Source organism: Kitasatospora sp. NPDC053308, from assembly GCF_055585785.1.
This window is the reverse complement of sequence record NZ_JBVJJY010000003.1, coordinates 57,672-170,980: the sequence shown is the minus strand read 5'-3', so window position 1 is coordinate 170,980 and position 113,309 is coordinate 57,672. Positions and strand designations below refer to the sequence as shown.

Below are 113,309 nucleotides of genomic sequence, written 5' to 3'. Positions count from 1 at the left end.
CCCTCCCCCCCCCCCCCCCCCCCCCCCCCCTCCCCCCCCCCTCACCCCCCCCCCCCCCCCCCCCCCCCCCCCCCCCCCCCCCCGGCCGGCCCGCCGCCGGAGCGGCGGGCCGGAGCGGCGAACCGGAGTAGCGAGCCGTAGCAGCGGACCGGGCCGGAGCAGCGGCACGGCTCAGCGCGGTGCCGCGGCGGCCCGCCGGGTCTGCCAGCCGCCGATCCGGTGGACGACGTGGATGAGCAGCACCCCGGCCAGCACGTCCAGCGCGGTGGAGACGGTGGACAGGTACACGGCCCGCCGCAGGCCGTCCTCGGACAGCGTCTCCTGCATCACCTGGTACGTGTAGGCCCGGCCCACCATGCCGCCGATCAGCCAGGAGCCCCACCACAGCGCCAGCAGCGGGCCGGGGTTCGCCCGCCGGGGCGGCGCGCTGGCCCTCCAGATGTCGGTGACGATCCGGTACGGGATCCACAGGTTCGCGACCGGCACCATCCAGGAGCCCACCGTCCAGCCCCGCGCCCGGCGCTGGCTGCGCGCTCCGGCCAGCGCCTCGGCGTTGAGCCGCGCCCGCCACAGCCAGGCCAGGAACACCAGGCCGGTCGCGAGGAACAGCGCCGCGCCCGTGCCGGGGGTGAAGAAGCCGGAGAAGTCGTCGGCGGACTGGATCTCCTCGTCCGTGGCCGTCCCGGCGAGGTAGTGCTCGACGGCGAGGTAGACGCGCCAGTCGGCCACCGTGAGCAGGACGTCGTAGAGCAGCGTGAGGACCAGGAGCGCCGTGGCGGCGGAGCCCCAGCCGGTGAGCGCCCGGTGCCGGGCCGCGTACCCGGCGTCGTCCGCGCTCCCGCCCCCGCCCCCGCCTTCGTCCCCGAACGTGGTGCCGTGCTGCGGATGGTTCACGTTTCCCCCAGGGGTCGGTGGTTCACCAGGATCCGATCAGCTGCAGGACGCGGTAGCCGAGCCAGGCCGCCAGCACCAGGGTGACGGCCAGCCCGAGGCCCGCGAGGGCGGCGGCCTGGGTCGCCAGCCGCGCCCTCCAGACCATGCGCCGGACCATCCGCCGGCGGCACCCGCCCGAGGACGCCAGCGCGGCGCCCACCGCGCGGGCCACCTCCGCGGTGGGGGTGTCCACGGAACCGAGGGCCGCGCGCTGGCTCCAGCCGCGCCATCCGGCCCGCCGCAGCCCCACCGGGAACACCCGGGGCCGCCAGTACTCGTCGAAGACGACGGCCGCGGATATCCAGTGCCCGTCGCCGCCCGGCGCGACCGGCGGTACCGGTTGCGGTATGTGGGCGTTCAGCCTGGCGGTCAGCTCGGACGGGTCGGGCGGGAGCAGCAGGACCAGCTTCGCCGGGGGTTGGGTGGTCTGCACCTGCTCGGCCTCCCACCACAGTCCGTCGCCCTGCCCGAGGCGCAGGACGATCAGCTGGGACAGGTCCATCAGCCGCCGCACGGTGGGCTTCCAGTCGTCGGCCGGGAGGTAGAACCGCGCGGCGCCGAGCTGGGGCATGGGCTCCCCGGGGCGGCCCACCGCGATCACGGGGCCGACGGCCCCCAGGGCACCGGCGAACTGCTCCTCGCGGGTGTGGAGGTTGACGTCCGCCCCGTCCTCGACCTCGGCGGCGCTCGCGTCGTCCCCGAAGCTGCGCAGGTAGAGCACCGGCCGGCGGCCGTCGAGCAGGGCGCGCGCCGCCGGGCGGGCCGCGTAGCGGCGGGTGCGGCGAAGGATCAGGAAGCCCGCCACCAGGGCGGCCAGGCCGGCGAGGAGCAGCACGGCCTGGGCCTCCAGGGGCATCTTGTGGCCGTCCCGCTCCGACGCGTCGACGGCGAGGGTCCCGCCCCCGAACAGCACCAGACCGAAGACGTTGAGCAAGCGCAGCGCCCGCTGCCAGGGCAGCCGGGGCGGCACGAACTGGCTGACGGTCCGCACCAGTTCCGCGACCTCCGCCCGGCGGCGGGCGCGCAGCCACAGGGTGGGCCAGAGCAGGACGAGGGCCGAACCCCCGAACCACAGCGCCAGGGTGAGGTTTCGGCGCACCTGCTCGCCGCCGGCGGCGCTGACCAGCAGGTGCGCCGCGACGTAGCCCGACGCGGCCGTGAGCCCCGTGAGGGTCCGGGCGAGGAACCGCAAGCGTGCCGACACGTCGACTCACCCCCAAGCAGTCCCCCGAAAGCGTGAGTGGAATGCCTAGGTCACGTACCGCACTTGGCTGATCGTCATGCACATGGAGACGAAATCGTGTCCGTACGGAGGAACCGGAAACCGGACGGACGGCGGAGGTTTACCGTGGTCAACCCGCCTGACGTGCGGCGCCCTCGACGGCCGCCGCGCCGGTCCCGGCGATCTCCTTGCGCCGCTTCCACACCGCCGCCGAGATCCGGGCGAGCAGGCGGGCCGCCGGATCGCCGTGGTCGGCGCCGGTGGCCAGCGGGCCGGTGTAGCAGACGGCGAGCAGGTACGGCGGGCAGTCCATCGGCGCGACGAGGCCCACGCAGTGCCGGGCGCCCGGGATCCAGCCGTTCTTGAAGGCGATCGGGATGCCGGGCGGGATACCGGCGGCGAGGTCCACCCGGAACTCGTTGCACTCCAGGAGGTCCAGCAACTCCGGCTCGTCGCGCAGCGAGTGGAGCAGGCGGACGAGATCGCGGGCGCTGACCAGGTTGTGGACGCCGGCGGCGCGGGCGGCGTAGTCCTCGATCCCGCGCGGGGTCGCGCTGTCGGTGGCGCCCGCGCGTTGCCAGACCTCGGCGATGGCCTGCGGGGTGGTGCGGGCCAGACAGATGTTGGTGGCCAGGTTCGAGGAATGGGTGATCATCCGCTCCACGAGGAGCCGCAGCGGCACATGGGTGCCCAGCAGCTCCCACGGGAGCGGATCGCTGTCGTAGTCCGGGTCGTTGCCGAAGTCCCCGCCCACGACGGACTCGAAGCGGTTGACGACGGGGACCTCGGCATCGAGATTGACGCCGCTACGGGCGAGCGCGGCGAGCACCGCGACCTTCATCGTGCTCGCGGCGTCGTGCAGTTCGTCGGGGTTGTGGACGAACACCGGCTCCGCCTCGCCCGCCCAAGGGGCCACCACCACAGAGAGCATGGAGGAAGAGTAGGGGAAGGCGGGCTCAGACCTCGGCGCTCGCGGCGAACGACACGAACGCCCGCCAGGCGGCGGGGTCGAAGGTGAGGTGGGGGCCGGAGGCGTCCTTCGAGTCACGGACGAGGACGGCCGTGGTCGTCTCGGCGACCTCGACGCAGGCGCCACCTTCGTTGCTGCTGTAGCTGCTCTTGCGCCAGGCAACCTCGACGCAGGCGACGTCTTCATTGGTGCTGTGGCTGCTCTTGAACCAGACGAGATTCATGTCTCTTGACGGTACGCCAACGGCCCGCCGCCGGATAGACGGTGGGCCGTTGAGGGGAGGTCCGGTCAGACCTCGGCAGTGGCGGCGAACTCGACAAACGCCTGCCAGGCAGTCGGCTCGAAGGCCAGCTGAGGGCCGCTCTTGTCCTTGGAGTCACGCACGTGGACGACACCAGGGGTCTCGGCGACCTCAACGCATGCGCCACCCTCGTTGCCGCTATAGCTGCTCTTGAACCATGCCAGCTCGGTAGTCATCGTTCTCCCAGGATCTTCTCGATCAGGGCCAGGGACTCCTCCGGATCATGAGCCTGCGCCCTCAGAATGTTGTAACGCACGTTCATGATCCGAACTTCGTCCGGGTCAGAGATCAGCCTACTGCTCGTCTGCACTTCAATGTACGCATGCTGGGGCTTCCCCTTCGGAGTGATCAGAATGAAGGGACCTCCCATCCCGGCATGCTCGGTTCTGTCCAGCGGAAGCACCTGGATGACCATTCCACGGGTTCGCCCGACCTCAAGGAGGCGGCGGAGCTGGTCAGCGTGCACGCCCCAGCCACCCAACGGCCGTCGGAGCACACTCTCGTCAATCACCCAGCTAAAGACGCCGCGAGGCCATCGAGTTAGCACCTCTTGCCGCGCCATACGAGCCGCGACCCGCATCTCGATCACCTCCTCCGACAGAGGAGGCTGCCTCATCGCATATACGGCTCGTGCATGCGCCTCCGTCTGAAGCAGGCCTGGAATATCCAGCGTCGCAAGGTCGTGCATTTCAATCGAGTCGACCTCCAGAGCTGCATAGCCCCTGAACCAAGCCGGGTGTCGTACTCGGGCCTTGGCTCGCGCACTCACCACGTCGTCCTGCGCGACCGCCAACAACCCGCCGGCATTGAGGGTTCTATCCACCGCGACCAGCAACTCCGGCTGCGGCGTCCGCACTCCTCGCTCCACCGCGCTGATCATGTGCTCCCCGTAGCCGACGCGTTCGCCGAGTTCCTTCCGCGACAGACCGGCCTGCTCCCGCAGGAGCTTGATCTGCTTCCCGATCGCGCGGAAGAAGTCCGAGACCTCCGTCAGGTCCTCCGGCAGTTCCGTCCGGCCCTCGCCCGACTCGCTGTTACGCGCCGCACCCATCGCGACCACCCCACCTGTGATTGAGCCACGAGACTAAAGCTGTCCGCACCCATACAAGTACTCTCCGTACTCGCCAGACGCATGGTCAGGGTACGTCCGCGCCGTCACGCTTTTCTCCCATGACCACCGAAATCCCACTCGACGCTCCTCGCAGCCACACCACCACGCTCGACGCCTCACCCAAGGGCGCCGCGATCTGCCGGCGCATCGCCAGACGTCAACTCACCGCCTGGGGGCTGAACTCGACGCACACCGAGCCCTACTACTCCGCGCTCCTGATCGTCGCGGAGCTCGCCGCGAACGCGATCACGCACGGACGCGTTCCGGGGCGCGGGTTCGAGCTGCACCTCGCGCTCACCACCACCGTGCGCCGGGGCACCACCCTCCGCATCGAGGTCTCCGACCCCAGGGGCGACCGGCTCCCCGTCCTGCCCGTCGTCCACACCCCCAACGCCCAGTCCGGACGCGGCCTGACCCTCATCGACGCCCTGTGCGACCACTGGGGCACCGTCCCCCGGCACCCCAACTCCAAGACGGTCTGGGCCGAACTCGACCTCGGTGCCCCCGACTCCCCCTCGATGCCGGACTGCCCCTCGACCCGCGACACCGTCGATGCCCTCTGAACCCCGCCATGGCGAGGGCCACGCGACCCTCTGCACCCTCCTCCCGTTCGCCCTCCTCCTTGCCCTCCTGGCCTGGATCCTCCCCCTCACCTCGGGCGACGCGCACCACAACCGCCAGCCCCCGCAACCCACTTCGAGTCCCACCACCGCACCGTGAACCAACGGAGTGGGAAGTCGGCCCATCCGACTTCCCACTCCGCCCACACGCCCACCGCAGCGGTGCAGCGGCGATCGGGGGCGCTCTGCCTGGGCCTGGTCCCGTTCGAAGAGGACGATGACCCCTGCCGTGATCGACCATCGGTCATCGTGTCGGCGGGTGCATTTCGATCTTCATCGGGTTCGGTCGACATCTGGTCCGGTCATGTACACACTGCGTACGCTCGGACCCGATTGCTCGTCGGCACGAGAGCCCGGGGGAGACGATGACTCAACAGGCAAGCCCTGGCCAGCTCATCGGGGGGAAGTACCGGCTGGTCTCCAGCCTTGGGTCAGGCGGCTTCGGGCGCGTCTGGAAGGCCCATGACGAGGGTCTGGGCGTGGACGTTGCGATCAAGGAGATCTGGCTCCCGCCCGCACAGTTCGAGGAGGAGTACGACGAGCGCCTCAAACGCCGCGCGTGAGGCCCGAAGCGCCGCCAAGCTCCGCGATCACCCCAACATCGTGACCGTTCACGAAGTCGTCGTGGATGCCGGCCGGCCGTGGATCGTGATGCAACTGGTCAACGGCTGTTCGTTGGACGAATACGTGAGGCAGCATGGTCCGTTGGCTCGTGACCGTGCGCTCAAAGTTGCCGGGGCACTCCTGGAAGCCCTCGACGCCGCTCACCGGGCCGGCATCCTCCACCGCGACGTGAAGCCCGCCAACGTCATGATGGCTTCCGACGGAAGGATCCTTCTGACCGACTTCGGGATCGCCCGTCATGAGAGCGACACGGTGCTGACTGCGTCGGGGACGGTCATCGGATCCCCGGAGTACATGGCGCCCGAGCGAATCCGGGGACGGGCCGACCTGCCGGTCAGTGACCTCTTCTCCCTCGGAGTCACGCTCTTCCAAGCCGTTGAAGGAATCTCCCCGTTCAGAAGGGAGACGTCGATGGCCTCCATGTCCGCGGTGTTGATGGATGAGCCTCCACCGCTGGTGAAGGCCCGTGACCCGCTGAGAACGGTCATCCGTCTGCTACTCGAGAAGAAGCCCGAACGGCGGCTCGGCATTTCAACGGCTTCGGTACTGCTTGCCGAAGCTCCTGGCTCGCAGAGCCCCGGCGGGCCGCAGGCCGAGCACCCGGATTTGCTGCCGAAGAAGGACAACCAAGCCTTCTTGAGCGCAGCCATAGAGCTTGAGCGGCAACGGCAGGTGGAAAAATTGCTGCTCGATAAACCGGCACCTGCCGCTCCGGTGGCTGCTTCCCACCCGCGCGGAACGCCGGAGCAGGAGCGGAGGCCATCCGAAGGCCAGGATGGTGCGAGCGACGCGACCGGGCGATCGGGCGGTCTTACAAAGAACGTCCGCGAAGCAGTAGCCGCAACACTAGGAGTCGCAGCCCTGGTTGGGGTGTTCACCCTTCCAGAAATGTTGAACAACACGGCCTGCGGATGGATGAAGGGTGCACTTATCAAGTATGAGCCGAATGGCTATACTACATATCAAAATCGACAGCAGGTCATCAATCAGACGAGAGATGCTCTAGATCTCCCAGGGCTTGACGATGGCATAAAACGGCACCTTGAGGAATACCTGGACAGTCTCTTGAGGAATTGGTATGCCCAAGACGCTGGGGATAGTCAGGCGAGTCGGGCAAGGTCGGAGGTTTTGAAGGCATGCGGAGACAAGGGGGACTAGCTCCGATCGCCGCGACGACGGCAACCCGGCGAACCTCTGCGGTCACAGCACTAGGCTGACCCGCGAGCACCCGCCAAAGCGGGGCACGCCTGAGGACGGGGGAACGGGCGCATGGCGCTGCTGGACAACGATCCGCGCGAGATCGGCGGCTACCGGCTGGAGGACCGGCTCGGCGCGGGCGGGATGGGCGTGGTGTACCGCGCGCGGTCGCTCTCCGGCCGGCAGGTGGCGGTCAAGGTGATCCGCGCCGAACTGGCCACGGACGCCGAGTTCCGCGCCCGCTTCCGGCACGAGGTCACCGCCGCCCGCCTGGTCAGCGGCGCGTTCACCGCGCCGGTCATCGACGCCGACGCCGACGCGACGACCCCCTGGCTCGCCACCCTCTACATCCCGGGGCCCTCCCTCGCCCAACGCGTCGCCACCCAGGGGCCGTTCAGCCCCGCCGAGGTGCGGCGGCTGGCGGCCGGGCTGGCCGAGGCGCTGCAGGACATCCACCGCGCCGGACTGGTGCACCGCGACCTCAAGCCCGGCAACGTACTACTGGCCGAGGACGGCCCGCGCGTGATCGACTTCGGCATCGCCCGGGCCCTCGACGGCACCCAGCTCACCAGCACCGGAGTCGCCGTCGGCACCCCGCCGTTCATGGCGCCCGAGCAGTTCCGGGACGGCACGGCCGGCCCGGCCACCGACATGTTCGCGCTCGGCTCGGTGCTGGTCTTCGCCGCCACCGGCCGCGGGCCCTTCGGCGCCGACTCCTCCCACGCGGTCGGCTACCGGGTGGTGCACGAGGAACCGGACCTGACCGGCGTCCCCGCCGAGCTGCTGCCGCTGGTCACCGCCTGCCTCGCCAAGGACCCGGCCGCGCGGCCCACCGTCGACCAGCTGCTGCGGCGGCTCGCGGGGACGGAGCGGACGGACACCGTCCGGGAGGAGAAGCGGCCGCAGGGACCGGACACCGTCCTGGACCCGCCCGCGCCCACGCCGACCCACCCGCCCACCGTCGCCGACTCCCCCGCGGATCCCCCCGCCGGCGCCTCCCCCGACGCCCCGCGGCCGGCCGGCCGACGCGCCCTCCTCACCGGCGTCACCGCCCTGGCCCTCGCGGCCGTCACCGCTCTGGTCATCACCAAGTGGCCGCTGACGGGGTCGTACGACAACCCGAACCCCCTGGGACCGAACGGCCCCGACGCGGGGTCCGGCGCCGTCGCCTGCGGGCCGGCCGGGACCGCGGCGATCGGCGCGGACGACCAGCAGACCGCCCTCGTCGGGCACTGGACCGACGACTACCACCGGTCCTGCGCCTCCGCGAACGTCTCCGCGCTGACCGACAGCTCCTACGGCACGGCCGGCACCGACTTCACCACCGGGCGGGCCGCCGCCGCCGTCCTCGGCCTCCCGCCCGCGGACCAGGCCTTCCAGCAGCGCTGCGCCAACGGCCACCCGGTGAGGCTCCCGTTGGACGTGGCGCCGATCTCCGTGGTCTACAACGTCCCCGGGCTCGACCGGCTGGTCCTGTCCCCCTCGGTCATCGCGCGGATCTTCGACGGGCGGATCACCACCTGGAACGACCCGGCGATCGCGGACCTCAACCCGGGCCGGCCGCTTCCGGACGGAGCCATCGCCGTCGTCACCCCGTCCGAGAACCTGTCGACCACGCTCGGCCTCACCCAGTACCTGGCCACCACCGCGCCCGCGGACTGGCCGTACCCGCCGAGCGCGACCTGGCCCGCCCGCACCCACGGCTCGACCCGGCCGAGCACCGACCTCGCCGGGCAGACCCTCAAGACCCCGTTCTCGATCTCCTTCCTCCCGCTGACCGCCTCCGCCCTGGTGAAGTCCGCGGTGCTCACCACCGGGCCCGGCGGGAGCGCCCCCGTGACGCCCGAGCCCCAGGCCGCCACCAAGGCCGCCGCCTCCGCCCAGGTGACCGGCTCCGGCGACAACCTGACGGTCAGCCCGAACTACGCGACGACGGACGGGTACCCGCTCATCCAGATCGGCTACGCGGTGTACTGCGACGGTGGTGCGGCCGGCGACGGGACCGGGCGCGCCCTCACCGGCTTCCTCACCCACGCGGTGAGCGAGTCCGGCCAGCAGACGGCCGAGCGGTGGCACTACGGCCGACTGCCCGCCGGCCTGCAGAAGCGCGTCCAGGACGTCCTGAAGGCGGCCCCGACCAAACACTGACCCCGGAGACGACCGTGAACGCCCTCTCCTCCACCCCCGGCCACCAGGCCGTCCACCACCTCATCGCCCGCTATGCCGAACTCGTCGACGACGGCGACTTCGCCGCACTCGGCGACCTCCTCGCCGACGCCGTCCTCCTCGGCAGCGGCGAACCGGTGCGCGGCCGCGAGGAGATCGAGCAGTTCTTCCGCACCACCCTCCTCACCTACGAGGACGGCACCCCGCGCACCCAGCACGTCACCACCAACACCGCCGTGGAGGTCGACGAACCGGCCGGCACCGCCACCGCCCGCTCCTACGTCACCGTCCTGCAGGCCCTCCCCGGCTTTCCTCTCCAACCCATCGCCGCCGGCCGCTACCACGACCGCTTCCGCCGCACCGCCGGCCACTGGCACTTCACCGAACGCCGGATCCGCATCACCCTCCTCGGCGACGTCAGCCGCCACCTGCGCCGCCCGTCCTGAGCCGGCCGACTGGTCTGCCGAGCGGGGACTTTCGGACTTCTCGGCCTCCACGCCTGTACACCCCCCGTCTGTACCGCACCCCCGCCCACCCTCGTCACCCGAGAATCCGAGCCCGCCCATGGCGAGGCCCCGTGACCGGACGTCCGGTCACGGGGCCTCGACGTGCTCGAAATGACGGCCAATCAGCTCTTGCCGGGCTTCGGCGCCGGGAGGGTGGCCGAGCCGGTGAGCAGCGGCCACTCCTTGTGGAAGGGCGGCAGCGGGAGCTTGCCCTCGATGATCGGGGTGCCGAAGATCTTCAGGTGCGCGGTGAGCGCGCCGTTCAGGTCGACGCCGCCCAGCAGGGACCAAGTGCCCTGCGCCTGCGGCGGGGTGCCGGAGGAGTCGGCCACCAGGGAGCCCTCGACCTGGGCCTTCAGGTAGGGGGCGACGGTGGTCTCCACCCCGACGGTGTCGTACAGGCCGACGCTGATCTCGGCGCCGAGCGCGGCCCGCACGCCGGCCTTGCCGTTGAGCTTCACGTGGACGGGGCTGACCTTGGTCTCGGCGCTGGTGACCGGGGTCCAGCCCTTGCCGCCGGTGTAGTCGGCGCGCACGGCCCAGGTGCCGTTGGCGTCCTGCTCGGCCTCCAGGTGGACCTGGCCGTCGGCGCTGACCTCCAGGTAGCAGGTCAGGCCGAGGTTGACGACCACGGGCAGGCCGGCAACGGTCAGCACCGGGCTGGCCTGCAGCTTGGCGAAGGGCACCCGGATCGGCGCGGCGCCGGTGTTGCGGGCGACGTCGCCGGTGACCTTCCACTCGGCGTGCGCGCCCAGGTCGAACCCGATCGACGCGGTGCGCGGGCTGCCGGCGGCGGCGCCGTGGTACGCGAAGTGGACGGCCGGGTGGAGCTGGAGGGCTCCGGAGGCGTCCAGAGTGGCGCCCTCCGGCAGCGGCACGGGTGCCTTGACGTCGACCTCCAGGGTGCCCGAGGCGTCGGCCTTCACTCCGCCGAGGTCCACGCCGACGCTCGCCTTGAGGTCCTTGACCAGCGGGGTGACGGTGATGGCGTGCGGGTCGACGGGCACGCTGCCATCGGCCTCGGTGCCGCCGAGGAGTTCGGCGATGGTGGCGGGGCGCGTGGTCAGGTCGAGGGTGTTGCCCGCCCCGGGGCGGACACCGGTGACGGCCACCAGCGCGCCCTGCGGCGCGGCGGCGGTCGGCGGGCTGGCGATCAGCTGACCGGGCTGGACGGCCGCGGCAGCGGCGGCCGGGGCACCCGGGGCCGCCGCCGACGGCGCGGCGCTCGGGGACGCGGCAGTCGGGGACGCGACGCTCGGCGAGCCGGTCGGCGCCGGGGCCGTGGCGGTGGTGGGCGCCGGGCCGGTGGCCGACAGCACGGCCGTGCCGCCCGCCGGGTCGTACGCGGTCAGCTGCAGGGCCTTAGTCGCCGCCGTGACCGGGGCGCCGTCCTTGCCGGGGCTGCCGATCGCGGCCTGCTTGTCCCCGGCCGGTGCGGCGGTGACGGGGACGGTGCCGGCGGTGGGGCGGGCCGCGGCGGGCGTGGCCGCCCTGGCGCGCGGGGTGCCGGCGGCGGGCGCGGCGGCGGCCGGGCTGCCCCCGGCGGCGGTCGTGCCCGCGTCGGCGGCGGTGGCGGCGGCGGCCGGGGCCGCGTCGGTCCGGGGGGTGCCGGGACTGGTCGGCCCGCACGCGGCGGCCCCGGCGAGGATGAGGGTGAGGACGGCGGGGCCCGCGGCCCTGCCTATCGAACTCTTGAACACGCGGCGTCATGTTACTGACGAGGAATAAGTTTGTCGAAGACAGGCCAACCGGACGCCCGGCACGGGTTCACCGGCAGGTCATCCCAGCCGGGACACCGGCAGGGGGCCACCCTCCAACGACCCGGTTCCGCCCCGGCCCCCGCCCCCACCTCCGCCTGACAGCTCCGCGAGGTAGCGGGCGCGCGCCATCGGCTCGGCGCCCAGGCTGCGCACGTGCGGACCGTCCCACTGCGCGTCGAGCAGCCGGCCGCCCGCCGCGGCGAAGCGCGCGCCGAGGTCGGCGACGGCGACCCGCGCGGCGTCCGGCCGGCGGTGGAACATCGAGTCCAGGCTCAGCACCGGCCCGACCGCGATCCCGAACACCCCGCCGATCAGCTCCTCCCCCTCCCACACCTCCCCGCTGTGCGCCGCCCCGAGCGCGTGCAGCGCGGTCAGCGCCCGCGCCAACTCCTCGGTCAGCCAAGCAGGTTGCCGCCCGTCGGCACACCCGGCCAGCACCCGCCCGAAGGCCCGGTCCGCACTCGTCCACCACGCCGAGCGGTTCCGCAGCCGCCGCGCCAGCCGACGCCCGATCCGGACGCCCCCGGCCGCGATCACCGGCCGGGGGTCGGGCGACCACCACGCCAGCGCGTACGGGTCCTCCGCCCCGCCCGGCCCGTCCGCCCGGCCCGCCCCGCCCGGCAGCAGCGGCAGCTCCCCGGCATCGACGGCGTCCCCGTACAACGCCTCGTTGTACGCGCTCGCGAACTCGTCCGCGGCCGGCAGCGGGAACAGCCCGTGCCGGTACGCCGCCAGCAGTTCCCCGGGGCCGAGCGCGCCGCCGAAGGCCACCGGGCCGTCGCCGGGGGCGTCGCGGAGGTCGAGGGAGTCGAAGGCCGCGGCCGCGCCGCCCCCGGGGGCGCTCGCGCTTCCGCCGCCCGCCCCGCTCACCGCTGCGCCCCATTCACCGCTGCGCCTCGGCCGCCCCCGGCATCCCGGCCGCCCCGGCCTTCGCCGCCGCCCGGGCCGGCTCCAGGAAGCCCTCCGCCTCCAGGCCGTTCAGGTAGTGGTCGATCAACCCGGCGTCCACCGCGGGCAGTTCGATCCCGCTCCCGACCAGCGCCGCGTCCACGTTGGCCCGGTCGAACAGCGGGAACGTCGGGCGGAAGTACATCTCGCTGATCGACAGCTCCGACCCCGGCGCGCGGTCCACGAACAGCGGGACGAACGGCGCGATCGGGTGCCTCGGGTTCCCGGCCGCGAACCGGACCAGGCCCCGCACCCAGTCCCCGTACGGCTGCCGGACGATCCGGTGGCCGCGCGCCCGCAGCCGGTCGGCGAGGTCGGCGAGGACGCCCGGCTGCGGCGAGGTGAGGTGGTAGACCTCGCCGTCGGCGGGCGCGTGGGCGGCGATGTGGGCGATGGCACGGGTGAAGCGGTCCGCCGGGACGAAGTCGAGCAGCAGCTCGACGTCCGGACAAGTGCCGCTGTCCGCCAGGTACTTGATCAGCGCGCACAGCTCGGTGCCGGTGTTCATCACGCCGCTCTCCAGGTCCCCGGTGACGTCGTTGGTGCGCAGCACCGTCACCGGCAGGCCGTCCGAGGCCGCGTTGTGCAGCAGTTGCTCGGCCACCCACTTGCTCTCGACGTAGCCGACGCCGATCCGCTCGGGGTGGGCGAGCGGGGTCCGTTCGGTGACCTTGTCGACGCCCGCCGCCCCGAAGCCGGCCAGCACGGCGAGGGTGGAGAGGTAGTGCACGGGGATGCCCCGGCTGTACCCGGCGAGGCGCACGATCTCCCGGGTGCCGCCGACGTTGGCCTCGCGCAGCTGGTGGTACGGGTAGAGGAAGTTGACCTGCCCGCCGAGGTGGTGGACGGCGTCCAGGTTGCCCGCCATCCAGTCGAACTGACGCTCCGTCAGTCCGAGCCGGGGTTGGGTGAGGTCGCCGACCAGCGGCACCACCCGGCGGTCGGCGAGGTCGTGCCGCAGGAAGCGCTGCTGGGTGGCGCGCAGCCGTTCCAGCGCATGCTCCTCGTCGGGCGCGCGGACCAGGCAGTGGATCCGGGCCCGGGTGGTGGCGAGCAGCGCGTGCAGCAGGTGCGCGCCGCAGAAGCCGGTGGCGCCGGTGAGCAGGATCTCGGCGGGCTCCGCGCGGGAGGGCGCGGGGCTCCAGGACTGGCCGATGGGATCGGTGAGCCGGGCCTCCTCGTCCCAGTCGACCGGCGGCTCGCCGCCGTTCGCCGCACCGCCGTTCGCCACACCGCCGTTCGCCACACCGCCGTTCGCCACGGCCGTCGTCGCTGTTCCGGTGGTCACGACGGACGTCGCCGCGGTCCCGCCGTTCCCGACGGACGTCGCTCCGGTCCCGTCGTCCACCACGGCCGTCGCTCCGGTGCTCCCGGCGGCGCGGCCCGGTTCCGGACGGTCCGCGCCGCCCGTCCTGGCAGCGTCGCCCGTCCGGCCGTCGCCCGTCCGAGCGTCGCCGGTCCGGGCCCCCTGCAGCGCCACGGCGAAGGCCCGCAACGCCGGATCCCGCAGCAGCGCGCGGGTCAGCGCCCGCACCTGGCCGACGTCGATGCCGAACGCGATCCGGGCCCGCGCCAGCATCTCCATCACCAGCAGGGAGGTGCCGCCGAGCGCGAAGAAGTCGTCCGCCGGGCCCACGGTCTCGATCCCGAGCAGTTCCGCCCACAGCTGCCCGACCGCCTCCTCGACCGGATCGCCGTCGCCGCCGGCCGCCGCCGTGCCCGGGCCGGCGTCCGTCCCCGCCTCGGCGCCCGGCCCCGCCGCCTTGGCCGGCGCCCGCACCGGGGCGTGCGGCAGCCGGCGCCGGTCGATCTTGCCCGCCGGGGTGAGCGGCATCGCCTCCAGCGGCACGAACTCGGCCGGGACGAGGAACTCCGGCAGCCGCTCGGCCAGGAACGCCCGGATGCCCTCGGAGCCGTCGCCGACCGCGCCCTCGGCGAGCGTGTAGTAGGCGGTGAGCAGCCTGCTGCCGTCCGCCGCGGCCGCGTCGGCCGCGACCCGGGCCTGCCGGACGTCCGGGTGCGCCGCCAGCACCGCCTCGATCTCGGCCGGGTCCACCCGGTGCCCGCGGACCTTCACCTGGTCGTCGAAGCGCCCGAGGAGCTCCAGCTGCCCGTCCGCCCGCCAGCGCCCGGCGTCGCCGGTGCGGTACATCCGCTCGCCGGGCAGCGGCGCGTACGGGTCGGGCAGGAAGGACTCGGCGGTGAGCCCGGCCTGCCGCCAGTAGCCCCGGGCGAGGCCGGGCCCACCGAGGTGGATCTGCCCCTTCTCGCCGGGCCGCACCGGCCGCAGCCGCGTGTCCAGCACGTGCACCCGCACCCCGGGCAGCGGCCGCCCGATCGGCACCAGGGCCGCGGAGCCCGCACTGCCCGTGCCACCCGCGCCGCCCGCACCATCCCCACTGCCCGCACCGCCCGCATTGGCCGCACTGCCCGCACTGGCCGCGCCGGCCTCGCCCGCGCCGTCCAGCAGGTCGCCGGTGACCTCGCAGAGCGTGGAGGTGACGGCCGCCTCGGTGACCCCGTACGCGTTCAGCAGCCGCGCGCCCGGCAGCCGGGCCAGGCAGCCGCGGCAGTCGTCGGCGTGCACCACGTCCCCGCCGACCACCACCAGCCGCAGCCCGTCCGGGCCGGGGCCGCCGGGCCGGAGCAGGCCGAGCACGTGGTGCCAGTAGGCGGGGGTGAAGTCGGCGACGGTCAGGCCCAGCCCGGGCACCCGGCCGACCAGCTCGGTGGGCGCCCAGGTGCCGCCCCCGCTCGCGTGCCCGCCGCCCAGCACCACCGTGCCGCCCGCGAGCAGCGTGCCGAACACCTGCTCCAGGGCGGTGTCGGAGCCCAGCGCGGCCAGCTGCAGCACGCGGTCGCCGGGCGACAGCCCGTAGGCGCGGACGACCCGGTCGAGGGTGAACACCAGTGCACGGTGGGTGACCGGGACGCCCTTGGGGCGGCCGGTCGTGCCGGAGGTGTAGATCAGGTACGCCAGGTCGTCCGGAAGGGCGCCGTCGTCGATCCGGTACTCGCCGGGCGCGGCGGCGGGCGGGGTGCCGGGCGCCGTGCCCGGTGGGGCGTGGGGCGCAGTGCCGGGCGCGGTACCGGGCGGGGTGCTGTCGCCGGACTGGAGCTCGCGGGACCGGACGCCGTCCACCCGCACCACCTCGACCCCGGAGAACTCGTGACCGGCGGTGACCGCCACCCGCGCCCCGCAGTCCTCCACCAGCCGCGCCAGCCGCCGTTCCGGGTGCGCCGGGTCCAGCGGCAGGAAGGCCCCGCCCGCCTTGAGCACCCCCAGCCAGGCCGTGACCAGATTGGCCCCCCGCTCCAGGCAGACCGGCACGACGTGCTCCGGGCCGGTGCCGCGGGCCCGCAGCGCGGCGGCCAACCGGTCGCTGCGCAGGTCGAGTTCGCGGTAACTCAGCGTGGCCCCCTCGGCGAGGACGGCCACCGCGTCCGGGTCGTGCGCCGCCCGCGTGCGGAACAGCCCGTGCACCGTGTCGGCGAACCCGGCCGCCGCCCGTCGCACGCCCTCCGAGCCGGGGAAGCCCAGACCGGGCGGCCGCCATTCCCGCTCCACCCAGGCCCGGCACTCGGCCCGCGTGGCGGGCCCGTACACCTGGCGCCACCCGCCCGGTACGGTCAAGTCCCCCGGCCAGAGCGCGTACTGACCGTCGTCGTTGCGCACCACGGCGTGACGCCCCGAGCTCACATCCGTTCGTACGCCCTGTGCGCTGTCTGCTGCGTCATCCACCGGCTTGACCTCGTGCTGTGGCGGCAGAATGCTTGGGAGTGCGACATTTCCGACTATACGCACTCATGACACAGGAAGAACGTCCGGTCGACCACCGACCGGACGCCGCACGTCCACGCCGACACACCCGCCTCGAAACGCGCGGAGAAGCACGGCCCCGCCGCCCGGTGGCACAGGACGCACCCGGGCCGACACCCTCGCCCGAACTCCCCCGCCCGACCGGCGGGGTGGTGTCGCGGAGGAGGTAGCCTCGTTGACACGCCGGCGACAACGCCTGATGGTCTGTTACCTGCTCTGGATGGTGCTGTTCATCGGCATCTACTACACCAACCCGGGCCAGCGGATCATCTGGTGGACGGGCATCGGCCTCGGTGGCGTCGCCGCCATCGTGCTCGGCGTCCGCCTCAACCGACCCGCGCACGCGCGCTTCTGGTACCTGCTGGCACTCGCCAACCTGAGCTTCACCGCGGGCGAGGTGGTGCAGGCCATCCAGCTGGACATCCTGCACCTGGACAACCCCTTCCCCTCCATCGCGGACGGCTTCTACCTCGCCGAGTTCGTGCTGTACGCGGCCGGCGTGCTCGGCTTCATCCGCTGGCGCACGGCCCATCAGGACCGCGCCGGGCTGCTCGACGCGCTGATCCTCACCATCGGCCTGGCCCTGCTCTCCTGGATCTACCTGATCCTCCCGTACACCCGCAGCCCCGACCTCACCTGGTTCCAGCGGGCCGTCTCGATCGCCTACCCGCTCGGCGACGTGGTCGTCCTCGCCCTGCTGCTGCGCCTGCTGACCCCCCGCGGCGGCAACTCCCGCTCCCTGCAGCTGCTCACCATCGGCACCGTCGGCCTGCTCGTCTCCGACGTGCTGTACGGGCTGATCCAGCTGCACGGCACCTGGCGCATCGGCACGCCCGTCGAACTCGGCTGGGCCGCCTTCTACACCGCCTGGGGCGCCGCCGCGCTGCACCCGTCCATGGTCGAGCTGACCAAGCCCGTCCCCACCCAGCAGCCGGACCTCAGCACCGCCCGGCTGGTCCTGCTGACCCTCGCCTCGCTGATCGCCCCGGCGATCCTGATCATCGAGTCGCTGGACGGGAACACCGACAACGCCGGCGTCATCGGCGCCTTCTCCGCCCTCCTCTACCTGCTGGTGCTCGCCCGCCTGGCCGTGGTGGTCTCCGCCCGCAGACAGGCCATCGCCCGCGAACGGGCGCTGCGCGAGGCCGGCGGCCGGCTCACCTCGGCCGTCACCGTCGAGGAGGTCGCGGACGCCGTCCAGTCCGCCGCCTCCACGCTGATGCCCGCCGAACCCGGACACGTCGCCCTGCTCGCCGTCGCCGAGGCCGGCGTGCTGCACGTCCGGCACGCCGAACACGGCTCCGCCGCGCACCGGCTGGGCACCGCCTCCGACTCCGACCAGGTCCTGGCCCTCGCCGGGTACCGGGAGAGCCGGCTGCTGCCCGTCTCCTCCGTCGACCTGCCCGCGCACGAGCTCACCGGGCACCTCGACGGCATGCCGTACGCCCTGATCTGCCCGCTCACCCTCGCCGAACGCCCCTCCGGCGACCCCCTGATCGGCGCGCTCATCGTCACCGGCACCGAACAGGAACTGGCCAGCCTCTGGAGCTCCCTCGAGATCCTCGCCGCGCAGGCCGCCCTCGCCGTCGAACGGGTCGTACTGAGCCAGGAGGTCGCCCGCCACGACAGCGAGCTCTACTTCCGCACGCTCGTCCAGAACGCCAGCGACGTCATCCTGATCCTCGACGCCGACGACCGCGTCCGCTACGCCTCCCCCTCCGCCGAGTCCGTCCTCGGCCACCCCGCCCTCGCGGGCACCCAGCTCACCGACCTCGTCCCGCCCGAGGACAGCCGCGAGGTCGGCCGGGCGCTGGCCAGGATGCGCGGAGCGGCGGCCCCGCCGCCCGGCGGGCAGCCCAGCGAACAGCCGCGCGAACAGCCCAGGGAGCAGCCGCGCGAGCACTGGCGGCTGCTGCGCCCGGACCGCACCCCGATCGAGGCCGAGGTCCGCTTCAACGACCTGCGCGCCGACCCGACCGTCGGCGCCCTGGTGCTCACCCTGCGCGACGTCACCGAGCAGCGCCAGATGGAGCGCGAACTGACCCACCGGGCCTTCCACGACTCGCTCACCGGCCTCGCCAACCGGGTGCTGTTCCAGGACCGCGTCGGGCACGCGCTCACCCGCGGCGAACGCAGCGGATCCGTCACCGGGGTGCTCTTCATCGACCTGGACGACTTCAAGGTGGTCAACGACACCCAGGGCCACGCCGTCGGCGACGAACTGCTGGTCGCCGTCTCGCTGCGGATCTCCACCGCGCTGCGTTCCTCCGACACCGCCGCCCGGCTCGGCGGGGACGAGTTCGCGGTGCTGGTGGAGGACGCGACGCTGCCCTCCGACGTGGACACCATCGCGGCCGGGGTGCTGGAGGTGTTCGCCGAACCGTTCAAGCTCAAGGCGGGCGCGGTCCGGGTGAGCGCCAGCATCGGCGTGGCCACCACCGAGGACAGCGTCGACGCCGCCGAACTCCTCACCCACGCCGACCTGGCGCTCTACTCCGCCAAGGCGGCCGGCCGCCGCCAGTGGTGCCACTACCGGCCGGCCCTGCAGGCCGGACTGGTGGAACGGCACGAGTTGAACGAGCACCTCGACTCGGCGATCGCGGAATCGGCGTTCCAGCTGTACTACCAGCCGATCGTCGACCTGCAGACGGGCGACCTGGTCGCCTTCGAGGCCCTGGTCCGCTGGCCGCACGACCGGCGCGGCATGGTCCTGCCCGACGAGTTCATCGCCCTCGCCGAGGAGAGCGGCCAGATCGTCCCGCTCGGCGCCTGGGTCCTCGAACGCGCCGCCCAGGAAGCCGCCGCCTGGCACGCCGCCAGCTCCACCGCCCGCGCGAGCACCGGCCGGCCCCCGCTGCGGGTCAACGTCAACGTCTCCGCCCGCCAGTTCCGCGACGCCGGGTTCGTCGACGTCGTCCGGCACGCCATCGCCACCTCGGGCATCGACCCGCGCACCCTCGTCCTGGAACTCACCGAATCCGTCCTGATGCGGCACGACGACCGCATCCACGCCGACATGGCCACCCTCTCCGGCCTCGGCGTCGGCATCGCCATCGACGACTTCGGCACCGGGTACTCCTCGCTCTCCTACCTGCGGGAGTTCCCGATCTCCCTGCTGAAGATCGACAAGTCCTTCATCGACGGCCTCGGCCACTCCCCCCAGCAGTACGCCCTCGTCGAGGGCATCGCCCGGATCGCCGACACCCTGGGCGTCCAGGTCATCGCCGAGGGCATCGAGCACCCCGAACAGCGCGACCTCCTCGCCGCCATGGGCTGCCCCCTCGGCCAGGGCTACCTCTTCGCCCACCCCATGGACTCTCCCCACGCCCGGACCCTGGTCCGCAACACGACGTACGAACCGGCCTGAGCGCCGCCCCGCACGACCCTGCCCCTCCGCCCCCTTCCCCTCAGCGCAGGGCTCCGGACAGCACCGTCGACAGCGCCGACGTCGGCACCGCGTGGCCGCCACCCGGACGCCACTCCCGCCCCGCGCCCCGCACACTCCCGAGCCCCGCCCCCCTACCCCTCCACGCGCAGCGCTCTCGACAGCACCGTCAACAGCGCCAACGTCGGCATCGCGTGGCCGGCCTCGATGGTGCGGAGGTGGGTCTCGGGGAGGCCCGAGCGGGTGGCGAGTTCGGCCACGGTGAGGCCGAGGGCGGTGCGGCGGTCGCGGACGGCGCGGGCCAGGGCCTGCGCCGGGTCGCCGTCCGGATGGGCGGGGAAGTCCTCGATCAGGGGGCGCGCGTAGTCCACCGGGGTCTCCTCTTCGTCCTGTGGGGGCGCACAGTTTGACACGCCGTCAGCACGGCTGAGACCAAGGGGCGGTCAAGAATCCTTGACCGCCCCTTGGCTCCCGGCGGGTCGAAGCCCGTACCGCCCCCGCGCGCTCAGGGGTTGGCGCGGATCAGGTCGAGCAGGCCCGGGAAGCGCTTGTCGAGGTCCTCGCGACGGAGGGTGGCCGCGCGGCTGTTGCCGCGGTCCACCTGCTGGACCAGACCGGCCTCGCGCAGGACGCGGAAGTGGTGCGTGATCGTGGACTTGGAGACGGGCAGATTGAAGGAGGCGCAGGTGCGCGCCGCGCCCTCGGCCTCCCGCAGCAGGGCTGAGATCACGCCGTACCGGAGCGGATCGGCGAGCGCGTTCAGGACCGTCCGCAGGTCCATCTCTTCGATCAGGGGGTGGCCTTCAGGGTCGGGCATCGGATCCTCCATCCACAGCCATCCTCAGGTATGGGTTGCATCGTACCTCGCCCCCATGGCACCTTAAGGTTCGAAAAATTCCTTACCTGGCCGTTCCGCGGCCGGGCCGAGCCTGGAGTTGTGCCCCATGAGTACGCAGACCACGTCGTCTGCCACGCCTCCGGTGGTGACGGACGGGCAGCAGCCCGGCCGTTCGCTGACCCTGGCCGCGGTTCTCCTCGCTGTGTTCGTCGTGCCCATGTCCATCTCCGGCACGGCGGTCGCCCTCCCCGACATCGGCACCAGCACCCACGCCGACCTCGCCCCGCTCCAGTGGGTGGTGAACGCCTTCAACGTGGCGTTCGCCTGCTTCACCCTCGTCTGGGGCTCGATCGCCGACGTCATCGGCCGGGTCAAGGCCTTCGCCGCCGGCGTCGCCGTCTACGCCGTCGCCTCCCTCGCCAGCGCCGTCGCCACCGACGTCATCTGGCTGGACGCCGCCCGCGCCCTCACCGGCATCGGCGGCGCCGCGATCTTCTCCTGCGGCGCGGCGATCGTCTCCACCGTCTTCGACGGCCCCGCTCGCGCCAAGGCCTTCGCGCTGTTCGGCACCATCGCCGGCATCGGCGTCGCCATCGGCCCGTCGCTGGCCGGCGCGCTGGTGCAGGGCCTCGGCTGGCGCTGGGTGTTCGCGGTGCACGCCGTCGCCCTCGCCCTCGTGCTCCTCGCGGTGCCCGCGATCTCCCGCGCCATGCCCTCCGACAGCGGCAGCGGCGGACGGATCGACGTCCCCGGCAGCGCGCTGTTCGTGGTCGCCATGGTGCTGCTCACCACCGCCATCGTGCAGGGCTCGCAGTGGGGTTGGGGCAGCGTCGGGGTGATCGGCCTGTTCGTCGGCGCGATCGTCGTGCTGGCCGTGTTCGCCGCCGTCGAGAACCGCAGCGCGCACCCCATGCTCGACCTGAGCGTGCTGCGCAACCGCCGCTTCGTCGGCCTGTGCCTCGTCCCGGTCGCCGCCTCCTTCGGCTTCGTCACCATGCTCACCTACCTGCCGAGCTACCTGACCGCCGTCACCGGCCGCGACACCGGCGCCGCCGGCCTGCTGATGCTGCTGCTCACCGCCCCGGTGCTGGTCTTCCCGATGCTCGCCGCCAAGCTGGTCACCCGCGGCGTCCCGGCGCTCACCCTGATCTACGTCAGCCTGGTCTGCCTGGTCCTCGGCGACGTCGCCCTCACCCTGCTCTCCCCCTCCGTCACCGTCCTGGCGCTCGCCGCGCCGATGCTGATCACCGGCGCCGGCATGGGCCTGTCGGCCGGCCTGGTCGACGGCCAGGCGCTGGAACTGGTCGACCCCGCCAAGGCGGGCATGGCGGCCGGCTTCCTCAACACGCTGCGCCTGGGCAGCGAGGCCGTCGCCGTGGCGGTGTACGGCTCCGCGCTGGCGACCGTGCTCGGCACCCGCATCACCGACGGCATCGGCGCCCACGAGGGCGCCTCGCAGGCGGACAAGGTCGCCGACCAGGCGGCCGGCGGCGACCTCTCCGGTGCGGCCGACCTCTCCGGCGCCACCGACCACAAGGGCTTCGTGGACTTCCTGGCCAACGCCTACGACTCGGCCTTCCACTCCGTCCTGTGGGGCCTGGCGGCCGTCGGCGTGGTGCTGTTCGTCGTGATCGCGGCCCTGCTGCGCGGCGGCGGGCAGAAGGCCCAGGCCTGACCGGGCCCCCTGGACCACGGCCGCGAGGCCGTTCCGAGACGCGGGAGGGCGGCTACCCCCGGGCCGCCCTCCCGCACCACCCCGCCCCACCCCGAGACCGGGCCCGGCGCCGCACCCCCCAGCGGCACCGGGCCCTCACCATGCGCCGCCCGCCATGCGCGGAGCTCATGGGAGCCGGACATGAGGCCCGCTCATGGGGCCGACTCATGAGCGCGGCTCATGGGGCGTGGCACATGAGCGTGGCTCATAGGGCGTGGCGCATGAGCGTGGCTCATGAGGCCGGCAGCCGATGAACGACGCTCATGTGCCCGCCTCATGAAAGTTGTTCATGCGCCCCCGCGAGCGTCACTCGTGCCCGCCCCGGCCCGGCCCATGAGCCCCGTTCAGGTCGCCGCCCATGAGCCCGGCTCATCCGGGCCGCCGCTGATGAGCCCCGCCCATCCGGCCCGCCCATGAGCCCCACGCATGAGCCGGCCCCATGAGCCCCACGCATGACCCAGCGCTTCCCACCCGCCCCGAAAGGACCCCGTACCCATGGACCCCGCCACCGCCACCCGAGCCCGAGTCGTCGTCGTCGGGGGCGGCCCCGTGGGCATGCTCGTCGCCGCCGAGCTGGGCCACCACGGCATCGCCACCGTCGTCCTGGAGACGAACCCCCGGACCGTCGACCAGCCCAAGGCCGGCACCCTGCACGCCCGTACCGTCCAGGGCCTGGCCCGTCGCGGTCACCTGCGCTCCCAGCCGGCCACCGAGAACGGCCTCGCCCGGCCGAACGCCGACGCCTTCCACTTCGCGGGCATGCCGGGCCTGGTGATCACCGCCCCCGGCACCGAGCCCGCGCCCATCTACGGCCGCTCCCAGGCGGACCTGGAACGGGACTTCGAGGCCCGGGCCCGCGCCCGCGGCGTCACCGTCCTGCGCGGCCACAGCGTCACGGACGTGGTCCAGGGCCCGGACGCCGTCGAGGTGACCGCCGAAGGCCCGGACGGCGTCCGGCGGTTCACCGCCGAGTACGTGGTCGGCGCGGACGGCGCCCGCAGCACCGTGCGCGAGCTGCTCGGCTTCGCGTCGGAGACCCACCCGGCGACCGTCTCCGCCCTGCTCGGCCTGGTCCGGCTCACCGACCCCTACCGGGTGCCCTCCGGCTGGAACCGCACCCCGCACGGCTGGACCATCGCGGGGGTCAACCCGTACGGGCACAGCCGCTTCTTCACCATCGACTTCCGCGGTCCGCACCGCGACCGGCACGCCCCGCTCACGCTGGGCGAGCTGCGCGCCGAGGCCGAGCGCATCCTCGGCCACCCGGTGCCGATGACCGACCCGGTGTTCTTCTCCAAGTTCAACGACTTCTCCCGGGTGGTGTGCGACTACCGCAAGGGCCGGGTCTTCCTGGCCGGCGACGCCGCCCACGTGCACTTCCCGGTCGGAGGGCAAGGCCTCAACCTGGGCCTGCAGGACGCGCTCAACCTCACCTGGAAGCTCGCCCGCACCCTGGCCGGCACGGCGGGCAAGGACCTGCTGGACACCTACAGCGCCGAGCGCCGCCCGGTCGCCCGCCGGGTGGTCGACAACACCCGCGCCCAACTCGCCCTGATGCGGCCCGATCCGGGCCTGGACCCACTGCGCGACCTGGTCTCCGACCTGCTCGGCGTCGAGGGCGCCAACACCCACCTGGGCAACATGATCAGCGCCCAGGACACCGTCTACCCGGCGCGCACCTCGGACGGCTCCCCCTGGGAGGGCCACTTCCTGCCCAACCTCCCCCTCACCACCCCGGACGGCCCCACCGACGTCATCCGCCTGCTGCTGGACGGCCGCCCGGTGCTGCTCCTGCTGGGCGCCGACGAGGAGGCGCACCGCAAGCAGGCCGAGGGCTGGTCGCACCTGCTGCGGGTGGTCCGCGCCGAGGGCGACCGCAAGCTCCCCTGGGACGCCGTCCTGATCCGCCCGGACGGCTACATCGCCTGGGCCTCCGACGGCGGCCCGCTGGCCGGCACCCTGCGCGAGTGGTTCGGCGAGCCGTGAGCCGGTGAGGCCGGCTTGCCGGCAAGCCGGTAGCAGCTGAGCCGGTGAGCCGGAACCGGTCCCGGCGGACCGGCACGCCGAAGGGCGGGTACGGCCTCCCGTACCCGCCCTTCGCACAAACCCGGCCGGGCCACCCGGCCGCTCCCCGGCCACGTCCTCGGCCTCCTGCCCGGCGGCCCGGTCAGCGGTTCCGGTCAGCGGCCCCGGTCAGCGGCCGCCTACCTGCCCACTACCACCGCACCGGCAGCGAGGTGGGCCGGCGCAGCACCGTCCCGATGTCCCACGGCACGTCCGCCGGCTCGACGGCCAGCGCGAGCGTCGGGAACTCCTGGGCGAGGCGGGTCAGCACGGACACGATCTCCATCCGGGCCAGCGCCGCGCCCATGCAGTGGTGCATGCCGTACCCGAACTGCAGGTGCCGCTTCGCCGGTCGGCGGTCGGGGTCGATCACCAGCGGGTCCGGGAAGACCTCCGGGTCGCGGTTGGCGGCGAAGGCGTCCGGGTAGACGACGCTGCCCTCGGGCACCAGGCCGACGCTGGTCTCCAGGTCCCGGCCGGCGATCCGCGGGAAGGCGGAGATGGTGCCGAGCGGGATGAGCCGGATCAGTTCCTCGGCCAGCCGGGGTGCGATCTCCGGTTCCTCGGCGAGCCGGCGCCACAGCTGCGGGGCGGACAGCAGGGCGTAGAGGGACTTGGTGAGCACGGAGACGATGTTCTGGTCCGCGCCGAGCAGCGAGCCGAAGAAGATGCCGGTCAGCTCGGCGTCGTCCAGGGCGGGTTCGGCGCGGTCGCGGTCGGCCCGGAACTGCTCGATCAGCCCGCCGGACAGCACCGGCCGCGCGCCGGTGACCAGGTCCTGGACGTAGCCGTAGACCCGGTAGAAGTGCTGGACGAGGTCCGGCACGTTCTCGTGCGAGGCGATCTGCACCACCCGCGAGGAGGGCCGGAAGTAGTCGACGTCGTCCAGCGGGACGCCGAGGAAGTGGCAGTTGACGGTGATCGGCACGCGGTCGACCAGGTCGCTGAACAGGTCAGGGGATTCGGCGGCGCGCAGCCGGGCGATCCCCTCCTCGATCACCCGGTCGAGCACGGGGCGCAGCCGCTCCACGCCGTTCGCGCTGTAGTCGGCGGCGACGAAGCCGCGCACTCTGGCGTGGTGCGGGGCGTCCAGGTTGAGCAGCAGTTCCTTGGGCATCACCGTGGGCAGGAAGCTCGGCCCGCCCTCGACGTTGGTCTCGGTGCGGCCGGAGGCCGGGTCGGTGAGCAGCTTGTGGACGTCGGCGTAGCGGGTGAGGTGGACGGCGGAGTGTCCGCTGGGCAGTTCGATCAGCGGCACCCCGTTGGGGCCCGGCTCGGCCAGCGGGAGGAAGGCCGGGACGGGGTCCAGGTGCGGGATGTCCGTGACGCTGGCGGTCGCGGACGGGACAACGGTGGTCATGCGTTCTCCGGTGGGACGTGTCGGGGCGGGTGGCGGAGGTCGTGCTGCTCGTCAGGTGAGCGCGGGCAGCCCGATCAGGCCGGTCAACTCCCGTACGGCCTGGGCGCTGTTGCGGAAGTGCACCGCGCGCCAGCCGCAGCGCCGGGCGGCGACGCAGTTCTCCGGGAGGTCGTCGATGAGCACGCACTCCTCGGCCGTCACCCCCGCCTGCTGCTCGGCGAGCCGGAAGATCTCCGGGTCGGGCTTGCGGAAGCCGACCTTGCAGGAGTCGACGACGCAGTCGACGTCACCGGCGGGTGCCACGATGGCCTGCCAGTACGGCTCCCACTCCTTGACGTTGTTGCTGAGGATGCCGACCCGGAAGCCGTGCTCCTTGGCGTGCCGCACGGTCGCGGTCATCACCGGGTTGGCGCGCACGCCCTCGAACCACTGCTCGCCGAAGCGCTCGAAGCGCGCGCGGGAGAGGTCGATGCCGGGGTTCTTGTCCTCCAGGACGCGGACCATGGCCTGGCCCCACTCGGCCTCGGTGAGCATGGCGAGTTCGATGGGGGCGAGCGGCTCGACGCCGAGTTCGCCGGCGACGGTGCCGAGGGCGGTCTTCAGCTGGCGCGGGGTGATGCCGGTGCGGGCGTGGTACGAGTCGAAGAGGTCGTCCAGCGGCGGCGAGAGCACCCCGCCGAAGTCGAACCAGATCATGGGCTTGGACATGGCGGTGTCTCCTTGCGGTGCCGGTACGCGGTGCCGCGGCCCGGACTGTTCGTGCTGCTCGGACAGTTCGGGCCGCTCGGATGGGCCTGACGGATCGCGCTGCTCAGGCACGTGCCGCGGCATAGGCGAAACGATCCTGCAGGGCCGCGGTGATCGGGCTTGTCCGCTCCAGGTGCACCCGGGCCCGCGCGATCTGCTCCTCCTCCTGCACCATGGTGATCTCGAACGCGACGGTGTCCGCCGCCGGCGACTCCACCACCCGCACGACGCAGTCGGTCGGCAGCTCGAACTCGCCGAAGCGGGTGAACTCCGTCTCCACCCGGGAGAGCAGCAGCCTGCGCGGCGAGAGTCCGAACAGCTCCTGCGCCGCGTACATCGCGGACTGCCGGAAGCCCTCGAAGATCAGCGCGCCCGGGATGTGGTCCAGCGGGTGGTCGAACAGCGCCGGGTTGCCCTGGTCGACGACGACCTGGGTGCGCAGCTCGTGGCCGCCCGCCTCGACCCCGGCGAGCACGACGTTCTGCCCCGAGGCGCGGCCGACGGAGATCGCGGGCACCCGGCGGCCGGTGTGGTGCGGACGGGCCGGGGTCAGGACGAGGGCGGAACGCCCCTTCTCGCGCATCCGGTCCCAGGCGGCCCCCGGCATCCACTGGCAGACGGTGCGCATGGTGGCGGCCTCGTCGCCGTCCACCGAGAGGACCAGGTCGAGGGTGCTGCCGGTGACGACGCCGTCCCGGTGCTTGAGGCCGACCTGGTGGGCCCGGATCTCGGCGTGGCCGGGGCGGGCCCCGATCCGCAGCGCCTCCGGGTCGGTGATGTTGAGTTCGCCGCTGACGAAGATGAACTTGTGGTCCAGCGGCGCGTCGAGGAACGTGTGCGCGGCGTAGATCGACGCCTGACGGAAGACCTCGACCAGCAGCAGCGGGTCGTAGGCGGCCGGCGCGGTGACGTTGTCGCTGTAGTAGCTGTGCACCCGCGGCAGCTGCGCGGCGATGAGGTACTGGTCCTCGGCGACCCGCGCGGAGTCGGTGAGGAAGACCTCACAGATGGCGGCCCGGTGGACGGTGGCGCGCGGGACGGTGTTCGAGTACGTCAGAGTACCGTCGAGGATTGCGGACATGACTGAGCTTCCCCCTTTGTGCTCCTGCATGTAGGTACCCCTCCGATCGGAGGTGCGAGCGTGATCGTACCTCTGTTCGCATCGAAGCTACTGTGGCGTAGGCCACGTGCAAGCGAACAACTGTGTTAAAAGACGGTGTGGACTTTGTTGCCGGGATTGCCCAGGTCAGCGAGCCCGGCCGGACACGGCCGACGGCCCGCCGCCAGGTGTGGCGACGGGCCGTCAGAGGCCGAACCGTCGGCGGCCGGGGCATCGGGGGCGGGCCGTCGGGGGTGGCCGTCAGAGGTCGGGCCGTCAGAGGTCGGGCCGTCGGGGAGCGGGCCGTCGAGCCATCGGGACAACCCGACCGGTCAGCCCGACCGACCGGCCCGACGGATCAGCCCGACGGATCAGCCGAGCGGCAGCTCCAGGCTCGCCTCGCTGCCGCTGTGCGAGCTGATGGTGGTGGTGCTGCCGTCCACGCTCTCGAACGAGTACAGCTCGTCGCGGCTGTTCACGACCAGGACCAGCCGGTGCCCGGACGGCAGGTCGTAGGAGGCCGCCTGCAGGTCCCAGCCGACCTCGGTGTCGACGTTCGGCGCCAGGTCGGAGGCGGTGTACGGCTCGTGGGTGATGATCCGGGCCGTGCCGTCCGGGGCGACGTCGAACAGGTAGGCCACCAGCGTGGTCGCCTCGGCCGTGCTGCGCACCGTGAGCCGCAGCGACGCTGCGCCGCGGATCCGCCGGGCGACGCCGTCCTGGCCGGCCAGCGGTTCGGTGGACCAGACCAGCAACTGCGAGCGGTCGAACTTCGCGAGCTCGTAGCGCCGGGGGTTGCCGAACCACTCCTGCTGCCCGGTCTTGAGCAGCTCGCCCGCGGTGGCCTCCGTCAGGTTGCCGGCGGTGAAGTCCCGCGACCAGCCGGCCGTCGGCTTCTCGACCAGCGCGCCGTCACCGGCGCCGCCGGTGCCCGTCAGGTGCCACGTCTCGCGGCCGGTGGTGATCTCACCCCAGGACGCGTACGACTCGCGCTGCGCCGGAACGGTGATCAGGTTGGTGCCGCCCGGGATGGCGATGGTCCGGTAGGTGAACATCGACTGGTTGACCACCTCCGGCCAGGTCGGCACCTCGTTGTCCACGCCGAGCAGGTGGTGGTCCAGCCAGTCGAAGGCCTCCCGGATCGGCGCGGCCAGCCCTGGGAACGGCAGCCCGGGCACCAGGCCCGCCAGACCGGGGCCCTCGGGCGCACCGTGGTCGCCGATCCACAGGTTCAGGTGCTTGGGCACGGTGAGCGCCTCGAAGGTCTCCACCACCGGGCCGACCGGGAAGAGCGTCTCGTGCCAGGTGTTCGAGAAGAAGGTCCGGACCCCGCGCCGGTTGGTCTCCTCCGTGTACTCCTGCGGGGAGCGTTCGGTGCCCCAGGCCACGACCCGGTCGAGGTTCCGACCGCTGAGGAAGTCCTTGAGGATCCCCTGCGTCTGCTCGTCGAACTTCTTCTCCATCGAACCGCCGGTGAACCCGATCAGCGCCTGGACCGCCGCCAGGTGCCGGGTGCCGTGGTCGTAGAGGCTGGTGGCGAGATTGCCCCAGGTACTCAGCGCGACGACGACCCTGACCCGCTCCGCCGGATCGTGGGCCGCCACCAGCTGGCTGATGCCGGAGCCGTACGACTCGCCGAGGAAGCCGACCGCGCTGGGCTCGAAGTGCTCCTGGGCGAAGTCGATCACCGTCGAGCCGTCGCGCCAGTCCGCCTCGCCGCCGACGTCGATGAAGCCCTGCGAGGTGGACACCCACCCCTCGATGCCGATGCCGCGCGGCGAGTAGGCCAGCACGTGGTAGCCGCGCCGCGCCAGCGTCAGGTACAGGTAGAGGAACGGCAGCCAGCCGTACGGGTTCCACCCGGCGGGCACGATCACCACCGGGTGCGGCACGCCGTCGTTCAGCTTGATGCTGAGCGCCGAGAGCTCGACGCCCTCGGCGACGGCGATGCGGGGCAGCCCGACACTTGCGGCCTGCCGGACTCCCGCGACCAACTCCGCGAGTTCGCTCGGAAGTTGGACGCCGGACTCACCCCGGACGGCCGCCAGCAAGGCCTGGCCCACGGCGACCGCGGACGGATTGACGGTGAAGCCCTCGCCCCAGATGCCGTTGGTGGCGATGTCGGTCAGTGTCGCCTCGGTGATCGACGGGGTCGGATCGGTCATGCGGAATCACCCTCTCGTGAACGGATACCGAAGCTGGTCTCGGCCGTGCGCACACCGACGAAACCGACGATCAAACACCTTCGCCCGATCTGATGGATCACGAACGATCCCGCCCGCCGCCGCCCTCGGCGTGGTAGCGGCGGCCGTCACCGCCCCTCGTGACGGACACCCGTCCGCACGGTCGGCAGTCAGATGACTGATGCCACACGTGCGCCGTGACGGCAACAGTGGAACCGCTGCGCGAGCAGACATGTCGTGTTGAGACCTTGGAGTCGTCCATGAAGTTCCTGTCGAACCCCCTGCCGAAGACGGCCGCGGTCCTCGGCCTCGCCGTGGCCGCGCTGACCGCCGTGTCGGCCGTCCCGGCTTCCGCGACCACCGCCGCCACCGCGGGCTGCACGCGCCCCCTGCGCTTCTACGACGTCCAGGTGCAGGTGGACAACTGCTCGGACGGCTGGGTGTGGATGTCCACCGGCACCCGCTTCAACGGCGCCACCGCGTACGCCAAGACCGCCTCCGGCCAGGTGCGGCAGCTGGAACTGGGGAAGAACCAGGCCGGTGCGGTCAAGTTCGGCGAGCGGATCACGAGCATCCACGTCTGCGGGAACGACAGCGTCGGCTGGTTCCCCCCGGTCCCGTTCCGGCGCTGCTCGTCGGAGGTCGGCCTCTGAGGCCGCCGAGGACGGGAGGCCTGTGAGGTACGGGAGGCCTGTGAGGTACATGAGGCCTGTGAGGACGGTGGCCACGGCGAGGACGGCCTCGCCGCGATGACACCGAGGCGGTCCGCCCGGGGCGCGGGCGGACCGCCACCGCATCACTCATGCGGGTGAGATGCCGTGCTGTCGCCCCGGATCGGTCCACGCCGGTCGGAAGACTGTCCGCGCCGGTGACGACCGACCGAAGACCGACCGACTCGACGACCGACCGACCGACCGAGGACGAACCCATGGCGGAGCAGCTGTACGCGACCCTGAAGACCGACCAGGGCGACATCGAGATCCGGCTGCTGCCGGACCACGCCCCGAAGACCGTCAAGAACTTCGTGGAACTCGCCACCGGCGAACGGGAGTGGATCAACCCGGAGACCGGGCAGCCGACCAACGACAAGCTGTACGACGGCACGGTCTTCCACCGGGTCATCGAGGGCTTCATGATCCAGGGCGGCGACCCCCTGGGCAACGGGACCGGCGGCCCCGGCTACACGTTCGCCGACGAGTTCCACCCCGACCTGGCCTTCACCAAGCCCTACCTGCTGGCCATGGCCAACGCCGGTCCGGGCACCAACGGCTCGCAGTTCTTCATCACCGTCGGGCCGACCGCCTGGCTCACCGGCAAGCACACCATCTTCGGCGAAGTCAGCAGCCCGACCGGCCAGAAGGTCGTCGACGCCATCGCCACCACGGAGACCGACCCCCGCACCGACCGCCCGGTCAAGGACATCGTCCTCGAGTCCGTCGTCATCGAAACCCGCTGACCGCCGACGCGCCCCCACGCGGTACGGGAAGTCGGCCGCACCGACTTCCCGTGCCGAAGTCCCGTACCGAAGTCCCGCATCGGCAGCCCCGTATCGGCAACCCGTGTCGGCACCCCCTGTCGGCGGGCCGGAGGGCGGCCCGTGCCGGGGTTCCGTTCCCAACCCCGTGCGGTGGGAGACGAGTTGCCAGCCGACGTGACGGCAGTTCGTCAGGTGCGCAGCCGGGTAGACCGGTTGGAGGCCGACAACGCAACCGCTCCTCGCCCGGTGAACCCGCCGGCGCGAGAGCGGCGTTCGGGCCAGTGACAGCGCACCTCCCAGCCGACCGGAGGGCCGAAGGAGCCACGCCATGGCCATCGCACGTCGTGATCTTCTCAAGTGGGGCGCGGGGGTCGGCGGGGCGGCCGCCCTCGGGGGGCTCGCCCTGCCGTCCACCGCCTCGGCCGCCGTACGCGCCACCCCGCGCGGCCTGCCGACGGCCGACTGGATGGGCCGCCTCGACGCCAGTGCCTCCCTGCTCGACCTCACCATCCCCGGCACCCACGACTCGTGCTGCGAGAACCCCGCCTACGGCACCGAGTGGTCGCACACCCAGAACTGGGGCATCCCGCAACAACTGCAGGAGGGCGTCCGCTTCCTCGACATCCGCTGCAACGGCCTGCAGGGCGCACCCGACGAACTCGGGATCTACCACTCCGACGCCTACCAGCACATCCGGCTGCAGGACGTGCTCGACCAGTGCCGCTCGTTCCTGCAGGCGCACTCCGGTGAGACCGTCGTGATGCGCCTGCGCAACGAGCGCGCCGGCGGCCAGGCCCTCGGCGACGACGAGTTCCTGCGGCGGGTCGGCCACTACCTCGACGCGCTGGGCTACCGCGACCTCTTCCACGTCTCCGGCTGGCCGACGCTGGGCACCGCCCGCGGCAAGGTCGTCCTGCTCGCCGACTTCGCCAACCCGGGGGGCCTGATCGACTGGTCCAGCGGCCAGAACGCCTACTTCGACACCCAGGATGTGTGGCAGATCGGCGGCCTCGATCCCCTGGGCGCGAAGGGGCAGTACATCGTCGCCCAGTTCGACAAGGCCGCCCTCACCCCGACCAGCCCGAGGATGTTCGTCAACTTCCTCAGCTACGCCGGAGGTTACTGGCCCAAGACCAGCTCCCAGAGCCTCATGGACCATACGATCTACCCGTACCTGAACGCCCGCACCCAGCAGCGCGGCCGCTTCGGCATCGTCCCGATGGACTTCCCGGACTTCCACGTCAACGTGCTGCAGATGCTGATCGACAAGAACGTCGTCTAGTCCCCCACCGGCTCGGTCGCGCCGTCCCCGGGTCCGCGCGATCGTAGCCCGGGGACGTACATCCGTGGGCCCACCGCGGCGGGGTGGATCAATCGGTGGGCCGATGTCTCCGCTGCGCCGCGCGTGGCAGCGTTCCCCCCATGGACACCACGCCGTTCGCACGCCTCACCGGACGCCCCGCCGCGGGCCCCTCCGGAGACCGCGCCGGAGACCGCACCGCGAGCCGTACGGCGGACCTCACCGGGCTGACGCGCCGTCGCCTGCTGGGGGCCGCAGTGGCGATGGGCGCCGCCGTGCCACTCGGCCTCGCCGACACCGCCTGGGGCGCCCCGGCCCCGACCGGAGTCGGCGCGCCCGCCCGGCTCACCCTTCCCGCGCCCACCGGACCGTGTCCGGTGGGCATGGTCCCGCTCCACCTGCGCGACACCTCGCGGCCGGACCCGGCCGCCGGACCCGGCCGCTTCCGCGAGCTGATGGCCAGCGTCTGGTACCCGGCCCGGAGCGCCGACGCGGACGCCCACCCGCTCGCGCCCTGGATGAGCGACGGCGCCCTGCGCGCCTTCCTCATCGACGTCGGCTTCCCGCTCGACCCGTCCCTCGCCCCGCTCACCTCCGGCCACCAGGGCGCGCCCGTCCACCGGACCGGCCACCGGCTCCCCGTCGTCGTCTTCTCGCACGGCTCGGGCAGCCACCGCGCCGACCACACCGTCATCTGCCAGGAACTCGCCAGCCACGGCTACGCGGTCGTCACCGTCGACCACACCGACGACTGCTTCACCGAGTTCCCCGACGGCACCGTCCGCACGCCGAGCGACAGCGTCCCGATGTACCCGCGGGACTACGCCGCCGACCTCCGCTTCCTGCTCGACCGGGTCGACGACCTCGCCGCCGGCCGCAACCCCGACGTCGACGGGCGCGCCCTCCCCGCCGGGCTGCTCGGCGGCCTCGATCCGGACGCCGTCGGCGCGTTCGGCTGGTCCAAGGGCGGCACCGCCACGGCCCTCGCCATGGGCGCCGACCCGCGCGTCCGCGCCGGGCTCGCGCTCGACGGACCGATGATCGCCAACCCCGCGCCCGCCGCCGACCTCGATCGGCCGTTCATGATGATGACGGCCGTCTGGGCCCGGGCCACCAACCCCGCCGCCGAGACCTTCTGGAGCCACCTGCGCGGCTGGCGGCTCGACATCCAGGCCACCGGCGCCGTCCACGCCTCGTACGGCGACACCATGACGCTGATCCCCCAGGCGGGGAAGCTGCTCGGCATGACGGAGCAGCAGATCCGCTCCCAGGTCGGCACGCTGGACCCCGACCGCGGCATCCGGATCGAGCAGGCCTACCCGCTCGCCTTCTTCGACCTCCACCTGCGCCACCGCGGCAGCGGCCGCCGCCTGCTCGACGGGCCGACCGGGGCCTTCCCGGAGGTCGTCTTCCACCCGTAGGCGTGCGGGCGGCGGTGCCGTGCGCGCGCACACGCGCCCCCGTCTGCGGGCGCGGGGGGGGGGGGGGGTGGGGGGGGGGGGGGGGGGGGGGGTGTTCGTGTGGGGGGGCGTGGGGGGGCTTTTTTTTTGGGTCCTCGGGGCGCCCGCGCGTCGTTTCCCGGCGTTCGGAGCCGTTACGGCGTCTCCGCCCGGATCTCCTCCAGCGACTCCGCCAGGACCGCCCTGGCCCGGGTGAACCAGTCGGTGATCACCGCGACCTCGTCGGGCGTGTAGTCGGCGAACAGCGCGCCGATCCGCTGGTAGAAGGGGCCGTAGACCTGGAGGATCCGCTCCTGGGCGTCCTCCGACATCACCACCCGCACCCGCCGCCGGTCGCCCGGATCGGCCTCCCGTCGGGCGTACCCGGCCTTCTCCAGGCGGTTGAGCACCCCGGTCACGGCCCCGGTGGTCAGTTGGGCTCGCTCGGCGAGGTCGCCGGCGGCCAGCGGCTCGCCGGCCATCGCGGCCTCGATGACGAAGCCGAGGCAGGTCAGGTCGGTGACGTTGAGCCCGAGCCGGGCGGCGATGTCCTGCTGGCCGAACTGCGCCAACGCGATCATCCGGTCCATCGAGTACTGCGCCTGCTCGGGCGTCGCCCGGGGGCGCGGCTTGCCCTTCACCCGGATTCTCCTTAGCATCTAAGTTACTTAGCTCGTGAGATAAACGGCCTGGGCCGCCCACGCGCACATCCACCCATCTCACACCACCGGAGGAGACATGCGCGCACACGGTGATCACGGCATGGGGCACACCGTCGCCGGCTGGGCGGGCTCCACCATCGCCATCCTCGGCTTCGCCGTCGCGGGCGCCGGGCTGGTCCTCGGCTCGGCCGCCGGGATCGGGGCCGGCGCGGCCCTCACCGTCCTCGGCGCCGTCGCCGCCTGGCTGCTCCACCTCGGCGGCCTGGGCAAACCCACCGGCCCGCGCCCGCCCCACCTCCGCCACTGGCGCACCCCCGACCCCGCCGGACGCCGGGGCCACCCCGACTGCCTCGGCTGCCGCCTCGCCGGGCGCCGCAGCGGAGCCCCGGCCACCGCGGGAGCCGACCAGGTCGCCGGGGGCGCCTCGATCGCCCGTTTCGGACGGCGCGTCGGCGCAGGCCACTGACCCCGGGGCCGCGACACCGAAGACAGCGCCACACCCGTCCGGTACGGCCCCACGGGTGGCGGGCGCAGCGCCCCACCGGCCGGCGACGGCCGGTACGGCGTCCGCACCGGGAAGCCGGCGAGCCGCTCGCGTGCCACCGACTCCCGCTCGCCCGGGAGCCGCGGACACTCCGCGAGCACCTCGGCGCCGATCACCGGCAGCCGTTCGCGCGGTTCGTCGCACGAGGCGGGGCCGCACGTCAGCTCCCGCGGGACCGGCGTCACCCATCGACCGGCCACCGCCACCGGCGCCGCCTTCCACCGGACAGTCCGCCGCGGAGCGTGCCGTACGTCCCCGGCGCCGCGTCCCACCGGCAGGCCGTTCCCGGGCGCACCGTTCCCGGGTCCACCGTTCCCGGGTCCACCGTTCCCGCGTGCACCCGCCGCGGCGTTCGACTCCGGTGACGGCGCGCTGCCCGCCCAAGTCATACGAACCCGCGCCGTCTTCGTCCCCTCGCCCGGCACCACCGCCACCACCACCGCCACCGGCGCCGAACTCCGCGCCGCGACCGCCGAGTCACCCCGGACGGCACGGGCGTCCACCGCGCCGGCGCCGGCACCGCCCCCGACGTCGCCCGCCGCGATCCGGTCGGCGGGCCGGCCACCGCCACTACGTGATCGACGACCCCTTGGGCACGGCGCGGCCTTGCGCGCGCGGCGTCAGACCCGCATGCCCGGGCTGGCGGCGACGGTGGGCGGGGTGGTGCTGCCGGCCGGGGCGCCGAGGGTGCGTTCGACCTTGGCGACGGCGGTGCGGTACTGCATCGACGCGGCCTGCGGGTCGGAACCCTCGCGCTGGAAGTAGCCGAAGGCCATGGCGACGGTGCCGAAGCGCTCGATGCCGATGAACGCGTTGAGCGGGACCCCGGCCAGGGTGCCGTCCAGCCGGACGGCAGGAGCGTCCTGACGGTCGCCGAGGGTGACGGGGGTGACGGTGAAGGTCACCGTGTCCTCGACGCCGGCGTTGAAGGTGATGGTGTGACAGGTCCGCAGGGCGTCCGCGGCGGTGTTGAAGTCGGCGGCGAGCCGGTCGGGGGCCTCGGCGGCGAGTGCCTCGGTCACCATCGGGTTGCCGTCCGGGCCGTCGAACTCGGTCTCGGCTCGCGGGTTCCCCGGACCGGGCTGGGTGGCGTGCATGTTGATCAGGGCACTGAGCGCGTCGCAGCCGCTGACCGGGGTCGGGTTCTCCTCCGGGCCCGGGCTCTGCGTCGCGGGCACCTCGGTGAAGCCGGGGCCGACGTCGTCCACGGTCAGCAGCGCCGACTTCAGCTGGTCGGCGCTGGGGAGGTCCTGGGCGGGCGCGGCCGACGCCAGGTGCGCCGGACCGAGGGCCACCGCCACGACGACGGCCGCGGCGGTGACCGCGTGGAGAGGCTTCGGAAGGGACATACGGGCCCCCGGTCGAGAGTTCGGGCAGGCACAGGTGTCCAGTCTCCCACCGGGGCCCGATCCGGGCGCGCGGGGCAGCCATCGCCGCAGGTCACAGCGCCTAGCAGTCGGCGCATGAGCGGAGCTCATGGGGAGCCGACGAGGTCCGCTCATGGCGAGATCCGAGGAGCATGAGCAGGCGATGGGCATGAGCAGGTCGCATGGGGAGCGCCATGAGAACCTCTCACCGCGGGCGCCCATGAGCGCGTCTCATGCCTCACGTGATGAGCAGGTCGCATGGGGAAGGCCCATGAGCGGCACTCATGCGCCGCGCGATGAGCACCTCTCATACGGGACCGCGATGAGCCGGGCTCATCCCCCGGTCGGCAGCGTGTCCAGGGTTTCGGCGAGCCACTCCACCCAGAAGGTCTCCAGCCCGATCCCGGCCCGCAGCACGGCGTGCTGGAGCCGGTTCTCGTGGTCGGCCTTCTCGGCCGGGAAGTCCCGCCGCTCGATCGCCAGGTAGTCGGCCAGCTGCGTGCGGTGAATCTCCACGTGGCGCTCCAGTTCGGCCGCCAGACCGTCCGTGCCGACCACCGCCGCCGCCCGCAACCGCAGCAGCAGCGGCTCCCGCACGGCGCGCGGCCCCGCGCCCTCGGCCGTCCAGCGGGCCAGTTCGGCGCGGCCCTCCGGGAGGACCTCGTACTCCTTCCTCTGCCCGCGCACCGGCCCGTCCGGCTGGAGGGCCCGGATGTGCCCGGAAGCCTCCAGCCGGCCCAGCTCGCGGTAGATCTGCTGGTGGGTGGCGGGCCAGAAGAAGCCGATCGACTTGTCGAACCGCCTGGTCAGCTCCAGCCCCGAGGACGGCTTCTCCAGCAGGGCGGTGAGGATGGCGTGCGGCAGCGACATGCGGACGATCCTAGAGGCGCACGAGCGGCTCTCACGGACGGGCCGGAGCGTGGTCATGAGGAGGTCTCATGACCACGGGGGCATGATCAGGTCTCATGCCGCCTCCGCCCATGAGCAGGTCTCATGCGTCGGCGGTACGCACCCACCCGCGCCCATGAGCACCCCGCCGAGCGCCCTGATCCGCACCTCATGTGAGCGACTCACATGAGCCGCGCACATGAGCCGCTCACATGACCGACCACTCTGACTCACATGGCCGCGGCCAGCTCCGTCCCCTGCTTGATGGCCCGCTTGGCGTCCAGCTCGGCGGCCACGTCGGCGCCGCCGATCAGGTGCACGGTCAGGCCGCGCTCGCGCAGCGCGTCGTACAGGTCGCGGCGAGGCTCCTGCCCGGTGCAGAGCACCACGGTGTCGACGGGCAGCAGCCGGCGCTCGCCGTCCACGGTGATGTGCAGGCCGGCGTCGTCGATCAGGTCGTAGGTCACGCCGGGAACCATCACCACGCCCCGGTGCTTGAGCTCGGTGCGGTGGATCCAGCCGGTGGTCTTGCCGAGTCCCGCGCCGACCTTACCGGTCTTGCGCTGCAGCAGGTGCACGCTGCGCGGGGGCTTCGGGCGCTCCGGGGCGCGCAGGCCGCCGCGCTCGCGGTACTCCGGGTCGATGCCCCACTTCGCCTGGAAGACCGGCGGGTTGAGGCTCGCCTGGTCGCCCTGGTCGGTGAGGAACTCGGCCACGTCGAAGCCGATGCCGCCCGCGCCGAGGATCGCGACCCGCTCGCCGACGGGCGCGCCGTCGCGCAGCACGTCGAGGTAGCCGACCACGCTGGGGTGGTCGATCCCCGGGATGTCGGCCGGGGTCCGCGGGGTGACGCCGGTCGCGAGGACGATCTCGTCGTACCCCGCCGCGGCGAGCTCCTCGGCCGTGACGGTGGCCCCGAGGCGCTGCGTGACGCCCAACTCGGCGAGCCGGGTGCGGTAGTAGCGCAGCGTCTCGTCGAACTCCTCCTTGCCCGGGATGCGCCGGGCCACGTCGAGCTGTCCGCCGATCGCCTCGGCGGCGTCGTGCAGGGTGACCTCGTGGCCGCGCTCGGCGGCGGAGACGGCGAAGGCGAGGCCGGCCGGGCCGGCTCCGACGACGCCGACCCGCTTGCGCAGCCTGGCGGGCGCGAGGACGAGTTCGGTTTCGTGGCAGGCCCGCGGGTTGACCAGGCAGGAGGTGATCTGGAGGTTGAAGGTGTGGTCGAGGCAGGCCTGGTTGCAGCCGATGCAGGTGTTGATGGCGTCGGCGCGGTCCTCGCGGGCCTTGGCGACGAAGTCGGCGTCGGCGAGCAGCGGGCGGGCCATCGAGACCAGGTCGGCGCTGCCGTCCGCGAGCAGCCGCTCGGCGATCTCGGGGGTGTTGATGCGGTTGGTGGTCACCAGCGGGATGCCGACCTTGCCCATGACCTTCTTCGTCACCCAGGCGAAGGCGCCGCGTGGCACCGAGGTGGCGATGGTCGGGATGCGGGCCTCGTGCCAGCCGATGCCGCTGTTGATGATGGTGGCTCCGGCGGCCTCGACGGCCTGCGCGAGCTCCACCACCTCGTCGAGGGTGGAGCCGCCGGGCACCAGGTCCAGCATGGAGAGGCGGTAGACGATGATGAAGTCCTCGCCGACCCGCTCGCGGACCCGTCGGACGATCTCCACCGGGAAGCGCATCCGCCGCTCGTACGTCCCGCCCCACTCGTCCTCGCGCCGGTTGGTGGCGGCGACGACGAACTCGTTGATCAGGTAGCCCTCGGAGCCCATGATCTCGACGCCGTCGTACCCGGCGCGGCGGGCGAGTTCCGCACAGCGGGCGAAGTCCTCGATGGTCTGCTCGACCTGTTCGGCGGTGAGCTCGTGGGGCACGAAGGGGCTGATCGGGGCCTGGAGGGCGCTGGGGGCGACCAGGTCGCGGTGGTAGGCGTACCGGCCGAAGTGCAGGATCTGCAGGGCGATCTTCCCGCCGGCGGCGTGCACGGCGTCGGTGATCACGCGGTGCTCGTCGGCCTCCTCCTCGGTGGTCAGCATCGCGCCGCCCTCCCAGGGGCGTCCGGCCTCGTTGGGGGCGATGCCGCCGGTGACGATCAGGCCGACGCCGCCGCGGGCGCGCTCGGCGTAGAAGGCGGCCATCCGCGCGTACCCGCCCGGGGCCTCTTCCAGGCCGACGTGCATCGAGCCCATGATCACGCGGTTGGGCAGGGTGGTGAAGCCGAGGTCGAGCGGGCTGAGCAGGTGCGGGTAGCGGCTGCTGCCGGGGGTGGCGCTCATCGACGTCTCCTGGGGCGCGGGGCTGGCTGCGGTGGTTACCGCAGGGTAGGGGAAGCCCCGAGCCTTATGCAACAAGTTGCATAAGCGCGGGCCGGCCCAGCCCGCCCCCGGGACCGCCGCCGCCCCGAACCGGACCGCCGACGCCCGTCACCACCGGCCGCCCGAAGCCGCCGAACACCGGGCAGGCGGCGGACCGCCCGCGTATCGTCGTGTCCCGGACATCGCGAGGCTCGGGAGAGCCGGGACAGCCGGAAGAGCCGGGAGAGGGGGCGGCCGTGCGGGGTGGCTCGGTGGCCGTGGTCGGGGGCAGCATCGCCGGGAGCGCGTTCGCCGGGGCCGCCGCCCGACTGGGCGCGGAACGGGTCGTGGTGCTGGAACGCAGCCCCGGCCGACTGGAGGACCGCGGGGTGGGCCTGTGCACCCACAACGACCGCTTCGACGAACTGGTCCGCGCCGGGCACCTCGCCGCGGACACCCGCCGCCACCGCCTCACCGTCCGCCGCTGGGTCACCCGGGGGCCGGCCGGCGAGGGCGACGGCCCGCACGGGCGCGGGCGACCCCTCTGGGACCAGCCGTTCCCGTTCCACTCCCACCACTGGGCCGTCCTCTGGCAGGCGCTGCGCGAGCGGACCCCCGAACGCGTCGAGTACCGGCTGGGCACCACCGTCACCGCGGTCGGCGGGGACGACGAGGGCGCCTGGGCCGAGGAAGCCGACGGCGTCCGCCACCGCTACGACCTGGTGATCGGCGCGGACGGCTACCGCTCCGTGGTCCGCGCCGCCGTCTGCCCACAGGCCGCACCCGAGTTCGCCGGGTACGTGTGCTGGCGCGGCAGCTACGACGCCGCGCTGCTGGACGAACTGCCCGGCGGCTCCGCGGCCTGGCCGGAGGAGGAGTGCATCACCGCCTGCTACCCCGGCGGACAGGTCGTGATCTACCGCATCCCCGGGCTCGATCCCGGCCGCACCCAGGTGAACTGGGTCTTCTACGCCCCCATCCCCGCCTGGCTGCGCCTGGACGGCCCGACCAGCATCCCGGCGGGCACCCTCACCGACGGGCAGCTGGACGAGCTGCGGCAGCTCGCGGAACGGCAACTGCCGCCGTACTGGGCCGGGGTGGTCACCCTCACCCCGCGCGAACGGACCTTCCTGCAGCCCGTCTACGACCTGGCGGCCCCGCGCCGCACCGCCGGCCGGCTGCTCATCGGCGGGGACGCTGCCACCGTCGTGCGGCCGCACAACACCAGCGGCGCCGTGAAGGCCCTGCAGGACGCCCACGCCTTCGAGCAGGCGTGGGCGGCCGGCGGCTCCTGGTCGTCCCTGCTCGCCGCGTACGACCGCGAACGCAGCGCGGCGGGGCGCGAGTTGGTGGAGCTGGGCCGTACGCTCGGCCGGGCGCAGGTCACCGAGGCGCCGGACTGGTCCGGCATGGACGAGCCGACGATGGCGGCCTGGTGGCAGCACCAGCTCACCGGCAGCGGGGGCTTCGGCGGCCACGCGCTCGGCCGGCCGAAGCCGTCCTCGTGAGCGCGCGACCGCCGGATCCCACGGCGCCCGGGCGGGGAACCCCCGGCCCGGGCGCCGTCATCGGACCTCGGGCATCGCACACCGGACACCCCGGCTCGGGCCCCATGGCTCGGGTCCCATGACTCGGGCCCCAGAGCCGGACGCCGGCCCTCGGACGCCGGATGTCAGACGCCGACGCCGGACGCCGGATGTCAGACGTTGACGCCGTAGTCGGTCGCGATGCCGCGCAGCCCGGAGGCGTAACCCTGGCCGATGGCACGGAACTTCCACTCCGCGCCGTTGCGGTACAGCTCGCCGAAGACCATCGCGGTCTCGGTCGAGGCGTCCTCGGTCAGGTCGTAGCGCGCGATCTCCTGGCCGTTGGCCTGGTTGACGATCCGGATGAAGGCGTTGCGGACCTGTCCGAAGTTCTGCAGCCGGGCGTCGGCGTCGTAGATCGACACCGGGAAGACCACCTTGGCCACGTCGGCCGGCACCCGGTCCAGGTCGACCTTGATCTGCTCGTCGTCGCCGTCGCCGCCACCGGTCAGGTTGTCACCGCTGTGCTCGACCGAACCCTCGGGGCTGCGAAGGTTGTTGAAGAACACGAAGTGCTGGTCCGAGATCACCTTGCCGAGCGCGTTGCACAGCAGCGCGCTGGCGTCCAGGTCGTAGTCGGCCCCGGTGGTGGTCCGCACGTCCCAACCGAGACCCACGATCACGGCGCTCAGACCGGGCGCCTCCTTGCTCAGCGAGACGTTGCCGCCCTTGGCCAGCGAAACTCCCACAATGCCCTCCTCTGATCTCTCCCTAGGACGAATCTACAACACTGTAGAGATCACGAGAATCCGTCCACGGGCGGGCTCCACCCCGGAATTCCTCCGGGCCTTCTCAGGGACCGCGACGGGAACCGACCGGGCCCGGCTCCGACCGGGCGCCGAGCCGGGGCCGCCGACCTAGACTGACGGTGGATCCCCGTTCCCCGGTTCCCCGGTTCCCCTGCCCTTCTCCCGGACTCCCGGTTCTCCGGCCCCTTCCCCCCGACTCCCGGTTTCCCGGCCCCTCGATTCCCGGCCCCGGTCTCGGCGCCCCCGTGGGAGGTTCCCATGCGCCAGCGGTACAGCTTCCACGTCGACCAGGACGGGCACTCCGTGACCGTCAACGTCCGCTCCGGCTGGATCACCGAGACCGAACTGCTGGTGGACGGCAAGGAGTGCGCCTTCCACCGCGTCCACGGGCACGGCGACTACCCGCTGACCCTCGCCGCCCAGCTCGCCGGGGAGCCGCCCCGGCCGGTCGCCGTCACCCTGGACCGCACCGGCATAGCCGAGCACCCGCTGTCCTGCGTCCTGGAGCTCGCCGGCACCGAACTCCCCATGCCGGAGAAGACGGCCCGCTGACACCGCCCACGCGGCGGTGTGCCCGGGAAGGCCACGGAACCCCGCGATCCCCCGTCCGCAGCCTCTCGATGCCCGCCTTCCGACCTGCGGCTTCCGACGTCCGACCTGCGAACTCGACTTCCGATTTCCGCTCTCCGCCTCGGCCGGCTCGCCGCCCACCACTTCGGCGCCGCGGCCGCCCTCGATCCGGTCGGCGGGGACAGCCGGCACACCCCGCTCCAGGGGCCCGGAACCTCCGGCGAGCCCGACGGCTGGGGGGCGTTCGCGGCCCGGCACGCCGAGCTGCTCGACGAGGACCCGCTCTCCCTCTGCTGCCGCCGCCCCGCCACACTCGGGGACGAGCGGGCCGGGGCCTGGGCCGGCCGGGTCGAACCGGACCTCGCCCAAGACCTCGCCCTCGCCCCCTTCCCCCGACCGGCCCGCACTCAGTCCCCCCGACACTCCGCCAGGATCTCCTCCACCGCCTTCCGGGCCCGCTCCGCGTCCTGCGCGACCAGCCCGATCCGGGTGCGGCGGTCGAGCACGTCGGCCGCGTCCAGCGCGCCCTCGTGCGTGACGGCGTACCCGATCTCGGCGCGGGTCACGTCCAAGCCTTCCGCCACCGGCGTCAACTCCCCGGCGGCCAGCACCTCGTGGGCCGCGCCGCCGTGCCGCGCGAGCAGCGAGGCGGGCACGCCCCGCGCGGGCAGGGGGCGGCTGTCCCGGTGCCCGGGCGCGCCGACCAGCGGCAGCCTGGCCGTCCAGCAGGTCCGGGCCTGCAGTCCGCGCAGCCGCGCGGCGGTGTCCACCGCGTCCTGGGCCATCCGGCGGTAGGTGGTCAGCTTGCCGCCGACCACGGTGACCACCCCGGACGGGGACTCCAGCACCGCGTGCTCCCGCGAGATGTCGGCGGTGCTGCCGCCTCCGGTGTCGATCAGCGGACGCAGCCCGGCGTAGGCGCCACGGACGTCCGCCCTGGTCAGCGCGGTGGCGAGGGCCGCGTTGACGGTGTCGAGGAGGAAGGTCAGCTCGGCTTCGGTGGGCTGCGGCTCGTCCGGGACCGGGCCCGGCGCGTCCTCGTCGGTCAGTCCGATCGCGACCCGGCCGAGCTGCTGCGGCAGGGCGAAGACGAAGCGGCTGGTCGAGCCGGGTACGGGCACCGTGAGGGCGGCGCGCGGATTCCCCAACGCCCCCGCGTCCACCAGGACATGGGTGCCGCGGCTCGGCCGCAGCGTGATCGAGGTGTCCACCTCGCCCGCCCAGACGCCGGTGGCGTTGACCACCGCGCCGGCCCTCACGGTCAGCCCCTGACCGGTCAGCGTGTCCACCAGCCGGGCGGAGGTGCCGGTCACGGCCTCGGCCCGCACCCTGGTCAGCACGCTCGCGCCGTACTGCGCGGCGGTCCGGGCCAGGGCGACCACCAGCCGGGCGTCGTCCACGAGTTGGCCGTCGTGGGCGACCAGCGCGCCGCGCAGGCCGGCGGTCCGGACGGCCGGCACCAGCCGCCGGGTGCCGGCCGCGTCGATCCGGCGCATCCGGGGCAGCAGGTCGCCCGGCGTGCCGGCGCTGATCCGCAGCGCGTCCCCGGCGTGGAAGCCCGCGCGGATCAGCGCTCCCTGCCCCGGGCGCAGCAAGTCCGGGAGCAGCGGCACCAGTTGGGGCAGTGCGCGGATCAGGTGCGGGGCGGTGCGGGTCATCAGCACACCGCGCTCGACGGCGCTCTCCCGGGCCACCTTGATCCGGCCGGAGGCCAGGTAGCGCAGCCCGCCGTGGACCAGCTTGGAGCTCCAGCGGCTGGTGCCGAAGGCCAGGTCGCGGGACTCGACCAGTACGGTGCGCAGGCCGCGCGAGGCGGCGTCCAGGGCCACCCCGGCGCCGGTGACGCCGCCGCCGATCACCAGCAGGTCGACGTGCGGGTCGTCGCCGAGCGCCTCGAACTCCAGCGTGCGGCGGGCGGCGTTGAGTCGGCTCGTCCCCGCGAAGGGGCCGACGGCGGGCGTCGTCATGGTGCCAGGTATCCGTTCAGTGCTCTGGCCAGCTCGCGCCGCCAGGCCTCCTCGGGCAGCAGGGAGGCGACCATGCGGTGCGACTGGACGGTGGACTGGGCGATCAGCAGGACCATGGCGGCCAGTTCGAGCGGCTCGCCGGCCCGGATCGAGCCCTGGGCCTGGCCGCGCTCGATGCCGCCGCGCAGGGCTTCCAGCAGGCCGCGCTGGCTGGCGCCGAGCCGCTCGACCACGTACTCGAGCAGCAGGTCGGAGTCATCGGAGTGGAGCAGCGCCCCGAGCACCGGGTGGTCCCGCAGGAGGACGGCGACCTCGACGACCCGCTCCACGAAGGTCTCCCGGTCCTGGACGTCGAGCGAGGCGCCCTCCAGGGTGGCCAGGATCTCCCGGGTGAGCAGGGCGCCGATCACCGCCCGCACGTCCGGCCAGCGGCGGTAGACGGTCGGCCGGCTGACCCCGGCGCGGCGCGCGATCTCGGCCAGTTGGGTGCGGCGCACGCCGAGGTGGACGACCAGGTCGGCGGCGGCGTCCAGGATCGCGTCGTCGGTGCTGCGCGGCTGCTCGGCTCCGGTGCTGCCGGGCCGCTCGGCTGGGGTCGCCGACTCGGCGGCGTTACTACTTGACATGATGTGTGAAACTGTAACGCATGGCACCTGAGACGCAAGCGGGACCGGCGGGCGCCGCTCTTCCGCTCCCCCCGATGAAGTGGGACGCCTGGGGCGACCCGGCCCTGGCCAAGGAGCTGTCCGCGGACATCAAGGGACTGCTCGCCGCCGCCCTCGGCGTCACCGGCGACGCCGCCCCCGGGCCGAGCGCCGACGAGGTCGTGCTGCGCCCCTCCCGGATCACGGCCGACGCCCTCGAGGCGCTCGCCGACGCCGTCGGCGAGGCCCACGTCAGCGCCGCCGACGCCGACCGCCTGCCGCGCGCCGGCGGCAAGTCCACCCCCGACCTGCTGCGCCGCCGCAGCCGCGAGGCCCAGGACGCACCCGACGCCGTGGTGCTGCCCGGCAGCGAGCAGGAGATCGCCGCCGTCCTCGCGGTGTGCGCCGAACACCGCGCCGCCGTCGTCCCGTTCGGCGGCGGCACCAGCGTCGTCGGCGGCCTCGACCCGGAACGCGGCGGCTTCGAGGCCGTCGTCTCGCTCGACCTGCGCCGCTTCGACGCCCTGCTCGACCTGGACGAGACCTCCGGCGAGGCCGTCCTCGGCGCCGGCCTCACCGGCCCGGCCGCCGAGGCGCTGCTCGCCGAGCGCGGCTGGGAACTCGGCCACTACCCGCAGAGCTTCCGCTACGCCACCATCGGCGGCTTCGCCGCCACCCGCTCCTCCGGCCAGGACTCCGCCGGGTACGGGCGCTTCGACGAGATGGTGCGCGGCCTGCGGGTCGTCACCCCGGTCGGCGTGCTCGACCTCGGCCGCGCCCCGGCCTCCGCCGCCGGCCCGGACCTGCGCCAGCTCTTCCTCGGCTCCGAGGGCACCCTCGGCGTGATCACCGCCGTCCGCCTGCGGGTCCACCCGCTGCCCGCCGTCAAGGCCTACGAAGCCTGGAGCTTCCCCGACTTCGCCACCGGGACGGCGGCGCTGCGCGCCGTCGAGCAGCAGGGCACCGGCCCGACCGTGATCCGGCTCTCCGACGAGGCCGAGACCATGGTCAACCTGGCCATGACCGAGCAGATCGGCGGCGCCCCGGCGGTCACCGGCTGCCTGGCCGTCACCGTCTTCGAGGGCAGCGCCCAGCAGGTCGCCGCCCGCCACGGCGCGACCCGCGAGGTACTGCTCGCCGCCGGCGCCACCTCGCTCGGCGACGCCCCCGCCCGGGTCTGGGAGCACGGCCGGTTCAACGCGCCCTACCTGCGCGACTCGCTGCTCAGCGCCGGCGCGCTGTGCGAGACCCTGGAGACGGCCGCCACCTGGAGCGGGCTGCCCGCCCTGCGGACCGCCGTCACCGAGGCGCTGACCACCGCCCTGCCCGGCGCGCTCGTGCTCTGCCACATCTCGCACGTCTACCCGACCGGCGCCTCGCTCTACTTCACCGTCGTCGCCGCGCTCGGCGAGGACCCGCTCAGCCGCTGGGGCGCCGCCAAGCGCGCCGCCGGGGACGCCATCCTCGGCGCGGGCGGCACCATCACCCACCACCACGCGGTCGGCGCCGACCACCGCCCCTGGATGACCGAGGAGGTCGGCGACCTGGGCGTGCGCATCCTGCGCGCCGTCAAGGCCGAGCTCGACCCGGCGGGCATCCTCAACCCCGGCAAGCTGATCCCATGAGCCGGCCTCATGGGGAGGGCGGTCCGAGAACCGTCCGCAGGGTCGCCGTCCTCACCAACCCGGCGGCGGGCACCGGCCACTCCGGGCCCGCCGCCGAGCGGGCCGTCGCCCGGCTGCGGGCCCTGGGCGTCGACGTCGAACCGCACGCCGGGAGTTCCGCCGAGGACGCCGTGCGCCTCGCCCGCGAGGCGGCGGCGGACGGCGTGGACGCGGTCGCCGTGGTCGGCGGCGACGGGATGATCAACCTCGCCCTGCAGGCCCTCGCCGGCGGCGCCGTCCCGCTCGGCGTCGTACCGGCCGGCACCGGCAACGACCACGCCCGCGCGTACGGCCTACCACTCGGGGCCCCGGAGGCCGCCGCCGAGGTCATCGCCGCCGGCCGGGTCCGCACCGTCGACCTCGGCCGGGTCACCGGCCCCGACGGCGCCGCCCGCTGGTTCGGCTCCATCCTCGCCACCGGGTTCGACTCCCTGGTCAGCGACCGCACCAACCGGCTGCGCTGGCCGCGCGGACGGATGCGCTACAACCTCGCCATCCTCATCGAGTTCGCCAACCTGCGGCCGCTGCCGTTCCGGATCACCCTCGCCGACGGCACCGTCATCGAACGCGACCTCACCCTGGCCGCCGTCGGCAACACCCGCAGCTACGGCGGCGGCATGCTCATGTGCCCGGACGCCCTGCCCGACGACGGCCTGCTCGACGTCACCCTCGTCGACGCCATGCCCCGCCTGCGCGTCGCCCGCTTCTTCCCCACCCTCTTCAAGGGCACCCACACCACCCGCCCCGAGGTCACAACCCTGCGCACCACCTCGCTGCGCATCGAGTCCCCGGGCATCACGGCCTACGCCGACGGCGAGTTCATCGCGCCGCTCCCGGTGGAGGTCGAGGTGCGGCGCAACGCCCTGCACCTGCTGGTGCCCTGAACCGCTTGGCGGACACCCACGCCGACGCCGAAGCCGACCCAACACCGACGCCACCGACCGGGCGGCGCACGGCGGTCCGGCCGCTCAGCTACCCAGGCGGCGGCGCCAGAGCAACGGGCGGACCTCGATCGCGTGCGACGGGTCGCCGTTCCAGACGGTGGGCAGGCCGGCGGCCCTGAGGGCGGCGACCACCTCCCGGCCGACGGCGGTGGTGGTCGACGGGGAGCCGTCGAAACCGCCGTAGAGGAGGGTCAGGCCGTGGCCGGTGGCGGCGGACTCGGTGCACTGGGAGTGGAAGTAGACGAAACCGCGGGCCCCGGGGGCGCCGGCGCCGCCGATCTCGGCCTGACCGCAGGAGCGGCAGCAGGTGAAGTCCTCCCGGGCCGTGATCCCGGCCGCCTCCAGGGCGACGAAGGCCCGGGTGAGGCGCTCCGGGTCGGTCTCCCCGATCCAACCGGTCTGCTCCCCGACGCGCTCCAGCCAGAGCCGGTCCGCGAGTCGCTCGGCCTGGGCGCGCGAGAGCGGACGGCGGTCGCCCGACACCAGGTACTCCTCGGCCTCCTCGGCCAGGCGGACGCGATCGGTGTACCCGCAGGCCAGAGTCAGCCGCAACCGGTCCTCCAACTCCCGCCGCTCGTCCGCGCCCAGCTCCGGCTCCGGCACCGGCTCCGCCTCCGCCTCCGGGCCCAGGTCGAGCGGCTGCCAGTCCAGGCCGTCCCCCCAGCCCGCCTCGCCGCGCGCCCAGCCCGTCATCGCCGCGACCACCGGCTCGGGCCCGTCCACCCGCACCTCGAAGTGCCGGTCGGCGGAACCGTCCCGGTACTCCAGCGTGTAGTCCTCGCCGTCGACGTGCCACACCTGGATGTAGACGTCCGGCAGATCCGGTATCCGCTCCACGACGAGGAAGCCGTCGTCCGCCGCGCCGATGCGCCGGACCAGCCCCGCCAACTCCTCCGCGCTCGGCCGCGAGAGCGGCTTCCCCTCGTGCGTCATCACCGTGATCGCCAGCATGGGGCCACCCTTGCACACGCCACTGACATCACGACCGCCGCGGCGCCTGCCGGGGGCCGACCCGGGCGAGGGAGTCCGCCGGGCCACCGAACGGCACAGCGCCCCGCACGACACGGCGCCCCGGCCGGCGGCGCGCCCGGCCCACGGCGCGACCGCCCTCCGCCGCCCGGCCCGTCCCCGTCCCCGGCGACGACCGCCGCGCCGACCCCGGCTAGGAACCCGGGACGGGTACCGGCGGTGGCGGTGAGCCTCGGCTCCCCGCTCCCCGGGGCCACGGTGAAGACCCGTGAGCCGGTGTCGGTGGTGACGGTGATCCGGTGGGGGGCGGTCCACTCGGCCGACCGGAAGGCCCCCTCGCCCGGGAACCGTTCGCGCATGGTGAGGACGCTCCAGCGGCGAGCCGACCAGCCGGTGCCGGTCTCCAGTCGGACCTGCCGGCTCCGGGACTCCGTCTCGTCCCCGGGGAGGCCGCGGTGGATCACCACCAGGACGTGGTCCGCCCGCCCCGGCGCGCTCGTCCGGGTCTGCTGGAAGGGTTCCCGGGACAGCGGGTGGAGCACCAGGACGCCCAGCGCGCACAGCAGTGTCGTGGCGCCCGGCGAGTTCACCGTCCGCGCCCGGCCGGACGGCGTACGGTCGCGGGACGTCGTCCGCTTCACCGGGGAGACGGGGGCCGTGGCCGACGGCGGACCGTTCGGCCGCGGCGAGGAGTTCGTCGTCCTGGACGCTGAGGCCGGGCCATCGCCGACTACCGGGTTCCCCGCGCTCTGACCGTCGCGCCGTGCAGCGCCGCGGCGGTCGCCGCGTCCGCCGGGAGGAAGGCCTCCAGCTTGAGCTCGGCGAGCGTGACGTCCACGGCGGTGGCGAAGGTGGTGACCGTCGTCATCAGGCGCAGTTCGCCGATCGAGGTGCGCAGCTCCAGCGGGACGGCGAAGCCCAGGTGCTGCTCCCCCACCGTCACGTCGGGCAGGTACGAGCTCAACTCGTCGTGCAGTTCGCCGAGGTGCCGGGTGCGCTCGACGATGTGGCGGGCCCAGTCGGCGAAGTTGAGGATGCGCGGGGCGAGGCCGTCGGGGTGCAGGGCGAGCCGGTAGGCGTTGGTGCCGGGGCCGACCAGCCGGGGGTCGGCGCCCTCGGTGATGACGTCCAGGGCGGCGTTGGCGGCCACCACGTCGCCCCGGCGGTCCACCACCAGGGCCGGGTACGGGAGGTGGCCGGCCAGGATGTGGCCGATCGCCTCCCGTACCGGCGCCAGTGCCGGCCCGTCCAGCGGGGTCTCCGGGTAGACGGGCGCGTAACCGGCGGCCAGCAGCAGCTCGTTGCGCTCGCGCAGCGGCAGGTCGAGCGACTCGGCGAGCCGGACGACCATGCCCCGGCCCGGCGCGGAGCGGCCGGATTCGATGAAGCTCAGGTGCCGCTGGGTGGTGCCGGCCAGGGTCGCGAGGTCGAGCTGGCTGATGCGGCGGCTGGTTCGGCGCGCGCGGAGCGCTTGGGGGAAGTCCACGGCATCAGCCAACCCGCCCGGCGCGCATCGCGCCATTCCCTCGCGGGAATTGAGGCCATGTCCCGCCCCGGCCAGCATCGGGGGCATGGACATCGGAGTTTTCCTCCCCACCGGCCAGGACCAGTGGGCCGCCCACGACGCCCGCGACCTGGTCGGCTTCGCCCGCCGCGGCGAGGAGTTCGGCTTCTCCTCGCTGTTCGTCAACGACTCCCTGCTCAGCCCGCGGATCGAGCCGCTCACCATGCTGGCGGCCGTCGCCCCGGTGACGGAGCGGATCCGGCTGGGCACCGGCGCGCTGCTGCCGGTCCTGCGCCGCCCGGTGCAGACCGCGCAGACGCTGGCCTCGGTGGACCGGCTCTCCGGCGGCCGGCTGACCGTCGCCGTCGGCGCCGCCTTCCCCGGGCGCTTCGGCCGCCCGCTGCACGAGCTGTCGCAGGTGCCGTGGGAGCGCCGCTTCGCCCGGCTGGACGAGACGGTCGCCCTGTGGCGGGCGCTGTGGGCCGGAGCGAAGGAGTTCCATGGCGAGTTCCACTCCTTCGCCGAACTGCCGCCCGCCACCGCTCCGTTCCACCCCGAGGGCCCCCCGGTCTGGCTCGGTGGGGCCGCCCCCGCGGCCTTGGAGCGCACCGGACGGCGGTACGACGGCTGGCTGCCGTACCCGCCGGATCCGGCCGACTACGCGAGCGGGCTCGAAGCCGTCCGGGCGGCGGCCCGGCAGGTCGGGCGCGCGCCGGAGGCCGTCACTCCCGCCCTTTTCGTCAACGTCCGGGTCGACCGCAGCACGGGCGCCGCCCGCCGGACCATGGAGGCCTACACCCGGGCCAACTACGGGCTGCCGCTGACCGAAACGGAGCAGATCCAGGCCTTCGCCCTCGGCACCCCGGACGAGGTCGCCGCCACCCTCGCCCGGTACGCGGCGGCCGGCGCCCGGCACGTGGTGGCCCGCCTCGGCGCGCTCGACCTGTCCGACCAGCTGGACCAGTTGGAGAGACTCGCGGCGCTCACACGCCCCGGGTCGCGGTGATCCGTCCGTCCGCGATCGCCGCCGTCAGCTCCCGGTGGTCCTCCTTCGTCCGGTCGGCGTAGCGCACGGCGAACTCGGCCACCGCCTCCGCGAAGGTGTCCGCACCGCCGAGGTAGCCGGCGACGGCGAGGCGGTCTCCGGTGCGGGCGTGGGCGCGGGCGAGGGTGCGGCCGCAGAGGTCGGCGTAGGCGCGCAGGCCGGACGGCCGCATGTCCCCGACCTCGAACGAGCCCTTCATGTCGCGCAGTTGACGGCCGTAGAAGTGGCGGCCGGCGGGGCCGGTGGTCCAGCCGAGGAAGATGTCGCTGGCGGCCTGCATCAGGCGCTGGCCGGTGACCACCCGGCGGCCGCCGTGGTGGGCGGTGACCTCGGCGTCCACCCGGGTGGGCAGCAGGTGGTCCTCCAGCACCGAGCGGCCGGCCTCCTTGAGCTGCAGGAACAGCGGATCGCCGGCGTCCCGTCCCTCCAGCAGGACGATGAAGCAGCGGGTGCCGACGCTGCCGACGCCGACCACCTTGCTGGCCGCGTCCACGAACCGGAAGCGGTCCAGCAGCACCCGGCGGTCCTCGGCGAGGGTGGCCCGGTAGTCGCTGAACACCTGGCCGACGTCGCGCAGTTCGGACCGCTTCAGCGGCTCGATCAGCGGCGGCGCGCTGATGATCCGGCGCCGCCCGTCCCGCTCCTCGGTCAGCTTGCCGAAGGCCTGCAGGTTGGTGCGGCGCCGGGCGTGCGCGAGTTCGGCCGCGGCGCGCTCCCGCTGCCGGCGCTTGCGCAGCAGCGGCAGGACCTGCTCGGTGTCCACCCGGGCGTACCAGACGTCGAGTTCGCCCAGGCCCGCCAGCCGCCGCATCGCCGTCGCGTAGCCCTCGACGGCGGCACGGGCGGCGCGGCGCACCCGTTCCTCGTCCTGGCCGTTGTCGCGGGCGGCGACGGCGACGCTGGCGGCGAGGCGCTTGACGTCCCACTCGAAGGGGCCGGGGTGGGTCTCGTCGAAGTCGTTGACGTCGAAGAGCAGGGCGCGTTCCGGTGACGCGTACACCCCGAAGTTCAGCAGGTGCGCGTCACCGCAGAGTTGGACGGTGAGGCCGGTGTCCGGCGCGGCGCCGAGGTCGGCGGCCATCACGGCGGCGGCGCCGCGCAGGTAGGTGAAGGGGCTGTCGGCCATCCGCCCGTAGCGGATCGGCAGCAGCGCGGCCACCCGGTCCCGTGCTTGGCGTTCCAGGACGGTCAGCGGGTCGGGACGGTCGGCGGCGGGGATCCACCGGCCGTGCTCGGAGCGGGACACGCGGTCGCGCGCGGCCCGACCGCGGCGGCGGCGTTCGGCGGGGGTGGTCATGCGGCGGCTCCGTCCGTCGGCGGGGCCCGGCCTCCGCGCGACGGCGGGAGACCGCGGGTGCCCCTCCCCGCGACGCTAGGACACGAGCGCCGGAGGGCGCAGCGCACGCCCTCCGGCAGTCGGCCGTCCGAGTGAGTCCCGGCGGGTCCGTTCCGCGCGGCTCACCCGGACGGGCCACTCTGAGGGGTCACTCGGACGGGTCGCTCGGACGGGTCGCTCGGACGGGTCGCTCGGACGGAGGGTGTCGGGCGGAGGGCGTCGGGCAGGTCACTGCACCGTGAAGTCCGCCATCATCGCCATGTCCTCGTGCTCCAGGTTGTGGCAGTGCAGCATGTACGCGCCCGTGTAGTCGGTGAAGCGCACCAGCACCTCCACCGCCTCGGCCGGCCGCAGGTCCACGGTGTCCTTCCAGCCCGCGTCGTACGGGCCCGGCTGCCCGCCGTTGCGGCCGACCACCTGGAAGTGGTCGAGGTGGACGTGCACGGGGTGGTGCAGGTCGGACGAGAAGCGCCAGCGCTCGACGGTCCCGAGGGCGGGGGTGGCGATGTTCCGGCCGGGCTGGTACGGCTCGCCGTTGATCGTCCAACCGTCGCTGCGGCTGCGGCGGAAGGCGAACTCGCGGGTGGTGACGACGGCGGAAGCGTCCAGGGCCTCGACGGCGGAGAGCCTGTCGGGTACCGCCGTGTCGTCCTGCACCTGCTTCGCGGAGACGTCGAAGCGCATCACCTCGGCCGTGCGGCCGCTGCCGAACCGGTTGACCAGACGCACCTGGGTGCCGGGCTGGTAGCGGGAGAAGTCGACCACGACGTCGAAGCGTTCGGCCGGGGCCATCTCGATCCCGTCGTGGGCGACCGGGGCGGCGAGCAGGCCGCCGTCGGAGCCGATCTGGACCAGTGCGTCGCCGCCGGGGGGCTGCGGGTCGAGTTCGAGCCGGTAGAGGCGGGCGTTCGAGGCGTTGAGCAGGCGCAGCCGGTAGCGCAGGCGGTCGACGTCCAGGCGGGGCCAGGGCGCGCCGTTGACCAGGATGACGTCGCCGAGCACGCCGTTGGCGTAGGCGGCGGAGACGCCGGGCTCGCCGAGCGCGGGGTCGCTGGAGGGGTACTTGAAGGAGCCGTCGGCGGCGAACGAGCGGTCGGCGATCATCAGCGGGAGGTCGCGCTCGCCGCGCGGCAGCGGCAGGGCGTCCTCCTCGTCGTCCTGGACGAGGTGGAAGCCGGCCAGCCCGCGCCAGACGCCGGGGCCGGTGAAGCCCATCCGGTGGTCGTGGTACCAGAGGGTGGCGGCGCGCTGCTTGCCCGGATAGGTGTAGCTGCGCTCGCCGACGACGGTGCGGCCCGCCGCGTGGTGCATCCCCGCCATGCCGGGCATGTTCTGCATGCCCTGGGCGGCGTCCGCCGGGGATCCGACGGGCATCAGCAGGTCCACCGGGTAGCCGTCGCTGTCCGCCGGGGTGTGCCCGCCGTGCAGGTGGGTGACGGACGGCACCGGCAGCTCGTTGCGGTGCTTGACCACGGCGGTCCGCCCCGAGCGGGTGACCAGGGTCGGGCCGGGGAAGGAGCCGCCGTACGTCCAGGCCTCGGTCCGCACGCCGGGGACGATCTCCAGTTTGGCGGCCTGCTGGGTGATCTCGTAGTAGTCGGTGGTCCCCTCGGTGCGCACCGGGTTCAGCACGGCCGGCACCGGCAGCGCGGCCCGGAACGCCTCGGGCAGGTCCAGGTCGCTGCTCAACAGCCGCCCGGGGCGGCTCTCGGCGAACAGCCGGGCGGCGGACGGGACGGCGACGGCGGCCAGTGCGCCCGCGCCGAGGACGGAGGCGCCGATGCCCAGGAACCGGCGTCGGTTCACTTGGACACCTCCAGCGGCCCGCCGGGGCGCGGCAGCCGGCCGCTGCCGTCCGGAGCCGCCTCGGGCAGTGCGGCCCGGGCGGGCAGCGGCAGCCGCCAGGCGCCGACCAGGCCGAACAGGATGCCGCTGACCAGCAGCACGCCGAGGGTGACGTGGACGCCGATCGACCGGGCGTAGCCGGCGGTGATCTGGCCGATGACCGCGACGGTGAGCGCGGCGGTGGTCCACAGCGGCCAGAGCGGCCCCCGGCCGGGCCGCCACACGGCGACGGCCACCCCCAGTTGCAGCACCACCACGGTGGCCAGGGTCATCGCGTTGCCCTCGTGGTCCTTCAGGGAGTCGTAGGTGCCGTTGAGGAAGCTGCCGGCCAGCATGACCTGGAGCAGGGCCAGCAGGGCGAGCGCGGTGGCGGTGGTGCGCAGCAGGATCAGCGGCCAGCGGGGCGCAGGGGCGGCAGGTGGACTGCTCATGTCGGGCTACTCTCTCTGCTTCGGCGGTCGGGCGGGGCGGGCGAGAGCGTAGCTGATCCGACATCACGATCAGTTCCAATAAGGGGTTTTGGATCTCCCGGTTACCCCATTGCGCCTGCTCGGACCGCGTTTGTCACCCGGACGAGGGACGCCCCTTGAGCGGTCCTCAAGGGGCGTCCCTCGTGTGTTGCACATCGGAGTCGACTCGATGAGCTCCCCTCAGGGGGGTGGCGACATGAGTTCCGCTCATGGGGCGGGGCGATGAGTTCCTCTCATGGGCGGCGGCGTCATGAGCTTCTCTCATGGCGGTCGGTCATGAGGTCCTCTCATGCCTCCTGCCATGAGCTCCCCCATCGCCGCGCCATGAGCCCCGCTCACCTCCCACCGTCCCGCCTCCCGCCCCGTCTACTGCCGTGCCGCTCCCAGCGCCACCGGCCGGGTCCGCAGCAAGGCGCGGACCGGCAGCCCGGTCGCTCCCAGGCAGAGCAGGACGGCTCCGGCGGCCAGCGGCAGGGCGAGCGTCGGCGGGACGTACGGGGCGGCGTCGGCGACACCGCGGGTGACCGGCACCAGCGTGATCCAGGCGATCACCGCGCCGACCGCCAGCCCGGTCGCGGCCACCAGCAGCGCCTCCCAGCGCATCATGCCGCGCACCTGGCGCCGGGTGGTGCCCGCCAGTCGCAGCAGGGCGACCTCGCGACGCCGGTCCAGCACCGTCATCACCAGGGTGTTGGCCGCGCTGACGGCGGCGAACCCGCCGAGCACACCGGCCATGACCGTGTTGGCCCAGCCGCTGAGCTCCATGTCCTTGTCTGCCTGGGCGACGAACCCGGCCCGGTCGGCCACGCTCGTCCCGGCCAGGGCGCCCAGCCCGGCGGCCACCGCCGTACGGTCGGCACCCGGCGCGTCGGCGACCAGCACCTGGCTGTCGTAGCCGCTGGTGACGTGCGCGGCGACGGCCGCCCGGGGCAGCACCGCCTGGCCGACGCCGAGCCCGCGCTCGTACACGGCGACCACCTGCGGTCGGACGGCGGTGCCGTCCCCGAGCCGCAGCGGGACGCGGTCGCCGACCCCGGCGTCCAGGGCGCCGGCGAGGGTGGTGCTCAGGGCGACGGTGTCGGTGGCCCGGGCGAGGTCGGCGAGCGAGCCGCTGCGCACGCCCAGGTCGAGAACTTCGGGCAGCCGCGCCGGATCACCGTCGACACCGAGCGCGGGCGCCGTGCTCAGCTGACCGCCGCTCTCCAGGACCAGTCCGGTCCGCAGCACGCCGACGGCGGTGTCCACGCCCGGCACCTTCGCCGCCCGCTCGGCGGTCCCGGCGGGCAGGCCCGGCCCGGTGGACCCGAGCACGTGGTCGGCGACGACGCCGGCCCGGACGTTCTCGCCGCTGGTGTGGCGCAGGGTGCTCTGGAGGATCAGCAGGGTGCCGCAGAACGCGGTGACCAGGACGATCGGGGTGATCGCGGAGGCCAGACGGCGGGCGTTGGCGCGGGTGTTGTCGGCGGCCAGCGAGCCGGGCGCACCGCCGGCCCGCAGCGGGGCTCCGAGCACGGCGGCGGCGCCCCGGGCCACCCAGGGGCCGAGCAGGGCGACGGCCAGCATGAGGCACATGACGACGCCGAGCGCGGTCTGCGCGGCCTTGGCGCCGTCCAGGGAGGCGGCGACGGCGGCGACCGCACCACCGCCGACGGCGAAGACCAGCCCCAGGACGGTGCGCACCTTGCCCGGTCGGGGCGCCTCGACGGCGGCTTCGCCGAGCGCCTGTCCGGCGCGCAGCTTGGACGGCCGGCGGGCGGCCAGGGAGCCGGCGGTCAGCGCGGCGAGGGTGCAGGTGAGGACGGCGGCGGCCATCGGCAGCGGGCCGACGTCGAGGCGCACCCCTGCGGGGACGGCGCCGCGTTCGATCAGTTGGCCGAACCACCAGCGGGCGAGGGCGAGGCCGGGCAGGACGCCGAGCGCGGCGGCGACGGGGGCGACCAGCACGGCCTCGGTGGCGATGGTGCGGCGGATCTGGCGCGGGGTGGCGCCGATGGCACGGAGCAGGGCGAACTCGCGGGCGCGCTGGCCGGTGGCGAGGGCCACGGTGCTCATGACCACGAAGACCGCGGTCATGGTGGCGTAGCCGCCGAAGCTGCCGCCGAGGGCCATCAGCGTCGTCCGGGCCGCGCCGAGGGCGGGGTGTTCGACCGCGCCCCGGCCGTCTCCGGTGAAGACCTTCGCCTCGCCGCCGACCGCCTGGCGGACCTGGGCGCCGAGCGCCGCGGCGGTCACGCCCTCGCGAGGCTGGACGGCGACGGCGTCGATCCGTCCGGGGTGGCCGGAGAGCCGGTCGGCGGTGGCGTCGGCGAACCAGGCGGTGGGGCCGGCCGCCTGGGCGGCGGCGAGGCCGGAGACCCGGTAGCTCGCGGTGCCGCCGGGCGCCGTCAGTGTGAGGTTCGCGCCGGGCGCGAGACGGGCGGCGCGCGCCGTGTCGACGTCCAGCACCACCTCGTTCGCACCAGGTGCTCGGCCTTCGAACAGCCGGTCGGCCGGGCCGGCGATGCCCAGGGCGGCGTAGCCGCGCCCGGTCAGGGCCGCCGTCCCGTTCCCGGCGGCGGGCGGCGCGGCGGCGGGCGCGACCGCGGCGGGCGCGACCACGCTGAGCGGAAAGGCGGTGTCCGGCCGGGCTGCCGCGACGCCCGGCAGGGCGGCCAGCCGGCCGACCAGCGCGGCGTCGGTCCGGGCCCGCTCCGGGGTGCTCTGCTCCTGGGTCTCGGTGTCCTCGCCGACCTTCCGCTGGATCGTCACCGTCTGCTCGGCCGCGACCACCACGGGCGCGGAGGCGTACCGGACGGGTTCGAGGCGCGCGGTCAGGCCGGTCTGCAGCAGCACGCCGCAGGCCGTCACCACGGCGGCGCCGAGCAGCAGGGCGACGAGGGTGCCCACGAAGGAGGCGGGGCGGAAGCGCACCGAGGCGCGGGCGAGTCCGTTGCTCATGCCGCGGCTCCCACCGGGCGGGCGGTGAGCGCGACCATGCGGTCGGCGACGGCCTGCGGGCTGGGGTGCGGCAGGTCGTCCACGAGCGCACCGCCGGCCAGGAACAGCACCCGGTCGGCGAAGGAGGCGGCCACCGGGTCGTGGGTCACCATCACGACGGTCGCGCCGAGGGAGTCCACGGACTGCCGCAGCAGGCCCAGCACCTCGTGCGCGGTGCGGGTGTCCAGGGCGCCGGTCGGCTCGTCGGCGAACACCACGTCCGGGCGGGTGATCAGCGCGCGGGCGATCGCGACCCGCTGCTGCTGGCCGCCGGAGAGCTGGGCGGGGCGGCGCCGGGCGTGCTGCCCGAGGCCGACCCGCTCCAGCAGGTCCCGGGCGCGGGCGCGGTCCTGGCGCTGCCCGGCGAGCCGCTGCGGGAGCAGCACGTTCTGCTCGACGCTCAGCGAGGGCAGCAGGTTGAAGGACTGGAAGACGAAGCCGATCCGGCTGCGGCGCAGTTCGGTGAGCCGGTTCTCGCTGAGCGCGGTGATCTCCTGGCCGCCGAGCCGGATCTCCCCCGCGTCCGGGCGGTCCAGGCCCGCCGCGCACTGCAGGAAGGTCGACTTGCCGGAGCCGGAGGGGCCCATGACGGCGGTGAAGCTGCCGCGGGCGAGCGCCAGGTCGATCCCGCGCAGCGCCTGCACCGTCGCCTCGCCGCGCCCGTAGCTGCGGCGCACCCCGCGCAGCTCGATCGCCGGGGCCACCTGCGGCGCACCGTACGGCGGAGCGCCGTACGCGTCGGCGGCGTACCCCCCGGTCCGGCGTTCGTCGGTCCGGCGTTCGTCGGTCCCGCGCTCGTCGGTGCTGCGGCGGAGGTGGCGGCGTGCCATGGAGGGGCCTTCCTTCGGTTCTGCGTCGCTCGTCGTCAACACGCTCAACGCTAGGAACCACGGGCGGCCCCGACCATGGAGGTCACCGGCGGACCGGGGGTGGGGTTATCCCCCCACCGGATCGGCGGCGATCCCGAGGTAGGCCGCGCGCAGCCGGGCGAGCGCCGGGTGGGCGGGGTCGAGGACGGTGCCGTCGACGGCGGCCAACGGCCGGACCCCGACGCCCGCGTTCACCGCGAAGGCGGCGCGGAATCGGCCCAGGTCGGCGACGGTCAGCGGCTCTCGGGACTGCGGGCCGCGGTGGGCCCCGGACAGCAGGGCCTGGGTGACGCCGGGCAGACTCGGCCCCTCCGGCCAGACCAGCGTGTCTCCGTCGAGGAAGCCGACGTTCCAGGTCGCGCCCTCGGTCACCCGGCCGTCCGGGTCGACCAGCAACACGTCGTCGAAGCCCTCGAGTTGCGCCTGTCGACGGTGGTGGACCAGACCGAACAGGCCGACGTGCTTCACCTCCGGCAGCTCCCGCCGGTACACCGCGGTCCGTACCCGAAGCGGGGCGGGCTCGGCCCCGGCCGCGGGGCGGGTGGTGACCAGAAGGGTGGGCTCGGCGGGAGCGGCGGGGCGCTCCAGGCCGAGCGCCGGGTCGTACACCGTGACCCGGACGATCACCGGGGAGCCGTCGACGGGCAGCACCGCGCGGATCCGCTCGCGCAGCACCGCCCGGTCCAGCTCGGCGGCGAACAGCGCGCGGCAGTCCCGGACCAAGCGGTCCAGGTGCAGTGTCAGACCGCGGATCCGGCCCGCCTCGGCGCGCATCGTGGTGAAGTGCCCGTAGTTGAGCAGCCCCAACGCGGCCAGCCGCGCCGGGTCCGCGGAGGCTCCGTCGATCTCGATCTCAGTCATCCCCGGAGTCTGCCAGCCGCGGCGACGGCGCCGCGGCCCGGACCGGGCCCGGTAGTCCGGCCCGCGCCGGATCCCGCTGCCGCCCCTCCTGCACCGGACTCCGCTCAGGACCTCGCGACGGGCCGTGCCCGGGACCGTGCTCCGGGATGCGCTGCGGGCTGCGCTCCGGATCGTGGTCCGCCCTGCGTTGCGGGTCCTTCGGAGCGGGGACCGGCACCGGACGGTAGGGGGAGGACACCGACCGGCGGGCGGCCCGTTCGAACTCCTCGATCCGGTAGGCCAGGCCCTCCGGCTCCCCGGCGTCGGCCCAGCGCCACGCCTCCGCCCACCACTGCGGGCCGCGCACCATCGGGAAGCCCGCGAGCGCGAGGTGCAGGGCCAGGGTCGAGCGGGCGTACTCGTGCACCCAGCCGTCGGTGCCCCGGTAGTCCGCCGTCTCGTCCAGCCGCAGCCAGCGGCCCTCCCGGCCGGCCGTCAGTATCGGCACCCAGCCGCGCAGCCGGTCGGCGACCAGCAGGAGCAGCCGCCCGTCCTCCTCGCGCACCCGGTAGGCGGGGAGTTGGGGCATCCGCGCGAGCGAGAGCGAGCGCTTCCAGCCGACCACCCACAGGCCCCGGCGCAGGTGGTAGCGGACGGCCGGCTGCCACGTCCAGTGCGCCTCCAGCCGGAACCCGGGCAGGCCCTCGGCGGTGGCCGCCGCGTACACCTCGTCCAGGGCGGCGGCGGCCAGCCCGCGGCCGCGCGCGGCCGGGCAGAGGTAGAGGGAGGAGACGGCGAGCTGGCCGGGGCCCTTGGTCCAGTTGTCCACCGCGACGGTGCCCGCGACCGCGCCGTCGTCGTCCTGGATCCAGTACCGGCGGCGGTACAGCTCCCCGCCGGGCCACTCCCGCCCGCTCTCGCCCAGCCGCTCGCGCCAGCCGCGCTCGGCCGGCGGCGCCAGTCCGTCCGGGTCCACCAGCTCGCCGAGCTCGCCCTCCACCAGGGACGCCAAGTCCCACAGCGCGAACCGCCGTTCGTCCCCTTCGGCGGCCGCGCGCAGCCGCGGACCGACCGCCAGCCGGTCCTGCGCCCGCTCCACCGCCGCATCCCACGACCTCACCACGCCGCCACCCTAGCGGGCCCCACGGACAATCCGTAATTCAGTGGACACCGAACGTGAGATCGGGTACGAATCCATCTGTCCGATCAGCCCGGTTCCCACCGGCTCGTCCCGGAGGGGCCGTTCGGGGAGGGAGATCCCCATACGTGAACTCTTCGTCCGTGCCGTCGCCGGGGCGGCGCGCGCCCTATCGGACGGGCTGGCGCTGCTTCGGGGCCTCGTCCGCCGCACCGGTCGCGGGCCGGGGGCGGGGCCGGGCCAGCGCCACGGCCGCGATCACCAGCGCCCCGCCGGCCAGGGCGTTCCAGCCGACCGGCTCCGCGAGGAACAGCGCGCCGATCGCGGTGGACCACAGCGGCATCACGTAGGTGACGGCCGAGGTCACCGTGGTGCCCGCGGTCCGGACCAGGCCGAGGTTGAGCAGGTACGCCAGGCCGGTGCCGAACACGCCGAACACCACCAGGGCGACGGCGGGGCCGGCTCCGGGCCACTGCGGGGCGCCCGCGGCGAGCGGGGCGATGACGGCCAACTCGGCGGTGGCGCAGCCGATCTGCAGCGCGGAGAGGGTGGTGACCGACTCCGGCCGACCGGACAGGAAGCGCCGCAGGTAGGCGAAGCCCGCGCCGTAGCAGCAGGCGGCGGCCAGGCAGGCGAGGCCTCCGGCGGCCTCGCCGGAGCCGATGCCGCGCCAGACCCCGAGCACGGTGAGCACTCCGACGAACCCCACGGCGAGGCCGGTGAGCCGGCGGGCGCCCGGTCGGCGCTCCTCGGCGACGGTGAGCACCGAGAAGACCAGGGTGAACAGCGGAGTGGTCGCGTTCATCACCCCGGCGAGCACCGAGCTGATCCTGGTCTCGCCGTACGGGAACAGGATGAACGGCACGGTGTTGAGCAGCACCGCGACCACCGCCGAGTGCCCCCACAGCGCGCGGTCGCGCGGCATCCGCTCCCCGCGCAGCACCAGGACGGCGCCCAGCGTGAGCGCGCCGAACAGACACCGCCACAGCGCCACCCAGACCGGGGGCACCCCCGCGTCGACCGCCACCTTGATCAGGGCGAAGCTCGCACCCCAGATCGCCGACAGTGCCGCAAAACCCGGCAGCCAGCGTCGCACCGCAACCACCCCCGTATTCCTCCGGTCTTCCCTGCTGGACAGAGGATGTGCCGCCGCCCGAGCATGAGTCCAACAAGTGGCAGTCCTACGTGGATGAGGAAGTCTCATGACCCCAGGTCACACCCCCCGGGCCGTCCGATGACCACGGAGGTCAACCTGGCGCAGCTCCGGGCCCTGGTCGCGGTCGCGGACACCGGCAGCTTCGGCGCGGCCGCCGACGAACTGGGCATCAGCCAGTCCGCCGTCTCGCACGCCGTCGGCGCGCTGGAACGGGCCCTGGGCGCGCCCGTCCTGATGCGCGGCACGCCGTGCCGGCCGACCCCGCTCGGGCGGGAGGTCCTGCCGCACGCCCGGACGGCCGTCACCTCCGTCGCCGCCGTGCGCACCGTCGCCACCCAGCACACCGGCGGGCTGACCGGCACGGTCCGGCTGGCCGCGCCGACCACCGTCTGCCAGGGGCTGCTGCCCAGCCTGCTGCGGGACTGGAAGGCCGCCTACCCCGAGGTCACCGTCCGGGTCTTCGAGGGCGAGGACGTCGAGCTGGCCACCTGGCTGGAGGCCGGGACGGTCGACGCCGCCGTCCTGGTCGACACCGGGCCGCCGCAGCCCGGGGCGGTCACCCTCGGCGCGGACTCGATGCACGCGCTGCTGCGCCGCGACCACCCGCTCGCCGAACAGGAGACCATCCACGTCGCCGACTTGGCGGACGACGACTTCCTGCTCTCCGAAGGCGGCTGCGAGCGCCACATCCGGGAGGCGTACCGGCGGGCCGGCACCCGCTTCGCACCCCGGCACCGGATCCGCGACCTCAACACCCTGATCGGCATGGTGAACGCGGGCGTCGGGGTCTCGGTGATCCCCGCGCTGGCGGTGACCATGCTCCCGGCCGACTGCGTGCTGATCCCGATCCGGCCCTCCGTCCACCGCACGCTCACCCTCACCGGGCCGGCGGGCCGGCCGTGGTCCCCGGCGGTCAGCGGGCTGCTGGCGGGAGTGGCGGGCTCGGCGAAGGGTGAGGTGGCGGCCCTGGCACCGGTCTGAGCGGAGCATTTCGGCGCCGGGGGCGGGATCGGTGGAACTTTCCGCCGATCCGGGCGGCAGTGGCTGGTCGACGCGGGCGCGCGGCCGGAGGGTGACGGCATTCCGGCCGTACACCCGAGGGAGGACCCGTTGTCCGCACAGCCGCTGCCCCCACCGCCCGCGCAACCACCGACGGCACAGCCAGTGACCGCGCAGCCGGCGATCGCACGGCCGGCGCCCAGGCACCGGCCGGGGCGGCCGCGCCGCCGGTGGGCGCTCGCCGCGCTGCTCACCGCCGAGGCGATGAACCTGCTGGACGCGACGATCGTGCAGGTCGCCGCGCCGCGCATGCGCGCCGACCTCGGCGGACCGGCCGCCGCCGTGCCCTGGCTCACCAGCGCGTACACCCTGCCGTTCGCCGTCCTGCTGCTCACCGGCGGACGGCTCGGCGACCGGGCCGGGCGCCGACGGGTGTTCCGGATCGGGGTGGCCGGCTTCCTGGTGGCTTCGCTCGCCTGCGCCTGCGCGCCCACGCTCGGCGCCCTGCTGGCCTTCCGGGCCGTCCAGGGCGCGGCCGCCGCCGTGATCGTGCCGCAGACCATCGGCCTGATCAAGGCCGTGTTCCGGGGCCCGGAGACGGCCCGCGCACTGGGCGCGATCGGACCGGTGATGGGGCTCGCGGCGGTCGCCGGGCCGGTGCTCGGCGGGGTGCTTACCCACGCCGACCTGTTCGGCTCCTCCTGGCGGGCGGTCTTCCTGGTCAACGTCCCGCTCTCGCTCGCCGTGCTCACCCTCGCCCCGCTGCTCCCCGAGGACCGCGCCCCGCGCCGCCCCGGCCTCGACCCGGCCGGCAGCGCGCTCGCGGCACTCGCCACGGCGCTGGTCGTGCTGCCGCTGCTGGCCACCGGAAGGACGCCCGCGGTGTGGACGGCCATCGGGGTCCTCGTCGCGGTGGCCTTCGTCCTCCATCAGCGGCGCGGCGCCCGGCGCGGCGCCGACACGCTCGTCGAGCCGAGCCTGTTCACTTCCGTACGCTTCCCCGCCGCGCTGCTCGCACTGGCCCTCGCCTTCGCGGCCACCACGGGCCTCGGCGTGGTCGTCGTGCTGCAGCTCCAACTCGCCGGCGGCGCCGACGCCCTGGCCTGCGGCCTGACCCTGCTGCCGATGTCGGCCGGACTCGCGGCCGGCTCCCTGTGGGCGGGATCCTCGCTGGTCCGGCGGTACGGGGCGCGGGTGATGCCCGCCGGAGTGGCCGTCATGGCCGTCGGGCTGGTCGCCGCCGTCGGCGCCTACCGGACGGGCGAGCGGCCGCAGGCGCTGCCGTACGCGCTCGCCGCGGTCGGCCTCGGGCAGGGGCTGTTCACCCCCGCCTTCTTCGCCACCGCCCTGAAGCCGCTGCGACCCCAGGAAATCGGCTCGGCGGCGGGCCTGCTCAACGCCGTGCAACAGCTCGGCTCCACCCTCGGCGTCGCCGTGCTCGGACGGATCTACCTCGCCGCCCCGAGCACCGCCGGGGCACAGCACGCCTGCTGGGCGGCGGCCGGGGTGCTGGCGGCCGTCGCCGTGTCAGGCCGGGTCATGAGCGGCGCTCATGACCCGGCCCCCGGCGCGGCGGAAGCGCACAGCGCGGAAGCAAGCGGTACGGAAGCGACCGGCGTGGAAGCGGACGCGGCAGAATCGGGCGGTGTGTCCGACCCCCGGGAAGCCGCGCATGCTCGATGACTTCGACCGCGCGCTCGTCCACGCCCTGCGCGTCGACGGGCGCGCCCCGTTCAGCCGGATCGCCGCCGTCCTGGGCGTCTCCCCGCAGACGGTCGCGCGCCGCTACCAACGGCTGCGGGCCGAGGCCGGGCTGCGGGTGGTCGGGCTCGCCGACCCGCAGCGGGTCGGGCGGACACAGTGGCTGCTGCGGCTGACCGCCGGACCGCAGACCGCCCAGAACCTCGCCCAGGCCCTGGTCCGACGCTCCGACACCGCCTGGGTGAAACTCTCCTCCGGCGGCACCGAGATCACCGCCATCGTGGACACCGGGCCAGGCCCCGAGGGTCACAGCCTGCTGCTGCGCGACATCCCCCGCAGCGCCGCCGTCACCGATGTCGCCGCCCACTGCCTGCTGCACACCTACCGGGGCGGCCCGTCCGCCTGGCCGGTCAGCACCGAGGCGCTGACCGAGGAGCAGCAGGCCCGGCTCCGCCCCACCGCGACAGGCCTCCCCACCACGGACCTCCCCGCCGTAGACCTCCTCGCCGTGGGCCACCCCCGGCCCGGCCTGGACGAGGCCGACCACACCCTGCTCGGCGCGCTGCACCGCGACGGCCGCACACCCCTCGGCGAGCTCGCCGCCGCCACCGGCCGGACCCCGGCCACCGTCGGCCGCCGGCTCGCCGAACTCCGGGCGGACGGGACGGTGTTCCTCGACGTCGAACTCGACGCCCGGCTGCTGGGCGCGGACATGCAGGCGCTGCTCTGGCTGAGCGTCGCCCCCGTCCACCTCGACCGGGTCGGCCGCGCCCTCGCCACCCACCGCGAACTCGCCTTCGTCGCCGCCACCACCGGCCCCAGCAACCTCGCGGCCCTCGCCCTGTGCACCGACCCGGCGGACCTCCACCGTTACGTGACCCGGCGGTTGGGCGCCGTCCCGGAGATCACCGCCCTGGAGTCCGCCCCCGTCCTGCGCACCCTGAAGGCCGCCGGGCCCGTCCCGGCGCCCCCGGGACTCGCGCGCCGCTGACCGGACCGGGCCCACAGCGGTCCACCGAAAGCCGCCGAAGACCACCACAGGGCCGACGGCGGTCCGGCGCCACAACCGGCCACAACCGGCGCCAGGACCGGCGCCGCTCAGCCCCGCAGCCGGACGCCGTCGAGCACCACGCCCACGACGCTGCGCGTCGGAACGGCGCCCCACGTCCGGGAGTCCGTACTGAACTCCGGATTGTCACCGAGCAGCACCACGTGCCCGCCCGGCACCGTCCCGCCCGCGACGACCGGGCGAACGGACAGCGGGACGGGGTCGCCGGACAGCGCCGCCAGACGCTTCACCAACAGCCTTTCCGGCCGCCGTCGAAGCGGGCCGCCGTCGGCCGCGGCGAGGCCGTCCGGCGCGACCACCACGATCCGGCCGGCGCGCAGCCGGGCCAGGCCGCGGCGCAGCACCAGCACCCGCTGCCCGGGCCGCAGGGCCGGACTCATGCTCGGCCCCGAGACCTCGACCACCGACAGCGCCGCCCGCAGCAGCACGGCGAGGCCCCCCAGGGCCACCAGTCCCGCACCGCCCACCACCGGCAACAACCCCATCTCCCTCACCGATCCCGTCCCGGTCCCCGTTCCGTCCCCGCGCCTGCCCCCTCAACGGACCGACCCACGCCCGCCCTCACGAACCGCCCCGGCTCCGCCCTCACCACCGACGCCCCGCCCTCACGGACCGACCCGGCCCCGCCCTCACCACCGATGCCCCGCCCCGGCCCCGCTCCCGGTGCCCGCCCGGCCCCAGCCCCGGCTCCAGTTCCCCGCCGCCCTGCCGCCTCACGGCCCCGTCCGTCCGGACACCGCCGCGTCCACGACCGCGTCCTGGTAGCCGGAGGCCTGCAGCGTGAAGAGTTCCGCGTACCGGCCGCCGAGGGCCATCAGCTCGTCGTGCGTGCCCTCCTCGACGACCCGGCCGGCGCCGAGGACGACGATCCGGTCGGCGTCCCGGACGGCGCTGAGCCGGTGGGAGATGACCAGGCTGGTGGCACCCCGGCGCAACTCCCGCAGGTTCTCGTGGAGTTCCTGCTCGGCGGCCGCGTCGAGGCCCGCACTGGGTTCGTCCAGGATCATCAGGTCGGCGTCGCCGCGCATGAACGCCCGTGCCACGGCGAGGCGTTGCCACTCCCCGCCGGACAGCGAGTGGCCCCAGCCGGCCTCGGTGACGCCCTCGGGCAGGAAGATCCGGCTGAGCAGGGCCCCGTAGCCGCCGTCCAGCCGCTGGACCCGGTCGTGGATGCCGGCCGCGCGGGCGGCGTCGGCGATCCGGGTCCGGTCGTCGAGGTGGGCGAGTCGGCCGAGGCCGATGTTCTCCCCGGCGGTCAGGTCGTAGCGGCAGTAGTCCTGGAAGACGACGCCGATCCGCTGCCGGTACTCGTCGGGCGGGAACTCGCGGATGTCGACGCCGTCCCACAGCACCCGGCCCCGGTCCGGGTCGTAGAGCCGGCAGAGCAGTTTGACCAGGGTGCTCTTGCCCGCGCCGTTGAGGCCGACCAGGGCGGTGACGGAGTCGGCCCGCAGGGTGAGGTCGACGCCGCGCAGGATCCACGGTGCGTCGGGGTGGTAACGGAACCAGACGTCCTGGAACTCGATGGTGCCGCGCAGCGCGGCGGGCGGGCGCGGGTCGGTGGCGGGGGCGAGGTCGGGCGGGGCCTCGCCGAGCGTGCGGTAGTGGTCGAAGGTGAGCGCGGCCTGGTAGGCGGAGGCGCCGCCGGCCGCGAGCTGTCCGACGCCGGTCTGGATGCCGGCCACCGCGGCGAGGCACACCGAGACCTGGCCGAGGGAGAGTTCGCCGTGCCGGGCGGCCCGCACCGCCCACACCAGGCCGAGCGCGTAGACGGCGACGCCGAGCAGTGAGGCGGGCAGCCGGCGGGCGAGGTTCTGCCGGTCGGTCCGCTCCTCGGCGCCGCAGACCGCCCGCAGTTCGTGCCGGGCGCGTCCGCGCAGGAAGTCCTGCAGGCCGAAGAGCCGGATCTCCTTCACCGCGTCGACGTCGGAGACCAGGCTGCTGTAGAAGGACTGGCGCCGGTTGCGGGACATGGTCGCGCCCAGGACGGCGGCCCGGCGGCGTCCGGCGGCGAGCTGCGCCCGGACCAGGGGCAGCGTCAGCAGCAGGGTGAGCGCGCCGAGCAGCGGGTTGACGACGAAGACCGTGCCGAGGAAGCCGATGACGGTGAGCAGCGCCTGGAGGCTGCCGAAGGCGGCACCGACCAGGATGTCGGGGGCGACGCCGCCGGCCTGCTGGGCGAGGCGGAGTCGGTCCTGGAACTGCGGGTCCTCGAAGGGGCGCAGTCCGGGCAGCCGGTTGACGGCGTCGAACAGCTCCTCCTGCACCCGCAGGCGGATCGCCCGGCTGGAGCGCGCCCGGGTGTACTCGCCGAGCGCGGGGGCCAGGGCCATGCCCAGGCTGGCCGCGACGAGCAGGGCGCACGTCCCGGTGGTGGGACCGTTCGCCGGTCCGGTGAGCGCGTCGAACAGGCGGCTCACCAGCAGGGCGGTGGCGGCGGGCAGCAGACCGGCGACCAGCCCGCAGAGCAGCGAGAGCAGCAGCGTGGTCCGGCCGGCCCGCCAGGCGAGGGCGCACGCGGCGGCCGCCGAGCGCAGCGCCCGCCCGGCTCCGGGGGTCACCGGACCGTGCCCGGAGCCGGCACCGCGCACAGCACCGGAGCCGCGACCACGAACGGGACCGGAGCCCGGGTCGACGCCGGCACCGACGCCGGCACCGATGCCTGGACCGGTGCCGGCATCGACGCCAGGGCCGACGCCAGGACCGACGCCGGAACCGGCCGCACCCCGTGTGCCCCGAGGATGAGCCGTACTCATCGCGCGGCGGTCGGGATGACGAGCTCGCCCGGCACCAGGTGGTGGGTGATCCGGCCGTCGGCGTCGACGGAGACGTAGCTGGGCCAGCGCACGATCCCGAACGCCTCGGCGGTGGAGTCGGTCCCGGCACCGGAGGACTCCACCGACACCCGCGCCACCGGTTCCAGCAGCGTGCGCAGTTCGGCGACCACCGGGCCGCTGCCCTTGACGACGGCGAGGACCCGCTCGCGCCCGCCCGGGTAGCCGGTGACCGCCTTGACGAAGTCGGGTGCCTGCTCCAGGCACGGCCCGCATGTCCCGGAGAAGAAGCCGACCACCGCCGGCGCCCCGGCCAGGTCCGCCCTGGTGACGTCGCCCTCCGCGGTGGGCGCCCGGAATTCCGGCACCGGCGCCCCGTCCGGAATCCGGTTGTCGGGCACCGAGACCCCTGTCCTGATGTTTCCGAATGACGCCGGAGAACCGTGGGATGAACCGTGCGTGTTGATTTTCCGCGCGACCGCGAGCGTCAACACCAGATTGAACAGGGAAAGACAGCCGATAAGGACGACGAAAAACATGGTCATGGCGATTCCGCGCCTCGTTCCTGAATTCTGTCGGGTACCGGGAGGAATGTCCGGCGGATTCCGGGGAAAGGGGGCCCGCCCGGCCGGGTCCGGGCCGCACGGCACGGTTCGGCACGCCGCCGTCCGGCTCGCCGCGGTCCGGCGCGGCACCGTTCGGCGTGCGTTCAGCGCGTCGCCGAGAACAGTTCGACGAGCGTGTCGGTGGCGATGATCAGCGTGCCGGCGAACCCGGCCGCGAGCAGCGCCACGGCCGCCCCGGCCGGCCCCAGCGCGCCGGGACCAGGCGCCGCGCTCGCCACCAGGCCCGCCGTCGAGACGGCGATCAGGGCCAGGTTGCGCCCCACATGAGCCTTGCTCACGGGCACGCCGGAGGCGCCGAAGCAGGAGCAGGAGACGTCGGCGCCCTGCCGCAGGAGCCGGACCAGGACGGCGCTGAACAGCGCGATCAGTCCGCCACTCGCGAAGAAGGCGCAGGTCGCCACGGGCCCGGGCGCCCAGACCAGCAGGGCCAGGGCGGCCTCGACGGCGGGGACGCCGACCACCGCCGCGCCGGTCAGCCGGGGCGGCAGGACGGCCATCACCCGCAACGCGGAGGCGAAGTCGCGGCGCGCGCGGAGCTTGGCGAGGGCGGACGTGGCGAACACCACCGCGATCAGGGCGCGGCAGCCGAGCAACAGGTATGCGGTCATGGATCCCCCCTCCGCCGGTGCCCCCGCCGACGCAGGGCGGGGGCACCGGCGGCCGTCCGTCAGCCGGCCGGTTCGGTCGGCGAACCGTGACGGGTCAGCAGCCGCCGACGATGACGTAGGTGACACAGGACGGCTTGACCGCACAGTTCCAGGAGCAGCACTCCGTGACGTACAGGTTTTCGCCGCTGCAGTGCGTGGTGGTGCCGGCCGGGCAGGCGCAGTACGCGTCCGCGACATTCGCCTTGCGGCCGCCGGAAACCACGCGGTCGACCAGGTTGAGAACCGCCTGAACCATGACTTTCCCCCTTGGGAAGGTGGATTGGAGAGGCTGTGCACTTACTCACGAGATCTCGCGGTTCGAAAAACTAACCGACCTTTCGAGAGCTTGTCTAGACCAACTTCGAAAGCCGTCAACGGATCGGCATCCGGAACACGAGGCTCCTGTTCCCGGCGGTTCACACTCCTCCTCCGCCGGCTCTTGACCCACCCTCCAGAACAGGTCTATACCAGTGGGAGCCTGCGGCAACCACCCGACGCCCCCGGGCAGTTCGGCCTGCCACCGCGCCACCCCCACCTCCGGCGCGAACGGGCACTTCCCCCACCGCCGTTTCCTGGAAGGCCTCCGATGGAACGCGCAACCAGTCCCGTCCCACCCACCCCATCCGCCCCGGCCACCGCGGGCAGCACCTCGCGCCCCGCCCCCGGGCACCGCCGCCGCTCCCACCGGGCCGCCCTCGCCGTGACCGGCGTGCTCGCCCTGGTCGCCGGAGGGCCCGCCGCCCTGGCCGGCACCGGCTCCGCCGCCGCGAACACCGCGGCCACCACGGACAGCGCGGCCACCGCCGCCGGCCTGGGCAGCAACTGGTACGCCTCGGCGCCGTACCTGATGCCCGAGGACAACAGTCCGCCGGACGCCGCCGCCGTGATGGACGCCACCGGCCAGAAGGCCTTCCAACTCGCGTTCATCCTGGCCCAGGGCAACAGTTGCTCCCCCGCCTGGGGCGGCACCTCCTCGATCGACACCGACACCACCATGCCGAACGTCATCCGGACCGTCCGCGGCAAGGGCGGGGACGTCTCGGTCTCGGTCGGCGGGTACGGCGGCACGAAGCTCGGCCAGGTCTGCGGCACCCCGGAGGCGACCGCCGCCGGCTACCAGAAGGTGATCACCGCGTACCAGCTCAAGGCGATCGACTTCGACCTGGAGGAGCCGGAGTACGAGAACACCGCGGCCATCCACAACGAGATCGGCGCCGCGCGGATCCTCCAGCAGAACAACCCGGGCCTGTACGTCTCCATCACCACCGCCGGCACCAACGCGGGCACCGGCTGGTTCGGCACCCAGATGCTCAACGAGGCCAAGTCGCAGGGCTTCACGCCGAACAACTACTCCATCATGCCGTTCGACGGCGGCTTCAACGGCGCGGCGGCCCAGACCGACGCCCTGGTGAAGTTCAACCAGATCCTGCAGACCACCTTCGGCTGGAGCGAGGCCACCGCGTACGCCCACGAGGGCGTGTCGATGATGAACGGCCGCACCGACGCCGCCGAGTACTTCCGCCAGGCCGACTTCCAGACCGTGCTGGACTTCGCCACCGCGCACGGCCTGGCCCGGTACACCTACTGGTCGGTCAACCGGGACCGGCAGTGCCCGGGCCCGGTCGACCCGGGGCTGTCCGGCTCCTGCTCCAGCGTGGCGCAGAACGACTGGGACTTCACCAAGTACACCGTGAAGTTCGCCGGAGCGACCCCGCCCACCACCCCGCCGACCACACCCCCCACGACACCGCCGACCACACCGCCGACGCCGACCAGCCCGGGCACCTGCACCGCCCCGACCTGGAACGCCGGCACCACCTACACCGCCGGCAACAAGGTCTCGTACAACGGGCGCAACTACCACGCCAAGTGGTGGACGCTGAACGAGGTGCCGACCGCCAGCGGCCAGTGGGGCGTCTGGGCAGACGACGGCCCCTGCTGACCGAGCCGAGCGCGACCGGGCCCCGGGGCACGTACCCCGGGGCCCGCCTCACTCCCGCACCGCCTACCCCGAGTCACGACATCACGACGTCACCACACCACGGCTTCACGACGTCACAACGCCGCGACGTCACAACGCCGTGACGCCGTGACCTCACGACGCCGTGACCTGACGACGGCACGGCTCCATGACGCCACGGCTCCATGGCGCCGCGACGTCACTCCGCCGCCGCGAACCGCTCCCGCAGCTCCGCCAGCACCTCCGCCGCCTCCGGCAACCCGGCGGCGTCGCAGCGGGCGATGCCGGCCGACAGCCGGGCCACCGCCGCCCCGGCGCGTCCGAGGTCGCCGCCCTCGATCAGCGCGGCCAGCCGGACGGACTCCGCCCTCGGCGCCTCCGCCCGTTCGCCGCCCCGCTCGTACTCCGCGATCGCCCGTTCGACCTCGGCCAGGGCCTCCTCGTACCGCTCGGCGATGGCCAGGCAGCGCGCCCGCTCGTAGCACGAACCGCCGCGCAGGTACCAGGAGTTGTGGTCCTGGCCGCGTTCCTCGGCGGTCGCGCCGATCCCGTCGGCCTCGGTCAGCAGGGCCAGCGCGTCAGGCAACCCCTCCGCACCCTCGGTCCGCATCGTGATCCGGGCCAATTCACGCAGCGTGGCGGCCATTTGATCGACCTGTGGGGCCTTGTCGTGGGCCGCGCGGGCCCGGGCGAGGGCCGCCTCGGCGGCGTCCCGGCGGCCGGCCTGGGCGAGTGCCAGGGTGGCCTCGCAGGCGACCATGGTGTGGGTCTCCTGGTCCTCCCAGTCGGCCACCAGGTCGGCCAGCCGCAGGTACTCCTCGGCCGCGTCCCGGTACTCCTCCAGTTCGGCCAGGCCCCGGGCGAGGTCCAGCCGGGTCTGCGCGAGCATCCGCACATCCAGCCGGGCCGCCGACGCGTCCAGCAGCACCGACTCCAGGACGGCGACCGCGTCCGTCGCCCGACCGGTGTCGCGCAGCACGTCGGCCAGCTGCAGCCGCACCCGGGCGGCCTCCGCGGCGGCCTCCGCGCCCTTGCGGTCGTAGCGCGCGGCCGCCTCCGACAGCGCGCGGACCGCGCCGCCGAGGTCGCCCGACTGCAGGCAGGAGTGGCCGAGCATCGTGTACGTCGGCGCGTACGGGTAGGAGTCGTCGCCCCAGCGCACGGCCTCGGCCAGCGCCCGGTGGAACACCTCGACGGCCTGGCCCGGCTCGCCGCTCTGCAGCAGCACCTGGCCCAGCAGACCGAGCACCCGCGGGCTGTGCCAGGGCAGCTCAGCCGCGTCCAACTGGGCGAGGACTTCGCGCAGTTCGGCCGCCGCCTCGGCCAGACGGCCCTGCCGGGCCGCGGCGTCGGCGGTGTACTGCCGGGAGGTCGCGGCCCGTCGGGCGGAGCCCAGCTCGACGGCGGTCCGGTGGTAGGCGCCGACCGCCGCCTCGAAGCGCCCGGTGGTCTCGGCGGAGGGCTCGGGCAGCGCCTCGACCAGGTCGTGGTGGGCGGCGTAGGCGCGGGTCTGCAGCACGATCAGGTAGTCGTCGTCGGTCAGCTCGCCCGTCGCCCGCAGCTCCTCGGCCCGGACCAGCGCCGCGTCGAGCGCCCCCCAGTCGGCCGCCTTGCCCGTCCCGCCGCCCGGACCCTCACTGGCACCACCGGCACCACCGGCCTCAGTGATCTCACCGATCTCGCCGGCCTCAGCGGTCCCACCAGCCACCCCGGCATCACCGGTCTCGGCGGTCTCGGCGTCCGGCGCCCCCTCGTCGAGGTCGGCGATCAGCGTACGGGTGCGGACCATCAGCGCCGCCCCCGGCATCCCCGCCGCCTCGAACAGCTCGGCCGCTGCCAGCAGCCGCGCCCTGCCCTCGGCGTGCTCCTCGCGCTGCAGCGCCTCGTGGGCGTGCTGCTCGGCGAGTTCGGCACGCAGCCGCTCGGGGCTGCCGACCGCCGTGCCCTCGGGGTGGACGAAGTCCGGGGCGGCGGCGCGTTCGGCGATCCGCTTCCAGAGCCGGTCGGAGTCCGGGTGCCCGAGCAGCTCCAGCTCGCGGGCCCGGACCACCAGCGCGGTGAAGTCCTCCGGCTCCGCCTCGACCGCCCGGCGCGGCGCCGGCGCGACGGCCGGGGCGGCGCCGGACAGTTCGGGCGCGACGGCGGCGCGCACGCCCAGGGCCAGCGGCTCGGCCAGCAGCGGCTCCACGGCCAGCCGGGCACGCCGGGCGGCGCTGACCGCGTCGGTGCCGTTGCGCGCGTCGAAACGGGCGGCCAGCGCGTCCGCCTCGGTGCGCAGATGGGCGAGCAGGGTGTCCACCGTCCAGGTGGTGCCGGTCGGGCCGCTGACCGCGAGTTCGCCGTGGCCGGCCCGGGCCAGCCCGGCGATCAGCACCTCGACGCCGGTCAGGAAGTCCAGCCGGCTGCGGGCCTCGCCGGTGACCGCGAACAGGTCGCGGTTCTCGGCGAGGAGTTCCAGACCGCGCGGCTCGTTGCCGGACAGGGCGCAGAACTCGATGTGCCGGGCGACGGAGCTCAGCATCGAGGACTTGCCGCGCGCGAAGCGGTAGCCGGTCAGGTGTCCGGAGCGGGCCTCGTCCAGCCGGCCCTGGCGCAGCAGGGGCAGCAGGGCGACGGAGTGGCTGAGGTAGGGCTCCAGCTCACAGGTGCTGCGGCCGCTCAGCACCGGGGCCAGCACCTCCAGCGCCCGGGCGTCGTCGCCGAGGCCGAGGAAGTGCCGGGCGCGGGCCCGGGTCTCGCAGGCGTGGCAGTCGCTCATCTCGGAGCGCGGGCGGCCCGCCCACAGCTCGTAGGCGTCCTGGACCCCGATGCCGGTGAGGTCGGCCAGGTGGTAGCGCTCGGCGTAGTACGGCTGGAGGCCGAAGCCGGCCGCGCGGTAGCGGTCGCGCAGCTCGGTGAGCCAGCGTTCGACGGCGGTCAGCGGCACGTCCGGGTTGTCGCGCAGCGAGGCGGCCACCCACTTGAAGCGCCAGAACACCTGGTGGCGGGCCCAGTCGCCGAAGCCGTCCGGGTCCTGGTCCCAGAGCTTGAGCAGCCGGGCGAAGACGACCGGGTTCTTGTTGCTCTCGCCGTCGTACTCGTAGGCCTCCATCAGCTCCAGGAGGGCCATCGAGCGGACCCTCGTCTCCTCGAACTGCTCGGCGGCGTCGACGAGTTCCTCGGCGGTGACGGTCCGGGTGCGGCCGTACGGACGGGAGTCGTTCTCGTGCAGCGCGGCCATCACCGCGTCGGGGGTGTCCAGCACCGTCAGACCTCCTTCGCATCGTCCGAGCCGTCACGACCCGTGCCGTCACGACCGTCACGACCCGACCCGCCCTGACCGGAACCGTCACGACCGGAGCCGTCCCGACCGGAGCCGTCGCGACCCGAGCCGCCGCCCGCCCCGCCCGCCTCGTGGCCGAGCATCGCGTGGTCCAGCAGGCTGATGAACGACCGGTTGAGCAGCGCGGACTCGCTGGCCTTGAGCGGGCGGCGGGTCATCAGCACGGCCTGCCCGTACAGCGCCTCGACGGCGGTGACGGCCAGCTCGCGGTCGGCCACCGTCGCGGCGCGGCGCACCAGCGGGTTGAGGTGGTTGAGCACCAGCTGGGCGCGGGGCACCTCGGCGCGCAGCGAGCCGAGGATGTCCGCCCACAACCCGTCGGCCTCGTCGGCGAGTTGGGCGCGGGTGCGCTCGTGCCTGGCCTCCCGGTTGTCGAGCAGCAGGGCGGGCGCGCTGGTGGGGTGGAAGCTGCGCAGGGCGACGTCGCAGTCGAACCGGCCGACCACCTCACGGGCGATCGCCAGGAAGGCGTTCGCGGCCAGCTCGGCCGCCGGGTCGACGGTGTCCAGGTGTGCGGTGACGGTGCCCGGGTCGAGGTCGGAGACCGAGACGCCGGGGCGGATCTCGGGCAGTCGGTGCACCAGGTCGCGGTCGTAGGTGTAGCCGCCGTTGACCACGCCGAGGCCGGCCGCCCCGGCGATCGGCGCGACCTGGCGGAACTCCTCGACCGTACGGGTCACCAGCACCACCGGGTGGCTGCGGGCGAACTCGTCGAGGGTGACGTTGCCGTCGGTGGTCTCGAACGGCAGCCAGGGCAGCATCATCCGCAGCAACTCGTCGTCGTAGCGGGCGAGTTCCTTGACCGCCAGGTGGTGGACGGAGAGGAAGCGGTGCAGCAGCGCCGGGTCGCTCGCGGACAGGCCGGTCAGCCAGTCGCGGATCCGGGCGCCAAGGGCGTCGCGGACGGCGGCCAGCGTCTCGTCGGCGTACAGGCCCTCGCGGGAGGCGGTCGGGCGCAGGCCGTCGGTGTCGACGACGCAGCGGACGAAGAACGCCCAGTCCGGCAGCAGTTCGTCGGCCTGGTCGGAGAGCAGCATGCCCTTGAGGTGCACCCGGTGGCCGTGGCGGCGCGAGGGCGGGGCCGCGTCCGGCAGCACGTACGCGACGCCGCGCAGGCCGACCAGCGGGAGGTCCAGCTCGATGGTGTCGAGCGGGGTGAAGTCGAAGGCGGAGCGGCAGTACTCGGCGAGCGCGTCGCGCCTCGCCAGTGGCGAGGCGTGCCGCTCGGCCCACGGCGGGGTGCGGTTGACCCGGTGCTCGGTGCCACCCGCGTCGATCACGGTGACGTCGTGGCGCAGCAGGCTGCCGAAGTCCCGGGCGAGGGTGAGCACCCGGCCGGGGCGGGTCCACTCGGCGGCGTCGGCGCGCGGGGCGAGGGTGACGGTGGTGCCCGGCTCTGGGTTGGCCTCGGCGGGCAGGGTGCGGATCGTGTAGCTGCCGTCCGAGCTGCCGCGCCACTCGATGACCGGGGCGTCCGGGGTGGCGGCGGAGCGGGTGACCACGGTGATCTCGTCGGCGACCACGAAGCAGGCGAGCAGGCCGATGCCGAACTGGCCGATGAAGTCGCCGCGGGCCGCGGCCAGCCCGGCGCCGTCCAGTCGGCCGTCGGCGTCGCGCTTGGAGCTGCGGCCGATGGTGGCGAGGAAGGTGTGGACGTCCTTCTCGGTCAGGCCGACGCCGGTGTCGGTGACGGACAGCTCGTCGTCGGCGCGGACGGTGATCCGGGCCGGCGCGTCGGGGTCGAGGGCGCGGCGGGCGGAGATCGCGTCCACCGCGTTCTGCAGCAGCTCGCGCAGGTAGACCCGCGGGCTGGAGTAGAGGTGGTGGGAGAGCAGGTCCACCAGGCCGCGCAGGTCCACCTGGAAGGTGTGCGCGCTCGTCGGGTTGTCGGTCGGGGACACCGGAGGCTCTTTCGATCGCGGGACGGGTTGGTTCGACGGGGCGCGGCGCGGCGCCGCACCGGGGACGGCTCGGCGTCAGTACGCGGGCGGCACGGCGGGCACGGCTGCCACCGCGGACACGGCGCGCGTCACGACGCGGCACGCATCGCGGACACGGCGCGGGTCACGACGCGGCGCAGCGGTCACGGACACGGCGCGCGTCATGACGCGGCGCAGCGGTCGCGGTGGGCACGGAAGGCCTTGACCGGGTCCCCCGCGAGGTAGTGCCAGGGCGACTCGGTGACGATCCCGTCCAGCGCGTCGAACAGCAGGCGGGCGGTCTTGCGCTGGTCGGCGAGCGAGAAGGCCATCGCGAAGGTGTTGAAGGCGCCCTGCCAGCCGCGCGCCGGGACGAAGTCCGGGTGCAGCACGGAACGGAAGGCGGCCTCCTGCAGTTCGGCCAGGACGGTCGGGCTGGTCAGGTAGGCGTGGTCCTCGCCGTCCGGGAGGTCCAGCCAGTGCTCCAGGTGCGCGACCGCCACCAGCTCGCCGAGGTGGCTGCCCTCGGGCTCGGCCAGCATCGCCGTGCGGGCGAAGTCGTGCATCTCCTCGTGCGAGCCGCCCCACTTGGCGCACAGCTGCTGCAGCCGCTGCCGGTGCGTGCCCGGGTGCCCGGGGGCGCGACGGACGGCGGCCTCGAAGCGGCAGTCGGCGATCTCCCGGCCGAGCGAGGCGCCGCGGGCGCTGATCTGCAGGAAGTACCAGGGGGCGAGCCAGGACGGTTCGCGCTCGGCCACCTCCAGCAGCTGTTCCTCGGCTGTCTCCAGTCGCCGGTGGAACAGCTTCCACTGCTCCTCGCCGACGTGCTTGGCCCGGGCGCCGGTGCGCGCCTCCCAGGCCCAGGTGACGTGCCGGGCGCCGGACAGCAGCAGCGCCACCGTGTCGTCGGGGGCCTCGGCGAGGACCCGGGCCGTCCACTCCTCGGCTCCGGGCACGTCGGCTATCGCCCCGGCGAGGTGGGTCAGTTCGGCGCCGTCCTCGACGGCGGCCAGGGCGGGGCGCAGCGCTGCCCAGTCGCCGGCCGCGGCCTGTCCGAGCAGCAGGCGTACGGTCTCGTCCCCGAGGGCCGGGTCGAGCCGCGGCTCGGCACCGCGGGCCGCTCCGTACGCCGCGGACGCCCCGGACGACGCGGACGACCCGGACGACCGCCGGCCGAACCCGAACCCGAACCCGCGCCGGCCCGCCCGGTCCTGCGCGCCCTCCCCGCCTGAGCGGCGTCGGAACAGCGGCATGTGTCGGCCCCCTCGAACGTCATCGGCATCTTTCGCATGGCCGTACCACGGCCACCCGAGATGAGTACATATCACGCCCGACTGACATCCGTTTGCCCAGCCCAGCGCCCTGCCCGGTCCGCGACGCGGGGACACCGGCACGGCGAGGCGCCGGGGTGACATCTTGCTGCATGACAACGATCTGCCACCGCCCGCGGGGCCGCGCGGGCCGAGGATCCGTCAGTCTGGGAACCGTGCACGCCATCCGCCTCCACCTGCGCGCTCCCGACGATGTCCGGACCGCGCACCAGCCGACCAGGCCGTCCCGACCGGTCCCGCCGGTTCCGCCGGCCCAACCGGCCCCCGAGGCCGTACGGGACGGGCTGGAGCGCGGACTGCGCGGCCCGGTCCGGCTCGAACACGCCCGGATCCTGGTCGGCCCCGGCACCGTGGACGCGGTGGTCTTCGCCCTCGCCGACCACCTGTTCACCGCCGAAGCCGCCCTGGCCGACGCCTGCGCCGGGCTGACCGGCGCGGACGGCCCGCTGCCCGGGTGGCGGGTGACCCACTGCGCGGTGGACGGCTGGTTCGCGCCCGGCCTCGGGGAGCCGAACCGCAACTGACCGACGGCGGCGGCCACCCCGCCGCCAAGCACCCCCGCCGCCAAGCACCCCCGCCGCCAAGCACCCCCGCCGCCGTCCAGCCGCCGGGCGCACGAGTCGCCCGAGCCCGGCGCCGGCCCTCAGCGCAGGCCGAGCCCGGCGTCCGGCGTCTTGCCCGCCTGCGCCTGCTCGACCCGCTGGACGAGCATCACCGCGAACCGCCGCGTCGCGGCCACGTCCACCGGACCGCCCTCGGTGGTCACGCTCGCCACCACGGTGCCCGCGCGCGTCACGATCCCGACGCCCTCACCCTCGGCCAGCGGCCCCTGGAAGGCCTGGCTCTCACTGCCCAGCGCCGGGCTGTCGATCTTCTTGAACGGCCCGGCGGCATACGAGGCGTAGGTCTCCGCCAGCCGCTTCTTGGCCGCGTCCCGGCTGGGCAGGGTCTCCACGATGAAGCGGGCCACCACGTCGCCCGAGGAGTAGCGGACCGACGCGCTGAGCGGCTTGCCCGCGCAGGAGGTGGCGGCGGTGCAGGTGACGGTGTGGTCGGCGGTGTCGACCTTGCGCTTCTCCTCCTCCCACCCGGTCATGACCTTGGCGTCCGGCAGCACCTGGGCGACCAGCTTGTCGTCCAGCAGCGCCGCCTCCAGGTCCGCGGTGGGCACCGCGACGGGGACGGCGGGCGCGGGCGCGGGCGCCGAAGCCGCTCCGGACCCGGTCGGCGACGCGGGCGCCGTCCCGGGCGCGGAGGCCCCTGCGGTACCGGCGGCCGCACTCGCCGCGGCCGCGCCCGCCGTCCCCGAGACCGCTGCCGGGGCCGCCCCCGACGCCGTACCCGCGGCGCTCTTCGACCCCCCGGACGAACACCCGGCCAGCACCGCCACCAGTACGCCCGCCGCCACCGCGGCGGCCTTCCGCCGACCACCCGTCCCCATCGCCCGCTCCCTCCGGCTGTCAGTGACCACTCAACATAGCCGCAGCTCCGGCACCACCCAGCGCCGCCCCCACCCTTCGCCCCCGCACCCGGAACCCCCACCCGGACCCGGAACCCGCTCTCGGCCCCCGCCCGCCGCCCTCCGAACCCGAGCCCCACCCCGCGGCCCCCACCACCCGCGCCCGCCGCCACGCCCCACCGGCCCATCCAGTACCGTCCCCCGGGGGCGACGACCACCGACGGGGGGACGACATGACAGGTGCGGACAGCCGGCCGCCGGACCTCACCCCGCCGGACCTCACCCCGTTGGTCCGGGCCGCCCAGCAGGGCGACGCCCTCGCCCTCGACGAGTTGCTGAGCCTGCTCATGCCGTACGTGGGCCGGGTCTGCGCTCCGATCGCCCTGCAGGACGCGCCGGACGCCGCCCAGGAGGCGATGATCGCGATCGTCCGGAACCTGCGCCAACTGCGCGAGCCGCAAGCCCTGTTCGGCTGGGCTCGGGCGATCGCCGCCCGCGAGGCCGTCCGCTTCGCCACCCGTCGCTCCCCTCGCCCCGAAGCCGACCCCGACCGCCCCGACGACCACGACCCCGAGTTGGCCACCGACATCCGGGACGTCCTGGAACGACTCCCGCCCGACCACCGCGCAATCCTGACCCTCCGTCACGTGGAGGGACTGGACGAGAAGTCCGTCTCCGAGATCCTCGAACTCCCGCTGGGAACCGTCCGTTCACGACTCTTCCGGGCCCGCCGCGGCTTCCGCGCCGCATGGGACGCCGAACCCCGCTGAGCCCGGAGGAAATCCGGGACCCCGGGGATTGCGACGCGCTCGACCGCCCTCTCCTCTCCTGACACCACCCCCAGGACGGAGACCCCGATGACCCACCCCCGCCCGCGCCCCGCCGCGCCCGCCCCTGCCGCGCCCGCCCTACCGGCCCTGCCCGCCCTGCCCGCCCTGCCCGCCGTCCCCGGAGTGCGCCACCACGACCTCGACGCCGACGGCATCCGCCTCCACCTCGCCGAAGCGGGCCCGGAGGCCGGCCCCGACAGCGGCCCCGGCGCCCACAGCGACACCGGCACCGGCACCGGCACCGCCCGCCCCACCCCGCTCCTCCTCCTGCACGGCTTCCCCCAGCACTGGTACGCCTGGCACCGCCTCCTCCCGCTCCTCAGCGGCGAGTTCCGCCTGCTCTGCCTCGACCTGCCCGGCTTCGGCTGGTCGCGGGCCCCGCGCGGCAGCGGCTACACGACCGAGGACCGGGCCCGCCTCGTCCTCGCCGCCCTCGACCGGCTCGGCCTCGATCGCGTCGGTCTGGTCGGCCACGACTGGGGCGCCTGGACGGGCTTCGAGCTGGCGCTGCGCGCACCCGAGCGGTTCACCGGCCTGCTCGCGCTCAACATGACCCACCCGTGGCCGAGGCAACGCGCCCCGCTCGGTACGGCCTGGCGGTTCTGGTACACCGCGCTGCTGGAGTACCCGGGCGTCGGCCGGCGGGTCGTCCGGCGCCACCCGGGCCTGCTCGCCCACTTGCTGCGCCGCGGCGTGCCGTCCGCCGGAACCCCGTGGCCCGCCGAGGAGTTGGCCTCGTACGTGAGCGCGGGCAGCACACCCGGGGCCGCCTACGCCGCCGAGCGACTGCACTGGGGCTTCGTCGTCCGCGACATCCCGCGGCTGGCCCTCGGGCGGTTCAGGAACCGTCGGCTGACCGTGCCCACCCACCTGCTCGGCGGGGAGCTGGACCCGGTGATCCGTCCGGCGCTGCTCTCCACCGCGGGCGCCCCGGCCGACCGCCTGACGGCCGAAGTCCTGCCCGGCGGCGGGCACTTCCTGCCGCACGAGCGGCCCGAGGAGGTCGCCGCCGCCGTCCGCCGGCTATTCGCCGCGCCGGTCCGCCGGCCCTGATCCGATCCGCCGCTCCAACCGGTCCAGCAGCACCTCGCCGCGCCGGTCGACGAGTCCGCCGAAGAAGCGCTGCGCGGGGCCCGCGCCGGGCACCCGCAGCGCGGCGAGCAGGGCGAAGCGCGTCCCGTCGCCGTCCGGCACGGCGGCCATCCCGCCGAGCAGCACCCGGCTCTGCATCAGGCACCAGCCGCTGCGCAGCACGATCTCGAACCGCTCCCGGTGCCCGAGCACGCTCACCGCGAGCCCCTCCGACCGGCCCGAGCCGTCGTCCCGTCCCCTGACCTCGAAGGAGCGCAACCCGCTGACCAGCCCGGGCAGTTCACCGGACAGGTCGCCGGCGACCGACCACACCTCGTCGAAGCCGGCCGCGAGCCGCCGCTCGGCGAACAGCGGTCGTCCGGGCCCGGCGGCCGCCATCACCCGCAGCCGCCGCACCGGGTCCAGCTCGACCGTCGGCCACCCCTCCGCCATCCGCCCCACCCCTCCCGCCACCCGAAGCGCCTGGCCCGACACACCGGGCCCGACACCCCGGGCCCGCCCCGCACGCTACCGCCCCGGCGGGCCCCCGGACGGCCCCGGAAGCTCCCGGACGTCCCACGACGCCTCCGGAAGCCCCGAAAGCCCCGGAACGCCGGCGGGGCGGTGACCGCCCTGGTCACCGCCCCGCCGACGCGAGCCCTTCGACGGATCAGACCGCCGGCGCCGGGTAGGTCGGGTACTCGACACCCGAGATGTACTGCACGACCCGGACGACCTGGCACGAGTAGCCGAACTCGTTGTCGTACCACAGGTACAGGATCGCGTTGTCGCCGTCGACCTTGGTCGCGCCGGCGTCCACGATCGAGGCGTGGCGCGAGCCGATGAAGTCGCTGGAGACCGCGTCGGGCGAGTCGATGAAGTCGATCTGGCGCTTCAGCGGCGAGGTCAGCGAGACGTTGCGCAGGTACTCCAGGACGTCCTCGCGGTTGGTCTCCCGCTTGAGCTGCAGGTTGAGGATCGCGATGGAGACGTCCGGCACGGGCACGCGGATCGAGCTGCCGGTGATCTTCGCCTTGAGGTCCGGCAGGGCCTTGGCGACGGCCGAGGCGGCACCGGTCTCGGTGATCACCATGTTCAGCGGCGCCGAGCGGCCGCGACGGTCGGCCTTGTGGTAGTTGTCCAGCAGGTTCTGGTCGTTGGTGAACGAGTGGACGGTCTCCACGTGGCCGCGGACCACGCCGTACTCGTCCTCCATCGCCTTCAGCGGCGGGACGATGGCGTTGGTGGTGCAGGAGGCGCAGGAGATGATCTGCTCGTCCGGCTTGATCATGTCGTGGTTGACGCCGTGCACGATGTTCGGGACGTCGCCCTTGCCCGGGGCGGTCAGCACGACCTTGGCGATGCCGGGGCGCAGGTGCTTGGACAGCCCCTCGCGGTCCCGCCACTTGCCGGTGTTGTCGATCAGGATCGCGTCCTTGATCCCGTACTCCGTGTAGTCGACCTTGGTCGGGTCGTCGGAGTAGATCACCGTGATCTCGTTGCCGTTGACGACGATCTTGTTGTGCGCCTCGTCGACGGTGATGGTGCCCTGGAACTGGCCGTGGATGGAGTCACGGCGCAGCAGCGAGGCGCGCTTGACCAGGTCGTCGCCGCCGCCGTTGCGCACGACGATGGCCTTCAGCCGCAGACCGTTGGCCGAGGCCTTCTCGATCAGCAGCCGCGCCACCAGCCGGCCGATGCGGCCGAACCCGTACAGCACGACGTCCTGGGCGGAACGGCGCTCCAGCTTGTTCTCGCCGGTGGCACCCGCGACGGCCTGGGCGGTGAACTCCTCCACCGACAGGCCGCGGTCGTCCGCCTTGTAGGTGGCGGCCAGCATGCCGATGTCGATCTGCGAGGGGCCGAGGTCCAGGGCGGTCAGCGCGCTCAGGAACGGCATCGTCTCGGTGACCGAGAGCTCCTCGCCGGCTATCTGCCGGGCGAAGCGGTGCGTCTTGAGGATGCTGACCACCGACTTGTTCACCAGGGAACGGCTGTGGCACAGGACGGTGACGTCCCGCTCCCGGTGCAGCCGCCCGATGATCGGGATCATCGACTCCGCGATCTCCTCGCGGTTCTTCCAGTCCGTGAACACGTCGTCGTTGACAGTCACAAGTCCATCTTTCGAGCTGAGGGTGTTGCCCACATGGTAGCTTCGCCCGCCCGCGCCCCAGCGGCCGGTCCCTCCCTTCCCCGCCTCCCCCGCCCCGCCGACCTGCGCTTTCCCCCGCCGCCCCGCCCGCAAAGGTGATCACCGCCACCCTCCGGACCCTCGGCCGCACCCCTCCCGCGGGCCGGCACGCGGGCCGGCACGCGGGCCGACCCGGGGGCCGACCCGGGGGCCGTCCCCCGGTCCCGTCGGCGGCCCCGCGCCGGTACGCCGCCGAGCGGTCCCGGGAGGGGCGCGTGCGCCGGTCGTCGGTCCACGCCCGGAATGATCAACGGGGCCAGTACAGTGATCGCACTGCGCGACCGGACGGATGCACGAGGGGGCCTGGGTGGCGACGCTGGGGATGCACCGGGACTTCCTGATGGAGTTCGCGGGCCTGGAGAAGTCGGTGCAGCGGAGGGTCTTCGAGACCTTCGAGAAGTTCACCGAGGCCACGCACGCCGGCGCGCACCTGGAGAAGCTGACGCACCAGCGGGACCCGCGGATCCGGACCATCCGGATCACCGACTTCTGGCGCGGCGTCGTCCTCAAGGCCGACCGGGGCGACGGGTACCTGCTGCTGAAGGTCCTCCCGCACGACAAGGCGAACGACTGGGCGGCCAAGCACCGGGCCTCGGTCAACGCCGCGACGCAGGGCGTCGAGATACGCAACGACGTCGCGCTGGAACGGGCGACCGAGTCGCTGCGGACGCGGACGTCCGACGAGCCCCGGCGGCTGTTCGCCGACCGGTCCGACAAGGTCCTGCGCAGCCTGGGCATCGACGAGGAGATCCTGCCGATCATCCGGCTGCTGCCCGACGAGGCCCACCTCGAAGCGCTCCACCGGGTGCTGCCGGAGCAGCAGTTCGACGTCCTGGTCGGCCTGGCCAGCGGCATGGAGCCGGCCGAGATCGACCGCGAGATCGTCCAGGCGTACGCGCGGGCGGCGGCGCCGGTGGACGCCGCGCAGCCCGCGGACGGGCTGGTCTCGGCGATGGCCCGCGCACGCGGCCGGGTCGCCCTGGTGTCCTGTCCCGAGGAGCTGGCGGAGATCCTGGAGCGCCCGTTCGACGCGTGGCGGATCTTCCTGCACCCGGCCCAGTACCGGCTCGCCCACCGGGAGTCGTACAACGGGCCGGCCCGCGTCACCGGCGGCCCGGGGACCGGCAAGACGGTGGTGGCCCTGCACCGGACGTACCACCTGGCGCGCCGGCTGCCGCCGGACGCCCCCGACGGCTCGGTACTGCTCACCACCTACACCAAGGACCTGGCGGCGGAGCTGGAGCGCTGCCTGGCCCTGCTCGTCACCGACGAGCGGATCCGGGCGAAGGTCCGGGTGGCCACCGTGGACGCGCTGGCCAACGAGGTCCTGCGCCGTTCACGCGGCGGCGCCCCACTGAAGATCCTCTTCAACCAGCGCGCCGTCCTGGCCCGTTGGGGGCGGGTCGCCCGCCGCCTCGGGGTCGACTTCAGCGACGTCTTCCTCGACCAGGAGTGGCGCCAGGTCGTCCTGGCCCAGGCGATCGACGGCCCGGAGCAGTACCTGCGGGCGTCGCGGTCCGGCCGGGGCACCGCACTCGGCCCGCTGAAGAAGGCCCAACTGTGGCGCGCGGTGGCCGCGTTCGAGGAGGAGCTGCGGCAGGCCGGGGAGTGGACGTTCCTGCAGGTCTGCGCGCAGGCCGCGCGGGTGCTCGACGACCGGGGGGAACGCCCGTTCCGGCACGTCGTGATCGACGAGGCCCAGGACCTGCACCCCGCGCAGTGGCGGTTCCTGCGGGCGCTCGTCGCAGCCGGGCCGGACGACCTGTTCCTCGCCGGCGACCCGCACCAGCGGATCTACGGCAACAAGGTCTCGCTGCGTTCGCTCGGCATCCAGGTGGTCGGGCGGTCCTCCCGGCTGCGGATCAACTACCGCACCACGCAGGAGATCCTCGCCTGGTCAGCGTCCCTGCTCACCGGCGAGCGCCCGGACGACATGGACGGCGGGGAGGAGTCCCTCGCGGGCTACCACTCGACCCTGCACGGCGCGCACCCCGAGACGCACGGGCACGCCGACAGGTCCGAGGAGATCCGGGCGGTCGTCGCCCGGATCGGGGAGTGGACCGCCTCGGGCGTGAGCCCGGAGGACATCGGCGTCGCCGCCCGGACCGTCCAGTTCGGCCGCGACGTCGCCGAGGCGCTGGAGCGGGCCGGGACACCCGCCTGCCTGCTCGGCAACGCGCCCGCCCCCGGCGTGCGGATCGGGACCATGCACCGGATGAAGGGGCTGGAGTTCCGCTGCGTCGCCGTCGCGGGCGTGAGCGACGGTGTGGTGCCCATGCACACCGCCATCACCCCGGTGGACGTCGACCCGCAGCAGCACCAGGAGGACCTCAACGGCGAGCTGAACCTGCTCTTCGTGGCCTGCACCCGGGCGCGCGAGGCGCTCTCCGTCTCCTGGCACGGAGCGCCGAGCCGGTTCCTCGACCCGGTCGTGCCGCGGCAGCCGGCCGAGCACGGGCGGGCCGAGGCCCTCCTCGGCTGACGACGGCCGCGACGGCGGCCACGGCCATGGCGCCGGCACCGGCGGGAGGAGTTGCCCGGGGTCCGGGGCGGTGGGGTAATGGGAGGCGTCCGGTGTCCACGTGTCCGACGGTTCACGTGTTCGACGAGCAACCCGGGAGCAGGCATGACCGGCGGTCCCGAACCCATCAGTGCCGAGGGCCTGCGCGCGGTGCAGGAGGAGCTGGCGCAGCTGCGGGCCGAGCGGGGGGAGGTGGCCGCGACGCTGCGCGGGGTGGAGCCGGTGGGGGACCGCGCGGACGCGGCGGACGAGTTGCAGCGGGCCTCCGAGGTGACGCGCCTGGACCGGCGGATCGCCGAGCTGGAGGGGCGGCTGCGGGAGGCCGAGGTGGCCGGGGCCCCGTCCACGGAGGTGGTGGGGGTGGGATCCACCGTCACGGTGCGGTTCGCGGACGGCGGGGAGGAGACCGTCGAGATCGCGGAGCTCGCCGAGGAGCGCGAGCTGACCCTGGTGACCGCGGACAGCCCGCTCGGGAAGGCGCTGCTCGGGCGCCGCGCCGGGGAGAGGGTGGACTACGAGACGCCGGGCGGCGCGACCAGCGCGGTCGTGCTGTCGGTGGGGGACGGCCGGTAGTCCGCTCGATCGGTGCCGTCCCTCGGGCCGGCGGAACCGCCCCGCCCTGTCGGCGATCCCCGCCCGACCGGCATTCCCCGCCCTGCCGCGTTCCCGCGCTGCCGGCGGGCCCGCCGTGCCCGGCGCCGCCACCGCCCCGCTCGTCCGGCCATGGGAAGAGCGAGGATGGGCCCGTAAGGTCGTACCGCCACGCCAGCACGACCGAGGAGCCGACCACCATGGGCCGAGTGACCGTCCCGCGCAGAGTGCTGCGCCTGCGCCAGGGCACGCCGTCGTACCGCCCCGACACCCTGGCCGCGGAGGAGCCGATGGAGATCCGGGTCGGCGGGCGCCCGCTGACGGTGACCATGCGCACCCCGGGCCACGACTTCGACCTGGCGGCCGGCTTCCTGGTCAGCGAGGGCGTGCTGCACGCCGCCCACCAGGTGGCGGGCATCCGCTACTGCGCGGGCGCCACCGCCGACGGCGGCAACACCTACAACGTCGTCGACGTCGTCCTCGCCCCCGGTGTGCCCGCTCCGGACGCCTCGCTGGAGCGCAACTTCTACACCACCTCCTCCTGCGGCCTGTGCGGCAAGGCCAGCCTGGACGCGGTGCGCACCACCGCGCCCTGGAGCGTCGCCGAGGACGGGCTGCGCGTCACCCCCGGACTGCTGTCCGCCCTGCCCGACCGGCTGCGCGCCGCCCAGAAGGTCTTCGACAGCACCGGCGGCCTGCACGCCGCGGGCCTGTTCGACGCGGACGGCCGGCTGCTCTGCCTGCGCGAGGACGTCGGCCGGCACAACGCCGTGGACAAGGTGGTCGGCCACGCCCTGCGCGAGGGCCTGCTGCCGGCCCGCGGCACGGTGCTGATGGTCAGCGGCCGGGCCTCCTTCGAGCTGGTCCAGAAGGCCGTGATGGCGGGCGTCCCGCTGCTCGCGGCGGTCTCCGCGCCCTCCTCCCTGGCGGTGGACCTGGCCGAGGAGACCGGCCTGACCCTGGTCGGGTTCCTGCGCGGCGACTCGATGAACGTCTACACCCGCACCGATCGCATCGACACGGAGCCGGCCGACCGGGAGACGGCCGACCGGGACACCTCGGAGGCCTCCGCCTCCGTCCCCGTCCGACGGCCCGAGTAGACGCTGTCGCGCCGAGCGGGACCACGCGTCTGCCCGTCGCCCCGCCCGCGGGGGCCGGATGCGGTGACGGGCGCGCTTCCGGGGCCGGACCCACCGGGGCAGGTCGGGGCGGGTTCGGGGCGGGGCGGGGTCGGGGCGGGGCGGTTCCGGCGGTCAGTCCGTCGGCTGGGGCGTCCAGCGGTGCAGGCCCTTGCGGTCGTAGTAGCGGGTCATCGCGAAGCCGAACGCCAGGGCCAGTGCCGCACCGATCGCGATCATGACCCAGCCGCGGGCCAGCCCGGCATCGCCCCGGGCGTCGAAGTAGAGGATCGCCCGGATGCCGTCGCTGAGCTGGCGCATCGGCTCGAAGACGCTCAGGAAGCGGTAGAAGCCGGGCACCGCCTGCAGCGGGACGGTCGCGCCGGAGGAGGGCAGCGCGAGCGCGATGAAGACGAACATCGACACCAGCTGCCCGATCCCGCCGAACGCGGCGTTGATCGCCTGCACCCCGAGGCCGACGGCGAGGCTGGCGCAGTAGGTGAAGAGCCAGAGCATCGCCTGGTGCGGGGCGTCCATGCCGAGGACGCCGATCGTGCCGAGCATCACCAGGGAGGTGGTGAGCAGCATGATCCCGGCCGTCATGATCATCTTCAGCAGGAGGGTCTGGGTGCGGTTGATCGGGACGGTCGGGCGGCGGGTGTGCCAGGGGCCGATCTCGCTGTCGCTGTAGCCGAGCGCGCCGTCGACGCCGTTGTGGATGATGTTGCCGCCGATGAAGCCGGTCAGCACGGCCAGCAGGCTGAAGTAGAAGGCGCTCAGGCCCAGTCCGCTGTGGCTGCCGATCGGGTGCCCGACCTGGGTGGCGACGGCGATCGGATCGGCGAGCAGCAGCCGCGCGGTGGCGCCGGTGTCCGGGCCGGGGGTGGTCGTGGCGGGAACGGCGGCCAGCAGCTGCCGACCGGCCGCCTGGGAGGCCTGGTGCACGGCGTTCTGGGAGACCTGCGCGGCCAGCGAGGAGCCGAGACTGCCCAGGCCGGGGTTGGTCAGCACCGTCACGGTCGGCCGTTCGGTGGCCCCGCCGGTGGCCAGCGCGGTGACGGAGGCGGTGAAGTCCTTGGGGACGAGCAGCGCCCCGTAGACCTTGCCGGAGGAGAGCTGCTCGCGCAGCCCGGCCTCGTCCACCCGCCGCCAGTCGACGGTGCTGTCGGGCGTGCCGGCCACGATCGCCGCGGTCAGCTGCGTGCCGAGGTTCGCAGGCTGCCCGGGCGGCGGCGCGCCCTGATCCGCGTTCACCAGCGCGATGGGCAGCCGGTGCAGGTGTCCGGTCGGGTTGACGATGCCGCCCATGTAGAGCAGCGAGAGCACCACGGCCAGCAGACCGCACAGCACGCTCGGGAACAGCCACAGCTTCGGATTGCGCGCGAGGACGAGCGCCCGCGCCTGCCGGGGAGCCCCCGGGGAACCTTCGGTCTCCATGCCACCCCTCGGTTCGGGCACGAGCCGGTGCCGCTGCCGCTACGGCGGGAAGTCGTTCCGTGGGAGCCCTCCGCCCAAACCCGCATCACCCGCCCGGCCCCACCCGGCCGCGCCCGACTCCCCGGCCCCAGGGCCCGGCCCCAGGGCCCCGGCCCCACCGAGCGCCCTCCGGCCTTCAGCGCCACCGCCCCCATCACCGCCCCCGCCCCAGGGCCCCGCCCCCGAGCGGGCGGGCCCACCGCACGTCCGCCCCGCGCTGGGGCCGGCTCCGCGCCGGGCGGGGGCCCGGCCTCCGCTCAGCGCACGTCGACGGTGAAGCGGCGCTCGTCCTGGTCGGTGCCGCCCGATCCGGAGGCGGCGCGGTGGGGGTTGCGCAGGGTGATGGTGGCGCGGCCCGGGTTGGGGCCGGCCCGGAAGACGAAGTAGTAGCGGCCGCCGGAGCCCGCCGCGCCGGTGGCTCCGACCAGGTCCGAGAGGCCGAAGTTCTTGACGTACTCGTCGCCCACCGCCCGGACGGTCGCCGGGTCAGCCGCCTGGCCGGTCGCCTGGCCGGGGGCCTGGTCGGCCGCCTGGCCGGGGGCCTGGTCGGCCGCCTGGCCGGGGGCCGGGTCGGCCAGCGTCCAGATCTGGCCGGTCACCCGGTGGGCGCTGACCGCGACGGAGAACAACTCGCCGGGCTTCACCGCCAGTTCACCGGAGGTGGCGGTGAACACCGTGCCGTGGTCGAGCTTGCCGGTGGTCATCCGGTGGACCACCACCGCGCCCACCACGCCGGCGACGGCCAGCAGGGCCACCGCCGCGATCAGGATCCGGCGCCACGTCACGCGTTCGCCTCCCGGTGGGTGATCCGCAGCGCCAGCACGGCGGCCACGGCCTCCAGCCAGCGCGCGACCAGCAGGTCCCCGGTCGGGTCGCCGACCACCGTGGCGGCCGACTCCAGCCAGCCGCGCGCCACCGCGGCCGCCGCGCCGGGCAGCGGTTCGGGCAGCGCGGCCGCGTAGCGGGTGCCGCCGGAGCGGACCACCTCGCCGAGGAAGACCAGGGCGCGCGGCAGCACGCCCAGCCGGTCGACGGTGATCGCGGCGGCCACCGCTCCGTCGCCGAACAGCGTCGACCGGTGCGGGCCCGGGGCGGGCAGCCCGAAGCGCAGCAGGACCTCGACGTCGAGTCCGGCGAGATGAGAGTCGCTCATGGCGGGCGGGGTGCTACTCAACTGCGTCCTCACTTGGGCATCTGGACGTGGTCGGCGATCGGCATGTTGCCGCCGGCGGCCGCGCCCTCCATGTGGTTGTTGATGAAGTCGCTCTCGCTGACCCAGACGGTGTAGCCCCAGGGGTTGTAGATCTCCAGTTGGTCGCCCCGGTGCCCGATGATCATCATCTGGTGGCCGTCCGGCCGGAACCAGGTGTCCTCCTTGACCCCGATCGGCACCGGCTTGCCCTGGTCCACCGCCGACTCGACCTGCGCGAGCACGTCCTTGCGCTGCTCCGGTCCCTCCAGGTCGACGGTGTGGTAGCCCGCCCCGGTGTGCTTGCCGATCTCGTCGTTGGCGGCGTCCTTGGACTCGCCGTCGCTCATCCCGTCCTGCCACTCGTTCCACCAGTTCTTGGTGTCGTAGACGCGGTCGGTCTCCTTGAGCCAGCGGTCGTACGCGGCCGGCCCGTTGTCGTACTTCGGGTCGCCGGGGTGCCCGCCGGTGGTGAGCTGGAGGGCGAACAGCGGGTCGACCATCGCCCGGGCGGTGACGGTCGACCCGGCCACGCAGGTCGGCTTGTCGCCCTGGCTCCACGCCACGCCCAGGTAGGTGGTGTCCCGCTGGTCGGTGGAGGAGGAGTTGATCTGCACCGGCGACACCCGCTGGGCCAGCCAGCCCGGGTCGTCGCCGTGCTCGTGGATCAGGTCGTCGAAGGCCTTGACCTCGTCGTAGCTGTGCCCCGCGGCCAGCGCCTTCATCAGGTAGGCGCGCTCCTCCGGGGACTTGCTGCCGGCCAGCAGCTGGTCGAAGCGGGCCCGGTCGGCGTCGCTCATCTTGTCCATGAACTGGCCGGCCCGGGTCACGTCGTTGGCCGTCAGGATCTGCCCGAACTGGTCGCTGCCGGCCACCGCCGCGTCCGCGATGACCAGCTTGTCGGCGGCGCCCAATCCCTTGTTCTTGAACTTCGCCGCGAGCGCCTTGTTCGCCAGCGCGGTCAGCTCACGGGCGGCGGCGCGCCCGGCGTCCTCGGCCTTCACCGCCGCGTCGTAGAGCGACTTGATGCCCTCCTTCGCCTTGCCATGAGCGGAGTGCATCTTGTCGTCGTCCCAGTTGAACGGGTCCGGCGCGCCCGAGACGGTGATGTCGTGCAGCAGGCTCAGCGCCTCGCTGAGCGGTGCGTGGCCCTGGCCGTGCAGCTTCTGCGCCTCGCTCAACGCGGCGGCCAGCGCCTTCAGCTGGTCCCGGCCCTGGCCCAGGACGTCCCGGCAGCGCGTCAGGTCGTCGGCCGAGGCCTTGACCACCTCGGCCGCCTTCTCCCCGACCTGCCCGGTCCAGGCGTCCGGCAGGTGCTGGGCAGCGACCCGCTCCACCTTCATCTGGATCAGGTCCAGCTGACTGTTCGCCGTGTTGTACGCGGTGGCGAACTCGCCGAGCTTCCCGGGGTCGCCCTTCGGGGCGGGCAGCTGCAGCGCGTCGTGCACGGCGTACTTGAGGTCGCCCGCGCCCCACATGCCGTGCGACTCGTCGATGGTCTTCTTCAGGCGTTCCACCTGCTCCCGGTGGTTGCCCGGGTTCCCGAACGGGTTGAGCGGATCGACGCTGTGGTCGGGCACCGGTCAGCTCCCCTGCTTCTGGTACTGCTGCTCGACACCGTGGTCGGTGTTGGTGTAGTTCGCCGCGGTGGTGTGCACCTTGCCGCCCAGGTCGTTCAACGCGTCGACGTTGACGCCCAGCTCGTCCTGCCACGCCTGCCAGAACGCCTTCGCCGCGTCACCCGCGCCGTACTCACCGAAGGTCCCCTCGCCGGACATGCCGATCTTGCCCAGCGCGTCCTTCACCGAGCCGACCTCCGCGCCGGCCGCTATCAGCTGGTCGCCCGCGTCCCCGAGCTTCTCCGGATGGGCGCTGAACCCCACCCCGGCACCGTCGCTGCCCATGACATCTCCCCCGATACCCCGTCATACAGTCCGAAGATCGCCGGACAGCATACCGGCAGTTCCGCCGCCCTCCCGGCCCCGAACACCGCCTCGGAACGGCACCCGCACAACCCGCCCGATCCGCGCGGAAAGCTCACAGGATCCCCGCATCCCCGCGTCCCCGCATCCCCGCGCCCCCGCGTCCCCGGCGGCCTGCAGGAGCTCACCACCGGCGGGGGAAGGCCCGGCGGGCGCACCGTGCACATCCGCGCACCGGCCGGACCTCCGGTACGGGCGGGCGGGGGGCGGCTGGCCGGCGGCACGGCCGGCTGCGCCGGGCGGCCCGAACGCTCCCCGAGGCGCCGGCCCCTTCTCCACGTCAACCGCGTTGTCCTAGCCTGGCGGGCATGACCGACCGCGTAGTGCCCGAGCCGCAACGCAGGCGGCGGCGCCCGACCAAGCAGGGCGTGGTCCTCTCCGCCGAGCTGATCGTCGACACCGCCCTGCGGCTGATCGGGCAGCACGGCGCCGAGGCGCTCACCGTACGGCGGCTCGGAGCCGCGCTCGGCGCCGACCCGAGCGCGGTCTACCGCTACTTCCACAGCACCGACGACCTGCTCCTCGCGATCGCCGACGAGCTCATCGGCCGCGCCCAGCAGGGCCGGCGGCCCACCGGCGACTGGCGGGCCGACCTGCGCGAGATCGGGCTGCGCATCCACGCCGCCTACCAGGCCCACCCGCAGGCCGCCCTGCTCGCGGCCCACCGCACCACCGGGCGCACCCATGAGACCGCCGCCGTCGAGGCGATCCTCGGCATCCTGCGCACGGCCGGCTTCCCTGACCCGGAGGCCGTCCGCATCTACCACGCCTTCGTCGACCAGAGCCTCGGCTTCGCCGCCCTGGACGCCGCCGCCCTCGCCCTCCCCGGCCCCGCCGCGTCCGCCGACCTGGCGGTCTGGCAGGCCTCCTACGCCCGCCTCGACGCCGCCACCCACCCCCACATCGCCGCCACCGCCGACCTCCTCACCGCCGACATGCGCCGCAGCGGCTACCCGTACGCCCTGGACCTCCTCCTCGACGCGGCGGAGGCCCGCCTCCGGGCAGTGGGCGGGAGCGCCGGGGACGGCGGAAGCGACAAGGACGGGGACGGGGACGGGGACGGCGGGGGCAGGGCCGGAGGCGGGGACGGCGGCCGAAGCGGCGGCGGGGGCGGCCGCGCGGGCTGAGCCGGCCCGCCCAAGGCCCACCCCACCCCACCCCACTCCGGGCTCAGTCCGCCGCGTGCACCAACTTCCCGCCCACGTACGTCCGCAGCACCCGCGCCTGCGCGATCTCCTCCGGCGGCCCGGTGAGGATGTCCCGGTCGAGCACGACGAGGTCGGCGAGGTGCCCGGCCGCCAGCACTCCCGCGTCGTCGTGCCCGTTCACGTGCGCCGACCCGGCCGTGTACGCGGCGATCGCGGAGCCGAGGTCGAGCCGCTGCTCGGGCAGGAAGACCCGCCCGTCGGTGGCGTCCGGCTCCATCCGGTTGACCGCCACGTGCAGTCCCGCCAGCGGGTCGGGGCTGCTGACCGGCCAGTCGCTGCCGGCCGCCAGGGTCGCGCCCGCGCGCTGCAGGGCGCCGAACGGGTACTGCCAGGCGGCGCGTTCGGGGCCGAGGAAGGGGATGGTGAGCTCGTCCATCTGCGGTTCGTGGGCGGCCCAGAGCGGCTGGATGTTGGCGATCGCGCCGAGCCGCGCGAAGCGGTCCAGGTCGTCCGGGTGGACCACCTGGAGGTGGGCCAGGTGGTGCCGGTTGCCGCGCCGTCCGTTGGCGGCGCGGGCCGCCTCGACGGCGTCCAGCGCCTCGCGGACGGCCCGGTCGCCGAGCGCGTGGAAGTGCACCTGGAAGCCGAGCGCGTCCAGTTCGGTGACGTAGCCGCGCAACGCCGTCGGATCGACGAAGCTGAGGCCGGAGTTGGCGGTGGCGCAGCCGCAGCCGTCCAGGTAGGGGCTGGTCATCGCGGCGGTGAAGTTCTCGGCGATGCCGTCCTGCATGATCTTCACCGAGCCGGCCCGGAACCGTCCGTGACTCAACTCCTCGCGTCGCTCTACCAGTTCGGGGATCTGCTCGGCGCCGCGGTCGCGCTGCCACCAGAGCGCGCCGGCGACCCGGGCGGTCAGCGCGCCGGAGCGCGCCGCGGCCAGGTAGGCGTCGGACGGGTCCGGCTGGCCGTTGAACTCGCCGAGCAGCGCGTCCTGCCAGCCGGTGATGCCGAGCGAGTGCAGCAACCGCTGGGCGCGCAGCAGCCCGTCCAGCCGGTCGGCGGCGGTGGAGGGCGGCAGGAGACGCGCGACGAGTGCGGTGGCGCCCTCCTGGAGCGTGCCGCTCGGCGTGCCGTCGGCCTCGCGCTCGATCCGCCCGTCGGCCGGGTCGGGGGTGTCCCGGGTGAGGCCGGCGAGTTCCAGTGCCCGGGTGTTGGCCCAGGCGCCGTGGTGGTCCCGGTTGGTCAGGTAGACCGGGCGGTCGGGGACGACGGAGTCGAGCAGCTGCCGGGTCGGCAGGCCGCCGTCGAAGCTCTCCATCGACCATCCGCTGCCGGTGATCCACTCCTGCCCGGGGTTCGCCTCCGCGTACGCCCGGATCCGCTGCAGGTAGTCGGCGACGCCGACCGTCCCGGTGAGGTCGCAGACCGCCAACTCCGCGCCGCCGAACACCGCGTGGATGTGCGCGTCCTGGAAGCCGGGCAGCAGCAGCCGGCCGGTGAGGTCCACGACCTCCGTCCTCGGACCGATCAACTCCCGTACCTCGTCGTGCCCGACGGCGGCGATCCGCTCGCCGACGACCGCCAGGCTGCTCGCCCGGGTGCGGGCGGCGTCGCCGGTGTGGACGGGTCCGTGGGTGAAGACCAGATCGGCCTCGGTCATGGGTGGTGCTCCGTTCTGTGCTGGTGAACCGCTCGGCTCGGAAAGGACGTCGACCCCTCGCCTCAGTCGTCCACGTCGCGGCCCTCCTCTCCCAGGAAGTACGGCGCGCGCCGCCGCCAGCGGGCCCAGACCGCCGACGGCAGCCCGGTGACGATCATCAGCGCCACCACCGTCAGCTCGAACCAGCCGTTGTCGGCGGAGAGTTCGAAGTGGTCGGCGGAGTCGTAGAAGTCCCAGGCCAGGTAGCCGCCGACGGCGAGCAGCGCCGCCGCGCCCAGCAGCGGCCCGACCACGGCGCGCAGCCCCTGCACCACGTCGGTGCGCAGCAGCCCGCGGAACCGTACGGCGGCGGCGATCGCGGTCAGGGCGTAGTAGAGCGCGACGATGATGCCGATGGCGTTGACCGCGGCCGAGATCAGGTCGTTGACGGTCGGGATGGCGATCGAGGCCAGCGCGAGTGCGACGGCCACGCCGGTGATCAGCAGGGTTCCGACGGCGGGTGTGGCGTGCCGGGGGTGCAGCCGGGTCCAGACCGGGCCGAGCACCCGGTCGCGTCCCATCGCGTACATCCCGCGGGCGGTCGGGATCACCGAGGACTGCAGCGAGGCCACCGCGGAGAACATCAGCGCGATCAACGGCAGTGCGGCGAGCGGCTGGTGGGCGAGCCTGGTGCCGAAGTAGGTCAGCCCGTGCGCGCCGTTGTCGGCCAACTCGCCGATCGGCAGCACCCGTTGGAAGGCGGTGCCGGCGAGCAGGAACAGCAGCAGCATCACCACCAGGGCGATCACGCCGCCCCGGGAGGCGTCGCGCGGGTCGCGCACCTCCTCGCCGACGCTGAACACCGATTCGAAGCCCCAGTAGCAGAACACCGCCAGCACCATGCCCTGTGCGAGGGCGTCGAAGGACGGGATGTCGAAGGGGTTGAACCACTGCGCCGAGAACGGCTGGTCTCCGGCGAACAGCCCGTACCCGCAGAAGCCCAGCAGCACCACGTACTCGAACACCAGCAGTGCCTTCTGCAGCCGGGCCGCCAGGTCCAGCCCGCGCACCGCGACCAGCGCGGCGCCGACCAGGACCACCACGCCGATCAGGGTGCACTGGACGGTCGCGTCGGCGTCCAGCCGCAGTCCGGCCACGCTGCGCACGTGCGCCTCGTCGAGCAGTTGGACGATCGACGAGCCGGTGACGGTCGTGGTGTACGCCATGAACACCACCGTGCCGACCGTGTTCACCCACCCGGTGAGGAAGCCCAGCCACGGGCTGAGCGTGCGCCCGACCCACCGGTAACTGCTGCCGGCGTCCGGCTCCACGGCGTTCAACCGCCCGTAGCCGCCCGCGATCGCGAGCACCGGCAGGAAAGCCAGCAGCATGATCGCCGGCAGGTGCAGCCCGACCACCCCGGCCATCAGGCCCAGGCCGATCCCGATGCTGCTGGTGGCGGCCGTGCTCGACGCGGCGATCGCCACCCCGTCCAGCAGCCCGATCGACTTCCGCATGCCGACGCCGGTCCCGCTCGCGTCCGCTCTCGGACCGCTGCCCGTGTCCTTCACCGTCGATGCCAACGGATCACCGCCTTGGTCGTGGGGGTGCACATGTGGGGGAACGCCCGCGCCGAAACTCCGGGCACGGGCGGGAAGTGCGAGCCATGAAACCGGCGCCCCCGCCACACGTCAATGCTGTTGTCATAAGAGCGCCGCACAGCCCCGCGTGCCCACCCCGCCTGCCCGGCTTCCCGGCTCGCCCCTGCGGTGCGCGCCCCGGGACGGCGCCCCGGCTCCGGCGGCCCGGTCCACTCCCCCGGCCGGGCGCGTACCCGGCGCGGCCGTGCCGGCGACCGCTCACCGACCCCGCCGCGTTCGGTCGCGCGCACCGTCCGGCGGCAAGCCGCCCCGACTTCCCCGGCAGTCGACGCTAGGTCGTGAAGACGCTGGTCACGCCTGACCAGCTCACTCCGGGACGGCTTGCCGCCGGACATGCCGAAGCCCGCCGCCCCGGAGGCGGCGGGGCGGCGGGCGCGGGGCGGCGGGACGGCCGTGGTGGTGGGCGGCGGGCGCGGGGCGGGGTGGGTCAGTCCTGGTAGTACTCCATGCCCAGGTGGGTGATCTGCTCCTCGCCCATCAGCCAGCGGAGGGTGTTCTTCAGCTTGGTCTGCTGGATGAACAGGTCGTGCTCCGGGTAGACCGCGGGGGCGTGCTGCGGGCTCTTGAAGTAGAAGGACAGCCACTCCTGGACGCCGCTGAGGCCCGCGCGCTGGGCCAGGTCCATGAAGAGGACCAGGTCGAGGGCCAGGGGGGCGGCCAGGATGGAGTCCCGGCACAGGAAGTCGACCTTGATCTGCATCGGGTAGCCGAGCCAGCCGAAGATGTCGATGTTGTCCCAGCCCTCCTTGTTGTCACCGCGGGGCGGGTAGTAGTTGATCCGCACCTTGTGGTGGAAGTCGCCGTAGAGCTCGGGGTAGAGGCCCGGCTGCAGGATGTGCTCCAGCACGCCCAGCTTGGTCTTCTCCTTGCTCTTGAAGCTGTCCGGGTCCTCCAGCACCTCGCCGTCGCGGTTGCCGAGGATGTTGGTCGAGTACCAGCCGGCCAGCCCCAGCATGCGGGCCTTCAGCATCGGGGCCAGCACGGTCTTCAGCAGCGTCTGGCCCGACTTGAAGTCCTTGCCCGCGACGGGGACGCCGGTCTCGTGGGCGAGTTCGGTCATCGCCGGGACGTCGGTGGTGAGGTTGGGCGCGCCGTTGATGAAGGGAACGCCCTCCTTGAGCGCCGCGTACGCGTAGATCATCGACGGCGGGACGCTCTCGTCGTTCGCGTCCATCGCGGCCTCCAGGGCGGCGACGGTCTCGTGGGCCGCACCCGGCTCGATGTAGATCTCGGTGGACGCGCACCAGATCACCACCAGCCGGTCGCAGTCGTTCGCGGCCTTGAAGTCGCGGATGTCCCGGCGGACGGCCTCGGCGAGCTCGCGCTTGGTCGCCCCGGTCTTGACGTTGGTGCCCTCGAGCAGCCGCACGTAGTGCTGGTCGAAGACGGCCGGCATCGGCTCGATCTCCTTGAGCTGGGCCGCGATCGGCTCGATGTGGTTGTAGCGGTCGAGCACGCCGCACTTCAGCGCGGCCTCGTACGCGGTGTCGGAGATCGGGTCCCAGGCGCCGAAGACCAGCTGGTCGATGCCCGCCAGCGGCACGAACTCGCGCACGAGCGGGGACCGGTCCTCGGTCCGCTTGCCGAGGCGGATGGTCCCCATCTGCGTGAGCGAACCGACGGGCTCCGCGAGGCCGCGCCGGATCAGCTCGACGCCGGCGATGAAGGTCGACGCCACGGCGCCGAGACCCACGGTCAGAACGCCCAGCCGGCCGGTGGCGGGCTCGATGTGGTGCTTCGTTGTCTCCACGTTCATCCCAGTCTCCAGAGGTGATACCGCGCCGGCGCGCCGTCACCGACGGGGGGCTCGATCACACTGCGCCCGGGTACGGGCCGGTTCGCGGCGCCGCGCTCGGCCACGCCCGACTCGTACGCGACCGCTGCGCCAGTGCTCCAGTGCTCCAGTCACCGAATCGGCGAATCATGTGGCGGTGCGTCAGTTGAATGTATCGGCCCGATGTATCGGTCCGATGTATCGCCACGCTATGGTCTCGGCGCGTACCGCGCAAGTGTCAGTACCGTCCCGCGCCACCGGGACTGACGCACCGTGGACCGCCCGACCCGCCTCCGGCTTACGGGGCCCGCACGGGCCGGCCACGGTGCCGGCCGCCCCGACCGACGACGCCGCGCCGACGCCGCCGCACCGGGAACCGGCGGCCGGCGACCGGCAGCGCCGCACGCCACGACGGCCCTGGGGCCGCCCGGCTCACCGCGCTCCCGACCGCGTCCTTCCTCGGCGAGGTGCTCCGGATCCGCCCCGCCCCTCGGCCGTCTGCGGCAGACGGACCGCGAGCCGACGATGCTCCCCTGCGCGGACCCGGCGACGAAGCGCTCACCTCCGAGCCCTTCGACAACTCGCACACCGGACCGCGCGCGACGGCCGGAGCCGCCCGGTCCCCCGTCACGCTCCGCGCGCCGTCCTCCCGGCCGGACCTCGCGGCCGTGCGGGCGGCCGTCACCCCGAGGCCCCGGCTCCTCCTCTTCCTGAACTCACCGCACCACCCGCCCGACACGGCGCCGACCGTCGGGGGACTCGCCGCCTACTCGCCGTCCGGCCCCGACAGGGCCCGGTGGCGGTGCTCGCGGGGCGGGAGCCCGTACGCGTTCTTGAAGGCCCGGCTGAAGTCGGCGGCCCTGGGGATGCCGCAGCGGGCGGCGATGGCGTGGATCGGTACGGCGCGCAGCGCCGGGTCGGCCAGCTCGCGGTGGGCCTTCCTCAGCCGCTGGGCTCGGATGGCTGCGGCGACGGTCTCGCCCCGGGTCTCCTGGGTGAAGAGGCGATGCAGGTAGCTGACGGAGACGTGGTGCGCGGCGGCGACCGTGGCGGGGGTCAGGTCGGGGTCGTGGAGGTTCTGCCGGATGAACGCCCGGACGTCCTCCACGAGGACGCGCCGACGGGTCTCCGACGGCAGGGTGGTCTCGGCGTCGAGTTCTCGGGCGAGCCAGGCCGCCACCAGGTCCACCAGGACGGCTCCGAGCCGGGGCCCGTCGGCGGGACTCAGGTTCGGGGCCTGCCGGTCCAGGCCGAGGAGGAACTCGCCGAGCAGCGCGCCCGGGCCCTCCCGGCCGCTGAGTCTGCGCCCGAGCAGGTCGCGCAACTGCTGCGGGCGGACGGGCAGCAGCTCCACGGGCAGGTCGAGGCCGACGCCGCCGACCCGGGGCTCCTCCCCCCGGTCGGCGCGGCCGACGCCGTAGACCAGCGAGTCGTACGGGTGCGCGCTGTCGATGATCGACAGGTCTCCGGGCCGGTACGTCTCCCGCTGGTCGGCGCCGCGCCTGATCTCCTGGCAGCCGCTCGTCAGCAGCGTCAGGTGGTACAGCTCGGTGTCGGACCGCCGCACCATGCGCTCGTCGCGCCGGAACCGCGCCGACTGGAACGACGATCCGAACAGGGCCACCTGGCCCAGTTCGAGGCGTCGCACCTGCCCCGTGAAGTCGGCGGCATGGGCGCTGGTCGCCTCGCACTGCCGGGTCCTGCCGATGACCTCCCGCCAGTGCTCGAACCGGTCCTGCGCCGACATGCCGCCGTCTGCCCGTGCGCCGTCCGCACCCGTGGACATCTCCGTCCCTTCGTGTCACGATCCCCGCCGCGTCGGCGAGGCCCCCGCGGCATCCTCACGTCCTGCGGTGGACACGCTCAGTATGAGTCCGGACAGTTCAGGGCGGGGACGGGGCCGAGAGCGACCGCACGGGACGGGCGGCCGGGCCCCGCTCCGGGCCGCTTCCGGCCCCGGCGCGGCCCGGATGAGGTGGGGAAACGCACCGCCGTACCGCGGCCCGAGCGCCCGTGCCCTGCCTGGCGACACGGCGGGTCGGTCCGTACCGTTCTCCCGCCCTCGTCGCTCTGCCGCGAAGGGCCGGCCCGGGACGCGGACCCGCCGCGGGCGTACCGGCGCCGGCGAAAGGAAGGGCCCGCCGAGGACGCGCCGGCCGACCGCGGACGGCACCGCACCGGGGCACACCGCACCGGGCCGGGCCGCACAGCACCGCACCGGGCCACACCGCACCGGGCCGCACCGCACCGGGCCGCACCGCCCCGGGCCGGGCGGCGCCGGGCGGCGCCCGCTGGAGCGGCGGGTGCGGACCTGCGGGCGAGAGCCGCCGGACCGGACATCGGTCCGGAACCAGCACCATCTCCTGCACACCCTGCGCGAGTTCGAGAGGTTCCGGAACGGACGCGGGCCACACCAGGGCCCCGCCAACGCCCGCCCACTCCACTCACCGCCCGCTCCGATCCGGGATCCGGGCCGGATCGCCCGTCTGGACAGACGACGGCGCGACCGCCTGGGCGGCCTCCTCCGCGAGGACCGACCTGCGGCCTGAGCAAGGCGGATGAGGTTTTCGGCAAGCGCGAGGCCCGGCCGCGGCGTCGCGGCATCCGCGGGAAGGGTCAGCGGCGGCGTCGCGGTCTCAGTGGGACCGTGCCGTCCCCGACTGCTGACCGCGGGCACGAGGAACTCCCTGACCGAGCAGGTGGTCGACCAGGTGGGCCACCGCGTGGTCGTCGTTGCTCGGCAGCAACCGGTCGGCGGCGCTGCGGACGGCTTCGGGGGCGTTGGCGGGGGCGGCGCCGAGGCCCGCGAGGCCGAGCATCCCGCGGTCGTTGAGCCCGTCGCCGACGGCGGCGGTCCGGGCGAGGTCCAGGCCGAGGTCCGCCGCGATCCAGGCCAGTGCACCGTGCTTGCCGGTGCCGCGCGGGCCGAGTTCGAGGAAGTGCGGTCCGGACGCGGTGACTTCGGCGTCGGATCCCACCAACTCCTGGACCGAACGTACGAGTTCGGAGCCGAACGGCGCGAACGGACAGGCCAGCAGCTTCACCACGGGCCGTGCCGACTCCACGCCGCCGCGCCACTCGACCCCGTTCCAGTGCCGGGTCAGTCCCTCCGGGAAGCCGGGTTGGACGACCGTCCCGTCCAGCAGGTCGAAGGCCAGCGCCCAGTCCGGGTGCGCCTGCCCGAGGGCGGCCGCGAGCCGGTGCGGCGCCGCCGGGTCGAAGACCAGCTGCCGGCTCGGCCGGTGTTCGCCCGGGCGGAACACCAACGCCCCGTTGCCGTGGGCCCAGTAGGCCGAGGGCGGGATGCCCGCCCGGATCGCGGCCGGCACGTCGCGCGGGGGGCGGGCGGTGATCACCGCGACGGTGAGGCCGGCGGCGACCGCCCGGCCGAGCGCGTCCGACACCGCGCCGGGCAGCGCGCCGGCGGAGTCCAGCAGCGTGCCGTCCAGGTCGCAGGCGAGCAGTCGGTAGCCGTCGGCCATGGTCATCCCTCGGGGGCTTCCGGGAGGAAACGCAGGGTGAGCCGGGCCAGGCCCGCGCCGGTCACCACGGCGTCCACCTCCGCGATGCCGGCGTGCCGGCGGGCCGTCGGCTCCGTGCCGAGCGGCACCCAGAGCCACTGGGTGTCGACGACCGCGCGCCCGAGGACGTCGTCGCCCTCCACCCGGGGGATCCGGTCGGAGAGCCGGGCCGGGATGTCGTGGACGTCGACCGAGGTGACCGCTCCGGACGGACCGAATCCGACCCACACCACCGTCCGGAAGGCCATCAGGACCGCGTCCGGCCCGTCCGCGTCGGGCAGCAGGTCGGCGGACAGCCACCGTCGCCCCTCGTCCCATTCCGCCCCGGGCGTGCGGAGTCCGGTCGTGCCGGCATGCGGTTCCACGGTTCCACTCCTGTCGGTCGCAGTTCGTGCACCTTCAGACGTGCTGGAGGCGGTCGAGCCCGACGACAGGTGGGGTGGCCAGCCTGGCGGGTCGGAGCTCGATCTCCCCTAGGACGGTGTCGCGCGGCGTGGACGCCGCCCAGGACACCACTTCGGCGACGGACTCCACGCTCATCTTGTAGGCGGAGTGGTCGTCGTCGAAGTTCCGGATCGCTCCGGGACTGAGCAGGGTGGTGCGCACCCCGTGCCGGCGCTCCTCCATCAGCAGCACCTCGGCCACCTGCTTGAGCGCGGCCTTGGTCGCGCAGTACGCGACCCCGCCCTCGAACGGCCGGGAGCCGGCGTGCGAGCCCATCAGCACGATGTGCCCCTGGCTGCGGCGCAGCAGCGGCAGCGCGGCCTGGACGATCCGCACCGGCGCGGTGAGGTTGACCGCGACGGCCTCGTCCCAGTCCTGCGCGGTGACGTCCGCGACGGCGCCGAAGCCGCGGGTGACGGCGTTGACGACCAGCAGGTCCAGCCGGGGGGCGTCGGCCAGGACCCGCTGGGCGGCCAGGGCGACGGCGGCGGGGTCGCCGAAGTCGACGGTGGCCGCGTCCTCGTGGTCGGCGCAGGGAGTGCGGTTGAGGCAGCGGACGTCGTAGCCGTCGGCGATCAGCCGGCTGCGGACGGCCCGTCCGGTGCCCCGGTTGCTCCCGGTCACCAGGGCGATCGGCGGTTCCGGGGGCTCACTCACCGGAGACCATCGAGATGAGTTCGGCCCAGCGGGCGAGGATGTCCTCCCGGCCGGCGCCCTGGCGGAACATGTCCTTGTCGTAGGGCAGGCCGTCGACGGTCTTGAGGCGCATGCAGTCCGGCGATATCTCCGAGTTGACGACCAGTCCGTGCTTGTCGTCGGGAGCGATGACGAGGCAGAAGTCCCAGAGGTCGAGCGGCGCGAGCAGTTCGCGCAGGGCCGTGTTGCAGTCGAGCGCGACCTGCCGGTGGTGTTCCACGTCGACGCCGAGCAGCCGGAGGTAGTCCTCGCCGATCGGCTGGTCCTCCGGGTCGACCCGGTAGTCGAACTTCACCACCGGGCGGTCCAGGACCTGCCCCTCCTCGAAGAGGCCGGGGTACTTGCGGGTGGTCGAGCCGGTGGCCCGGTTCTTGACGATGACCTCGAACGGCGGGGCCGGCCGGTAGTCGGCGAGGTAACTCGTCGGCCCCACCCGCTCGCGGAAGACGGTGTGGACACCGCGTTCGGCGAGCCGCGCCGAAACGTACTCGAAGAAGTCGAGACGCAACTCGGCTGTTCCGTCGACGAGTTCGTCGCGATCGAAGGTGAAACTCCGCAGTGAGGGAATCATCTCGATCAGGCAGAGGCCCTCGTCGACATGCCAGAGTTTCTTGCTCCGCCCCTGGATGTCCGGAGTGCGGGAAGTCACGGAAACCGCGTCTAAGGAGGCCACGATTCGCTCCATGAGGTCGGGCACATAACGGTGCCTGGGACTTAAATGATCAGCGGTGCGGCAAGTCTGGCACGGGCGCGACTGGAAAGAAAGGGTCTCCGACAGGTTTAGACGGGGGCATGTCATGATCGGGGGGGCTGGACTCAGAAGTGTTCCAGCAACTCCGCGAACCTGCGCAGCGCGAGCGTCGCCTCCTCGGGCCGGAACTCGTCGTGCTCCAGCACCCAGGTGTGCTCGTGCGGAATGTAGACGGCCTTCAGGCCGGCCCGGAGAGCGGGCAGGATGTCGGACTTCGGCGAGTTGCCGATCATCCAGGTGCGTTCGGCGTCCAGGTCCAGGTCGGCGACGAGCCGCCGGTACGTGTCCACGTTCTTCTCGGGCACGATGTGGATGCCGCGGAAGTGGTGGGCGATCCGGGAGATTTCCACCTTCCGCTGCTGCTCCTCCAGGTTCCCCTTGGTGAGCAGCAGCAGTTCGTGGTTCGCGGAGAGCGCGAGGAGGGTTTCCTCGACGCCCTCGATCAGCTCGACCTGGCGGTTCGTCAGGGGAGAGAGGAGTTCCTCCACCCGCGCGTTCTCGGCGTCCGTGGCGATGCGCCCGTTGAGGGTCTCCAGGCAGTCCCGGAGGCTCTGCCGGAACATCTCCGCGCCGTAGCCGAGGGTCACCGCGTTCCTCGCCTCGATCTCGTCCAGGAGTGCCCTGGTACGGGTGCGATCCTCGGGCCCGGCGGCCCAGTTCAGGAAGCCGTCGATGACGCGCTCGAAGAGAACGTTGTTCTCCCACAGCGTGTCGTCGGCGTCGAAGACGAGCGTCTGGCCCTTGAACATCACTGATCCACCTCGAAGTGCGTGCCGATGACCTGTGCCGCCGACCGCTCCGGAGACCGTGCCGGGGACTGCGCGCCGAGGACCCGGTCCCCCGGCGCGGGACGTGAGCCGACCGAGCGGACTCCGAACGGGCCCGGAAGCGGTCGTGCAGAATGGTCATCATGCCAGAGCAGCACCGGATTCGCGGGCGTCGAGCCGCGGAGATCGCCGCCGACGTGGAGCAGGCGGTCGCCGCCGGACACCTCGCCCCCGGCAGCCCCCTTCCCCCGCTCCGCCGGCTCGCGACCGAGTTGGGCGTGAACCCCAACACCGCTGCGGCGGCGTACCGTCTGCTGCGCGACCGCGGCGTCATCGAGACCGGCGGCCGACGCGGCACCCGGGTGCTGCCCCGCCCCACCCATACGCCGCTCGACCAGCGGCCGTTCGACGTTCCGGTCGGCGTACGGGACCTGACGGACGGAAACCCCAACGCCGCGCTGCTCCCGCCGCTCGCCGACGCCCTGGCCTTCGCGGCCGACGAGCAGCTGCGCGCGCCGGTGCTGTACGGCCACCCGGCGATGGACCCCGGCCTGCTGGCCATCGCCCGGCGGGAGTTCGCCGCCGACGGCCTGCCGGACGAGTCCACCGCCGTCGCCTCGGGCGCCCTGGACGCGATCGAGCGGGTGCTGCAGACCCGGCTGCGCCCGGGCGACCTGGTCGCCGTCGAGGACCCGGGCTGGGGCAGTCTGCACGACCTGCTCCCGGCGCTCGGCCTGCGGATGACCGGGGTCGGGATGGACGACGACGGCCCCCGCCCGCAGGACGTCGCGGAGGCACTGGCGGCCGGCGCCGCCGCCCTGGTGATCACCTCGCGCGCCCAGAACCCCACCGGCGCGACGGTCGGCGCCGCCCGGGCCGCCGAGCTGCGCGCGGTGCTGGCGGACCGCCCCGACGTCCTGCTGATCGAGGACGACTTCGGGCACGCCATCGCGGACACCCCGTACCACCCGGTGTGCGCGGCGGACGGACGCCCGGTCGTGCGGCACTGGACGGTGGTCCGCTCGGTCACCAAACTCCTCGGCCCCGACATGCGGTTGGCCGTGCTGACCGGCGACGCCGACACCGTGGACCGGCTGCGCGGCCGCCAGCGGCTGGGCACCGGCTGGGTCAGCCACGTGCTCCAGCGGGCTGCGGTCCGGCTCCTGGAGGACACCTCGGTGGACCGCGCCCGGGTGGCCGCCCACTACTCCGCGCGGCGCCACGCGCTGATCCGCGCCCTGGCCGCGGAGGGCGTGGCGGCCCTGGGCCGCAGCGGCTTCAACATCTGGATCCCGGTGCGGGACGAGACCTCGGCCGTGGTGGCGCTGCTCCAGCGGGGCTGGGCGGTGGCGCCGGGCGCGACGTTCCGGTTGCGCTCCGGCCCCGGGCTGCGGCTGACCGTCTCGGGCCTCGCCCTGGAGGAGATCCCGGCGCTGGCGGCGGACCTGGCCGCCGCTTTCCGGGGGCATCCGGAGCGCGGGCGCCTGTCCTGAGGACGCGTGAGGCGTCCTTGACAGCGGGGATCGGGGCGAACGATCCTGGCGGGCGGATCTGGAGGGAAGTCGGCCGTTCCGCCTCTCCACCGACCGTTCCCCCGGCCCCGCCCGACCGGACGCCCGGCACCACCCGCCGGTCGCGCTCGGGCAGGCCGTTTCCACGCCCACTCAGCACGGACCGAGGAGTCCGAAGGCCGTGACGTCGATATTCGAGCGCCTGCACGACCACACCCTCGCCGACCTGGGCGCGCTCGACGCGCCCTACGACACCGGCCACCTCTCCCGGACCGCCGCGCTGGCGGGCCGGATCGCCGAGGAGTCGGGGCTCGCCGCGGGCACCGCCCACTGCGCCGCCTACCTGTACCACCGCTTCCGCCTGCCCGGTGCGCGGGACGCCCCGGCCGGCATCCGGGACACCGCCCGCGACTTCCTGACCCGCTCGCGGGTGCCCGGGGAGCTGCACCAGGACCTGCTCGCGGTGGTCGGCGCGGGCACCCGGCCCGCCGAAAGCCCTTACGGCGCGGCCGTGCTGGACGCCGAGCGGATCGACGCGATGGGCGCCGCCGGGCTCCAGCGGGCGCTGACCGGGGAGGGCCCGCCCTGGCACCCGGACGACCCGGACGGGCCGGTGGGCCGCTCCCGGCCGGCCCCGCCGGAGCTCTACGAGGCACTGCTGCGGACCGAGCGCGAGCTGCTGACCGAGCCGGCCCGCCGGCTGGCCGCCGACCGGATGGATTTGGTGCACCGGCTGGCCGCCGACTACCGGACGGAGGCGCGGCTGGGCCTCCTCCCGCGCGGGCCCGGCCCCGGGCCGGCGGCCGTGCCCCGGGTGGACTGGGATCCCAAGTCCGGCTTCCTGCAGGCCGTGTTCGACGCCCCGGCGACCGGCCCGCTGGTGCGGATCGGCTACCGCGGCGAGGTCTGGCTGACCTTCGACGAGCGGGACCGGCTGCTCGGCGTCGACCTGCGCGACGCCCCGCCCGCCCTGCTCGCCCTGCTCCCGGCCGGGTACCAGCACCGCTACTTCTGGCACAGCACGGCCCGCGGCGACGGCACGGCGTGCTGGGCGGACCACTCCGCCGGGCACGCCTGGGTCACCGTCGCGCCGGGCCCGGCCCACCACCGCGCGACCGCCGTGACGGACATCGAGGTGGGGGTACGTGCCGACCGTCCGGCGGTGCTACGTCTTCATGTTCAGGTCAGTCCCTGAATCGACGGGTATGCGCGCGTAGACTCCCCTAAGGTGGTGCTCATGAGCTTCCTCGTCTTACTCCGGTCCCCTTCCGTCACCCGTCTGTTGCTGGGTAGTTGGGTGGGGAGGCTGCCCTCGGCCATGGCTGCGCTGACCATCCCGCTGGCGCTGCGCGAGGCCGGGTCGGGGTACGACTTCGTCGGCGTCGCGGCCGGTTCCTACGCGATCTCGGCGGCGGTCGGCTCGCCGCTGCTCGGCCGGCTGGTCGACCGCTGGGGGCAGACCCGCGTCCTGGTGCCGACCGCGCTGCTCGCGGCGGCGGGCTTCATCGCCATCGCGCTGGCGCCCGACCAGCCCGCCGCCGTGCTGGTCGGCGCGGTGCTCGCGGGCTCGATGACGCCCCCGCTGGAGCCCTGCCTGCGGGTGCTCTGGCCCGTGATCGCCCCCGCCGAGAAGCTGGAGTCGGCCTACGCGCTGGACTCCAGCGCCCAGGAACTCGTCTTCGTCGCGGGCCCCCTGGTGGTCACCGGAAGCGTCGCGATCTGGTCGCCGACGGCCGCGCTGTACGTCCAGGCGCTGCTCGGGCTGTTCGGGGTCGCGGTGGTGGCCGGCTCCCGGCCGTCCCGGGAGTGGCGGGCCGAGGCGCGCTCGACCGACTGGCTCGGCCCGCTGCGCAGCGGCCGGCTGGTCACCCTGCTGAGCGCGCTGATCGGGGTGGGCTTCGCGATCGGCACCCTGAACGTGCTGGTGGTCTCGTACGCGGAGCGCTGGGACGTGCCCGGCGGCGCGCCCTCGCTGCTGGCCCTGAACGCCTTCGGTTCGCTGGCCGGTGTGCTGGTGTACGGCTCGCGCCGCTGGCCGGGCACGCTCGCCGACCGCGGACTGCTGTTCGCCGGGGGCCTGGTGGTCGGGTACGGGCTGCTGGTCCTGGTGCCGCCGCCGGGCTACATGATGGTGCTGATGCTGCTCACCGGCGCGTTCCTGGCCCCGATGCTGACCGTCACCTTCGTGCTGGTGGGCGAGTTGGCGCCGCCGGGCACCACCACCGAGGCCTTCGCCTGGCTGGTGACGCTGTTCGCGGCCGGCACCTCGCTGGGCTCGGCGGCCGTGGGCAACGTGCTGGCGCACACCAACGAGCACTGGGCGGCGCTGTGCGGCGCCGCGGGTGCCCTGGTCACCCTGACCGTCCTGGCCCTCGGCCGCAGGGGCTTCGCCGGCGTCCCGGCGTCCGCCCCGGCCCCGGCCGCCACGGACGCGGCCCAGCTCTGAGGAACGACCGCGGGAACAGCGACCGCGAGAACAACGACGGTGGGCCTCCGGAACCAGGGTTCCGGAGGCCCACCGTCGTTGCGGGACGGGCGCGTCAGCGCGTCGGGACGGCCATCCCGAGGTGGTCGCGCAGGGTCCGCCCGCCGTACTCCTTGCGGAACAGCCCGCGCCGCTGGAGCACCGGCACCACCAGCTCGGTGAACGCCGTGACGGACCCCGGGACGTACGCCGGGTAGATGTTGAAGCCGTCGGCGGCGCCTCCCTCGAACCAGTCCTGGATCATGTCGGCCACCTCCTCCGGGTTGCCCACCACGGTGTGCGAGAGCTGGGCGGGGGTGGCGTGGACGAGGTCCCCGTAGGTGATCCGGTCCGGCCCGTCGACGGTGCGCCTGGTCAGCCGGGTGATCTCGGCGAGCCGCCGGGCGCCCTCCTCGGAGACGGCCGCCAGGGTCTCGGCCGGGACGGCCGCGGCCAGGTCGTTGCCGCGCACGTCCACCCCGAACACCTCGGAGGCGGAGGTGAGGTTGCGCCGGTGGCCCTCGCCGATGCCGCCCGCGCGCACGATGTCGCCGATCTCCTGCTCCGGGTCGAGCACCAGCAGCGCGTTGAGCCGGTCGTGCAGGGCGACCGCCTCCTCGGTGGTGGGCGCGACGATCGGGGTCAGGCCGGGGAGCACCGCGACGTGGTCGGCGCGGCCGTACCGGGCGGCCCTGGCCTTGATGTCCGCGTAGTACTCCCGGCGCTTGGCCAGCGTCGGTTGCGGTCCGGCGAACACGATGTCCGCGTCGCGGGCGCCGAGTTCGCGGGAGCGGTCCGAGGTGCCGGCGTTGAACACGACCACGTGGCCCTGCGGCGGGCGGGCGACGTCCAGCGGGCCGTCCACCGAGAAGAACTCGCCGCGGTGGTCGATCCGGCGGGCCCCGCTGCCGTCCGCCTCCGGGGCGGAGTCCCACAGCTCGCGGACGACCCGGAGGGTCTCCTCCGCCCAGTCGTAGCGGCGGGAGGTGTCCCAGTGGACGTCCCGGCCGAAGTTGTGGGCCGCCGCGGGGTCCGCGCCGGTCACCAGGTTCCAGGCCGCGCGCCCGCTGCTGAGGTGGTCCAGCGAGGCGAGCAGCCGGGCGATGGTGTACGGGTCGGAGTAGGTCGGGTTGGCGGTGACCACCACGCCGATGCGGCTGGTGGCGGCGGCGATCGCCATGGCCGTGCTGTACGGCTCCAGCCGGGAGATCTGCGCCGGGTTGCTGTGCTGCAGGGCCGGGTCGCTGGCCAGTCGGTCGCCGAGGAAGACGAAGTCGAACTTGGCCCGCTCGGCTTCGCGGCTGACCTCCTGGATGAGGCCGATGTCGTAGGCGGCGTCGGCGGCCGCGTCGGGGTGGCGCCACCCGGCGGCGTGGGTGCCGGTCGCCCAGAACATCAGCCCGAGGTGCAGTTCTCGCTCGGACACGTCGTCAGCTCCTCTCCGCGCCGGCGGCCGTGAGCCGGGCGACGATCCGGTTGGCGGGCCGGGCCAGCCCCAGGTGTCCGCGCAGGGTGCCGGCTCCGGACGTGCCCGAGTAGCGCCCCGCCGCCCGCAGTTCTGGCAGCACCAGGTCGGTGAACGCCTCGACGCCGCCCGGCAGCGGAAGGCGCAGCACAAAGCCGTCGAGCGGTGTGCGGTCGGCCCAGGCGGCGAGTTGCCCGGCCACCTCCGCCGGGTCGCCGACCAGCACGGCGTGGCCGTCGTCCGACTGCGGGGCGCCCGCGGCCGCGTGGAGCTCGCGGGCACGCCGCGCCGTCGCGGCGACGAAGGGGGTGACGGTGCCGAGCAGCGGCCGCTCCGCGGCCTGCGCCCGGTCGGGGGCCCCCGCGACCAGCACGTCCGCCGAGGCGGCGAGCAGCGGCTCGTCGGCCGGGGCCAGCACCACCGGGTGGCCCTGCGGCGGGCGGACCAGGTTCAGCGGCCCGCGCACCCGCAGCGCCGTGCCCTCGTAGTCGAGCACGTGGACGCGGTCCGGGTCGATGAACCGCCCGGTGTCCTTCTCGTGCACGAACGCGCCGTCCTCCCACGTGTCCCACAGGTCGCGCAGCAGCGGCGGGAACTCCGCGGTACGGGCCTCCAGGCCGTCCGCCGGGTCGAACCCGTCCCGGCGGTGGTTGGCGGCCGCCTCCGGGTCGGGGCCGGTCACCACCCGCCAGCCGGCCCGGCCGGCGCTGAGGTGGTCCAGCGAGGCGAGCATCCGGGCCAGGTTGTACGGCTCGCAGTAGGCCGGTGCCGCGTCCACCACCAGGCCGATCCGCCGGGTGCGCACCGCGAGCAGCGAGCTGGCGACGATCGCGGCGGGCGGGGCCGCCCGGCCGGGCCGGGCGGCCGGGCGGTCACCGAGGAGCAGGGCGTGCACCCCGGCCTCCTCGGCCCGGCCGGCCGCCGCGACGATCCCGGCGGCCGGCCCGGCGAGCAGTTCCTCGGGCAGCTGGTAGACCAGCACCAGTCCGGTCACGACCGGCCCCCGTTCGCCCCGAACAGCTCCGCCACCGAGGCATCGTACGCACCGCTGATCCTGAACGCCTTGGCGGCCAGCGCCAGTCGGCGCTCCGCCGGGACGGCGGACGGGTGGCCGCCGCCCTCCTCCAGCAGCTTCAGCACCTCGCCGTAGTCGTCCGGGTCGCTGAGCGGGATGACGTGCTCGAAGTTCTTCGCCGCCCCGCGCAGCATCGCGGGGCCGCCGACGTCGATCTTCTCCCGGAAGTCGGCCGGCTCCAGGCCCGGCCGCGGCTCGGGCAGCAGGTAGTAGTTGTTGCAGACCAGGTCGATCCGGGGGATCCCGTACTCCGCCATCTCGCGCAGGTCGGAGTCGGTCTCCCGGGCCAGGATGCCGCCCATCACGGACACGGTCAGGGTCTTGACCCGGCCGCCCAGCAGGGTCGGGACGCCGGCCAGGTCGGCGATGTCCTCGACCTGGTGGCCCGCGTCGCGCAGCAGCCGGTACGTCCCCTCCGTGGCCGCGACCCTCCAGCCGAGGCGGAGCAGTCCGGCGGCCAGCGGCTCGATGTTCCGCTTGTCGCTCACCGCGAGTACGGCCAGCATGTCAGCGATCCTCCTTGAGTGGTCGTCCTTCAGTGGTCGTCTACTTGATCTCGATGAGCGCGTCGCGGTGGGAGCCGACCGACACGTGGCGCACCGGCACCCCGAGCTGTTCCTCGATCGCCTCGACGTACTGCCGGGCGCCGGAGGGGAGTTGCTCGTAGCTGCGGACGCCGGAGATGTCCTCGTCCCAGCCCGGCAGGGTCTCGTACACCGGGGTGCTGGCCGCCAGCTCGGCCGGCCGGGGGCTGAACTCCCGCACCGTGCGGCCGTCCCGCTCGTAGGCCACGCACAGGTCGAGCTCGCCGGTTCCGCTGAGCTGGTCCAGGTTGGTGACGGCCACCTCGTCGGCGCCCTGGACCCGCACGCCGTAGCGGGTGGCCACCGCGTCGAAGGCGCCCAGCCGGCGGGGCCGGTTGGTGGTGGAGCCGTACTCGCCCCACTGGCGGCGCAGCCGGTCAGCGCGCTCCTCGTCGAACTCCGTCACGAACGGCCCGGCGCCGACGCAGGAGGAGAACGCCTTCGTCACGCCGACGGTGCGGTCCACCCGCGCCCAGGGGACGCCGATGCCCACCGGCGCGTGGCCGGCCAGGCAGGTGGACGAGGTGGTGTACGGGTAGATGCCGAAGTACAGGTCCTTCAGCGCGCCCAACTGGCCCTCGGCGATGACGCGGGCGCCGTCGTCCAGCGCCTTGCCGAGCAGTTCGGTGGCGTCGACCACGTGCGGCTCCAGCCGTTCGGCGACGTCCAGGGCCCAGCGGGTGACCTCCTCCAGGCGCAGCGGCGCCGCCCCGTAGATCCGCACCAGCCGCTCGTTCGCCCAGTCCAGTACGGCGGCGAGGCGACCGGGCAGGTTCTCCCGGTCGTAGAGCTCCCGCACCAGCAGGGTCTTCTTCATCACCCGGTCGCCGTAGGCCGGCGAGATGCCGCGCCGGGTCGAGCCGTACCGGCCGTCCGAGAGCCGCTCCTCCTCGGCGCCGTCGAGGTCGCGGTGGAACGGGAAGCAGATCGAGGCGGCGTCGGCCACCAGCAGCCGGTCCGCCGTCACGTCCTGGTCCCGGATCGCCTCGAACTCTCCGAGGAAGCCCTCGACGTCGACGGTCATGCCGGGGCCCAGCACGCCGGTCACGGTGGGGCGCAGCACGCTGCTGGGCAGGCTGTGCAGCTTGAACTTCCCCTGGTCGGTGTGGATCGTGTGACCGGCGTTGCTGCCGCCGTGGTAGCGAACCGTGTAGTCGGCCTCGGCGGAGAGGTTGTCGACCATTCTTCCCTTGCCCTCGTCACCCCAGTTGAGGCCCACGATTGC

94 protein-coding genes (1 of these 94 only partly in view) are annotated in these 113,309 nt (G+C 74.0%); 33 read left to right on the top strand and 61 right to left on the bottom strand.

The genetic code is table 11. The annotated features are described in order from the left end of the window. Positions 1-171: 171 nt before the first annotated feature. The 6 genes from ACZ6Y7_RS08775 to ACZ6Y7_RS08750 form a co-directional block, all read right to left on the bottom strand. Positions 172-894, bottom strand: a complete 723-nt coding sequence (locus tag ACZ6Y7_RS08775) for a DUF4328 domain-containing protein (RefSeq protein WP_465757147.1) — start codon at positions 892-894, stop codon at positions 172-174. 22 nt (positions 895-916) lie between these two features. Further along, positions 917-2,137, bottom strand: a complete 1,221-nt coding sequence (locus tag ACZ6Y7_RS08770; RefSeq protein WP_465757146.1) for a transferase — start codon at positions 2,135-2,137, stop codon at positions 917-919. A gap of 148 nt (positions 2,138-2,285) precedes the next feature. Then, on the bottom strand, positions 2,286-3,086 hold the full coding sequence (locus ACZ6Y7_RS08765; RefSeq protein ID WP_465757145.1) for a serine hydrolase: 801 nt from the start codon (positions 3,084-3,086) through the stop codon (positions 2,286-2,288). A gap of 25 nt (positions 3,087-3,111) precedes the next feature. Further along, positions 3,112-3,348: a DUF397 domain-containing protein gene (locus ACZ6Y7_RS08760; protein ID WP_465757144.1), complete on the bottom strand. Its 237-nt coding sequence runs from the start codon at positions 3,346-3,348 to the stop codon at positions 3,112-3,114. Between the two features lie 65 nt (positions 3,349-3,413). Next, the gene (locus ACZ6Y7_RS08755; protein ID WP_465757143.1) at positions 3,414-3,602 is read right to left on the bottom strand and encodes a DUF397 domain-containing protein; all 189 of its coding nucleotides are present in this window, start codon (positions 3,600-3,602) and stop codon (positions 3,414-3,416) included. Continuing rightward, positions 3,599-4,477, bottom strand: coding sequence for a helix-turn-helix domain-containing protein (locus tag ACZ6Y7_RS08750; protein ID WP_465757496.1), 879 nt, complete (start codon positions 4,475-4,477; stop codon positions 3,599-3,601). The genes ACZ6Y7_RS08755 and ACZ6Y7_RS08750 overlap by 4 nt, the downstream gene beginning before the upstream one ends. A 119-nt stretch (positions 4,478-4,596) precedes the next feature. Between ACZ6Y7_RS08750 and ACZ6Y7_RS08745 the strand changes: the two genes are divergently transcribed. From ACZ6Y7_RS08745 to ACZ6Y7_RS08725, 5 genes are all read left to right on the top strand, one after another. Then, entirely contained in the window at positions 4,597-5,100 is a 504-nt protein-coding gene (locus ACZ6Y7_RS08745) for an ATP-binding protein (RefSeq protein WP_465757142.1), read from the top strand. A gap of 422 nt (positions 5,101-5,522) precedes the next feature. Then, entirely contained in the window at positions 5,523-5,720 is a 198-nt protein-coding gene (locus ACZ6Y7_RS08740; RefSeq protein WP_465757514.1) for a hypothetical protein, read from the top strand. Beyond that, positions 5,644-6,939, top strand: a complete 1,296-nt coding sequence (locus ACZ6Y7_RS08735; protein ID WP_465757495.1) for a serine/threonine-protein kinase — start codon at positions 5,644-5,646, stop codon at positions 6,937-6,939. Before ACZ6Y7_RS08740 ends, ACZ6Y7_RS08735 begins: the two co-directional genes overlap by 77 nt. A 111-nt stretch (positions 6,940-7,050) precedes the next feature. Next, on the top strand, positions 7,051-9,126 hold the full coding sequence (locus tag ACZ6Y7_RS08730; RefSeq protein WP_465757141.1) for a serine/threonine-protein kinase: 2,076 nt from the start codon (positions 7,051-7,053) through the stop codon (positions 9,124-9,126). Between the two features lie 14 nt (positions 9,127-9,140). Next, positions 9,141-9,590, top strand: coding sequence for a nuclear transport factor 2 family protein (locus tag ACZ6Y7_RS08725; protein ID WP_465757140.1), 450 nt, complete (start codon positions 9,141-9,143; stop codon positions 9,588-9,590). Positions 9,591-9,772: 182 nt separating this feature from the next. On the opposite strand, the gene ACZ6Y7_RS08720 is transcribed toward ACZ6Y7_RS08725, so the two are convergent. The 3 genes from ACZ6Y7_RS08720 to ACZ6Y7_RS08710 all read right to left on the bottom strand — a co-directional run bounded on the left by ACZ6Y7_RS08720 (position 9,773) and on the right by ACZ6Y7_RS08710 (position 16,058). Then, on the bottom strand, positions 9,773-11,350 hold the full coding sequence (locus tag ACZ6Y7_RS08720) for a hypothetical protein (RefSeq protein WP_465757139.1): 1,578 nt from the start codon (positions 11,348-11,350) through the stop codon (positions 9,773-9,775). Between the two features lie 78 nt (positions 11,351-11,428). Next, positions 11,429-12,280 (bottom strand): leucyl/phenylalanyl-tRNA--protein transferase, encoded by an 852-nt coding sequence (locus ACZ6Y7_RS08715; RefSeq protein WP_465757138.1) that lies wholly within the window; start codon positions 12,278-12,280, stop codon positions 11,429-11,431. A 13-nt stretch (positions 12,281-12,293) separates the two neighbouring features. Beyond that, positions 12,294-16,058 (bottom strand): thioester reductase domain-containing protein, encoded by a 3,765-nt coding sequence (locus ACZ6Y7_RS08710; RefSeq protein ID WP_465757137.1) that lies wholly within the window; start codon positions 16,056-16,058, stop codon positions 12,294-12,296. A 295-nt stretch (positions 16,059-16,353) separates the two neighbouring features. Here ACZ6Y7_RS08710 and ACZ6Y7_RS08705 point away from each other — a divergent pair, with 295 nt between their 5' ends. Next, complete coding sequence (locus ACZ6Y7_RS08705; RefSeq protein ID WP_465757136.1) at positions 16,354-19,545, top strand: putative bifunctional diguanylate cyclase/phosphodiesterase; 3,192 nt, start codon at positions 16,354-16,356, stop codon at positions 19,543-19,545. A gap of 152 nt (positions 19,546-19,697) precedes the next feature. Here the strand turns inward: ACZ6Y7_RS08705 and ACZ6Y7_RS08700 are convergent, their stop codons facing one another. Both ACZ6Y7_RS08700 and ACZ6Y7_RS08695 read right to left on the bottom strand, forming a co-directional pair. Next, a complete protein-coding gene (locus ACZ6Y7_RS08700; protein ID WP_465757135.1) occupies positions 19,698-19,934 on the bottom strand; it encodes a helix-turn-helix domain-containing protein in 237 nt (78 codons plus the stop codon). Between the two features lie 134 nt (positions 19,935-20,068). Beyond that, the gene (locus tag ACZ6Y7_RS08695; RefSeq protein ID WP_465757134.1) at positions 20,069-20,380 is read right to left on the bottom strand and encodes an ArsR/SmtB family transcription factor; all 312 of its coding nucleotides are present in this window, start codon (positions 20,378-20,380) and stop codon (positions 20,069-20,071) included. 127 nt (positions 20,381-20,507) lie between these two features. Here ACZ6Y7_RS08695 and ACZ6Y7_RS08690 point away from each other — a divergent pair, with 127 nt between their 5' ends. Continuing rightward, on the top strand, positions 20,508-22,076 hold the full coding sequence (locus ACZ6Y7_RS08690; protein WP_465757133.1) for an MFS transporter: 1,569 nt from the start codon (positions 20,508-20,510) through the stop codon (positions 22,074-22,076). 534 nt (positions 22,077-22,610) lie between these two features. Then, positions 22,611-24,101, top strand: a complete 1,491-nt coding sequence (locus tag ACZ6Y7_RS08685; protein ID WP_465757132.1) for an FAD-dependent monooxygenase — start codon at positions 22,611-22,613, stop codon at positions 24,099-24,101. Positions 24,102-24,330: 229 nt separating this feature from the next. On the opposite strand, the gene ACZ6Y7_RS08680 is transcribed toward ACZ6Y7_RS08685, so the two are convergent. From ACZ6Y7_RS08680 to ACZ6Y7_RS08665, 4 genes are all read right to left on the bottom strand, one after another. After that, a complete protein-coding gene (locus tag ACZ6Y7_RS08680) occupies positions 24,331-25,539 on the bottom strand; it encodes a cytochrome P450 (protein WP_465757131.1) in 1,209 nt (402 codons plus the stop codon). A gap of 51 nt (positions 25,540-25,590) precedes the next feature. Further along, complete coding sequence (locus ACZ6Y7_RS08675; RefSeq protein WP_465757130.1) at positions 25,591-26,247, bottom strand: HAD family hydrolase; 657 nt, start codon at positions 26,245-26,247, stop codon at positions 25,591-25,593. Between the two features lie 103 nt (positions 26,248-26,350). After that, positions 26,351-27,367, bottom strand: a complete 1,017-nt coding sequence (locus ACZ6Y7_RS08670) for a ScbA/BarX family gamma-butyrolactone biosynthesis protein (RefSeq protein ID WP_465757129.1) — start codon at positions 27,365-27,367, stop codon at positions 26,351-26,353. A gap of 389 nt (positions 27,368-27,756) precedes the next feature. Continuing rightward, the gene (locus ACZ6Y7_RS08665; RefSeq protein ID WP_465757128.1) at positions 27,757-29,550 is read right to left on the bottom strand and encodes a CocE/NonD family hydrolase C-terminal non-catalytic domain-containing protein; all 1,794 of its coding nucleotides are present in this window, start codon (positions 29,548-29,550) and stop codon (positions 27,757-27,759) included. Between the two features lie 278 nt (positions 29,551-29,828). Here ACZ6Y7_RS08665 and ACZ6Y7_RS08660 point away from each other — a divergent pair, with 278 nt between their 5' ends. From ACZ6Y7_RS08660 to ACZ6Y7_RS08645, 4 genes are all read left to right on the top strand, one after another. Then, on the top strand, positions 29,829-30,221 hold the full coding sequence (locus tag ACZ6Y7_RS08660; RefSeq protein ID WP_465757127.1) for a hypothetical protein: 393 nt from the start codon (positions 29,829-29,831) through the stop codon (positions 30,219-30,221). Between the two features lie 275 nt (positions 30,222-30,496). Continuing rightward, a complete protein-coding gene (locus ACZ6Y7_RS08655) occupies positions 30,497-31,024 on the top strand; it encodes a peptidylprolyl isomerase (RefSeq protein ID WP_465757126.1) in 528 nt (175 codons plus the stop codon). 349 nt (positions 31,025-31,373) lie between these two features. Beyond that, positions 31,374-32,327 (top strand): phosphatidylinositol-specific phospholipase C, encoded by a 954-nt coding sequence (locus ACZ6Y7_RS08650; RefSeq protein WP_465757125.1) that lies wholly within the window; start codon positions 31,374-31,376, stop codon positions 32,325-32,327. 140 nt (positions 32,328-32,467) lie between these two features. Further along, positions 32,468-33,766 (top strand): alpha/beta hydrolase family protein, encoded by a 1,299-nt coding sequence (locus ACZ6Y7_RS08645; protein ID WP_465757124.1) that lies wholly within the window; start codon positions 32,468-32,470, stop codon positions 33,764-33,766. A 173-nt stretch (positions 33,767-33,939) separates the two neighbouring features. Here the strand turns inward: ACZ6Y7_RS08645 and ACZ6Y7_RS08640 are convergent, their stop codons facing one another. Continuing rightward, positions 33,940-34,425, bottom strand: coding sequence for a MarR family transcriptional regulator (locus ACZ6Y7_RS08640; RefSeq protein WP_465757123.1), 486 nt, complete (start codon positions 34,423-34,425; stop codon positions 33,940-33,942). A gap of 97 nt (positions 34,426-34,522) precedes the next feature. Between ACZ6Y7_RS08640 and ACZ6Y7_RS08635 the strand changes: the two genes are divergently transcribed. Continuing rightward, complete coding sequence (locus ACZ6Y7_RS08635) at positions 34,523-34,912, top strand: HGxxPAAW family protein (protein ID WP_465757122.1); 390 nt, start codon at positions 34,523-34,525, stop codon at positions 34,910-34,912. A 698-nt stretch (positions 34,913-35,610) separates the two neighbouring features. Here ACZ6Y7_RS08635 and ACZ6Y7_RS08630 read toward each other — a convergent pair. The 3 genes from ACZ6Y7_RS08630 to ACZ6Y7_RS08620 all read right to left on the bottom strand — a co-directional run bounded on the left by ACZ6Y7_RS08630 (position 35,611) and on the right by ACZ6Y7_RS08620 (position 39,518). Next, positions 35,611-36,339 carry a hypothetical protein gene (locus ACZ6Y7_RS08630; protein WP_465757121.1) on the bottom strand — a complete coding sequence of 243 codons (729 nt, stop codon included), beginning with the start codon at positions 36,337-36,339 and terminating at the stop codon, positions 35,611-35,613. A gap of 351 nt (positions 36,340-36,690) precedes the next feature. Next, the gene (locus ACZ6Y7_RS08625; RefSeq protein ID WP_465757120.1) at positions 36,691-37,227 is read right to left on the bottom strand and encodes a PadR family transcriptional regulator; all 537 of its coding nucleotides are present in this window, start codon (positions 37,225-37,227) and stop codon (positions 36,691-36,693) included. A gap of 248 nt (positions 37,228-37,475) precedes the next feature. Then, on the bottom strand, positions 37,476-39,518 hold the full coding sequence (locus ACZ6Y7_RS08620; RefSeq protein WP_465757119.1) for an oxidoreductase: 2,043 nt from the start codon (positions 39,516-39,518) through the stop codon (positions 37,476-37,478). Between the two features lie 275 nt (positions 39,519-39,793). On the opposite strand from ACZ6Y7_RS08620, the gene ACZ6Y7_RS08615 reads away from it, so the two are divergent. Further along, positions 39,794-41,044: an FAD-dependent monooxygenase gene (locus ACZ6Y7_RS08615; RefSeq protein ID WP_465757118.1), complete on the top strand. Its 1,251-nt coding sequence runs from the start codon at positions 39,794-39,796 to the stop codon at positions 41,042-41,044. 191 nt (positions 41,045-41,235) lie between these two features. Here ACZ6Y7_RS08615 and ACZ6Y7_RS08610 read toward each other — a convergent pair whose 3' ends face one another. Continuing rightward, positions 41,236-41,811, bottom strand: coding sequence for a TerD family protein (locus ACZ6Y7_RS08610; RefSeq protein WP_465757117.1), 576 nt, complete (start codon positions 41,809-41,811; stop codon positions 41,236-41,238). 318 nt (positions 41,812-42,129) lie between these two features. Here ACZ6Y7_RS08610 and ACZ6Y7_RS08605 point away from each other — a divergent pair, with 318 nt between their 5' ends. Beyond that, on the top strand, positions 42,130-42,423 hold the full coding sequence (locus ACZ6Y7_RS08605) for a hypothetical protein (RefSeq protein WP_465757116.1): 294 nt from the start codon (positions 42,130-42,132) through the stop codon (positions 42,421-42,423). Positions 42,424-42,848: 425 nt separating this feature from the next. On the opposite strand, the gene ACZ6Y7_RS08600 is transcribed toward ACZ6Y7_RS08605, so the two are convergent. Both ACZ6Y7_RS08600 and ACZ6Y7_RS08595 read right to left on the bottom strand, forming a co-directional pair. After that, complete coding sequence (locus ACZ6Y7_RS08600) at positions 42,849-44,408, bottom strand: glycerol-3-phosphate dehydrogenase/oxidase (protein WP_465757115.1); 1,560 nt, start codon at positions 44,406-44,408, stop codon at positions 42,849-42,851. Continuing rightward, positions 44,405-45,034, bottom strand: coding sequence for a TetR/AcrR family transcriptional regulator (locus tag ACZ6Y7_RS08595; RefSeq protein ID WP_465757114.1), 630 nt, complete (start codon positions 45,032-45,034; stop codon positions 44,405-44,407). The genes ACZ6Y7_RS08600 and ACZ6Y7_RS08595 overlap by 4 nt, the downstream gene beginning before the upstream one ends. A gap of 74 nt (positions 45,035-45,108) precedes the next feature. Between ACZ6Y7_RS08595 and ACZ6Y7_RS08590 the strand changes: the two genes are divergently transcribed. Beyond that, positions 45,109-46,677, top strand: coding sequence for an FAD-binding oxidoreductase (locus ACZ6Y7_RS08590; RefSeq protein WP_465757113.1), 1,569 nt, complete (start codon positions 45,109-45,111; stop codon positions 46,675-46,677). Beyond that, complete coding sequence (locus ACZ6Y7_RS08585; protein ID WP_465757112.1) at positions 46,674-47,600, top strand: diacylglycerol kinase; 927 nt, start codon at positions 46,674-46,676, stop codon at positions 47,598-47,600. Before ACZ6Y7_RS08590 ends, ACZ6Y7_RS08585 begins: the two co-directional genes overlap by 4 nt. An 84-nt stretch (positions 47,601-47,684) precedes the next feature. On the opposite strand, the gene ACZ6Y7_RS08580 is transcribed toward ACZ6Y7_RS08585, so the two are convergent. Continuing rightward, complete coding sequence (locus ACZ6Y7_RS08580; protein ID WP_465757111.1) at positions 47,685-48,611, bottom strand: DUF6891 domain-containing protein; 927 nt, start codon at positions 48,609-48,611, stop codon at positions 47,685-47,687. A 375-nt stretch (positions 48,612-48,986) separates the two neighbouring features. On the opposite strand from ACZ6Y7_RS08580, the gene ACZ6Y7_RS08575 reads away from it, so the two are divergent. Beyond that, positions 48,987-49,382 (top strand): hypothetical protein, encoded by a 396-nt coding sequence (locus tag ACZ6Y7_RS08575; protein ID WP_465757110.1) that lies wholly within the window; start codon positions 48,987-48,989, stop codon positions 49,380-49,382. Here ACZ6Y7_RS08575 and ACZ6Y7_RS08570 read toward each other — a convergent pair. Further along, positions 49,360-50,115, bottom strand: a complete 756-nt coding sequence (locus tag ACZ6Y7_RS08570; protein WP_465757109.1) for a helix-turn-helix domain-containing protein — start codon at positions 50,113-50,115, stop codon at positions 49,360-49,362. The genes ACZ6Y7_RS08575 and ACZ6Y7_RS08570 overlap by 23 nt on opposite strands. Before the next feature lie 85 nt (positions 50,116-50,200). Between ACZ6Y7_RS08570 and ACZ6Y7_RS08565 the strand changes: the two genes are divergently transcribed. Further along, entirely contained in the window at positions 50,201-51,139 is a 939-nt protein-coding gene (locus tag ACZ6Y7_RS08565) for an LLM class flavin-dependent oxidoreductase (RefSeq protein WP_465757108.1), read from the top strand. On the opposite strand, the gene ACZ6Y7_RS08560 is transcribed toward ACZ6Y7_RS08565, so the two are convergent. The 8 genes from ACZ6Y7_RS08560 to ACZ6Y7_RS08525 form a co-directional block, all read right to left on the bottom strand. Continuing rightward, on the bottom strand, positions 51,117-52,475 hold the full coding sequence (locus tag ACZ6Y7_RS08560) for a DUF2252 domain-containing protein (RefSeq protein WP_465757107.1): 1,359 nt from the start codon (positions 52,473-52,475) through the stop codon (positions 51,117-51,119). The two genes, ACZ6Y7_RS08565 and ACZ6Y7_RS08560, sit on opposite strands and share 23 nt — an antisense overlap. A 267-nt stretch (positions 52,476-52,742) precedes the next feature. Then, entirely contained in the window at positions 52,743-54,320 is a 1,578-nt protein-coding gene (locus tag ACZ6Y7_RS08555) for a multicopper oxidase family protein (RefSeq protein WP_465757106.1), read from the bottom strand. Further along, complete coding sequence (locus ACZ6Y7_RS08550; RefSeq protein ID WP_465757105.1) at positions 54,317-54,790, bottom strand: hypothetical protein; 474 nt, start codon at positions 54,788-54,790, stop codon at positions 54,317-54,319. Before ACZ6Y7_RS08550 ends, ACZ6Y7_RS08555 begins: the two co-directional genes overlap by 4 nt. 405 nt (positions 54,791-55,195) lie before the next feature. Further along, complete coding sequence (locus ACZ6Y7_RS08545) at positions 55,196-57,766, bottom strand: FtsX-like permease family protein (protein WP_465757104.1); 2,571 nt, start codon at positions 57,764-57,766, stop codon at positions 55,196-55,198. Further along, complete coding sequence (locus tag ACZ6Y7_RS08540; RefSeq protein ID WP_465757103.1) at positions 57,763-58,635, bottom strand: ABC transporter ATP-binding protein; 873 nt, start codon at positions 58,633-58,635, stop codon at positions 57,763-57,765. The genes ACZ6Y7_RS08545 and ACZ6Y7_RS08540 overlap by 4 nt, the downstream gene beginning before the upstream one ends. A 105-nt stretch (positions 58,636-58,740) precedes the next feature. Continuing rightward, a complete protein-coding gene (locus ACZ6Y7_RS08535) occupies positions 58,741-59,535 on the bottom strand; it encodes an aminotransferase class IV family protein (protein ID WP_465757102.1) in 795 nt (264 codons plus the stop codon). Beyond that, complete coding sequence (locus ACZ6Y7_RS08530) at positions 59,528-60,637, bottom strand: GNAT family N-acetyltransferase (protein WP_465757101.1); 1,110 nt, start codon at positions 60,635-60,637, stop codon at positions 59,528-59,530. The genes ACZ6Y7_RS08535 and ACZ6Y7_RS08530 overlap by 8 nt, the downstream gene beginning before the upstream one ends. A 184-nt stretch (positions 60,638-60,821) precedes the next feature. Then, positions 60,822-61,757 (bottom strand): DMT family transporter, encoded by a 936-nt coding sequence (locus ACZ6Y7_RS08525; protein WP_465757100.1) that lies wholly within the window; start codon positions 61,755-61,757, stop codon positions 60,822-60,824. A gap of 129 nt (positions 61,758-61,886) precedes the next feature. Here ACZ6Y7_RS08525 and ACZ6Y7_RS08520 point away from each other — a divergent pair, with 129 nt between their 5' ends. The 3 genes from ACZ6Y7_RS08520 (at position 61,887) to ACZ6Y7_RS08510 (ending at position 65,499) form a co-directional block, all read left to right on the top strand. Further along, positions 61,887-62,789 (top strand): LysR family transcriptional regulator, encoded by a 903-nt coding sequence (locus ACZ6Y7_RS08520; RefSeq protein ID WP_465757099.1) that lies wholly within the window; start codon positions 61,887-61,889, stop codon positions 62,787-62,789. Positions 62,790-62,972: 183 nt separating this feature from the next. After that, positions 62,973-64,490, top strand: a complete 1,518-nt coding sequence (locus tag ACZ6Y7_RS08515; RefSeq protein ID WP_465757098.1) for an MFS transporter — start codon at positions 62,973-62,975, stop codon at positions 64,488-64,490. Further along, positions 64,480-65,499, top strand: a complete 1,020-nt coding sequence (locus ACZ6Y7_RS08510) for an Lrp/AsnC family transcriptional regulator (RefSeq protein WP_465757097.1) — start codon at positions 64,480-64,482, stop codon at positions 65,497-65,499. The genes ACZ6Y7_RS08515 and ACZ6Y7_RS08510 overlap by 11 nt, the downstream gene beginning before the upstream one ends. Positions 65,500-65,606: 107 nt before the next feature. On the opposite strand, the gene ACZ6Y7_RS08505 is transcribed toward ACZ6Y7_RS08510, so the two are convergent. The 5 genes from ACZ6Y7_RS08505 to ACZ6Y7_RS08485 form a co-directional block, all read right to left on the bottom strand. Further along, entirely contained in the window at positions 65,607-66,062 is a 456-nt protein-coding gene (locus tag ACZ6Y7_RS08505; protein ID WP_465757096.1) for a S26 family signal peptidase, read from the bottom strand. A 228-nt stretch (positions 66,063-66,290) separates the two neighbouring features. Beyond that, a complete protein-coding gene (locus ACZ6Y7_RS08500; RefSeq protein WP_465757095.1) occupies positions 66,291-68,138 on the bottom strand; it encodes an ABC transporter ATP-binding protein in 1,848 nt (615 codons plus the stop codon). 191 nt (positions 68,139-68,329) lie between these two features. Then, on the bottom strand, positions 68,330-68,752 hold the full coding sequence (locus ACZ6Y7_RS08495; RefSeq protein WP_465757094.1) for a TlpA family protein disulfide reductase: 423 nt from the start codon (positions 68,750-68,752) through the stop codon (positions 68,330-68,332). Between the two features lie 308 nt (positions 68,753-69,060). Continuing rightward, complete coding sequence (locus ACZ6Y7_RS08490; protein ID WP_465757093.1) at positions 69,061-69,585, bottom strand: MauE/DoxX family redox-associated membrane protein; 525 nt, start codon at positions 69,583-69,585, stop codon at positions 69,061-69,063. A gap of 94 nt (positions 69,586-69,679) precedes the next feature. Next, positions 69,680-69,880: a hypothetical protein gene (locus tag ACZ6Y7_RS08485; RefSeq protein WP_402209441.1), complete on the bottom strand. Its 201-nt coding sequence runs from the start codon at positions 69,878-69,880 to the stop codon at positions 69,680-69,682. 330 nt (positions 69,881-70,210) lie between these two features. Between ACZ6Y7_RS08485 and ACZ6Y7_RS08480 the strand changes: the two genes are divergently transcribed. After that, positions 70,211-71,566 carry a carbohydrate-binding protein gene (locus ACZ6Y7_RS08480; protein WP_465757092.1) on the top strand — a complete coding sequence of 452 codons (1,356 nt, stop codon included), beginning with the start codon at positions 70,211-70,213 and terminating at the stop codon, positions 71,564-71,566. A gap of 217 nt (positions 71,567-71,783) precedes the next feature. On the opposite strand, the gene ACZ6Y7_RS08475 is transcribed toward ACZ6Y7_RS08480, so the two are convergent. The 3 genes from ACZ6Y7_RS08475 to ACZ6Y7_RS08465 form a co-directional block, all read right to left on the bottom strand. Beyond that, positions 71,784-74,828 (bottom strand): hypothetical protein, encoded by a 3,045-nt coding sequence (locus ACZ6Y7_RS08475; RefSeq protein WP_465757091.1) that lies wholly within the window; start codon positions 74,826-74,828, stop codon positions 71,784-71,786. A gap of 2 nt (positions 74,829-74,830) precedes the next feature. Beyond that, positions 74,831-76,807 (bottom strand): HSP90 family protein, encoded by a 1,977-nt coding sequence (locus ACZ6Y7_RS08470; RefSeq protein WP_465757090.1) that lies wholly within the window; start codon positions 76,805-76,807, stop codon positions 74,831-74,833. A gap of 200 nt (positions 76,808-77,007) precedes the next feature. Then, positions 77,008-78,078 carry a hypothetical protein gene (locus tag ACZ6Y7_RS08465; protein ID WP_465757089.1) on the bottom strand — a complete coding sequence of 357 codons (1,071 nt, stop codon included), beginning with the start codon at positions 78,076-78,078 and terminating at the stop codon, positions 77,008-77,010. Between the two features lie 233 nt (positions 78,079-78,311). On the opposite strand from ACZ6Y7_RS08465, the gene ACZ6Y7_RS08460 reads away from it, so the two are divergent. Beyond that, positions 78,312-78,680 carry a hypothetical protein gene (locus ACZ6Y7_RS08460; RefSeq protein ID WP_465757088.1) on the top strand — a complete coding sequence of 123 codons (369 nt, stop codon included), beginning with the start codon at positions 78,312-78,314 and terminating at the stop codon, positions 78,678-78,680. A gap of 119 nt (positions 78,681-78,799) precedes the next feature. Here ACZ6Y7_RS08460 and ACZ6Y7_RS08455 read toward each other — a convergent pair whose 3' ends face one another. Next, complete coding sequence (locus tag ACZ6Y7_RS08455; RefSeq protein WP_465757087.1) at positions 78,800-79,327, bottom strand: hypothetical protein; 528 nt, start codon at positions 79,325-79,327, stop codon at positions 78,800-78,802. Between the two features lie 521 nt (positions 79,328-79,848). Between ACZ6Y7_RS08455 and ACZ6Y7_RS08450 the strand changes: the two genes are divergently transcribed. Both ACZ6Y7_RS08450 and ACZ6Y7_RS08445 read left to right on the top strand, forming a co-directional pair. Further along, positions 79,849-80,385, top strand: a complete 537-nt coding sequence (locus tag ACZ6Y7_RS08450) for an RNA polymerase sigma factor (RefSeq protein WP_465757086.1) — start codon at positions 79,849-79,851, stop codon at positions 80,383-80,385. Between the two features lie 87 nt (positions 80,386-80,472). Beyond that, on the top strand, positions 80,473-81,498 hold the full coding sequence (locus ACZ6Y7_RS08445) for an alpha/beta fold hydrolase (RefSeq protein WP_465757085.1): 1,026 nt from the start codon (positions 80,473-80,475) through the stop codon (positions 81,496-81,498). Here the strand turns inward: ACZ6Y7_RS08445 and ACZ6Y7_RS08440 are convergent. Both ACZ6Y7_RS08440 and ACZ6Y7_RS08435 read right to left on the bottom strand, forming a co-directional pair. Then, positions 81,469-81,969 (bottom strand): hypothetical protein, encoded by a 501-nt coding sequence (locus ACZ6Y7_RS08440; protein WP_465757084.1) that lies wholly within the window; start codon positions 81,967-81,969, stop codon positions 81,469-81,471. The two genes, ACZ6Y7_RS08445 and ACZ6Y7_RS08440, sit on opposite strands and share 30 nt — an antisense overlap. Before the next feature lie 217 nt (positions 81,970-82,186). After that, positions 82,187-83,629 carry a glyceraldehyde-3-phosphate dehydrogenase gene (locus tag ACZ6Y7_RS08435; protein ID WP_465757083.1) on the bottom strand — a complete coding sequence of 481 codons (1,443 nt, stop codon included), beginning with the start codon at positions 83,627-83,629 and terminating at the stop codon, positions 82,187-82,189. Between the two features lie 385 nt (positions 83,630-84,014). On the opposite strand from ACZ6Y7_RS08435, the gene ACZ6Y7_RS08430 reads away from it, so the two are divergent. The 3 genes from ACZ6Y7_RS08430 to fdhD all read left to right on the top strand — a co-directional run bounded on the left by ACZ6Y7_RS08430 (position 84,015) and on the right by fdhD (position 87,919). Then, a complete protein-coding gene (locus ACZ6Y7_RS08430) occupies positions 84,015-86,189 on the top strand; it encodes a UvrD-helicase domain-containing protein (protein ID WP_465757082.1) in 2,175 nt (724 codons plus the stop codon). A 144-nt stretch (positions 86,190-86,333) separates the two neighbouring features. Continuing rightward, positions 86,334-86,801, top strand: a complete 468-nt coding sequence (locus tag ACZ6Y7_RS08425) for a GreA/GreB family elongation factor (protein ID WP_465757081.1) — start codon at positions 86,334-86,336, stop codon at positions 86,799-86,801. 218 nt (positions 86,802-87,019) lie between these two features. Then, positions 87,020-87,919, top strand: a complete 900-nt coding sequence (gene fdhD, locus ACZ6Y7_RS08420; protein WP_465757080.1) for a formate dehydrogenase accessory sulfurtransferase FdhD — start codon at positions 87,020-87,022, stop codon at positions 87,917-87,919. Positions 87,920-88,072: 153 nt separating this feature from the next. On the opposite strand, the gene ACZ6Y7_RS08415 is transcribed toward fdhD, so the two are convergent. The 5 genes from ACZ6Y7_RS08415 to ACZ6Y7_RS08395 form a co-directional block, all read right to left on the bottom strand. Beyond that, the gene (locus ACZ6Y7_RS08415) at positions 88,073-89,374 is read right to left on the bottom strand and encodes a YhgE/Pip domain-containing protein (RefSeq protein ID WP_465757079.1); all 1,302 of its coding nucleotides are present in this window, start codon (positions 89,372-89,374) and stop codon (positions 88,073-88,075) included. Between the two features lie 296 nt (positions 89,375-89,670). Continuing rightward, positions 89,671-90,198, bottom strand: coding sequence for a hypothetical protein (locus ACZ6Y7_RS08410; protein WP_465757078.1), 528 nt, complete (start codon positions 90,196-90,198; stop codon positions 89,671-89,673). Next, positions 90,195-90,566 carry a hypothetical protein gene (locus ACZ6Y7_RS08405; protein WP_465757077.1) on the bottom strand — a complete coding sequence of 124 codons (372 nt, stop codon included), beginning with the start codon at positions 90,564-90,566 and terminating at the stop codon, positions 90,195-90,197. Before ACZ6Y7_RS08405 ends, ACZ6Y7_RS08410 begins: the two co-directional genes overlap by 4 nt. Before the next feature lie 29 nt (positions 90,567-90,595). Beyond that, on the bottom strand, positions 90,596-92,182 hold the full coding sequence (locus ACZ6Y7_RS08400; RefSeq protein WP_465757076.1) for a cysteine peptidase family C39 domain-containing protein: 1,587 nt from the start codon (positions 92,180-92,182) through the stop codon (positions 90,596-90,598). A gap of 3 nt (positions 92,183-92,185) precedes the next feature. Beyond that, positions 92,186-92,506 carry a hypothetical protein gene (locus tag ACZ6Y7_RS08395; RefSeq protein WP_465757075.1) on the bottom strand — a complete coding sequence of 107 codons (321 nt, stop codon included), beginning with the start codon at positions 92,504-92,506 and terminating at the stop codon, positions 92,186-92,188. A 386-nt stretch (positions 92,507-92,892) separates the two neighbouring features. Between ACZ6Y7_RS08395 and ACZ6Y7_RS08390 the strand changes: the two genes are divergently transcribed. Further along, on the top strand, positions 92,893-93,711 hold the full coding sequence (locus ACZ6Y7_RS08390; protein WP_465757074.1) for a TetR/AcrR family transcriptional regulator: 819 nt from the start codon (positions 92,893-92,895) through the stop codon (positions 93,709-93,711). A 43-nt stretch (positions 93,712-93,754) separates the two neighbouring features. Here the strand turns inward: ACZ6Y7_RS08390 and ACZ6Y7_RS08385 are convergent, their stop codons facing one another. The 9 genes from ACZ6Y7_RS08385 to ACZ6Y7_RS08345 form a co-directional block, all read right to left on the bottom strand. Further along, positions 93,755-95,392 (bottom strand): amidohydrolase, encoded by a 1,638-nt coding sequence (locus ACZ6Y7_RS08385; RefSeq protein ID WP_465757073.1) that lies wholly within the window; start codon positions 95,390-95,392, stop codon positions 93,755-93,757. Between the two features lie 62 nt (positions 95,393-95,454). After that, positions 95,455-96,888, bottom strand: coding sequence for an APC family permease (locus tag ACZ6Y7_RS08380; protein ID WP_465757072.1), 1,434 nt, complete (start codon positions 96,886-96,888; stop codon positions 95,455-95,457). Between the two features lie 571 nt (positions 96,889-97,459). Beyond that, positions 97,460-98,788: an inositol-3-phosphate synthase gene (locus ACZ6Y7_RS08375; protein WP_465757071.1), complete on the bottom strand. Its 1,329-nt coding sequence runs from the start codon at positions 98,786-98,788 to the stop codon at positions 97,460-97,462. A gap of 784 nt (positions 98,789-99,572) precedes the next feature. After that, positions 99,573-100,592 carry a helix-turn-helix domain-containing protein gene (locus ACZ6Y7_RS08370; protein ID WP_465757070.1) on the bottom strand — a complete coding sequence of 340 codons (1,020 nt, stop codon included), beginning with the start codon at positions 100,590-100,592 and terminating at the stop codon, positions 99,573-99,575. Positions 100,593-101,442: 850 nt separating this feature from the next. Further along, positions 101,443-102,294 carry an HAD family hydrolase gene (locus ACZ6Y7_RS08365; RefSeq protein ID WP_465757069.1) on the bottom strand — a complete coding sequence of 284 codons (852 nt, stop codon included), beginning with the start codon at positions 102,292-102,294 and terminating at the stop codon, positions 101,443-101,445. Next, complete coding sequence (locus ACZ6Y7_RS08360; protein ID WP_465757068.1) at positions 102,291-102,692, bottom strand: hypothetical protein; 402 nt, start codon at positions 102,690-102,692, stop codon at positions 102,291-102,293. The genes ACZ6Y7_RS08365 and ACZ6Y7_RS08360 overlap by 4 nt, the downstream gene beginning before the upstream one ends. Before the next feature lie 34 nt (positions 102,693-102,726). Beyond that, positions 102,727-103,428: an SDR family oxidoreductase gene (locus ACZ6Y7_RS08355; protein ID WP_465757067.1), complete on the bottom strand. Its 702-nt coding sequence runs from the start codon at positions 103,426-103,428 to the stop codon at positions 102,727-102,729. Continuing rightward, positions 103,421-104,116 carry a phosphoribosylaminoimidazolesuccinocarboxamide synthase gene (locus ACZ6Y7_RS08350; protein WP_465757066.1) on the bottom strand — a complete coding sequence of 232 codons (696 nt, stop codon included), beginning with the start codon at positions 104,114-104,116 and terminating at the stop codon, positions 103,421-103,423. The genes ACZ6Y7_RS08355 and ACZ6Y7_RS08350 overlap by 8 nt, the downstream gene beginning before the upstream one ends. A 167-nt stretch (positions 104,117-104,283) precedes the next feature. Further along, a complete protein-coding gene (locus tag ACZ6Y7_RS08345) occupies positions 104,284-104,967 on the bottom strand; it encodes an HAD family hydrolase (RefSeq protein WP_465757065.1) in 684 nt (227 codons plus the stop codon). 161 nt (positions 104,968-105,128) lie between these two features. Between ACZ6Y7_RS08345 and ACZ6Y7_RS08340 the strand changes: the two genes are divergently transcribed. From ACZ6Y7_RS08340 to ACZ6Y7_RS08330, 3 genes are all read left to right on the top strand, one after another. Then, on the top strand, positions 105,129-106,478 hold the full coding sequence (locus tag ACZ6Y7_RS08340) for an aminotransferase class I/II-fold pyridoxal phosphate-dependent enzyme (protein ID WP_465757064.1): 1,350 nt from the start codon (positions 105,129-105,131) through the stop codon (positions 106,476-106,478). Positions 106,479-106,677: 199 nt separating this feature from the next. Continuing rightward, on the top strand, positions 106,678-107,691 hold the full coding sequence (locus ACZ6Y7_RS08335; RefSeq protein ID WP_465757063.1) for an HD domain-containing protein: 1,014 nt from the start codon (positions 106,678-106,680) through the stop codon (positions 107,689-107,691). Between the two features lie 42 nt (positions 107,692-107,733). Then, positions 107,734-108,942 (top strand): MFS transporter, encoded by a 1,209-nt coding sequence (locus ACZ6Y7_RS08330; protein WP_465757062.1) that lies wholly within the window; start codon positions 107,734-107,736, stop codon positions 108,940-108,942. A gap of 94 nt (positions 108,943-109,036) precedes the next feature. On the opposite strand, the gene ACZ6Y7_RS08325 is transcribed toward ACZ6Y7_RS08330, so the two are convergent. The 4 genes in view from ACZ6Y7_RS08325 to ACZ6Y7_RS08310 are tightly spaced (at most 40 nt apart) and all read right to left on the bottom strand, a layout consistent with a single transcriptional unit that may run on beyond the window. Further along, positions 109,037-110,386, bottom strand: coding sequence for an NtaA/DmoA family FMN-dependent monooxygenase (locus ACZ6Y7_RS08325; protein ID WP_465757061.1), 1,350 nt, complete (start codon positions 110,384-110,386; stop codon positions 109,037-109,039). Between the two features lie 4 nt (positions 110,387-110,390). Further along, complete coding sequence (locus tag ACZ6Y7_RS08320) at positions 110,391-111,419, bottom strand: LLM class flavin-dependent oxidoreductase (protein WP_465757060.1); 1,029 nt, start codon at positions 111,417-111,419, stop codon at positions 110,391-110,393. Continuing rightward, positions 111,416-112,006, bottom strand: coding sequence for a hypothetical protein (locus ACZ6Y7_RS08315; RefSeq protein ID WP_465757059.1), 591 nt, complete (start codon positions 112,004-112,006; stop codon positions 111,416-111,418). Before ACZ6Y7_RS08315 ends, ACZ6Y7_RS08320 begins: the two co-directional genes overlap by 4 nt. 40 nt (positions 112,007-112,046) lie before the next feature. Further along, a protein-coding gene (locus ACZ6Y7_RS08310) for an adenylosuccinate synthase (RefSeq protein WP_465757058.1) crosses the window boundary here: on the bottom strand, positions 112,047-113,309 show its 3' portion. It continues 9 nt past the right edge of the window; only the last 1,263 of its 1,272 coding nucleotides appear in the window; its start codon lies off the right edge, out of view; its stop codon occupies positions 112,047-112,049.

Coding starts and splice junctions, on each gene's coding strand:
- ACZ6Y7_RS08630 (WP_465757121.1), bottom strand. CDS start 36,339: ATGTCCCTTCCGAAGCCTCTCCACGCGGTCACCGCCGCGGCCGTCGTC.
- ACZ6Y7_RS08440 (WP_465757084.1), bottom strand. CDS start 81,969: ATGGCGGAGGGGTGGCCGACGGTCGAGCTGGACCCGGTGCGGCGGCTG.
- ACZ6Y7_RS08405 (WP_465757077.1), bottom strand. CDS start 90,566: ATGAGCGACTCTCATCTCGCCGGACTCGACGTCGAGGTCCTGCTGCGC.
- ACZ6Y7_RS08695 (WP_465757134.1), bottom strand. CDS start 20,380: ATGCCCGACCCTGAAGGCCACCCCCTGATCGAAGAGATGGACCTGCGG.
- ACZ6Y7_RS08620 (WP_465757119.1), bottom strand. CDS start 39,518: ATGAGCGCCACCCCCGGCAGCAGCCGCTACCCGCACCTGCTCAGCCCG.
- ACZ6Y7_RS08550 (WP_465757105.1), bottom strand. CDS start 54,790: ATGAGCAGTCCACCTGCCGCCCCTGCGCCCCGCTGGCCGCTGATCCTG.
- ACZ6Y7_RS08340 (WP_465757064.1), top strand. CDS start 105,129: ATGCCAGAGCAGCACCGGATTCGCGGGCGTCGAGCCGCGGAGATCGCC.
- ACZ6Y7_RS08510 (WP_465757097.1), top strand. CDS start 64,480: ATGCTCGATGACTTCGACCGCGCGCTCGTCCACGCCCTGCGCGTCGAC.
- ACZ6Y7_RS08315 (WP_465757059.1), bottom strand. CDS start 112,006: ATGCTGGCCGTACTCGCGGTGAGCGACAAGCGGAACATCGAGCCGCTG.
- ACZ6Y7_RS08635 (WP_465757122.1), top strand. CDS start 34,523: ATGCGCGCACACGGTGATCACGGCATGGGGCACACCGTCGCCGGCTGG.
- ACZ6Y7_RS08450 (WP_465757086.1), top strand. CDS start 79,849: ATGACAGGTGCGGACAGCCGGCCGCCGGACCTCACCCCGCCGGACCTC.
- ACZ6Y7_RS08690 (WP_465757133.1), top strand. CDS start 20,508: ATGAGTACGCAGACCACGTCGTCTGCCACGCCTCCGGTGGTGACGGAC.
- ACZ6Y7_RS08685 (WP_465757132.1), top strand. CDS start 22,611: ATGGACCCCGCCACCGCCACCCGAGCCCGAGTCGTCGTCGTCGGGGGC.
- ACZ6Y7_RS08385 (WP_465757073.1), bottom strand. CDS start 95,392: ATGACCGAGGCCGATCTGGTCTTCACCCACGGACCCGTCCACACCGGC.
- ACZ6Y7_RS08580 (WP_465757111.1), bottom strand. CDS start 48,611: ATGCTGGCGATCACGGTGATGACGCACGAGGGGAAGCCGCTCTCGCGG.
- ACZ6Y7_RS08370 (WP_465757070.1), bottom strand. CDS start 100,592: ATGTCCACGGGTGCGGACGGCGCACGGGCAGACGGCGGCATGTCGGCG.
- ACZ6Y7_RS08490 (WP_465757093.1), bottom strand. CDS start 69,585: ATGACCGCATACCTGTTGCTCGGCTGCCGCGCCCTGATCGCGGTGGTG.
- ACZ6Y7_RS08625 (WP_465757120.1), bottom strand. CDS start 37,227: ATGTCGCTGCCGCACGCCATCCTCACCGCCCTGCTGGAGAAGCCGTCC.
- ACZ6Y7_RS08415 (WP_465757079.1), bottom strand. CDS start 89,374: ATGGAGACCGAAGGTTCCCCGGGGGCTCCCCGGCAGGCGCGGGCGCTC.
- ACZ6Y7_RS08520 (WP_465757099.1), top strand. CDS start 61,887: ATGACCACGGAGGTCAACCTGGCGCAGCTCCGGGCCCTGGTCGCGGTC.
- ACZ6Y7_RS08650 (WP_465757125.1), top strand. CDS start 31,374: ATGGCCATCGCACGTCGTGATCTTCTCAAGTGGGGCGCGGGGGTCGGC.
- ACZ6Y7_RS08345 (WP_465757065.1), bottom strand. CDS start 104,967: ATGTTCAAGGGCCAGACGCTCGTCTTCGACGCCGACGACACGCTGTGG.
- ACZ6Y7_RS08545 (WP_465757104.1), bottom strand. CDS start 57,766: ATGAGCAACGGACTCGCCCGCGCCTCGGTGCGCTTCCGCCCCGCCTCC.
- ACZ6Y7_RS08655 (WP_465757126.1), top strand. CDS start 30,497: ATGGCGGAGCAGCTGTACGCGACCCTGAAGACCGACCAGGGCGACATC.
- ACZ6Y7_RS08365 (WP_465757069.1), bottom strand. CDS start 102,294: ATGACCATGGCCGACGGCTACCGACTGCTCGCCTGCGACCTGGACGGC.
- ACZ6Y7_RS08485 (WP_402209441.1), bottom strand. CDS start 69,880: ATGGTTCAGGCGGTTCTCAACCTGGTCGACCGCGTGGTTTCCGGCGGC.
- ACZ6Y7_RS08595 (WP_465757114.1), bottom strand. CDS start 45,034: ATGTCAAGTAGTAACGCCGCCGAGTCGGCGACCCCAGCCGAGCGGCCC.
- ACZ6Y7_RS08760 (WP_465757144.1), bottom strand. CDS start 3,348: ATGAATCTCGTCTGGTTCAAGAGCAGCCACAGCACCAATGAAGACGTC.
- ACZ6Y7_RS08605 (WP_465757116.1), top strand. CDS start 42,130: ATGCGCCAGCGGTACAGCTTCCACGTCGACCAGGACGGGCACTCCGTG.
- ACZ6Y7_RS08380 (WP_465757072.1), bottom strand. CDS start 96,888: ATGCGGAAGTCGATCGGGCTGCTGGACGGGGTGGCGATCGCCGCGTCG.
- ACZ6Y7_RS08480 (WP_465757092.1), top strand. CDS start 70,211: ATGGAACGCGCAACCAGTCCCGTCCCACCCACCCCATCCGCCCCGGCC.
- ACZ6Y7_RS08730 (WP_465757141.1), top strand. CDS start 7,051: ATGGCGCTGCTGGACAACGATCCGCGCGAGATCGGCGGCTACCGGCTG.
- ACZ6Y7_RS08600 (WP_465757115.1), bottom strand. CDS start 44,408: ATGACGACGCCCGCCGTCGGCCCCTTCGCGGGGACGAGCCGACTCAAC.
- ACZ6Y7_RS08330 (WP_465757062.1), top strand. CDS start 107,734: ATGAGCTTCCTCGTCTTACTCCGGTCCCCTTCCGTCACCCGTCTGTTG.
- fdhD (WP_465757080.1), top strand. CDS start 87,020: ATGGGCCGAGTGACCGTCCCGCGCAGAGTGCTGCGCCTGCGCCAGGGC.
- ACZ6Y7_RS08660 (WP_465757127.1), top strand. CDS start 29,829: ATGAAGTTCCTGTCGAACCCCCTGCCGAAGACGGCCGCGGTCCTCGGC.
- ACZ6Y7_RS08425 (WP_465757081.1), top strand. CDS start 86,334: ATGACCGGCGGTCCCGAACCCATCAGTGCCGAGGGCCTGCGCGCGGTG.
- ACZ6Y7_RS08765 (WP_465757145.1), bottom strand. CDS start 3,086: ATGCTCTCTGTGGTGGTGGCCCCTTGGGCGGGCGAGGCGGAGCCGGTG.
- ACZ6Y7_RS08745 (WP_465757142.1), top strand. CDS start 4,597: ATGACCACCGAAATCCCACTCGACGCTCCTCGCAGCCACACCACCACG.
- ACZ6Y7_RS08445 (WP_465757085.1), top strand. CDS start 80,473: ATGACCCACCCCCGCCCGCGCCCCGCCGCGCCCGCCCCTGCCGCGCCC.
- ACZ6Y7_RS08535 (WP_465757102.1), bottom strand. CDS start 59,535: ATGACTGAGATCGAGATCGACGGAGCCTCCGCGGACCCGGCGCGGCTG.
- ACZ6Y7_RS08755 (WP_465757143.1), bottom strand. CDS start 3,602: ATGACTACCGAGCTGGCATGGTTCAAGAGCAGCTATAGCGGCAACGAG.
- ACZ6Y7_RS08390 (WP_465757074.1), top strand. CDS start 92,893: ATGACCGACCGCGTAGTGCCCGAGCCGCAACGCAGGCGGCGGCGCCCG.
- ACZ6Y7_RS08740 (WP_465757514.1), top strand. CDS start 5,523: ATGACTCAACAGGCAAGCCCTGGCCAGCTCATCGGGGGGAAGTACCGG.
- ACZ6Y7_RS08680 (WP_465757131.1), bottom strand. CDS start 25,539: ATGACCACCGTTGTCCCGTCCGCGACCGCCAGCGTCACGGACATCCCG.
- ACZ6Y7_RS08375 (WP_465757071.1), bottom strand. CDS start 98,788: ATGAACGTGGAGACAACGAAGCACCACATCGAGCCCGCCACCGGCCGG.
- ACZ6Y7_RS08565 (WP_465757108.1), top strand. CDS start 50,201: ATGGACATCGGAGTTTTCCTCCCCACCGGCCAGGACCAGTGGGCCGCC.
- ACZ6Y7_RS08560 (WP_465757107.1), bottom strand. CDS start 52,475: ATGACCACCCCCGCCGAACGCCGCCGCCGCGGTCGGGCCGCGCGCGAC.
- ACZ6Y7_RS08750 (WP_465757496.1), bottom strand. CDS start 4,477: ATGGGTGCGGCGCGTAACAGCGAGTCGGGCGAGGGCCGGACGGAACTG.
- ACZ6Y7_RS08585 (WP_465757112.1), top strand. CDS start 46,674: ATGAGCCGGCCTCATGGGGAGGGCGGTCCGAGAACCGTCCGCAGGGTC.
- ACZ6Y7_RS08505 (WP_465757096.1), bottom strand. CDS start 66,062: ATGGGGTTGTTGCCGGTGGTGGGCGGTGCGGGACTGGTGGCCCTGGGG.
- ACZ6Y7_RS08670 (WP_465757129.1), bottom strand. CDS start 27,367: ATGTCCGCAATCCTCGACGGTACTCTGACGTACTCGAACACCGTCCCG.
- ACZ6Y7_RS08645 (WP_465757124.1), top strand. CDS start 32,468: ATGGACACCACGCCGTTCGCACGCCTCACCGGACGCCCCGCCGCGGGC.
- ACZ6Y7_RS08665 (WP_465757128.1), bottom strand. CDS start 29,550: ATGACCGATCCGACCCCGTCGATCACCGAGGCGACACTGACCGACATC.
- ACZ6Y7_RS08575 (WP_465757110.1), top strand. CDS start 48,987: ATGGTGAGGACGCTCCAGCGGCGAGCCGACCAGCCGGTGCCGGTCTCC.
- ACZ6Y7_RS08675 (WP_465757130.1), bottom strand. CDS start 26,247: ATGTCCAAGCCCATGATCTGGTTCGACTTCGGCGGGGTGCTCTCGCCG.
- ACZ6Y7_RS08540 (WP_465757103.1), bottom strand. CDS start 58,635: ATGGCACGCCGCCACCTCCGCCGCAGCACCGACGAGCGCGGGACCGAC.
- ACZ6Y7_RS08590 (WP_465757113.1), top strand. CDS start 45,109: ATGAAGTGGGACGCCTGGGGCGACCCGGCCCTGGCCAAGGAGCTGTCC.
- ACZ6Y7_RS08465 (WP_465757089.1), bottom strand. CDS start 78,078: ATGCCGCTGTTCCGACGCCGCTCAGGCGGGGAGGGCGCGCAGGACCGG.
- ACZ6Y7_RS08395 (WP_465757075.1), bottom strand. CDS start 92,506: ATGGGCAGCGACGGTGCCGGGGTGGGGTTCAGCGCCCATCCGGAGAAG.